This window comes from Pseudomonas sp. GW821-FHT09D08, from assembly GCF_059416305.1.
Map to the genome: position 1 here is coordinate 56,214 of NZ_JBWKOX010000008.1, position 115,343 is coordinate 171,556.

Genomic DNA, 115,343 nt, shown 5'->3' on the forward strand with positions numbered 1-115,343 from the left:
CTGGGTGATCTGGCAATAGCCACTGCGCTGGCTGACCAGGAAGCAATGCTGGTCCATATCGTGATCGGCATTGGGTCGCTCGCGTTTGATCAGGCCGGCGTTGGTGCGCAGGTTGGCCAGTGACAGGCCGCCCCGGGAGTGCTTGGACACTTCACCGATGAACAGTGAGCGGTTGAAGGCCAGTTCCGTGTCGAAATGGCCGCAGGCCGCTCGCAGATCCCGAGTCCAGGTTTCCAACCCATAGTGCGCAGACTGATAGGTGCTCATGGCATCTCCACAATGGTTTCTTGTTTTTGTTGGCTAATAGTTAACATGTTATCTATATAGGCGCAACAAGTCCGTGATACCGACTGTAGAAGCACTAATGATGCCAATTCCTCAACTCAGATCGCGCCCAATACCCGCTGCAAACCCGCCAGTACCCTGAGCAGCCCGGCCCGCTGCGCGCCGCTCAAGGGGATGTAGCGCCGGAACGCCGGCATGCGGTTGACCACCTCGCTGCCGCCCATGTGTTCAAGCCGTACGTGCCATTGCTGCCCGCTCAAATCGAGGTGCAGGCGCTTGAAGTCCAGCCCCATCAACGCTTGATGCAGGTCGGGGTCATCGTTCAAGGCCGCCTGGAGCCTGGCCAGCAAATCCGGCGCTCCCGCCCGTTGCCGACAGGCCAGCCCCGTGCGCCGGATCGACCCGCTGTGGTGCAGTTCAAAGCGCGCACTGCCCTGCTCTGAGGCGGGCACCGTGAACCTGAATTCGGTCATCACCAGGTGCATCAGCAATTGCGCTTCGGTGCGCTCGGCCACGTCCACCTGAAGGCCGATATCGTCCAGGCAAAACCTTGCCTGGGCAGGCCCCGTCGAGGTGAAACTCGCCAGCCCGAGGTTGCGCCGCACGTACTCAAGCGTGACCCCTGGCCGGTAACCGGACGGGGCCCGTTGGGCGCTGAGCAGCTCAGACAGCTTTTGCAGCCTGCTCGATATAAGGGTTGTGAGGGTTGCCAGGCTCATGGGAAAACTCCTTGGCCAGCACTTCTTCTACCGAAGCCGGCTTGAATGGATTGACCTTCTGTACCACCAGTGTCCAGAACAGCGCGTATGAAGCCGTGATCCCGAGCATTACCCCGAACGGCACATAAATGTCCGCAGGGTTCATGCCCGGCGGGGTAATAAACCACATGCCCAGCAAGATGCCGACGCTGGAAAGGATCTGTGGCAACGGGAAGAACGGCGAACGATAGGCCCGTGGCAGGTCCGGACGACGAATGCGCAGGATGACCACCGACAGCGTCACCAGCAGGTAAGAGAAACTCCACGCACACACCGCCGCCAACACCAGGTGCATGATGTTGTCGGTGTTGCCGCCCAACCACAGGGCATACAGGCACGGAATCAGCATCGCCACCAGGATGCACAGCAGCGGCGTCTTGAAGCGCGGGTGCAAATAAGTGAAGACCTTGGGCAGCGCGCCGTCCACCGCCATGCCGTAGAGAATCCTCGGCACGCCCGCCATCAGCGTATTGATGGTGGCGGCACCGGCGAACAGGAAACCGATCCCCAGCCACAACGGGCCAATATCGCCCATGACCTGCTGGGCAAAGCGTGGGATCGCCATGGGCGTGTCGAGCAGGTGCACGCCGGTGGCGGCATCCAGCACCACGTTTTCCACCTGGCGCTTCATCGCCGCGCCATAGATGAACATGCAGGTCGCCACGCTCAACAAGCCGAAAATCATGGCCTTGGGCATGACCTTGGCCGAATTGCGCAGGTCCGGGGCCAACGGTGTGACGAACTCGCAACCGACGAACATGAACATGGCCATGCCCACCAGCGACAGAATGGTGACCAGGTCGGTACCCACCAGCGACACGCCGAACCAGCCCTCCAGCTGCACCGCCGGTGCGGCGATCAGGCCGAGCACGCCGAACACCATCAGGGTGGTCCACATGCCGAAAGTCAGGATGATCTCGGCCCTGCCGAAGGCGCTGACGCCAAAGGCATTGAGAATGCCGAACACCACGACAAACCCTACCCCCAGCAACCAGGAGCCGCCGGCGGACTCCGCCAGGGTGTTGAGGTGTTCGAAGTTCACCAGGGCCATGACCCCGGACAGAATCGTCTCGGCGGTGCCGGCGAACACGTGCACGATCAGGTACGCCGACAGGGTGCCGGTGATCGCAAAGAAACGGCCCATGCCGCAATTGATGTAGTCGTAGACCGAGCCGGTGGTCGGCAGGATCGAGGCGGCCTCGGCGAAGGTGGTCGCCTGGGCCAGCATCATCACCACCGCAATCAGCATGGCCACCGCGAAGGCGCTGCCGCCGATACCGAAGCCCATGGTCGCGGTGAGAATCACCGGGCTGGCCATGATCAGGCCAATGGTGCTGGCCAGCGCGGTCGGAAACCCGACGCTGCCGCGTTTCAAATGCTGTGTGAGCCGGTCATTGATCGACATGGTGCGGATCCTCGAAAGCGGATTTCTGAGTGGATGCATCGAGCCGTTCAAGGAGCCGGCGATAAAGCCCTCCCCAGCCAGTCCCTGATCGAAACGGCATCGTGCGCAAAATCACTGTGCACTTCCCGAGCACCGAGCGTCTTGCCCATGTCTGCCGTGGCTTTTGTTGCTGCCTGCCAAGGCATGCGGCTTGGCGGGCAGGATCAATTGCGTGGCACGCAGGTGAAAGACTTCCCACGCCTGGGGTCATCTTAATGCGCCCTCGACCTAACCATGCTGGGGACTATAACAATGGAGCACACCTTGAAAATACGCACGCAATCCTTGGCCTTCGGCCTGGGTATCGCGCTGTTGATCGGCCATTCACCGGCCCAGGCCTATGAGCTGTACACCGATGAGGACACCCACCTGAATGCGGACTTCCTGGCGGTGTACGGGATGTTCAACAGCCGTCACAACTACGACGGCACAGCGGGTGGCTCGACCTGGCGCGAGGGTTTCATCAAGTACGGGGTGAGCGGCGACCAGGGCCTGGCCGGGCACGGCACCGCGTATGGCGCGCTCAATTGGGTCAGCTCCGGCACCTGGGGCGACGGCGATGCGGCGGGTAACACCGATGGCAGCGAACGCACCACCAAAATCGAAGACGCCTACCTGGGATGGCGCTCGGCCGACCTGTTCCCGGCGCTGGGCAAGGACGGTGTGGATTTTTCCGTCGGGCGCCAGGTGGTCAAGATCGGCCGGGGTTTCCTGATCAACGACGACGGCCCCAACCTCGGCAAAGGCCCGGCTGACGGTGCACTGAACCGTGGCGGCGCCTATTACCTGGCGGCACGCCACGCCTTCGACCGCACGGCGGTGCTGCGCCTGGGCGGGCAAGAGGGCCTGCACGGCTCGGTGCTGTGGCTCAAGTCGGACAACCGCGCCCAGGCCGAAACCGAACTGGCGGCGGGCACCCTCGACTACACGGCCGCCGCCGGCACGCTGGGGCTGACCTGGGTCCACGGCATGAACGTCACCGACCAGTGGGCCAGCGACTTCCAGAAACAGCGTGAGGGCCTGGACACTTACAGCGTGCGCGGCGAAGGCAGCGCCGGTATCGACAACGCCAGCTTCGCCTTCGAATACGCCTGGCAAGACAAGGACGCGGGGCCGGAAAAAGCCTGGTACGCCGAGGCCGGCTACACCTTCGCCGATGTCGGTTGGTCGCCAAAAGTGACCTACCGCTACACCCGCTACTCGCAAAAATGGGACCCGCTGTTCACCGGGCTCAGCACCGGCTACGGCACCTGGTTCCAGGGTGAAGTCGCCTCCAACTATGCCGGCCCGTTCAACAGCAATACCGGCATCCATCACGTCGGTCTCAAGGCCACGCCCCTGGAGAACCTGACGGTCGGCGCGCTGTACTTCGACTTCAATACCCTGCGCAAACACGACGCGCTGAACCTCGACGCCCGGGAGCTGGACCTGTACGCCGAATGGGCGGTCAACAGCCACCTGATCATCAGCCCGCTGGTGGGCATCTACCAGCCCAAGAAGGATGCCGACACCGGCGGTAACCAGGTGGGTGGCAACGGCACCAACCTCTACAGCCAGCTTACCGTGGCCGTGCCCTTCTGACCCCGTTTCAGGAGCTGCGCGACGCAGCTCCGTCCTAACGTTCGTGCTGGTGCAGCATCGTCTGGATCTGATGGGTCGCCTGACGGGTGTTTTCCGCCAGCTTGCGCACCTCATCGGCCACCACCGAGAACCCGCGCCCGACCTCGCCGGCCCTGGCCGCCTCAATGGCGGCGTTCAAGGCCAGCAGGTTGGTCTGGTCGGCAATGCCCTTGATCACACTCACCACCGTGGCGATCTGGCCGTAGGTGGCCTGATTGTGTGCGAGCAGCTGTTGATGGGTGGTCTTCGCCGACTGCTCGTCGCTGATGTCACGCACCGCGCCGACCACCCGCATCAAACGACCTTGCGCATCACGCAGCGCCCGCCCGCGCTCCCTGCACCAGATGTAGTCACGGGTCTTGTGGCGCATCCGGTACTCAAACACGTACTCACCGCTGCCCTGGGGCGCAAGGATTTCCCGGTCGAAGATCGCCATGATCTTCGGCAGGTCATCGGGGTGGGTGATGCTGACCTGCGCGTCCCAGCCATCGGGCAGCTCATGGGGCGCGTAGCCCAGGAGCAGACGGAACTGATTGAAAATCCGCATGCGGCTGGCGGGATCCTGCACGTCACCGTTGACCACGGTGATGTCCCAGCAGCCTTCGGTCATGGTGCAGAGCAGCAGCTCCCAGATCTGCGTCTCGTGCTGATGCGCAAGGGCGCGCTGCGCATGCTCGCGCAACTCGGCTTCCAGCGCCTGTTCACGCTGCCCGGCCTGCTCCAGTTGCCGGTGAAGCACGGCAAGTGCCTGTTCGCTGCGCGCCCCTTCGGCAGCCTGATCGCGGGCTGATTCCTCGAGCAACAGCAACTGCCGCGCAGCCTGCGCACGTTGTGTGGCGAGTTGCTCCAGGTCGGCCTGCACCGACGGATAAGCGTGCAGTGCCTGGGTTCCCAACACCTCCCCCGCCAGCAGTTGCTTGAGGACGGCGGCAAGGTCCTGCATCGGCTGTTTTTTCTTGAAGAACATCGGCCTGGCCCTTTCTGATCGAGTCGAAACCCCGGATCTGATCGCAAACCGAGCGTGATTGCTTGTACGAGCCTGCAAGGCCTTTGCGCGTGGCTGCCATCCAAAAAGCCATGCGTCGAGCGCTATCGTGCATCTGTAGGATGGTGATCGGCTTTCAACCCGTCGATACTTGTCCCCAGGCCATGCCCACGTCCAAACGACGTTCCGGCCCTTAATGACTTCGTGACGAAAACAATAAGAATGTCGCACAGAGGTACATACGAATGAGCCGTCATGATCATGGTCACGCCAGCCTGCTGGAGGCATTCAGCGCGATGACACTGGAGCTCCAACGCCTGGCGCAGGACAAAGACATAGAACACTTCCACGAAGCGGCGCTGAGCTGCATCCGCCAGTTGCTGCCCTTCGACAGCGCCTGGTGGGGCCGGGCTGCGCTGATTGACGGCCTGCCGGAAGAACACAGCTCGTACCTCTACAACCTGCCCCGCAGCTACCTGGCCGATTGGCAATCGATTCGCCATATCGATGTGACCATCGCCAGGGTCCACGACGTGCCGGGGCAGGCGGTCATCGTCGACATGCGCAATCCCGCCAACGGGCCCGGGCTCAACTGGCTCGGCACGTGCTACGCGATTGGTGAATTGCTGTGCGTGGTGTACATCGACCCGCAAACCCACCTCAGCGATCACCTCGCGCTCTACCGTGCGCCCGACGCCCCACGCTTTACCGAGCAGGACTGCCTGCTGCTGAACAACCTCATGCGGCATCTGGTGGCGGCGGTCTCAGCCAATCAGATTCGTACCCTGGTGGCCATGCGCGAAGCCCTCACCCACCCGCGCAATCTCGCACTTGCCGTGTGCGACCAACGCGGCACCCTGCACTGTGCAGAACGTGGCTTCGTCGACTTGCTGCTGAGCGAATGGCCGGACTGGACCGGCCCTTGCCTGCCGGTCGCGATGGACGCCGGGGGCTATGACGGCAAGCACCTGCAGGTCGAGGCCTCGACGGTCGGCGACCTGCTCCTGCTGGCTGCCCGCAGCCGTACGGTGCTGATGCAACTGAGCCCTCGGGAGAATGCGGTGGCCCAGGGTTTCGGCGAAGGCAAGACCTACAAGGAAGTCGCCCGCGACCTGGGCATGTCGCCCAATACCGTGCGCCATCACATCCGCGCCATCTACAGCAAACTCGGGGTCAAGGACAAAGCCCGAATCGCCCACCTGCTGCACGCCCCGCCTGATTGATCGGCACCACTGACCCGCGCTGACTTTTTCGCTGTCGTTTTGACGGCCACGGGACACCTTTGCGCTTTTTTTGTCCCCTCTGCCACCCACGGGCGAGCCGTTCGCCACACAACACCTCAAAGAAGAGATGCCATGCCCATGATCCACACCTTCACCCGCACCACCACCCTGGCCCTGCTCGGCGGCCTGTCGAGCCTGCACGCCAGTGCGGCCGACCTCAACGCCCGGGACTTTTTCGGCGCCCCCTCGGGCACCAGCCTGGGCGTGCTGTACCTGCCGGCAAGCCGCGCCAGTGATTTCCACGGCCCGGCCGACAGCACCGGCAAGGCCGACCTGAAGGTCAACGCCGTGGCGTACCGCCAAGTGTTCTTCACCGACCTCTGCGGCACCCTCTGTACCCCACAGTTCATCGTGCCTTTCGCCGACATCAACGCCCGCCTGCCGGGTGCCGGCCAACGCAGCGCAGAAAGCGGTTTCGGTGATCCCCAGGTCGGCGGCACGGTGTTTTTCATCAACGATCCGGCCTCGCGCACCTACAGCGGCCTACTGACCCTGATCACCCTGCCTGTGGGCGAATACCACGGTAACAATCCCGATGTATCGCCCGGTGCCAATCGCTGGGGCACCACCTTTGTCTACAACTACACCCAGGGCATCGGCGAAAAGTGGGTGCTGGAAGCCAACCTCGAAGCCCAGCTCTACGGCAAGAACGACAACTACTTCGGCAGCGACCTGAAACAGGACCCGCTGTACCGCCTGCAAGCCTTTGCCTCCTACGACTTCACACCCAGCACCTACGGCGCACTGCGACTGATCCACGCCGATGGCGGCGAATTGCGGATCAATGACCAGCGCATCGACAACACCCACAAGCGCTACACCCAAGTGGGCTTCGAGGTTGGTCACTGGCTGGATAAACAGAACCAGTTGATGTTCGGCCTCTCGCAGAACGTCGCCACCGACAACGGCTATCACGGTACCGACGCGCTGCTGCGCCTGGTCCATGTGTTCTGAATCCCCTCATCGGAGCTTGCCCATGAACACCCAGACCCAACCGCTGACCGATGAACGCGCCCACGCCTCATCCCCATTGGCATTGCTGGCCGCCATCGTGCTGTTCGCTGCCATCACCCCGACCATTCTCATGACCGCACCGGCCGTGGCTGCGCAACTGGCGACGCAATGGCAGTTGAGCCCGTCACAGATCGGGGACCTGTTCTCCACCGAACTCGGCGCCATGAGCCTGGCCACCCTGCCCGCACTGTGGTGGCTCAAGCGTGTCGACTGGCGCCGCGCCGCCTTGCTGGCCGGGTTGCTGTTCATCGCCGCCAACCTGCTCTCAATGCTGGCCCGCGACTACCCGATACTCCTGGCACTGCGCTTTTGCAGCGCCCTGGCTGGTGGCTCGTTGATGATCATCTGCCTGTCCAGTGCAGCCTCCACGGCCAATCCCGGGCGTGTCTACGGGTTATGGGTGATGGGGCAACTGGTGGTCGGGGCGATCGGTCTGAGCATCCTGCCCCGGCTGTTCGAGCACTACGGGCTGTCAGCCTGCTACCTGATCCTCGCCGCCTTGATGACGCTCTTTCTGCCCCTGGCACGGCACTTTCCCCAGGGCAGCCCGGCGCCTGAAAAAGCCGCCGAGCGCATCGCCCTCGCCTCCCGGTGGAAAGCCGCACTGGGCATTCTGGGCCTGCTGAGTTTCTACGTCAGCCTGAGCGGTGTCTGGACCTTTATCGGTTCCATCAGCAGCCATGCCGGCCTCTCTGCCGAGGCCAGTGGCGAGATTCTGGCGCTCGCCACGGTGATGGGCATCGTCGGGGCCGGTTGTGCCTCGCTGATCGGCGACCGTCTGCCACGCCTGTTGCTGTTACTGCTGGGGTACGCGTTGATGGCAGGCGCCGTGCTGTTGCTGCTGGGCCAGCCCGACATGCTGCGTTTTGCCTTGGCGGCGCTGCTCTTCAAGTTCACCTGGACCTTCATCCTGCCGCTGGTCCTGGCCTGCCTGGCCGACCTCGACCGCTCCGGAAAATTGATGAACACCTCCAACCTGGTGATCGGTGGCGGCCTGGCCATCGGCCCGACCGTGGCTGGCCGGATGATCGAAGCCAGCGGCGGCTTCCAATCACTGCTGATCGCAGGGGCGTGCATCACCGTGCTGTCCCTGGTGTTGATACTGGGCAGCCGCCCAAATGCCTGACAGGCCCTTTTACCCCAACGAAAATGGAAAGACGATGAGCCGAAAAAGTGCATTTTTCTTCGACGAACTCAGCCTCTGGCACAGCGCCGGGTTGCACGCCTTGACCTTACCGGTGGGCGGGTGGGTGCAGCCGCCTGCCGCCGCCGGCCACGCCGAGTCACCGGAAACCAAGCGTCGCTTGAAGAGCCTGCTGGACGTTTCCGGCCTGACCCGCCACTTACAGGTGCGCAGTGCCAACGCGGCCACCGCTGAAGACCTGCTGCGGGTGCACACGCCCAACTACCTGCAACGCTTCAAGGCGATGAGCGATGCCGGGGGCGGCGAATTGGGCCCCCACGCGCCCATCGGGCCAGGCAGTTATGAAATAGCCAGGCTCTCCGCCGGGCTGGCCATGGCGGCAGTGGATGCGGTGCTGTGCGGCGAGGTCGACAATGCCTATTCTCTGTCACGCCCACCCGGCCACCACTGCCTCGCCGACAACGCCATGGGCTTCTGCTTCCTGGCCAACATCGCCATCGCCATCGAAGCCGCAAAAGCACGGCGTGGCCTGGGCAACGTCGCGGTGATCGACTGGGACGTGCACCACGGCAACGGCACCCAATCGATCTTCGAAGAACGCGGCGACGTGCTGACGATTTCCCTGCACCAGGACGGCTGTTTCCCGGCAGGTTACAGCGGTGAAGCGGATCGCGGGCGCGGCCCGGGGCTGGGCGCGAATATCAATATCCCGCTGCCCCCAGGCAGCGGTCATGAGGCGTATCTGCACGCGATGGAGCGTATCGTGATTCCGGCGCTGGAGCGCTTCGAGCCGGAATTGATCATTGTTGCCTGCGGCTACGACGCCAACGCGGTCGACCCACTGGCGCGAATGCTGTTGCACAGTGACTCGTTCCGGCACATGACCCGTCTTGTACGCCAAGCAGCCGAACGCCTGTGCCAGGGCCGCCTGGTGCTGGTGCACGAAGGCGGCTACTCCGAAGCCTATGTACCGTTTTGCGGGCTGGCGACCATTGAGGAATTGGTGGGCGTCAGGACACAGGTCGGCGACCCCATGCTTGAGTTTGTGCAGTTGCAGCAACCGAACGCGGCGCTGGCGGCGTTTCAGTTGCGCTTGATTGATGAGTTGGCCGAAGCCCGCTGAGCGTGACGCAAAAAAATCCGATGTCGTTGCCGGCATCGGATCTTGGCCAGTCAGCAGTGGCTGATCAGTCGCTGCAACACCGTCTTGAAGGTGTCGATCTGGTCCTGGCTGAACTCGGCGAACACCTTCTCCTGCTGCTCCCGTGCGATGGCCCAGAGGTCTTCGGTCTGCTCGATACCCGCCGCGGTCAGGCGCACGCCGTGCTCGTCGTCATCGACCAGCCCCTTGCGCTTGAGGTTGGCCACGGCGTCGTCGATTTCCCGCACCGGCATCGCCACTTCACGCAGCAGGTCGCTGGCGCTCAGGCGGGCATCATTCTCCAGCACCATCAGCATCCGCGCCTCGTTGGTGCGCAGGCCGGTGGACAGTTGCCGGGGCTGGTAGCTGGACTGGTAGGCGCGTACCGCCTGGGTCATCAGGTAATACAGGTTATGGCTCAGGCGCCCCTGGAAGTGGCTGCTCGGCGGTTGGCTTTCGTCGCGCCTCGTCATGCGCGTGTGGGGCAGGACCATGGAGTAGGCGCCCTGGTGGTAGAGCAGCGGCGAGCGCCCGAAATCGTCGAAGGCCACCACCTTGCCGATCATGATCCAGTGATCGCCGCCATCCACCTGCTGGTATTTCTCGCAGTGAAAACGTGCCGCACAATCGGCGAACACCGGCGCCCCGCCCTCCCCCGGGGCATAGGCGATCTCGGCGAAGCGGTCGTCCTTGGGCCGGGCAAAATTGTTCGACAGGTCGATCTGGTCCGCCGCCAGCACGTTGACCGCGAAGTGGCTGGCCTCCTCGAACACCCCATGACTGCTGGAGCGTTTGTCGATGCTCCACAGCACCAGCGGTGGGTCCAGGGACACCGAGTTGAAGCTGTTGGCGGTAACGCCCACCTTGCGGCCGGAGGCGTCGGCGGCGGTGACCACGGTCACGCCCGTGGCAAAGTTGCCCAGGGCCCGGCGAAAGGCGCGTGGGTCGAAGGTCGATTCAGACATGCAAGACTCCCGGGCTGCGTCAGGCGCAGCCCTGATTGTTGTTTTCAAAAGCAGCTTCAGATCATGCTCGGATCGGGCTCCAGGCCCATCAGCTCGCGGCCGAGGATCTGTGCACAGACGTCGTAGTCGGTGTAGGCATGGGCGCCGGTCATGTGCGAGTCGCGGAACAGGCGCTGCATCTCGTTGTGCTCGAACCAGGCGTTGCCGCCGGCGGCTTCGAACAGACGGTCCACCGCCTGGATGCACATCTTGGTCGCGTAGGCCTGGTTGGTGCGCCAGAACGCCAGGGTCTGGCGGCTGGGGTAGCGCTGCTGCTCACTGTGTTCGGCGTGTTCGTCCCAGGTTTTCTCGAGGAAGGCGCGCGCGGCGGCCACCTGGTGCGTCGACTCGGCCAGGCGCATCAACGCCGGGGTCGCGGCACCGACTGCCGCGCCGGTGTAGGCGCGCACGCGGGTCCTGGTCTTTTCGCGGAACACCTCGAGCATCCGCTCGGCGACGCCCAGGCTGACGGTGGAAAAGCCACTGGCAAAATACGGCCGGTACGGTGAGTAGAAAATCCTGCTGTCGGGGTACAGCCCGAAGCCGGCGGACTTGCCTTCCATCATGTCCTTGGCTTTCTGGATGCGGTGTTCCGGCACCCAGGCCTTGTCGATGATCAAGGTCTTGGTGCCGCTGCCCTTCATGCCGGCGGCAAACCAGTCATCGCGGATCTGGTAGTCACTGCGCGGCAGCACCGCGAAGCAGTAATCCTGGGAGCCCTGGGGGTTGTTGCGGCGGAACCCCACGATCGCCCACTCGGCGTGATCACAGCCGCTGCTCCAGCCCATTTCCCCGCTGAACAGCACGCCGCCCTCGACTTCCTCGGTGCGCCCGAACGGCGCGATGCTGCTGCTGGCCGTGGCATCCGGGTCTGTGCCCCAGACCTCCTGCTGCAGTTGGGCCGAGAACAGTGCCAATTGATGGCTGTGGGTACACAACAGGCTCATGGCCCAGGCCGTGCTGGCGCAGGCCCCGGCGAGCAAGGCGATGCAGTCGGCAAACTGCGGCAGCGACAACTCCATGCCGCCGAACACTTTCGGCTGAAACACACGGTGCATGCCGATGCTCTTGAGCAGCGCAATATTCTCGGCGGGCACCTGGCGGTCCTGCTCGGCCACGAAGGCATTGGCGGCGATGGTCGGCAGGATGGACTTGAGGTCTTCAAGGAGCGGGTTTGGCTTTTTCATGGATGGCCCTGCTTATTATTGGATGTCCGGGCAGTGCCAGAAATCAAGGCGTGGCGCCGGATGCAGGGCCAGTATGGAGCGTGCCTTCCTGGCAGGACATGCACCTTCCAGAGTCAAGATTGTACTTTTCAAAGGCTGCGGCTGATCCGTCGTGCACAGGCGCTGGCAGCCACAGACATGCCCCTCGGCAGCCACAGTCAAGCCCGTTCCGGCCACTGGGATTAACCTCGGGCTTTTCAATCTCTGCCACCAGGAAAAACCCCATGAGCGATATTCCACTGCTGCCCCAGGTTGAAGCCTTCCTCCGTCGAACCCATACGTTGTTCATTGACGGTGGCTACGTCGAGAGCCATTCCAGCCAGCGGTTGGAGGTGATCAACCCGGCCACCGGCCAGGTCATCGCCGATGTCGCCGACGCCGACCCGGCCGACATTGACGCGGCCGTGGCGTCCGCGAGCCGAGGCTTCAAACAGTGGTCGCAGGTCGCACCGGCGGTGCGCGGCAACGTGCTGTTCAAACTGGCCGACCTGCTGGAGCAACACCGCGAAGAACTGGCACAGATCGAAACCTGCCAGTCAGGCAAGATCATCCAGATTTCCCGCGCCTTCGAAGTCGACCAGGCCGCGCACTTCCTGCGTTACTACGCCGGCTGGGCCACCAAGATCAGCGGCCAGACCATCACCCCATCGTTGCCCTCCTTCGCCGGCGAGCGCTACACCGCGTTCACCCTGCGCGAGCCGGTCGGAGTGGTGGTCGGCATCGTGCCGTGGAATTTCTCGACCATGATCGCCATCTGGAAACTCGCCTCGGCGCTGGTGACCGGTTGCAGCATCATCATCAAGCCCAGCGAGTTCACGCCGCTGACCATCCTGCGCATCGCCGAACTGGCGATTGCCGCCGGCCTTCCCGCCGGTGCGCTGAACGTCTTGACCGGCGGCGGCAGCGTCGGCAAAGGCCTGATCGAACACCCCGGCACCGACAAGGTGTCGTTCACCGGCTCCGTGCCGACCGGGATTGCGGTGGGCCAGAGTGCCATGGGCGCCGGGCTGACCCGCGCCACCCTTGAACTGGGCGGCAAGAACTCGGCCGGGTTCCTGCCCGATGTGGACCTGGACAAGGCCGTCAACGGCATCATCGAAGCGGGCTTTTTGCACTCCGGGCAAATCTGCGCCGCCGCCGAACGCTTCTTTGTGCATCGTTCGCAGATCGAAACGGTGATGGGCAAACTGGCCCAGCGCCTGAGCACGCTGAACATCGGCTCGCCTCTGGACGAGCGCACCGAATTCGGCCCGGTCACCAACCGCCAGCACCAGCTCAAACTCGGCGAGTTCTTCGCCAAGGCCCGTGCCGAAAACAACCGCATCATTCACGGTGGCAACCTGATCGACCGGCCGGGCTGTTACGTCGAGCCGACGATCATCCTCGCCAACAGCGTCAACGACACCCTGCTCAACGAAGAGACCTTCGGCCCCATTGCCACGTTCTTGCCGTACGACAGCGAAGAAGAACTGCTGGCCTTGATGAACAACACTCCCTACGGCTTGAGCGCCAGCCTGTGGACCAACGACCTCAGCAAAGCCCTGCGCATGGTGCCCGCCATCGAGGCCGGCACAGTGTGGGTGAACATGCACACGATGCTGGACCCGGCGGTGCCGTTTGGCGGCAACAAGTCCTCCGGGATAGGCCGGGAGTTCGGCAGCGCCTTCATCGAAGACTACACCGAGTTGAAGTCAGTGATGATTCGCTACTGAATCCAACCAGTGGATCCATTGAAACGTAATCGTCCGATAATCGCCCAATAAAACAACCACAATAGATTGACTCTCCATAAGGCCAGCCATTTAATGGATCCATTAAATAAAAACAATCCGCCGCCTGGAGAGTCATCATGTACCCCAAGAACACCTGGTATGTCGCCTGCACCCCCGATGAAATCGCACACAAGCCCCTGGGTCGACAGATCTGCGGCGAAAAGATGGTGTTTTATCGTGGTCAGGAAGGCGCCGTGGTGGCGGTCGAGGACTTCTGCCCCCATCGCGGCGCGCCGCTTTCACTGGGGTATGTCGAGAACGGCAACCTGATCTGCGGCTACCACGGCCTGGTCATGGGCGGCGACGGCAAGACCGTGGAAATGCCCGGCCAGCGGGTACGTGGTTTTCCCTGCAACAAGACCTTTGCCGCCGTTGAACGCTACGGCTTCATCTGGGTATGGCCCGGCGATCAGGCCCAGGCCGACCCGGCGCTGATCCACCACCTGGAATGGGCCGTGAGTGACCAGTGGGCCTATGGCGGCGGGCTGTTCGATATCCAGTGCGACTACCGCCTGATGATCGACAACCTGATGGACCTGACCCACGAAACCTACGTGCACGCCTCCAGCATCGGCCAGAAGGAAATCGACGAAGCGCCGCCCGTGACCACGGTGGACGGCGATGAAGTGGTCACCGCCCGGCACATGGAAAACATCATGGCCCCGCCGTTCTGGCGCATGGCCCTGCGCGGCAATAACCTTGCCGATGACGTGCCGGTGGACCGCTGGCAGATCTGCCGCTTCACCCCGCCCAGCCATGTATTGATCGAAGTCGGCGTGGCCCACGCCGGCAAAGGTGGCTATAACGCCGCCCCCGAACACAAGGCTGCGAGCATCGTGGTCGACTTCATCACCCCGCAAACCGAGACCTCGATCTGGTACTTCTGGGGCATGGCGCGCAACTTCAACCCCCATGATGAGGCACTGACCGCAAGCATTCGCGAGGGCCAGGGCAAGATTTTCAGCGAGGACCTGGAGATGCTCGAACGCCAGCAACAGAACCTGCTGGCCCATCCGCAGCGCAACCTGCTCAAGTTGAATATCGACGCGGGTGGCGTGCAATCGCGCAAGATCCTGGAGCGACTGATTGCCAAGGAACGCGCCCTCGAACCGCAACTGATCGCCACCACCACCGCCTGAACAGCGCGACAACTTTGCGAGGACTGAACATGATCGATGTGGTGGTGGTATCCCGTAACAACGAAGCCCAGGACATTTGCAGCTATGAACTGGCCAGTGTCGATGGCCAGCCGCTGCCGGCCTTCAGTGCCGGCGCGCATATTGACGTGCACCTGCCCGATGGGGTGATCCGGCAATATTCCCTGTGCAATCACCCCGAAGAACGTCATCGCTACCTGATCGGCGTGCTCAAGGACCCGGCCTCCCGGGGTGGCTCGCGCAGCCTGCACGAGCAGGTTCACGAGGGCGCCCGCCTGACCATCAGCGAACCACGCAACCTGTTTCCCCTGGTCCACGACGCGCGTCGCAGCCTGCTGTTTGCCGGTGGCATCGGCATCACCCCGATCCTGTGCATGGCCGAGCGCCTGGCCCATGCGGGTGCCGACTTCGAGCTGCATTACTGCGCCCGTGCCAGCGAGCGTGCGGCGTTTGTGCAGCGGCTCGAGGCGTCGCCGTTTGCCGCGCGGGTGTTCCTGCATTTCGACGAGCAGCCCCACACCGCGCTGAACATCGCCGAAGTGCTGGCAGCGCCCGCCGATGACGTGCACCTGTATGTCTGCGGCCCCGGCGGGTTCATGCAGCATGTGCTCGACAGCGCACGCGTGCAGGGCTGGCAGGAAGACTGCCTGCACCGCGAATACTTCAGCGCGGCCCCGGTGGACAGCAGCCTCGACGGCGGCTTTTCGGTGAAGCTCGGCAGCAGCGGCCAGGTCTTTGAAATCCCCGCCGACAAGACCGTGGTCCAGGTTCTGGAAAGCCACGGTATCGAGATTGCCGTGTCCTGCGAACAAGGGATTTGCGGCACCTGCCTGACCCGTGTGCTGGAGGGCATACCGGAGCACCGCGACCTGTTCCTCACCGAGCAGGAACAGGCCCTGAATGACCAGTTCACGCCCTGCTGCTCGCGCTCGAAAACCCCGCTGCTGGTACTCGATATCTGACAGGGTTCACGACGCCGGCAAAATCACCTTCATGCGCGCGGCGGCGGTGGCTGAGCTGAAGATCTCGGCATAGCGCAACGTTGCATTGGCGTGCTCGCGCATGATGGCTTCGGCCCGCGCGCCCTGGCGATTGACCAGGGCATCGAAAACCGAATGATGCTGCATGTGGGCATAGTTGAAGCGTCGGTACTCGCGGGCCATGTCCTCGCGATCCACCGCCAGCGCGGTCACCGAGGCGAACGGCAGGTGATCATTGCGGGCCAGCGCGTCGGCGATCGCCGGGTTGTGGCTGCCTTCGACGATGACCTGGTGAAAGCGCATATTCAGGTCGTGATAGACCTCAAGGTCATCCTCGGTCACGTAGCCCTTTTCGAACAGTTGATCGCCTTCCACCAGGCAGCGCTCCAGCGCCGCACGCGCCGCAGTGGACAAGCCCTGCTCGGCGGCTTGCCGTGCCGCCAGGCCTTCCAGGACGCCGCGCACTTCGACGGCGCCGGCGATGTCGCTGGGGCTGACCGAGCGCACCTGATAGCCACGCCCGCCAAACGGCACCAGCAGTCCTTCCTGCTCAAGGGTACGAAAGGCCATGCGCACCGGCATGCGCGACACGCCGAACAGCTGCGCCGTGGGAATCTCCATCAGCCGCTCGCCCGCCGCCAACTCCCCGCTGGCAATCATCTTGCGCAGTGCAACCAGCACCAATTGACCGGGTTTACTCATCCAGGCAACTTCCAGAAAACGTGAGCCGCCATGGTACCGCAAGTAGTACCGCAAGCACCTGGCCGCGTCAGATGAACGCCAGCGCTGCCCGTGCCCCGTCTATGGCGCCCAGGTGCTGCGCCAGCCGCGACGGCAGGTAATCGAAAAAGAACCCGGCGCTTTGCAGCTTGGCGGCACGCAGCGGATCGTCTTCGCGCAGGGCCCTGGAGACCCGCGCGGCCCGCGCCCAGGCAAAGGCCAGCAACGCCACGCCACAGAGCTGGAGGAAATCCGGCGCCGCCCGATAGGGGTATTCACTGTCCTCGTGGGTGCGTTCACGGATGGCGTGCACCACACTGGCCAACGCGTCGCACAGGCTGGCCAACGCAGCGGAAAAGCCTGCGCATTCCTCATACTGCGCGCCCTGCCCGGCCTCGGCGCGCAACTCGGCCAGCAGCAGGCCAAAGGCTCGGCCGTCATCCCCCAGCACCTTGCGCAGCAACAGGTCATTGGCCTGGATCTCGTTACTGCCCTCGTAGATCATCGCGATGCGGCTGTCCCGCAGGGTTTGCTCGATGGCGAACTCGGTGACGTAGCCGTAACCGCCGAACACCTGCAGCCCATGGCTGGCCTGGCGAAAGCCCTGTTCGGTGAAAAACGCCTTGATGATGGGCGTCAGCAACGGCGCCAACCGGGCGGCCGACGAGTCCTGGTCATGCTCGGCCTGATCAAGCAGGTGCGCCGCCCAATAGCCGATGGCGCGCATGCCCTCGCTGGTGGTGCGCAGCTCCAGCAACACGCGGCGCATGGCCGGGTGATAACGGATCGGGTCTGCCGCCTGGGCCACCACCTCTTCCGGCCTTGACGGCGCACGCATCTGCAAGCGTTCGGCGGCGTACTGGCGAGCGTTCTGCCAGGCCGCCTCGACATGCCCCAGGCCTTGCAGGCCCACATGCAGGCGCGCCGAATTCATCATCACGAACATCGCCGCCAAGCCGCGATTGGGCTCGCCGACCAGCCAGCCCTGAGCGGCGTCGAACACCAGGGAGCAGGTGGCGCTGCCCTTGATGCCCATCTTGTGTTCGATGCCGTCGCAGTGCACGCCATTGGCCCGGCCATCGTCCAGCTGCTTGGGCACCAGGAACAGTGAAATGCCACGGCTGCCCGGCGGCGCATCGGGCAGGCGCGCCAGCACCAGGTGCAGGATATTCGCCGTGAGGTCGTGCTCGCCGCCGGAGATAAACAGCTTGCTGCCGCTGAGGCGATAACTGCCATCCGCCTGGGGCTGCGCGCGACAGCGCAGCAAGCCGACATCGCTGCCGGCCTGGGACTCGGTGAGGCACATGGTGGGCAAGGCCTGGCCACTGACGATGTCGGGCAGGTAGCGTGCCTGCAACCATGGGGCGGCGTGGGTCTTGAGACACAGATAGGCACCGTGGGCGATCCCGGTGTACATGGCCCAGGCGTGGTTACTGGCGTAAAGCATCTCTTGCAGCGCCGCATCGAACAGTTGCGGCAAGCCCTGCCCGCCGTGTACCTCGGCACACGCCAGCGCCGGCCAGCCCCCCTCGACATAGGCGCGATAGGCCTCGACGAAGCCGTCCGGGGTGCTGACCCGGCCCGCCTGCCAGCGGCAGCCCTGGCGATCACCGCTGCTATTCAACGGCGCCAGCACGCCCTGGCTGAAGCGTGCCGCCTCCTCCAGCACCTGTACTGCCAGCGGCAGGTCCAGGGCCGCGAATGCCGGGTGGCGCTGCCAGATATCGGGCGCCTGCAACCAGTGTTCCAGGACAAATTGCATATCGCCCAGGGGCGCCTCATAGCTCCACATCGGAACACCTCATCGACAAAAAAGAATCGTGCGCTTCAAGCCCGGTAGGCAGGGTTCTCGATCAGCAACGCCATGCCCTGCCCGCCGCCCACGCACGCCGCGGCAATTCCGTAGCGCAGGTTGTGCTGGCGCAGTTGTCGGGCCAGGGTCATCACCAGGCGCAAGCCGGTGGCGGCCAACGGATGCCCCAGGGCAAGGGAGCCGCCCTCGACGTTGAGGCGGCTGCTGTCCAGCTCCAGTTCATGGGCCACCGCCAGTACCTGGGCGGCCTGGGCTTCGTTGATCTCGAAGCGGCCGATGTCACCCAGGTTCAACCCGCTGCGTTGCAGCAGCAGGCGGATCGCCGGTGCCGGGCCGATGCCCATGAACTCTGGGGCCACACCGACCACCGCGCTAGCCAACAGCCGCGCCAGGGCCGGACGCGTGCAGGCCGAGGCACGCCCCACCAAAGCCGCCGCCGCACCATCGACCACCGCGCAACTGTTGCCGGCGGTTTGCACGCCGCCTGGATGCACGGCGCGCAAGCGCGTCAGGGCCGCAAGGTCAGTGGGTCGTGGGTGGCTGTCAACGCTGACGGCACTGGCACGGCGCGCGAGGCTGATGCCTCTGGGCTGATACCCCTCAAGCTCGAACACCTGGTTATCGACCGTGACGATTTCTTCCGCCCACGCGCCCTCACGTTGCGCCTGCAAGGCACGCTGATGGCTGTCGCAGGCGTGGCGGTCCACGGCCTTGCGGCTCAGGCCATAACGGCGCGCCAGGTTGTCGGCGGTGGCGATCATGTCCAGGCCGGGGGCCGGGTCGTACAGGGCCTCCCAGAGAAAATCCTTGAATTGCACCTCGCCGCCGAGGCGAAACCCATCCCGATGGGTGTAGGCCGCAATCGGGTTGCGCGACATGGATTCACTGGCCACGCACAGCGCCAGTTGCACCTCGTCGCGCAGTTGTTCAGCGGCCTGGCGCAGCAGCTCGAAACCGGTGGCGCAGATGCGCTGCACCCCCAGTGCCGGGACCGCTTGCGCCACCCCGCTGTACAAGCCGATATGCCGAGGCAGCAAGTAGGCATCGAAACTGGCCTGGGCCATGGAGCCGGCCAGCACGCTGTCCACCGCCAGGGGGTCGATGCCGGCCCGGGCCAGCACTTCGCGGCCGACCTTGATTCCCAAATCGATAGGCGACACCTGGGACAGTGCACCGCCAAGGTCGACCCACGGCGTGCGCACCGCCGCGAAAATCGCCGCATCGGCAAACGCCGAATACTGCCCGACGCTGCTCAAGGCTTGGGCCCGGCGCGAAGGATCGTAGGGTCTTCACCGCGATACAGCGCCTCGACCCTGGCCGCGCGCCATTGCAACACGGCGCGCTGGTTGATCGAACCCTTGTCGGTGATTTCCCCGCGATCGATGGATGCTGGCTCGTCGAGCAGGGCAATCCATTCCAGGCGACTGGCATTGCCGGTGGCCTCGCGGTTGAGGCGCTGCAACCAGTCGCCGAACCACTGGCGTACCGGCGCGCTGGCCAGCACCTCGGCGTCGCTGGCGTCAGCGCTCAAACCGGCCAGCCGACGGCACTCGTAGAGCCGGGGGAATACCAGGGCGCCCAGGCATTCGCGGTCCGGCGCGGCAATCACCAGGTCCTGCACATAGGGCGCGCCGTCGAGCACCGCGCGATTGCGCAACGGGCCGACACTGACAAACACCCCGGAAGACAACTTGAAATCCTCGGCGATGCGCCCGTCGAACATCAGCCCCAGTTGCGGCTGGTGCGGGTCGGCGAGCTTGATCGCGTCACCTGAACAGTAGAAACCCTGGTCGTCGAACACCTCGGCGGTTTGCTCCGGCGCCCGCCAGTACCCCGGCATGATGTGCGGCCCGCGGAAGCGCCCTTCGAACTTGCCGTCCAACGGCACCAGGCGCACCTCGCAGCCCGGCGCGGGCAAGCCGATGTAGCCGGCCATGGACAACGGCCCGGTGGTGAAGGTGCAGGACGGCGCGGCTTCGGTCATGCCCAGCCCGGCCATCATGCGGATACGTTCACCGCAGTGCTGTTCGGCCACGCGGTCGAGGCGATCCCAGATACTTTGCGACAGGCCGGCGGCGGCAAAGAAGAACAGTTTCATCCGCGCAAAAAAGCGTTCGCGCAACTCGGCGTCCTGTTCCAGGGCGTTGACCAGCTCTTCCCAGCCCTTGGGCACCGTCAGGTAGGCCGTGGGCGAGATGTCCTTGAGATTGCGCAGGGTCTCGGCAAAGCCCTGGGCGGTCGGCTTGCCATCGTCGAGGTAAAACGTGCCGCCGTTGTAGAGCACGATGCCGACGTTATGGCTGCCACCGAAGGTGTGGTTCCACGGCAGCCAGTCCACCAACACCGGCGGTTCCTCACCGAACACCGGGAACGTCTGCAACAGCATTTGCTGGTTGGCACAGAGCATGCGCTGCGTAGTGATCACCGCCTTGGGCAACTTGGTCGAGCCCGAGGTGAACAGGAACTTGGCGATGCTGTCGGGGCCGGTGGCCTGGAACGCCGCGTCGGCCTCGGCGCCGCCCGGCGTTTGCAGCAGGCTGGCGAAGCTGGCCTGAGTGCGCCCAGGCACATGGCCGCGTACGCTGAGCAGCGGAGTTTCGGCCGGCAGGACGGCGTCGATGGCACGCTGGTAAGCGGCCCCATCGCTGACGAACACCAGGCCCGGTTGCAGCAGGTCGCACACATGCCGCAGCTTGGCGAAATCCTGGGACAACAACGAATACGCCGGCGACACCGGGCAGTAGGGAATGCCGGCGTACATCGCACCGAGGGCGACCTGCAAATGCTCGATGTCGTTGCCCGACAGCAAGGCCAGCGGCTTATGCGCCGAGAGCCCGTAACGCAACAGGCCCTGGGCAATCGCACGCACGCTGTCGAGCATCTCGCGGTAGCTGACCCGGCGCCAATCACCACCGGCCTGACGCGCCGCGATAAACGTCTGCTCGGGCCGCACCTGGGCCCAATGCACTAGGCGATCGAGCAGGCGCGCCGGCAACTCGGCCAGGGGCTCCAGGGAGCGCATATGCAGCACGCCGTGTTCTTCAGTGACCGCCACCGCTGCGTGGCCGATGGAGACCTCGCGGTATCGCGGTGCGGGCTGGGGTTGCGGTCTGAATTCGGAACTCACAAGGGTGTCCTCCAGCAAGGCGGGTCAACGCCGCCTTGTTATTGTTATGTCGCGACGCCTGCTCAGATCGGGTAGTGCCGTGGCCCGTTCTGCAAGGTCACCCAGCGCAATTGCGTGAAGTGCTCGATCGAGGCCTTGCCGCCGAAGCTGCCGTAGCCGCTGGACTTGACCCCGCCAAACGGCATCTGCGCCTCGTCATGCACGGTCGGGCCGTTGATATGGCAAATACCCGACTCGACCCGCTGCGCCAGGGCCAGTGCACGCCCGGTGTCACGGCTGAAGATCGCCGCCGAGAGGCCGAACTCGGAGTCGTTGGCCAGGCGCAACAAGGCTTCATCCCCGTCACCGCGCAGCAGCACCGCCACCGGGCCGAAAGATTCTTCGCGGTACAGGCGCATATGCTCGGTAACGCCATCGATCAGGGTCGGCTGCAGGATGCTGCCGTCCAGTTGGCCACCCACCACCAGCCGCGCGCCCTTGGCGAGGGCATCGTCGATCAGGGCCTTGATGCGCGTGCCGGCACCGGCGTCCACCAGGGAACCCAGGACCGAATCCGCCGCCACGGGATCGCCCGCGCGCAGGGTCGCGACCTTGGCCGCCAACTTGGCGGTGAAGGCATCGGCGACCTTGGCATCGACAATCAGGCGCTCGGTGGACATGCAAATCTGGCCCTGGTTGAAATAGGCACCAAAGGCCGCCGCTGCCACCGCCGCGTCGAGGTCGGCGTCGTCGAGCACCAGCAACGGCGCCTTGCCGCCCAGTTCCAGCAAGGCCGGCTTGAGGTGACGCGCCGAGAGCTCGCCGACAATCCGCCCCACATGGGTCGAGCCGGTGAAGTTGACCCGGCGCACGGCCGGGTTGGCGATCAGGCGCTCGACAATCGCAGCGGCATCCGCCGGGGCATTGCTGATGACATTGACCACGCCATCGCCCAGGCCGGCATCCTGCAACACCTGGCCAATCAGGCGGTGCACCGCCGGGCTCAGCTCCGAGGCCTTGAGCACCACGGTATTGCCGCAGGCCAGCGGCATGGCGATGGCGCGGGTGGCGAGGATCACCGGGGCATTCCACGGCGCGATGCCCAGCACCACGCCGCAGGGCTGACGCAAGGCCATGGCGAAACTGCCGGGAACATCGGAGGGGATCACTTCACCGGTGATCTGGGTGGTCATCGACGCCGCTTCGCGCAGCATATTGGCCGCCAGGCGCACGTTGAAGCCATACCAGTTGGCCATGGCGCCGGTTTCGCCGGCGGCGGCGATAAATTCGGCGCTGCGCGCTTGCAATTGCTCGGCAGCCTTGAGCAAGCGGGTGCGGCGTTCGTTGGGCGCCAGCGCCGCCCACGCGGGGAACGCGGCGTGGGCCGCGGCGACGGCGGCGTCGGCATCTTCCAGGGTGGCGGCGGCCACCCGCGAGACCACTTCACCGGTCACCGGGTTGCGGCGCTCGAAGGTTCGACCGTCACGGGCGGGGCACGACTGGCCGCCGATCAACAGGGGCACGTCCAGCATGGTGATTCCTCTTTATTGTCTTTATCGGGAATACGTTCAAGCAGGGTACAACGGCGCGGCCAGGCGGCCGCGCCCTTCAGCGTTTATACGCCTGCAGGCCAGGCTTGATGCTCTTGTCGTCGAGGAACTGTTTCATGCCCTGCTCGCGACCGCCTTCGGTGTCGAGCAGGCGCGACTGATCGAGCTTGGCGTAGAGGTAATCCTCGTTCTGCTCCCAGGTCAATTCGCGGCAGCGCTTGAAGCCATGCTTGGCGGCACGCAGCACCACCGGGTTTTTCTCCAGCAGGTTGCGCGCCAGTTCGATGGTCACCTCGCGCAGTTGAGCCAGCGGCACGCTTTCGTTGACCAGGCCCATTTCGGCGGCTTTCTGCCCGCCAAAGGTCTTGCCGGTCATGATGTAGTACAGCGATTGGCGATGGCCCACGGTATCGGCCATGGCCTTGCTCACCAGGTTGCCCGGCGGGATGCCCCAGTTGATTTCCGAAAGGCCGAAGGTCGCTTCGTCCGCACAGATCGCCAGGTCGCAGGCCACCAATGGGCTGAAACCACCGCCGAAGCACCAGCCATTGACCATGGCGATGGTCGGCTTGGCGTACATGCGCAGCAGTTTCCATTGCCATTGCGAGGCTTCGCGGCGGATTTTTTCCTGGAGGATTTCCGGGCCGGCGTCCACTTCGCGGAAGTATTCCTTGAGGTCCATGCCGGCGGTCCAGGCTTCGCCGGCGCCAGTCAGCACCAGCACGCCGGCGGCAGGGTCCTGCTCGAGGGTTTCAAGGACGTCGATCATTTCCCGGTTCAGGGTCGGGCTCATGGCGTTGCGTTTTTCCGGACGATTGAGAATGACCCAGGCGATGCCTTCTTCGATCTCAACCTTGACGGTGGTCCAACGGCCTTCGTAATTGCTCATGGCGGTACGCTCTTGTTCTGGGTTTGAAGATGAGTCGAAATTAAACCGCAAATATAGTTATGTCAATTAACTATTAATCCGGATAACCAATATTTTTACGCGATGAAACCTGTGTTTTCCAGGCGTTGTGAAAAGCCGGCATAGCCATGGCGCGCCAACCCCGGCAAACTAGATAGCCTTCTTAACCTCCACCTTCTGAGGATTGCACTGCCAATGGCCAAGCCTTCCACCATCGCCGCCGCCAGCCAGGCCCTGCCCGACAACGACGAGGTACGGCCGCCGCTGGATTCAGCCCTGGACGATCTGATCGGCTACGCCATGCGCCGCGCCCAGCTCAAGCTGTTCCAGAACCTGATCGGCCGGCTGTCGGACCACGACCTGCGCCCCGCACAGTTCTCGGCCCTGGCAATCATCGAGCAGAACCCCGGGCTGATGCAGGCCGACCTGGCCCGCGCACTGGCCATCGAGCCGCCCCAGGTAGTGCCGTTGCTGAACAAGCTGGAAAGCCGCGCCCTCGCCGTGCGGGTGCGCTGCAAGCCGGACAAGCGCTCCTACGGGATCTTCCTCAGCAAGAGCGGCGAAACCCTGCTCAAGGAGCTCAAGGCGATCGCCGCCCAGAGTGACCTGGACGCCACGGCCGCCCTTGACGCCCAGGAACGCGAAGAGCTGCTGCGCCTGCTGAAGAAGGTCTACCAGGACTGAGCGGCTTACCAGAGCGCCACGGTGTAGAGCACCAGGAAACGGGTCTGGTTTTCATCGCGAAACGCCGCGCCGCTCGGGAAGTCATTGCGGTAGATCGACTTGCGCGCCATGAACCCGACGTTCTTCAGCGGGCCGTCCTGGATCACATACCCCAACTCCATCTGGAACTCGCGCTCCTTGCGGTCCTTGGCATTGAAAGCGGCCAGTTCGATGTTGTCGCCGCGCACATAGCGCAGCCGACTCTTGAGCCCCGGCACACCCGCTGCGGCGAAGTCGTAGTCATAGATGGCTTGCCAGGTGCGCTCCTTGGCGTTAAGAAAGTCCGAGCTCATGGTCAGCTCGCTCATGCCCATCAACTCGGTGCCGGAGATATAGGGTGTGGCCGTCTCCCCGCTTGAGTGCATGTAGCCAAGGCTGACGCGATGGCCGCCGAGGCGGTAGCCGAACAGCGCCGAGAGGTTGCGGTTATCCACCTTGCCCGCCTTGGCACTGCCGTCCTCGCGGCTGAAAAAGCTGCGCAGGTCGCTGGTGAGCACGCCATCGCCCAACGGCAGGTTGTGCAGCAGTGCCAGGGTGTCCTGCTGGTAGAGGTCCGCGACCTGGGAGTGATAGACGCGCAGGCTGAGGTCTTTGTTGAGCTGATAGTCACCGCCCACATACGCCAGGTGCGACGTGGTGGCGGTGGCGTTGAACCGCCGGTTGGGCGAGGCGATGGTCATGGCCTGGTAGTCGGTGGAGTCGCGCTTGTTGATGCGGTCGATGTAGCCGGTGTTGAAGGTCAGGCCATCGATGTCCTTGGAGCTCAAGGTGGTGCCGCGAAAGGTTTGAGGCAACAGGCGCGACGGGCTGGCAAAGGCGAACGGCAGGAAGATCGACACATCGCCGGCCTTCACCGTGGTTTGCGCAAACCGCAGCTTGGCAGTCGGGGCCAGGCGCGAGTACTCATCGGCGGCGCGCTTGTCGCTGGCCGACACCGGCAGCAACTCGGTGCCGCTGCGGTCCGGCGACGAGTCGAGCTTGACCCCCATCAACCCGCGCACATCCAGGCCGAAGCCCACCGGGCCCGGGGTGTAGCCCGATTCCAGGTTGAGGATGAACGCCTGGGCCCATTCCCGCGCGGCGGTCTTCGCTCCGTCGTCCTTGTAGTCGCGGTCCAGGTAGTAATTGCGCAAGGTCAAGGTGCCGTGGCTGTCGTCGATAAAGCCTGCGGCCCATAGCGAAGTGGGCAACACGCTCAAGGCCAGGCATGCCATGAGCAGGCGTGGGGTATTGTTCGACACACAGGCGACGGGCGCCGCTGCAACGGCTTGCTCCATAGGGAGTTCTGGCATGTTCGATGTCCATTTTTTGTTGTTGTTTTTGGGGTGGCACACGCTCGGCCCGGTCGGCTTCGCGAGCCAAGAATGGAAACAGCCGGCGGTGCCCGTCAACCGCAACTGAGCGATAATCGAACATTAATAAAGCTATCTATTTTTTAGTTGCATATGAATCAACATCGCAAGCCAATGAATTACATGGATTTATTTATGTTTTATGGGCGGATTAATCCACGATTCATTTTTTAGTTATCTTTGTTATCTTAATCATCAGCAGCCACTCGCGCTCGTCACCACAACAAAAACAACAATGAGGTTTGCCCATGGACAGTCCATCGCGTCGTTCGACGCTGACTATTGCGTTGTGCTTTATCGTTGCGCTGATCGAAGGGTTCGATCTGCAGGCCGCCGGCACTGCCGCCGCCGGGTTACGTCAAACGTTCGCCCTGGATCCGAAGATGCTCGGCTGGGTGTTCAGCGTCGGCATCATCGGCCTGCTGCCGGGGGCGTTCTTCGGCGGCTGGGTCGCCGACCGCATCGGGCGCAAGAAAATCCTGGTGGGTGCCGTGCTGCTGTTCGGGCTGTTTTCCCTGAGCACCGCGTTTGTCGACAGCTACGCCAGCCTGTTGCTGGTGCGCTTTCTCACCGGCCTGGGCCTGGGCGCCGCACTGCCCAACCTGATCGCGCTGTGCGCCGAAGCGGTGAGCGAACGCAACCGGGGCACGGCCATCAGCGTGATGTACTGCGGGGTGCCGCTGGGTGGCGCATTGGCCGCGGTGGTGGCGATGTTTTCCAGTGAGCACTGGCAGACCACCTTTATCATCGGTGGCCTGGCGCCGTTGCTCGCCGTACCGTTGATGATCCTGCTGCTGCCGGAGTCCAGCGCCTTTCGCCAACAGCGCGACACTACGCCTGGCGCTCGCCCCTCCACCGGCCAGGCGCTGTTCGGCGAAGGTCGCGCCCGCACCACGTTGGCGTTGTGGCTCAGCTACTTCTTCACCCTGACCGTGATGTACATGCTGCTTAACTGGCTGCCGTCGCTGTTGCTGGAACAAGGCTTCAGCAAGCCCCAGGCGGGCATGGTGCAGATGCTCTTCAATATCGGCGGCGCCCTCGGCTCGCTGCTCGGCGGCGTGCTGCTGGACCGCTGCAATGCCGTCAAAGTGGTGCTGGGTGTGTATGCCGGGTTGCTGGCGGCGTTGGCCGGGGTCGGGTTGTCGATGGGCATCGTGCCCATGGCCATCGCCGGTTTTGCCGCCGGCCTGTTCGTGATGGCCGCGCAGTTGGTGCTGTACGCATCGGCACCGCCCTCCTACCCGACCTCGGTGCGCGCCACCGGTGTCGGTGCCGCGGTGGCCGTCGGCCGCCTGGGTTCGGTGGCCGGGCCGCTGGCGGCCGGGCAACTGCTCGCCGCGGGCGCCGGCACCGCCGGGGTACTGCTGGCGACCTCCCCCGGGGTGGTGATTGCCGCACTGACCATCATCAGCGTGATGGTGCGTACGGCGCCCACTAGAACTTATGCAGCCAATTGAGCACCAGTTTGTTGCCCTGCGTGCGGTTCTCCGCCTGCTGCTCGAAGTAGGCATTTACCGATAGCACGTCTTCCTTGCTGAACCCGTAGACCAGGCCTGGGCCAATGGCCCAGACCTTCTCCCGACGCCCGCTCACGGCGTGCCCATCGACCTGGGTGTCGGTGATCTGCTTCAACCAGTAGCCGTTAACCCCCACGCTCAGTTGCTGGCTCACGGCATATTGCAGGGTCAGGTTGGCATGCAACGCCTGCCCGGCCTGGGTATCGGAAACATCTCCAAAACCTGCCTGCGGATCATCGTTCTTGCCATTCCACAGGTACATGAACCGCCCGCTCGCCGACCACGTCGGGCTGAACCAGTACGTCGCCGCGTAATACGGGTTGAATGACCAGAAGTTGCTGCCTGGGTTGATCGAGCGCTTGCGGTCATAGGCGCCCACCGGCACCGAGATATCGGCTTCGATACGTTGGGTCAACAGCGGGCTGCCATCGGCGCGGCTCAGGGTCGGCAGTTGCAGGAAGGGCCCCACAATCACATCACCAAAACCGGCGCGAGAACTCAGGGCCGCATTGTTCAACCCGTCGTCGACATCCACATGGGCCAGGGAGGTGTTGATCAGGGTGAATCCGGGCATCGCGCCATTGGCCAGGGGTTGGCCGAGGTAGATGATCTGCGTGGTAGGCGCCACCACTTCCACCTCCTGCTTGGGCAACGCCAGCTTGTTGCCGTTGGCATCATTGAAACGGCTGGCCCGGGAATACGTCAGGTATTCCTCCAGGTACCAGCCCGGGCCGGCGGGTGCCGGTGAGCCGTCGTAGAAACTGGTACTGCCCAGGTTAAGGCCGGGCAAGTCGTAAGCATGTGCAGTCGATGACAGTGCGATAAAGGTCCCGGCCGCAGCCGCCCGCAAGATAGGCTTGAGCATCTTGTATGTCCTGTATTTTTGTTGTTGTTCAAGACCCCCGGCACGGTGGATCCGCACCGGGGTTTACCGCTGTAGCAACCCCTACACGTAGGTCGCCGCCAACCCACCGTCCACCGGCAGATTGACCCCGTTGACCCAGCGCGCGGCGTCGGAGCAAAGGAAGGCGATCACCGCCGCCACCTCATCGGCCAGGGCCGGACGGGTCATGCGCTGGCTGTCCGCCGCCACCCGCTCCGGCCCAAGCATGCTGACAAAATCGTCGAGAATCGGGGTAAACACCGGCCCCGGGGCAACGCAGTTGATACGCACCGAGTGATCACGAAACCAGGCCTGGGATTGCCGGAAGCTCCACACGATCAGCGCCTCCTTGAAGTACTGATAACAGCTGGCCTGCTCCACCGGATTGGCCGCCAGCCATTGCTGCCCGGCCTCGAAGCCTTGGGTGGCAGCCAGGGCCTTGTGCAGCTCCAGGCGTTGCGGCCATTGCGCACCGAGCACCGAGGCGACATTGACGATGCTGCCGCCCGCCGCCATACGTGGCAGCAGTGCTTGAGTCAGGTGCCGCAACCCCAGGTAGTTGACCGTGGCTACCGCCTGCACGGGCGCGGTACCGGGCACGCCGGCGATGTTGCACAGTCCGTCGACCCGCGCCGGCAGGCGTGCCACCAGGGCATCGATGCTGGCCGGATCGCCCAGGTCAGCCTGGAAGAAGCCATCCAGGGTCAGTTGCGGTGCATGGCGATCAACGCCGATCACCGTGGCACCCTGGAAGCGCGCGAGCCGTGCCAGCTCCGCACCAATGCCCGAAGCGACACCGGTGACGATCAAGGTTTTGTTGTGCAGGTTCATGTTCAAGCCCTCTTATTTTTGTATAGGCATGGGTAAATCAAATCGATGCGCCGGGATTCAGAACGGATAGGCAGGCGGGGTGTTTTTCACCGTGACCCACTGCCACTGGCTGTACTCGTCCCAGTCGGCCGGCCCGCCTACGCTGCCGCCATTACCGGAAGCGCCGCGCCCACCAAAGGGGTTGATGCATTCGTCGGCGACGGTCTGGTCATTGATGTGCAGCAGGCCGCAGTCAAGCCGCTCGCCGATGGCCATGGCACGCCCCACCGAAGGCGAGATGATCGCGGCCGAGAGGCCGTACTCGGTGCGGTTGGCCAGTTCGATGGCCTCTTCGTCCGTGGCAAAACTGACCACCGTGGCCACGGGGCCGAAGATTTCATCCTCAAACGCGCGCATCCCAGGCCGCACACCGCTGAGCACGGTGGGCTGGTAGAACAATTGGTCGTATTCGCCACCTGCCTCCAACCGCGCGCCCGCTTGCAGGCTGTCGCTGACGATCTCGTGCACGCGCTGCAATTGCCGTTGGTTGATCAACGGGCCGAGCGCGGCTTCACCGCGGGCGGCATTGCCCACCGTCAACGCCCGGGCCTTGTCCACCAACTTGCGCGTGAGGCGTTCGGCGATGGATTCATGGGCGAGAATCAAGCCGGTGGCCATGCAGATTTGCCCTTGGTGCAGCCAGGCGCCCCAGGCGGCATTGCTCGCGGCCAGGTCGAGGTCGGCGTCTTCGAGAATGATCAGCGGGTTTTTGCCGCCCAGTTCCAGCGCGACTTTTTTCAGGTGTCGTCCGGCCACTTCGGCGACTTTGCGCCCCGCCGCCGTCGACCCGGTGAACGCAATCATCTGCACATTCGGATCGCGGCACAGCGCCTCACCCGCCGGCGCGGCACCGGGCAATACCTGCAGCAGGCCCTTGGGCAAGCCCGCCTCCTCGAACAGCCGGGCGATCAGAAAACCACCGCTGACCGGGGTCTGCGGGTCGGGCTTGAGCACCACCGCATTGCCCGCCGCCAGGGCCGGGGCCACCGAGCGCAGCGACAGCACCAGCGGAAAATTGAACGGTGAAATCACCCCGACCACGCCATGGGGCTGACGCCGGGCATAGGACAGGCGACCGGCCGCACTGGGCAGCACCAGCCCGTGAGGTTGGGACAACAGCCCCGCCGCCTGATGCAGCAGCACAATCGCTTCGCGCACTTCGTGCTCGCCCTTGAACAACGCGCCGCCGGTTTCCCGCGCGACGTACAGCGCCAGTTCGGCAAAGGACTGCTGGGCCAGGTCCGCCGCCTTGCGAAACACCTCGGCGCGCTCCCGTGGGCCGAGTGCTGCCCAGGCCGGCTGGGCCAACGCCGCGCTGCGGCAGGCCACGGCGATGTCGGCCGGGTTGGCCATGGCACAGCGCATCAGGGGTTCGCCGGTGGCGGGTTCGATCACCGCGATCACGGACCCCGAGGCAGGTATCCAATCGCCGTTGAACAGGCATTCGGACGCAATGGCCCGCTCTAGCAAGTGGGTGGTTTCAGGTACTGACATGGCAACTCCCGGTTCTTGTAATTGTCATCGCCTGCACAGGGTGCAAACGCCGCATCAAGCCTTGAGCAAAGGCTGTGCCGCTTGCACCCAACGACGCAGACATAAAGGACCGAGGGCTCTGGGACGAGGCCTGCCACGCGGCGCCCACGCCTCACCGCCCCATCGGCTGCAAAAACCGCGGCACCGCCACTTGTTCAATTGATAAGGTTATGTTTAATAACTATCTGAGCAGTTACTCATATCGATCACTCGCTTTGCAGGGGCATAACAATGACTAATCCCCCCAGCGCGCTGCCCGACGACCGGGTGGCCAGCGCGCCCTACCATCCGCGCGGCGACAGCCGTCAACTCAGTGAGAGCAGTTCGCCCACCCCGGCGGAACTGACCGATTGCCTGTTCTTCTCGCCCGAAGACGGGCGTATCTGGCTCAACGATCAACGCATGGTGTTGCTGCACGGTTCGTCGTTCGGTGCCCTGCGCGCGGAGGTCATCGAACGCCTGGGGCTGGAGCAGGCGCGTGGCCTGTTCACCCGCACCGGTTATGTCTCCGGCGCGCGGGACGCGCGGTTGATCCGCGAGCGCTGGCCACAGGCCGATGCCGCCGCCGTGTTTCGCGCCGGGACCCACCTGCACACCCTGGAAGGCATGACCAAGGTTGAACCGCTGCACTTCAAGTTCGATGCCGACTCGGGGTTCTATGAAGGCGAGTTCCTCTGGCACCACTCCTGCGAGGCCGATGAACACGTGGGTGCCTACGGCATCGGCCAGGACCCGGTGTGCTGGACTGAAACCGGCTATGCGATCGGTTTTGTCAGTGGCCTGTTCGGGCAAATGGTGATTTTCCGCGAGGTGGAATGCCGGGGCATGGGCCACCGCTGTTGCCGGGTGATCGGCAAGACCGCGGAGCAATGGGGTGACGTCGAGCAGGACCTGCGCTACCTGAATGTGTCCCAGGCCGTCACCAACGCCACGGTCGCGCCCACGCCCGACCACCCGGTGAACCACAGTGCCAGGGCCAACCCGCCGCAAACACTGGTGGGTGCGAGTGCGGCCTTCAACGCCGCGACACAAGCCCTGCAACGTGTCGCACTGACCCCGGCAACGGTGTTGATCAGCGGCGAGTCCGGGGTCGGCAAGGAGATGTTTGCGCGCCAGTTGCACCAGCTCAGCCGCCGCCAGGACAGCCCGTTCGTGGCGCTCAATTGCGCCGCCATTCCGGACAACCTGATCGAGGCCGAACTGTTCGGTGTCGAACGCGGCGCCTATACCGGCGCGACGCACTCGCGGCCTGGACGTTTCGAACGGGCCCAGGGCGGCACGCTGTTTCTGGATGAGATCACCAGCCTCAGCCTGGCCGGGCAAAGCAAGTTGCTGCGGGCCTTGCAGGAACGGGAAATCGAACGGGTCGGCGGGGTGCGCGGGATCAAGGTGGATGTGCGCGTGGTGGCCGCCACCAATATCGACCTGCGTAAAGCCGTGGCTGACGGCAGCTTTCGTGAAGACCTGTTTTACCGCCTGAATGTCTACCCCATCGCCCTGCCCCCGCTGCGCGAACGCCGGGACGACATCCCGCTGTTGATCAATGCGTTCCTCACGCGCTTCTGCCAGGAATACGCGCGAACGCCGGCGGGCCTGACCATGCGCGCCCTGAAGGTGTTGCTGCGCTATGACTTCGCGGGCAACGTGCGCGAACTGCAAAACCTGATCGAACGCGGCCTGATCGCCAGTGACGAAGGCCAACCCATCGACCTGGTGCACCTGTTTCGCAACGAGCCGATGCCCGCCGATCCCTATGGCCTGGACGACCACGGCAGCCTGTCCAACAGCGCACCGCCGCCGTGCCTGGCATTGTTCGACACCCTTGGCCAACTGGAACCGGGGTTTTCCATCGAAGGCCTTGAATCGCGCCTGCTCAACGAAGCCCTGCAACGCAACGCCGGCAACCTGGCCGCCGCCGCCAGGCTTGTGGGGCTCAGCCGCGCTCAATTTGCCTACCGGTTGAAGAAGCATCAGCGGCAAATCCCTTGAATGCCAATTAGTGCTTTAAAAGCTTTACCCAATTAAGTATTTTGCAGGGATACCGGGGCGATAAGCGCCCCTCTTTTTACTCGTGACAAGGATCTCCTGTGAGCGGACTGCGTGAACGTCAGAAAGCCGAACGCCGGCAAGCTATCAGCCAGGCCGCGATCGAGCTGTTTGAGCGCCAGGGTTTCCAGAACACCACCATCGAACAGATCGCCAGCCAGGCCGGGGTGTCGCCGCCGACGGTGTTCAAGTACTTCGGCAACAAGCAGGAAATCATCCTGGAAATCCTGCATCACGCCGATCAGCGCGCAATCAGTGACACCCGCCGCGAGATCCACACAATGGACGATCCGGTCGAAGCGCTGTGCCACCTGGAAAGCCTGCTCACCGGCTATGCCCTGGAAGTCATGCACCCCAGCCTGTGGCGTGAACTGCTGCCGCTGATCCTGTTCGGCGGCAGCAATGAACTGCCGGCCGGTTATCGCGCCATGAACGATGCGCTCAGGGCGGAAATCAGCGAACTGCTGCGGGAACTGCAACGGGCCGGCAAGCTGCGCCCGCAACTCGATGTGGAGTTGGCCGCGTTCCTGTTGAACGACTATTCGCACCTGCAACTGTTCAGGCTGGTGAACCAGGAACAGCCGGATATCGACGCGCACTCGACGCAGGTACGGCGCATCACCGAGCTGCTGTTTTACGGCATGCAGGCCTGACAGCTTCCAGGGCCGGGCCTCAGTAAAAGCGATAGCAACGAATCACCACCTGGTGGGCGCCCGGGTAATGCACCAGGCCGATAAAACTTGAACGGGTGAGCCAGTCCAGCCGCCCCTTGGGCACCTGAAACACCGGGGTGCAGGTGCAGCGGTACTCCGTCTCAGGAATCGGCCATTGACCGTCGCGCTCCAGCTGGCGCCCGTACTCAGTCATGGTCAATACGCCGCGGTTACGGATGTTGATCACCTCGCCTTCGTCGGTCCTCAGGCTGTAGCGGGCATCCAGTTGACCGATGCCATCCGGGCGCAAAACAAAACAATCGTCTCCGCCCGCCAGGACCTGGCCGCTGATGCCGACCCCATCGAAGTCCCCGCCCACAATCGGGTAGTTGCAGCGCAGGCCTTCAACGCTGTCGCCCAGTGTCACACCCGGCCCTATCGCGACGCGCAGGGTCAGCACCCGCTGCAAGTTGGGGGCAATGTCAATCCGTTCTGTCATGGCAAGCTCCAAGCCCGGCGCGCACGCACCGGGCCACACTGATCAGCGGTTGCTCTTGATGGCCGTCCAGGTGCGGGTACGGATGCGCTCCACGGCGGCCGGAATCGGTTCCAGGGCGAACAGGGTCTTGCGCGCTTCCTCCGGCACATACATGTTGGGGTCGTTGCGGATACTGGCGTCTACCAGCGCAGTGGCGTCCTTGTTCGGGTTGGGGTAGCCGATCTTGTTGCTGATGCGCGCAATCACGTCCGGGCGCAGGATGTAATTGATGAACGCATGGGCCTCCGCCAGATCGGGTGCCTTGGCCGGGATCATCATCACGTCCGCCCACATCGGCGCGCCTTCCCTGGGCAGTGCCATCTCGACCTTGACCCCCTTGCCGGCGGCATCTGCCAGTCGCGTGGCCAATGCGACACCGCCGGACCAGCCCACGCCCACACAGATATCACCGTTGGCCAGGTCCATGCCGTAGCGCGACGAGTTGAAGTAAGTGACGTAAGGGCGAATCTTCATCATCACGGCCTGGGCTTGCACATAGTCCTCACGCTTCTGGCTATTGGGGTCGAGGCCCTTGTAGTGCAGGGCAATCGGCAGGATCTCGTTGCCGGCGTCGAGGAAACCCACGCCACAACTGGCGAGCTTGGCGAGGTTTTCTTCCTTGAAGATGATGTCCCAGCTGTTCATCTGCACGTCGGGGCCCAGGGCCTTGCGCACCTTGTCGACGTTGTAGCCGATCAATGTGGTACCCCATAGGTAAGGCACGGCGTAGCGGTTACCGGTGTCACCCACGGCTTCCAGGGATTGCATGAACTGCGGGTCCAGGTGCTGCCAGTTCGGCAACTGCTGGCGGTCCAGCGGCTGCACGGCTCCGGCCGTGATCAAGTGCCCCAGGTTGGCGGTGCCGGGGAACACCACGTCATACCCGGAGTTGCCCGTCAGCAGCTTGGACTCCATGGTTTCGGCACTGTCGAACACATCGTAAATCGGGCGAATGCCGGTTTCTTCCTGGAAACTCTTGAGCACTTCGGGTGGCAGGTATTCGATCCAGTTGTAGATCCGTACGGTGCGTTCTTCAGCCAGGCAAACACCACTGATGAGCAACGAGGCGACAGTGCCCAGCACGGTGTTACGCAAAAATCTGTTCATGATCAAAACACTCCAGCGCGGCCGCGATGGCTCGCAGCACTTAATAGCGGTAGGTGAAATACAGTTCCAGCGCACTGAACCTCTGGTCATCGCCGAATACCTGTTTGGCGGCGGCCAGCGGCTTGACCCAGTTGTAGGACAGCGACGTATAGAACGACGGCGTGGGCGTCCAGTCGAGGAAAACCACACTTTCGTCAGCAAAGCGCCGATCGCTGACAGGCGCGCCCATGTAGTTTTTCTCGTCCAGCCAGAACTGGTAGTGAATCGCGCCGAGGGTCAGGGTGTCGTTGAGGTGGGTCTTGAGGGAGAACTGCTGGACGTTTTCGTTGCTGTTGAACAGCAGGTAGTTGCCGACCACGTCCCCGACCAGCCACGTGCTCCAGTCGACAAAGCCTTTGCTCAGTGAATCCCAGGCTTTCTGGCGGTTGTCGGTGAGGTTATCGTCGCCGGAAAAGCTCGCGTAGCGGTAGCCAATGATCGGCGTCAGCGGCAAGGTAGTGAAGGCATAGTCGGCCTGGGCATACCAGGCGTTGGCATCGTAGTCGACACCCTCGCCGCTGCCGCGCTCCAGCGCGTACTCGGCATTCAGGGTCAGCGCCTGGACGCCGGGCACCTTGGCGTTGAGCGCCCTGACGTTGTACACCTGCATCCCGTCCCGGCGGCGCGGCAGCGTGCTGCCCCTGGGGCCGAGGGCATTGACCTTCATGGCCATGGCACCGAGCGTCACCTGGTCATCGAGGTTGTAGTCGAGGTTGACGCCGGTCATGCGGAAATCGCCCAGGTCATCATCGGTGCGCAGGGTGAATACCTGGGACTTCAGCGCGCCATGATCCCAGGCCAGGATCGCTGAATCCTTGAAGGCGGTTCGCGGGCCGAGCCAGTAGGCGCCATCCTTGTACTGGTCGAGGTTACCGTCCATGACGATGAACCCCGTACCGATCATGTAGTTCTGGCGGCCGGCGGTGAACTTCCACTCGCCGGCGCGAAAACCGCCGTAGAGTTCTTCGGCTGCGGCCTTGCCGTCGGAGCTGCGGGTGAAGCCTCCCGCATCGCCATCGCCGAAGGTACTCGCCCCCACCAGGGAGCCGCCGGCCAGCAGGCTGAAATCCGGTTGCAGCGCATACTCGAGCTTGACCCCCGGTTTTACGTAGACCTCTTGCCAGTTGATGCGGGCGCCGCCGTTTTTACCGTTGCGTGCATCGACCTGGCCGCTGCCGAAGTTGACGCCACGGGTAAACAGCGTCGCCCCGCCCACGGTGAGGTTGACTTCCCCCTTGAGATCGCCGTCCTCAAAGGTGTAGCCCGCCAGCGCGACGTGGGTGGTCAAGGGTAAGCCGAGCGCTAACAGCGCTCGAGAGAAACGCTTGGTGAAAACCATAAGAAGCTCCTGTGGAATTATTGTTGTTACAGGGCAGTCAATGGCGACGCAGGGCGCCGCCAACACCTGGGCAAGCCAGGTGAATAGAACGCAAGACTCTTATTGTTTGGCGTGGATCAGCGACTCAGGTGGGCGGCGATCGCGCGCAGCATGCGCACGCTGTCGTTATCGAACGGGCTGACCGCATCGGTGAGTGACGATTGCTTGACGATCACCACACCCGACGGCTTGTCGATGAACAGGTATTGGCCGTGGATCCCTCCGGCCATCAGGGCTTGGCTGTGGTCGTTGAACACGTACCACTGGCTGCGATAGGACGCACCCGGCGTCCAGCTGGAGAACTCGGCATTTTGCGCGTAGATCGCCGGATCAGAACCGGCGGCGATACGCGCTACGGTCTCGGGCGACAACAGCTCGACCCCGTCCTGGCGACCGTCGTTGGCGAGCAGGCGACCGAAGCGCGCCATGTCTCTCAAGGTGGCACTGAAGCCCGCCCCGGCAACGTTACGGCCCCAGGGATCGGCCATGAAATAACCGTCGCGCTCGCAGCCCAAGCGCCCCCAGATCTGTTCCAGCATCTGACTGCACGCCTGGCCCGAGGCCCGTTCCATGACCCATGCCAGGACTTCGGTGGTGGCGGTCACGTAATGGAAAAAGCCGCCGTGTGCGCCACGTTTTTTCAGTGACGGCAGGTATTGGTACAGCGATTCAAACTGGGCGTACTGCGCCGGTGCTGGCTGGAAACCGCAGGCATAACCGTACTGCGAACTCTCGGAGGCGGGATCGTCATACACCTCGCTGTAGTCGATGCCCACGGCCATATCGAACAACTGGCGCACCGTAGCATCGCCAAACGCACTGCCCACCAGCTCAGGCACGTAGTACGCGGCGGACAGCTCGGGCTTGAGCATGCCGTTGGAAACCAGTTGTTCGCCAAGGGTGCCGATCAGCGACTTGGTCACCGAGAACATGATGTGCCGATCATCCGCGCGCTGGCCGTTGAAGTAGCGCTCGAACAACACCGTGTCGCCCTGCATCACTAAAAAGGCGTCGGTCTGGCTGGCCACAAGGTGTTCGATCACGCTGATGCTGAGCCCGCATTCGCTGTCGAAACACAGCGGGTCCAGCGCTGTGGGCGCTTCCTTGAGCTGACCGGCAGGCCTTGAACCCGCCGCCACATCAATCGTGGGACGCAGCCGCGCCAGATGACGGAACCCCCACTGGCTGAAGGGCGCGCGCATCCAGTTGTGCCACGTTACCCGGTGTTTCGGCTCGGCCGGGAAGCCCTGCATCAGCGCAGGTGCCACGGGGGTTGCAAAGCACGACTCATTGGCCTCGACGTAAAGAGTCGCCAGTACAGACGGGGTTTTAACACTCATCGGGATAACCCTGAAAATGACTCTGCGTGGGAGCAGATGCACAGGAATAATTATCCGATATTTTATTTTAGTCAATAAAACTTTTTACTCGTTAATTTTACAAACAGTTGTACGACAACAAAGACACACATGATAGTATTTCTCATGCAGCGGACGTTCGATTCGCTGCACCAGTGGCAAGGACGTCCGCTCGAGAAACGCGCATGCCTGTGCGCGTTTAAACACTCAAGTTAATCAAGGATCTGATTACTCATGACAAAACCCTCAACCTTCACTGCCTCCAAACTGGCCAGTGCCGTTATCGGTGCCCTGCTGTTTTCCAGCGTTCCTGCGCATGCCGCGGACATCTGGCTGGATTCGGCCACCACCGGTTGGGCCACTCAGAACGGCGGCACCAAGGGCGGCTCGCGAGCTGCGGCGAATAATATCTACACGGCAAAAAACGCGGCTGAGCTGAAAACCGCACTGAGCGCTTCGGTGGGCACCAACGGCCGTATTATCAAAATCACCGGCATCATCGATATCAGCGAAGGCAAGGCTTATACGACGACTGCTGATATGAAGGTACGCGGTCGCCTGGATATTCCTGGCAAAACCACCATCGTCGGTACCACCAGCAATGCCGAGATCCGTGAGGGTTTCTTCTATGCCAAGGAAAACGACGTCATCATCCGCAACATCACCATCGAAAACCCGTGGGATCCCGAGCCGAAGTGGGACCCCACGGACGGCAGCGCCGGCAACTGGAACTCGGAATACGATGGCCTGACCATCGAGGGCGCCAATAACGTGTGGGTCGATCACGTGACCTTCACCGATGGCCGCCGTACCGATGACCAGAACGGCAGTGCCAACGGCCGTCCGAAGCAGCATCACGACGGCGCGCTGGATGTTAAAAACGGCGCCAACTACGTGACCATCTCGTACTCGGCGTTCAAGTCGCACGAGAAGAACAACCTGATCGGTTCCAGCGACAGCCGCACCACCGATGACGGCAAGCTCAAGGTCACCATCCACAACAGCCTGTTTGAGAATATCTCTGCCCGTGCGCCGCGCGTGCGTTTCGGCCAGGTGCATCTGTACAACAACTACCATGTGGGCAGCACCAGCCATAAGGTGTACCCGTTCTCGTACGCTCACGGTGTGGGCAAGAACTCGAAGATCTTCTCCGAGCGTAACGCCTTCGAAATCGCCGGTATCAGCGGTTGCGACAAGATCGCCGGCGACTACGGTGGCAGCGTCTACCGCGACACCGGCTCGACCCTCAACGGCAGCGCATTGAGCTGCTCGTGGAGTTCGAGCATCGGCTGGACCCCACCGTACAGCTACACTCCGCTGGCTGCCGATAAGGTCGCCGCCGACGTCAAGGCCAAGGCCGGCGCCGGTAAGCTCTAAGCAGCACTGTCATCTGTGAAATGAAAAGCCCTCGGTGACGAGGGCTTTTTTGTGCAGCTATTGCACCAGTTGGTTGATCTCGATGATCGGCAACAGCACCGCCATCACGATCACCAGCACCACCGCGCCCATCACCACGATCATCAGTGGCTCCAGCAGTGCGGTCATGCCCATCGCCCGGCGCTCGATATCGCGGGACAGTGTCTGCGCGGCGCGATCGAGCATAGGCGGCAGCGAGCCGGTCTTTTCGCCGCTGGCTATCAGGTGGATCAGCAGGGGCGGAAATACTTTTTCCGCCGCCAGCGCCGTGGCCAGGCTGACGCCTTCGCGCACCTTGGCAGTGGCGTCGTTGACGCACTGGCTCAGGCAGTCGTTGGACAAGGTCTGGCGTGCCGCTTCCAGTGCACGCAACAGCGGCACCCCGGCGCCGCCGAGAATCGCCAGTGTCGAGGCAAACCGTGCGGTATTGAGCCCGAGTACAAAACGCCCGATCAGCGGCAGGCGCAACACGCGACGATGCCAACCCAGACGCGCCAGCGGGTTGCGCAGGTACACACGCCAGCCCCAGAAACCCGCGATCAAAGCACTGAGGCACAGCCAACCCCAACCGCGAATGAAATCACTGGCATTGAGCATCGCCAATGTCAGCCCGGGCAAGTCCTGGCGCGCCTGGGAAAACGCACTGACCACCTGGGGCACCACGTAGCTGAGCAGGAAGATCACGATGGCGATCGAGACCAGCCCTACCACTCCAGGATAGATAAACGCGGTGAGGATTTTACTGCGCAGGTTATTGCGTTCTTCGATGTAGTCGGCCAACCGCTCCATCACCTGGGCGAGGTCGCCGGACTCCTCTCCCGCCGCAATCAGCGCGCGGTAGATCTCCGGAAAGTCCCGTGGCCGCGCGGCCAAGGCATCCGCCAGGCGCATGCCGCTGCGTACATCGGCACGCACCGCACTCAGGGCCTGGACGATGTGTTTGCGCTCGGCTTGTTCCACCGTGGCACTCAACGCGGCCTCCAGTGGCAGGCTGGCGCTGAGCAGGCTCGCCAGTTGCCGCGTGGCCCAGGCCAGGTCGTTGTCCGACAGCTTGGCGCTGAACAGGCCCGCGCCAGCCCCTGAGGCCGTATTTTGCTCAAGGTGCACCGACAAGGCCGTCAAGCCACGCCGGCGCAGAATCCCGAACGCCTCGCGCTGACTGTCGGCTTCCAGGTGTCCGCTCTCGATCTTGCCCATGGCGTCGGCGGCTTCGAAACGGTAGCGATTCATCAGGCGTCCCGTGTCACGCGGAGCACTTCTTCGGGTGCCGTCACGCCGCTGTTGACCCAGCGTTCGCCATCCTCACGCATGCTGCACATACCGGCGCTGCGGGCTGCGGCCCTGAGCGCCTGCTCACCGGCGCCCTGGTGAATCAGCGCGCGAATCGCGTCGTCAATGCAGAACAGTTCATGAATGCCGGTGCGACCGCTGTAGCCGGTGTGGTTACACGCCAAACACCCGAGTGGACGCCAGGTGCCCGGGCTGGCCGGGTCTTCTTCCTTGCATTGCGGGCAGAGACGACGCACAAGGCGTTGCGCCAGAACCCCAAGCATTGAAGACGCCAGCAAAAACGGCTCGACGCCCATGTCCAGCAGGCGGTTGACGGCGGATACCGCGTCGTTGGTGTGCAACGTAGCGAGTACCAAATGCCCGGTGAGCGAAGCCTGCACCGCGATTTGCGCGGTCTCCAGGTCGCGGATTTCACCGATCATGATGATGTCCGGGTCCTGGCGCAGGATCGCCCGCAGGGCCAGGCCGAAGGTCATGTCGATCTTGGCATTGACCTGGATCTGGCTGATGCCCGGCAGGTCGTATTCCACCGGGTCTTCCACGGTGAGGATATTGCTGGTACTCGCATCCAGCCGCGCCAGGGCGGCGTACAGGCTGGTGGTCTTGCCGCTGCCCGTGGGCCCGGTGACCAGCACGATGCCGTGGGGCTGGCGAATCAAGGTATCGAGCCTGGTCAGTACCGAGGGCGCCATGCCGAGGGTCTCCAGTTGCAGCCGCCCGGCCTGCTTGTCCAGCAGGCGCATCACCACGCGCTCGCCATGCCCGGTGGGCACGGTCGACACACGAATATCAATCGGCCGACCCGCCACGCGCAAGGCGATACGACCGTCCTGGGGCAAGCGTTTTTCGGCGATGTCGAGCTGGGCCATGATCTTGATCCGCGACACCAGCGCGCCATGCAGCGCCTTGCGCGGCGACACCACATCCCGCAACGTGCCGTCGACGCGGTAGCGCACCACGGAGTGGGTTTCATAGGGCTCGATATGGATATCACTGGCCTCGTCCCGCGCGGCCTGGGTGAGCAAGGCGTTGATCATACGGATCACCGGCGCGCCGTCCTGGGTGTCGAGCAGGTCGGTGATCTCGGGCATGTCCTGCATCAGGCGGTCGAGGTCGACCTCGTTTTCCGCCGCACCCACCACAGCGGCGGCGCTGCCCGTATCGGCATAAGCACTGGCGAGGAGGCCGTCGAGTTCGTCGTCGCGTACCTGCTCGAGGTGGGCCTGGCCGAACTGGCGCCGTACTTCGCTGATGGACCAACCGGGGGTGGAGGGACAGACGGTGAGCAGCATGCCGTCGGCGCCGGGGCGCAGGAGGATGCGTTGGGATTTGGCCCAGGCGTAGGGCAACAGACTCATACCCCTCTCCCGCAGGAATACATCGCCCCTCCCACATTTGGTCCTGCGTACAACAGGCTCACGGTCGTGCACCTACAGGCACCGCCCGAATCACCGCCCTCGGCCCCTGCTGCTGCCCGTCCGGAATCCCCTTCTCCACCACCGGCAACTGCGGCGCCTGCACATCCGGCATCGCCCAGCTGTGTTCCGGCTGGGAATGGCCCTGGGCACGGCGCATGTAGTCATAGCGGTTCAGGGTGATCGCGCGCCCGGCACCACTGTCGCGGATGATATACGGGCGCAGGAACACCATCAGGTTGGTCTTGGTGACCGCCCGGCGCTCATTGCGAAACAGCACACCCAGCCCCGGAATGCTCGACAGCCACGGCACGGCTTCATTGCTCTGGCTGTAACCGTCCTGGAGCAGGCCGCCGAGGACCATGATCTGCCCGTCGTCGAGCAAAATACTGGTGTCGATCGCGCGCTTGTTGGTGACGATGCCGGCCGACGCGGCGCTGCTGGACGCGCGCTCATCGATGCTGCTGACTTCCTGGTAAATATCGAGTTTGACCGTGCCACCCTCAGAGATTTGTGGGCGCACATTCAGCTTCAAGCCGACCTCTTCACGGGTGACCGTCTGGAACGGATTATTGCTGGTACCGCCGCCACCGGTCACGTAGCTGCCACTGACAAACGGAATAGTCTGGCCCACAAAAATACTGGCCGCCTCGTTATCCAGGGTCAGCAGGTTCGGCGTCGACAGGACGTTGCTGCCGCCTTTGCTTTTAAGCGCGCGGGCCAACACCTTGAGGTCCATGACCTTGCCAATGCCGGGCACATCCACGGTACCGTTGATAAAGCCGAGGCTGAGCCCGCCGGGCAGCACGTCAACGCTGGTCTTGCCATTCAGGTTGAACCCCGCGCCGCCCAGGTTAGTGCCGCCAATCACGCCTTTGCCGGCCAGGTCGCCGCTCTGCCACTGCACGCCGAACTCATTGGCATCGTCCTCGCCGACTTCAACGATAAGGCTTTCAATCACCACTTGGGCGCGGCGCTGGTCGAGCATGTCGATGACTTCACGCAGGTTGCGGTACAGCGGCTCCGGGGCAGAAATCAGCAAGGTGTTGGTGGTCGAGTCGGCCTGGAGGGTCACGCCACCGGCGGTGAAGGCGACGTTTTGCTCACTCGTTTGCCCGCCGGGCTGGCTGCTCGAGCTGCCGGTCGTCTGCGCCGACTCATTGGCGCTGGTGGTACTGCCTTGGCCACTGCCCTGCCCGGTCTGGCTGCCGGAGATATTGGCACCCATTGTGCTGAGGGCCGACCGCGCATTGTCACCGCCACCGCTGTCGCTTTCACCGGTCAGCAAACCGCGTAACGACTGCGCCAGTTTCGCGGCCTGGGCGTTGCGCAGGTACACCACGTGCAAATTGCTTGGGTTGGCTTGGGCGTTATCCAGCTTGTAGATCAGGTTACGCGCCAACTCGGTTCGCTCCGGGCTGCCGGCACGAATCACGATCGCGTTGGAGCGCGGGTCGCCCACCACCGTGATTTTCTGCGTCGGATCGCTGCCCGGCTGCTCCAGCAGTTGCGAGACCATCTCGGCGATATCCACGGCGATCCCGTTTTGAACCTGCACCACGTCGGTGTCGATGGCGCTCGGGGTATCGATACCGTCGATAAGCTGCGCCACCCGCGCCAGGTTCTCGGCGTAGTCGGTGACAACGATGGTGTTGTTGCCCGGATAGGCGTTGATCGGGTTGTTCGGCGAAACGATCGGGCGCAGCACCGGGATCAGATTCACCGCGTTTTCGTATTGCAGGCGGAAGGTGCGCGTGAGCATGCCGCTGCCGCCCGGCTTGTCAGCACTGTAGATCGGCCCGCCGAGCAGCTTGGCATCGGCCTCGGGCACCACGTGCGCGATACCTCCCACATCCACCACGCTGAAGCCCTGCATGCGCAGTGCCGCCAGCAGCATGTCGTAGGCCTGATGCGACGGCACCTGCCCTTCGGAAACCAGCGTGAGGGAGCCCTTGACGCGCGGGTCGACCAGGAACTGCTGCCCCGTCGCACGGGACAACGCCCGCACCACGGCTTGAATGTCGGCTTCGACGAAATTCAGCGTGACCGGTTGATCGCCCAAGGGTTTGTTCGGCGCCACGCCGCTGTGATCGGCACCGCCGCCACGTGCGGGGTGGGTAACCTTGTGCAAGGGCCGCGACTGCCGTTCGATTTGCACTTGCGCACGCTGCCGGTCTACCAAGGCATCGCCGCTGCGCTGGGTGGTGGCCAGGGGCAGGCCGAGCTCACTGTCCTGGGGTAAATCCGCCGTGGGCTGCGCGCTGCACGCCCCCAGTGCGAGCAACAGAAACGGCGCAGCCGTGCGTACATAATGGGAACCTGACCACTTCATGATGCTTCCTTAGCTCCGTGCATCCGATCCATACGGACGGTTCCTGTGAGAGTGCCTGCCGTGTTGTCGGCCGAGGCTTCGCCGGCGCGTTGCAAACGGGCCTCCACCACGTCCAGCGAAAATTGCCTTGGGTCACTCAATAACCAGCCGAGCACCGCATCGGCGGGGGCCGCGTCCAGTGTCAGTTGCCAGGACAGATCCTGGGCCTGCAACCGGTAGTGTCCCGCCAGGCCGGCGGCGTCGAGGGATTGCCGCAATGAGTGCTCAAGGTCCAGCCCGACAGGCGTGGTGACCTCGCGAAGCAACAGCGCCAGTGCCTGGCTCTGGGCGCGCAGCTTCGGGGTTTCGACTTGCCAATAGTCAATGTTCTTAAGCGCTGGCTGGATCAGCGACAGCCAGACCAACAGGCCGGCGAGAAAAACCGCCGCACCGCTGAGCATGGTTTTTTCCCGCGGAGCCAACGCTTTCCAGCGTCCGTTGAAGGCCATCAGCCGCGGATTATTCATCGTCGTTTTCCACGCTGGAATCACCCTCTCCCGACGCGGGTTCGGCCATCGCACTCAGCGTCCAGATGCGCTCGTTGCGGTGGGCGGAAAGTCCCGCCTGGCTCAGCGCAGCCTGTACAGCGCCGTCGGCAGCGGGAGTGGCTTCGGCGGTCATCTGCAGCTGCAACTGGCGCTCGCTGAAGGTCAGCTGCTGGACGCTGCCAGCCATGAACGGCAGCGCCATGGCGGCTTGCTGCACCAGGTAAGCAAAGTCGTGATTGAGCTGCGCGGGCCCGCCCCCTTGCCGGATCGCCAACTGCTGGCGAGCCTGTTGCAGAGGGTTGAGAATCACCGGCAACTCGGGAAATGCGTGCTTCACGCGCTGGCTCATTTGCTGCTTGAGCTGCTGCCCTTGCGCAACTTCGCGGGCGGCGTAAAGGTTGAGCCCGGCCACCCAGACACCCACGGCCAACGCACAACAGCCCAACGCCCGCCCCCAACCGGCCGCCGGTGCAGTGCGCCGGCCGACCCCGGCGTGCAATCCCCAGCCAGGGGCAGCGCCGTTCCAGCGCTGGTGGTCCACGGGCCACAGCACACTTTCGCCGCTGGCGGCGAGCGCTTCCAGACGGTCCTTAACCAACGGTTCCACCGCCCCATGGGCGAGGGTGAAGCGCAGCAGCAACTGGCCCTCTACCACACACCCATTGACCTGCCCGGCCGCTGGCACGGCTAAGCGGTAAGGCGCCGGATACAGGCCGCCCAGCTTCAATCCGTGCAGGCCAAGCAACTGACCGAGGCGATCCAGTACAGCCTTGGGCGACCAGCTCAGGTGCACCTGTCCATCGGCATCGCGAGCGCTGTGCGCCACATGCATCTGCTCGCTGGGCCCCAGGATCAACGCCTGCGCAGCGCAGGTAACGGCCGCATCGATACGGGACGCTGACAGCGGCGGTAGCTCGATGCGAGTAAGTACCGTGTCCATGGGGTGAAGGAAACACTCGACGGCCTGAGACTTGGCCTGTTGTCCCAGCTGGCCAAGGGTGCTGATGCCGGTATGGCTGACGCGCCCCTTGCGGTCCAGTTGCGCGAACTCAAGCTCGGTGTCCGACGTCAAGGACTCCAGCGGCGGCAAGGCAAGGCGCAGGCGCGTCATACGCCCAGCCTCGACCAGATCACCCTGGGCATTGCGTCTTCCGGACGATGCAGCAGCGCAGCCAGGTGCACACGGCGCTGGTTGCGACGGGCCTGCCCCTGGAGCAGGAACCACTCACTGGTGATCCCGACGTTGAGGTGATCCACGTTCAGGTTGGGCAATCGCGCACGGTTAACGAAGTCGCCGCGGTTGATAAACCACTGGCCGCGATCGCGCTCGGCGACCAACGCCTTGGCCTGCGCCCAGGACAAACCCGGCACCACCGCGGCCAGCACCTCAGCGCTGGCCGTATTGCCGTTGACCCAGGTGTTGACCGGAAGAATGCTGACGTAACGCTCGAGCCGCGCCAGGACCCGCTCATTGAGGCCTTCGATACCGCGTAATTGATCAAGACTGCGCAGCATCGGCTGGGTGGCGGGTAATGGCGGGGGTGGCTGCCCCACTGTTGAGGCAACCGGCCTATGTGGGTAGGCTGCAATCACGCGTTGGCTGATGCGCTGCGCCAGGCGGGCCTCGACACCGATCATCTCGCACAACCGCTCAAAGCTGCGCATCTGCCCGAGATCAACAGACTCTTGGGCGATTAAATTGCGCAGGTTGAACTTGCCTTGCAGGTCCTCAAGGCGGCCTTCGAATTCGCCGTCCTGAGCGGTGTTGATCGGCCGGGCCCATGGCTGGTCAAGCCGCGTCAGCACATCCTGCTCACGGGCGTCCCGGAGCAATCGCCGGCTGACTTCCAGGCCGCCCAGCAGTGATGCACTGCCCTGCACTCGCGCCTGCTCGGCCTCAAGCGAACGGGTAAAAACGCTCTGGCGGGTGAGCATGCCGGCGGCGAACACAGCGACCACCGCCGCGATCAGCATCGCGCTGATAATCGCCATGCCGCGCTGTTTCGCCCCGGTGGGCGAGTGTGATTTCATGGCCGCGCTTAGAGCTGCCAGGATCCGATATCGGCATTCACACCGTCGCCATCAGGCTGTCCGTCGGCACCGAGGGAGAAGATGTCGACTTCGCCGTTCGCGCCGGGATTCAAGTAATGGTAAGGACGGCCCCAGGGGTCGTTGGGCAGGCGCTCCAGGTAAGAACGCCAGTTGGTATTTTTTGCATCTGCCGGGCGCTCGACCAGTACCTTGAGGCCCTGGTTCATGTTGGGATAGGTGCCGTGGTCGAGGCGATAAAGCTTGAGCGCCTGCATCAGGCCGGCGACGTCCTGCTTGGCCGCAATCGCCCTGGCCTGGTCCGGACGGTCCAGCACTTTAGGCACGACAATCGCCGCCAGAATGCCGAGGATGACCACCACCACCATGATCTCGATCAGCGTGAACCCTTGCTGAGCGTGGCGGGCGCGAGGCCCATATTTGATGCGCGCGAAATCCATATCCACCATCCTTGGCTCGATCCTAATTCGGCGCGCAGTGTAACAAAACTAACTATCTGGATAGCAAAAATAATTGGCCGCTGCCCGCGGCTCCCTGAGTGCTACTCTACGGCGTGTTTTTACGCCAAGAGTGACCCATGGAGCTGTCGCGCAAGGAGCAGGGTTTTACATTGATCGAGGTGCTCGTGGCCTTGGCGATCATTGCCGTGGCGATGGCGGCGGCGGTCCGCGTTGCAGGCTTGATGACCCAGAGCAATGGGTTGCTGCGCGACCGCTCGATGGCGCTGCTGTCGGCCCAGGGCAGGCTCGCCGAACTGCGCCTGGAGGGACGCCTGCCCAGGGGGCACAAAGCGTTTGACTGTGATCAGGGCCGCTTGCTGTTGCGTTGCGAACAGAGCATCGCACCGAGCGCCGATGGACGCCTGATGCGCGTCACCCTGCTGGTGTCGGAGCGCAAGCGCGAGGCGCCGCCGCTGGCGCGGGTGGAAACGCTGCTCAACCCGCCGAAGGCAACGCCCCAATGAGCGTTCAGGGTCGGGTCAAGCGCGGTAGCACCACCGAGTCCGGCAGCGTGCTGACCTTGATGCGGGTGTGCTGCGTGCCCCGCTCAATCACTACTGCATCGCCCTCGATCGCCGCCAGGCGCACACCCTGGGCCAATGACTCGCCCACCCGAAAACTGCGCGGCGGCCCCTCGTTCAGGCTCAGGATCGCCACCGCCCCGCGCGCGCCGGCCATCAGGCCGGAGACCTTGATGTCCACCACCGCCGGCTGGTTGGAAAACCACTGCAACGCCGGTGTATCCGGGCGAGCGGCCAAAACCGGCGGCTCGACCGGCGGCACCTGGGACTCGGCCGACGTCAGCAACACGGAAGACCAGACCAGCACCCCCGCGAGCGCCGCGGCCAATGCCACTGCCTGCACCACTCGCGGCGCGGTCAAACGAAAAATAGCGACCAAGACAAAACCTCCTTGTTGTCCTGCCGGGCAGTCTACAGGAGAGACCCACGACGAAGGAGCGTTGTGTCATGACCAAGGCCAATCAACAAGGCTTCACCCTGATCGAATTAATGGTGGTGCTGGTGATCATCGGCATCGCCTCGGCGGCGATCAGCCTGAGCATCAAACCCGACCCGTTGCAATTGCTGCGCAAGGACGCCAACCGCGTGGTCCAGATGCTGCAGATCGCCCAGGCCGAAGCCCGGGCCGACGGCCGCCCCATCACGTGGCGGGCCGACACTAAAGGGTTTCGCTTCAGTCGGCGCCACGAGTCTGGCCAGGGCTGGGATCACTTCATGAGCGACCCGCAACTGCGTCCCCGTGCCTGGGAAACCCCCTCGATGAGCGTGCGGGTAACCCCCAGGCAATCGGTGGTGCTGAATGCCGAATGGTTTGCCTCGCCCTTGCAACTGCAGCTTTCGGATGGCCAGCACCGCCTCGACATTCAACGCACGGCGACCGGCCAGATACGCGTGGCAAATGCACCATGAAAACTCACCAGCGCGGCTTTACCCTCATTGAAGTCATGGTGGCGATCATGCTGATGTCCATTGTCAGCCTGATTGCCTGGCGCGGCCTCGACAGCGTGAGCCGTGCCGACAGCCATCTGCAGGCCAGCACTGAACAAACCGAAGCGTTGTTGCGCACACTCAACCAGCTGGACCGCGACCTGGCCCTGCGCGCCAGCGTTGAACTGAGAACGCCAGCCTTGAACGATGACGAACAGCCCGACGGGCTCGCCGCAATCAGCGTTCGCAGCTCCGACCAGCATGATTTTCAACTGAACGTGATTCGTAATGCAGCCCTTCCCGAAAACGGTCTGCAACGGGTGCGCTGGTGGCTGGAGGGTGACACGCTGTACCGCGCCACATCAGCGGCCAGTGATCGATACCCGTTGCCTGCGCCCAAAAAAGCAGTGGCCGTCTTATCCGGTGTCAGCGACCTGCAAGTGCGCATCTGGGAAGCGGGCCAGGGCTGGCGTCAGCTGGCCGGCAACCGTAAAGCCGATCCCATCGGCCTGGAAATCAACCTGACCCGCCAGACGCCGCAGGGGGAAGAACGTTATCGGCAAGTGGTGGGGCCGCTGCAATAACCTCATCTTTTCAAAGCCGCTTCGCCTTCGCCAGCTCAGCGATCAGAAAATCCCTGAACGCCGAAACCGCCGCCGGTAGATTGCGCCCAGCCATGCTTTGCAGTTCGATGCGCCGCGCCTGCATGCCTTCATCAAGGATCGGCAAGCATTGCAACTGCTTGTCCGCCACCTGTTGGTGCAAGGTCATTTCGCTGGCCAGGCTGATGCCTCCCTCTTCACGGACGAAACTGTAGAGCGCGGCAACGTAATTGGTGGTCAATACCGGGTCGAACAACAACCCCTGGACGCCGCAACAGATGTCGAAGAGTTGCCGTATCGTAGTGTCGGCCTTGGGTAACGCAATGGGCCAGGGTTGCAACTCGGCGAGGTTGACAGACTCCCGCCCGGCCAAGGGATGGGCATTGGAGACCACGGCAAAAATCGCCCCGCTCAGGACATGCTCGACCTTGATTTCCTTTTGCGGCGTCAGGCTGAACGTCATCGCCAGGTCGGCTTCACCGGAGCGAACCTTCTCGGTCGCTTCAGCGGGCGCACAGACCTCCAACGTAAAATGAATGCCCTGATACTCACGCCTGAACGCGCTGATGCTCCTGGGCATGTATTCCAAGGCAAATCCTTCCGAACAGGCAACATGCACATGACCGCGCTGCAAGCCATGCAACTCGATAATTTCCAGCACCACCTGCTCGGCCTCAAGCTGCGACTTGCGCGCATAAGCCGCCAGTCGCGCCCCCGCCTCGCTGAGCACCATGCCGCGGGCACGACGCTCAAACAGGCTGGCATCCAGGGCCAACTCAAGCTTGGAAATTTGTCGACTCACCGCTGATGCCGCCACATTCAGCCGCATTGAGGCCTCGCTGATCGATCCGCATCGCGCGACCTCAAGAAAATAGCGCAGTGCCGTGGACTGCACGCCATACAGCTGCATCGGAGCCTCCAAGGATTGCCTTTTCGGCAAAGGAAGTATCGAAATATTGTGCTTGTGGCATTGATAGCCCTTCCCTACATTCGTGTCCAGACCAAAAAAAACAGCGCCCGACCTTTTCCTCCTCCTTCTACGCATTTGCGATTCGCTGCCCTTTGATTCAACCACTCTCGCCAACGGAGACGACGGCATGGGCATCAAAGGTTTCGCCTGCAGTATCGCGCTGATGGGCCTTATCAGCAGCTTTCCGGCACATGCCGGCAAAGCCAACGACACCCTGGTTTACGCTTCCGACAGCGAGCCTGAAAACATCAGCCCCTATCACAACGATTTACGCGAAGGCGTGATTCTCGGCCGGCTGATCTGGGACAACCTGATCTACCGCGATCCCAAAAGCGGCGAATACAAACCCATGCTGGCCACCAGCTGGAAGCAGGTCGACGACACCACCCTCGACTTTGAGCTGCGCAAGGGCGTCAAATTTCACAACGGCGACGCCTTCACCGCCGACGACGTGGTGTTCACCCTCAACTACGTGGTGTCGCCCGAAGCGAAAGTCGTTACCGTGCAAAACGTAGACTGGATCAAGGGCGCCGAAAAAACCGGTGACTACAGCGTCCGCTTGTATTTGAAGAAGCCTTTCCCGCCGGCACTGGAATACCTGTCCAACGCCGTTCCGATGTTTCCCAAGCAGTACTTCGAGAAGGTCGGCCTGGCCGAATTCAGTCGCAAGCCCATTGGCACCGGGCCGTATAAAGCCGTGTCGGTGGTGGCCGGCGAAGGCGTGACCATGGAGATCAACAAGGACTACTTCCCGGACAGCCCACAAGGCAAGCCCCATATCAGCCACCTCAAGTTCCGCGTGATCCCGGATGCAGAAACCCGTCTGGCCGAGTTGATGACCGACGGTGTCGACTGGACCTGGCGTGTGACCTCGGATCAGGCGGTCGACCTCAAGGGTATGCCGAACCTGACCGTGACCAGTGGCGAAACCATGCGCATCGGTTTCCTGATTCTTGATGCACGGGGCACCTCCACTGAAAACTCACCGATGAAGAACCTCAAGGTGCGCCAGGCCATCAACCATGCGATCAACCGCAATGCGCTGGCCACGCAATTGGTGGGGGGCGAAGCCAAGCCCTTGCAGGTTGCCTGTTATCCCGGTCAGTTCGGTTGCGATACCACTGCGGCCACGGTCTACGACTATGACCCCGCCAAGGCCAAGGCGCTGCTCGCCGAAGCCGGTTACCCAAATGGCTTCGAGACAGAAATCTTCGCTTATCGCGACCGTGATTACGTCGAAGCCATCATCGGCAACCTGCGCGCGGTGGGCATCAACGCCAAGCTGCGCTACTTGAAGTACGCCGCCCTGCGCGATCAGCAACGTGGCGGCAAGGTGCCCATGTCGTTTCAGGCCTGGGGCTCGTTCTCGATCCTCGACACCTCGGCGTCGGCCGGTACCTGGTTCAAGGGCAATCCGGACGACAATATCAAGGACCCACAAGTCCAGGGCTGGTTGCAGACCGCCGACAATGCCCTCGACCCGCAAGTGCGCAAGGACAACTACCGCAAGGCCTTGCAGCGCATCAGCGAGCAGGCCTACTGGGCGCCGCTGTTCAACTACTCGATGAACTACGCCTACACCTCGGAACTCGCGTTCACACCGTACCCGGATGAGCTGCCGCGTTTCGTCGAGTCCACGTGGAAGTAATACGTAACCGGGCGCACGGACTCTCGTGCGCCACGTACACGTCCTCACACTTGTCATCCATTGGATATGAGGAAACTTGCCATGCTTGGATTCCTTCTGCGCCGCCTGGGCATCGCCATTTGCGTTGCCATTACCGTGTCGGTGATCAGCTTTTCTCTTTTGCACCTGTCCGGCGACCTCGCCACTGCCATTGGCGGACCGGAAGCCACCAGCGAACAGATCGAACAGATTCGCGTGCAGTACGGCTTGAACAAACCGCTGCCGACCCAGTACTTCAACTGGCTGGGCGATTTGCTGCGGCTGGACCTGGGCAACTCGTTTTTCTTTCAGGAATCGGTCTACAACCTCGTCGCCAGCCGCTTGCCGATTACCCTGGGGCTGGGCGCCATGGCGCTGGGGATCGCCTTGCTGGTGGCCATTCCACTGGGCGTGCTGGCCGCGGTCAAACGCGACACCTGGGTTGACCGGCTGGCCTTGAGCATCGCGGTGCTGGGTCAGGCGATGCCAAGTTTCTGGTTTGCGCTGATGCTGATCGTGGTGTTCGCGGTGACGCTCAAGTGGCTGCCGGTGTCCGGCAACGCGACCCTGCTGCACTTCGTCATGCCGGCCATTGCCCTGGGCTACTACGCGACGCCGGCAATCATGCGCCTGACCCGCGCCGGCATGCTTGATGTGCTCAGTTCCGATTACATCCGCACCGCTCGCGCCAAGGGCCTGCGCCCTGCCCGTGTGCTGTTCAAGCATGCACTGCGCAACGCGCTGATTCCGGTCGTCGCGCTGGCGGCGGTGGAGTTCGGCTTCATGCTCGGCGGCTCGGTGGTGATCGAAACCGTATTCTCCCTGCAAGGCATCGGGCAACTTGCCTGGGACGCCATCGCCCGTGACGACTTTCCGGTGGTACAGGCCGTGGTCCTGTTGATTGCGGTGATCTACATCATCCTCACGTTGCTGGCCGATGTGCTCAACGCACTGCTCGACCCGCGTATTCGCGTGCGCTAGGAGGCCTACATGAGCACCCCCACTACCCTCGCGATCAATGACTACCTGCCACCACCGAGCAGCCTGAGCCGAGTGCTTGGCAAGAGCTTGCGGCATCGGGGTTTCGCCATCGGCGCGGTGTTGTTGCTGATTATCTTCGCAGGTGCACTGTTCGCGCCGTGGCTGGCACCTTACGACCCTTATGCGCAAGACGTGATGCTGCGCATGAAACCACCGGTATGGATGGCCAACGGCACCTGGGAATACGTGCTCGGCACCGACAAGCTGGGCCGTGACTACCTGTCGAGGCTGCTCTACGGCGCACGTATTTCGCTGTTCATCGGCATTGCAGCGGCGCTGATTTCCGGCTTTATCGGCACGCTCATGGGGCTGTTGGCGGGCTACTACGGCGGCAAGGTCGATGGGTTTATCAGCTACCTGATCACCACCCGGCTGGCGATGCCGGTGGTGATGGTCGCGCTGGCCTCGGCCTCGCTGATGGGCGGCTCACTGAAAGTGGTGATCGTGCTGCTCGGCTGCCTGTTATGGGATCGCTTCGCGGTGGTGGTCAGGGCCTCGGTGCAACAGATTCGCGATGCTGAATATGTGGCATCGGCCCAGGCGCTCGGCTGCTCGACCCTGCGCATTCTGGTCAGTGAAATCCTGCCCAATCTGGTCGGCGCACTGATCGTCGTCGCGACGCTGGAAATGGCCCACGCGATCCTGCTGGAGTCAGCACTGTCGTTCCTCGGGGTTGGCGTGCAGCCACCGACGCCGTCCTGGGGCCTGATGATCGCGGAAGGCAAGCCCTACATGTTCTTTTCCCCGTGGGTCATCGCCATTCCCGGCGTCGCCCTGATGATTCTGGTGCTGGGCATCAACCTCGTCGGCGATGGCCTGCGCGATCTGATCCTGCCCGACGGCCGTAACTGATAGACCGCCGTAACTGATAGAGGGAACCGAACATGGCACTACTCCATGTAGAAAACCTGCGCGTGGACATCCCCATGGGCAACAGCCCGACGCCGGATGACATGCTGCATGCCGTACGCGGCCTGAGTTTTGAAGTCGAGCGCGGTGAAATGCTGTGCATCGTCGGGGAATCCGGCTGCGGCAAATCCCTGACCTCGCTGGCGTTGATGGACCTGTTGCCACGCAAGGCCAAACGCACCGCGTCCCGGCTGACGCTGGACGGCATCGACATGCTCGGCCAGAGCGAGCGGCGCATGTGCGACCTGCGCGGCAACCGCCTGGCGATGATCTTCCAGGAGCCGATGACCTCGCTGAACCCGGCCTACAGCATTGGCGATCAACTCAGCGAGGTACTGACCCAGCATCGCAAGGTCTCACGCAAGGAGGCCCTGGGGCGCGCCGCGCAGATGCTGGAGAAGGTCGGGATCAGCAATGCCACCGAGCGCCTGCGCCAGTATCCGCATCAACTTTCCGGCGGGCTGCGCCAGCGGGTGATCATCGCCATGGCCTTGATGTGCGAACCGGACCTGATCATCGCTGATGAGCCCACCACGGCGCTGGACGTGACCATTCAAGCGCAGATCCTGCGCTTGATCCGCGACATTCAGAAAGAACTCGGCCTGGCGGTGATCTTCATCACCCACGACCTTGGGCTGGTGGCACGGATCGCCGACCGGGTCGCCGTGATGTATGCCGGGGAAATCGTCGAAACCGCCCCTGCCCTGCAACTGTTCGAGAACCCGCAGCATCCGTACACCCGGGGTCTGCTGGCGAGTATTCCAATCCCTGGCCGGACCAAACCGGGTGAGGCGCTGGGTTCGATTCCAGGCCTGGTGCCGAGCCTGGTCGGCGAACAGCAAGGGTGTGCGTTCCGCAATCGTTGCGGTCAGGCGATCCCGGCCTGCGCGCAACACATCCCCGAAGTCGAACAGGACGGGCACATGGCGCGCTGCCTGTTCGCCGCCCCGGCCCCGGCACCGATTCGCCTTCAGGAGCGTGCAAGGTCATGAAAAAAGACATCGCTTTGGAGCTGTGTGACATCCGCCGTGAGTTTCGGATCCACCAAGGCTTTTTCAAACCCGCCGCCACCCTGAAGGCCGTGGATGGTGTTTCCCTGCGCCTGATGCGTGGCGAGACCCTCGGTCTGGTGGGCGAGTCCGGTTGCGGCAAAAGTACCCTGGCCAAGATGCTGCTCGGTCTGTTGCCGCCCACCAGCGGCGACGTGTTGGTCAATGGCAAACACCTGGCGACGACTGATCGCAAGGAAATGTCGCGGCATATCCAGCCGATTTTCCAGGACCCGTATTCCTCGCTGAATCCACGCAAGACCCTGCGCGAAATCGTTACCCTGCCGCTGATCGTGCATGACATCGGCAGTACCGCCGAGCGACGCAGGAAGACCGAAGCGATGCTTGATGTGGTCGGCCTGCCCAAGCGGGTGATCGACAGCTACCCGAGCCAGCTGTCCGGCGGGCAACGCCAGCGGGTGGCGATTGCCCGGGCGCTGATCATGCGCCCTGACGTGTTGATCTGCGACGAGCCCACCTCAGCGCTGGATGTGTCGGTGCAGGCGCAGATTCTCAACCTGCTGCAGGACCTCAAGCGCGAATTCGGCCTGACCTATCTGCTGATCAGCCATAACCTGGCGGTCATCGAACACCTCGCCGACCGGGTCGCCGTGATGTACCTGGGGCGCATCGTCGAAGAACGCACGCGCGAATCGTTGTTCGCTCAACCCGGTCACCCATATACCCGCGCCTTGCTGGATTCGGTGCTCACGCCCGATCCGCGCCTGGGCATTCCCGAGATCGGCCTGCACGGCACCTTCCCCAACCCCATGTCACCGCCGTCCGGCTGCGCCTTCCACCCGCGCTGCCCGAGCTGCTTCGCCCCCTGCAAAACGGCCTACCCGGCCAATGGTCCGCTTATCGGCGGCAACGTGCGTTGCCACCTTCACGACACTTCTGCCCAAACACTGGAGCTTGTCCACTCATGAGTCGTTCACTGGCTATCAGCAACACCACAGCGCAATTCGACAACGGCGAATTCTTCAATCTGCTCCAACGCAGCGTCGCCTTGCACACCGAAAGCCAGGCAGCGGACAGCCAGCCCGAGCTGTATCGCTACCTCAATGAGTTCATCACCCCACATGTCGAGGCGATGGGTTTCAGCGTCAAGATCTATGACAACCCGGTGGCCGAGCGCGGCCCCTTCATGATCGCCACGCGCATTGAACACCCGGACCTGCCGACCGTGCTCAGCTACGGCCACGGTGATGTGGTGCGCGGCTATGAGGCGCAATGGCGCGAAGGCCTGTCGCCGTGGCACGTCATTGCCGAAGGCGATCGCTGGTACGGCCGCGGCACGGCGGATAACAAAGGCCAGCACCTGATCAACCTGACCGCCCTGGAACAAACGCTCAAGGCGCGCGATGGCCAGCTGGGTTTCAACGTCAAGCTGCTGCTGGAAATGGGCGAAGAAGAAGGCTCGCCGGGCTTGAACGCATTCTGTGCCGCCCACAGCAAAGAGCTTGCGGCGGATATCTTCATCGCCTCGGACGGCCCGCGCCTGGCGGCATCACGCCCGACGATTTTTCTCGGCTCGCGCGGGGTCTTCAACTTCGAGCTGGTGGTCAATTTACGTGAGGGCGCCCATCACTCCGGCAACTGGGGCGGGTTGCTGGCCAATCCCGGCATCATCCTGGCCAATGCCATCGCGAGCATGGTCGATGAACACGGTCGGGTGAAAGTGGCCGGCCTGATGCCCGAGACACTGCCGGAGCCGGTTCGGCAGGCGCTGGCCGATATTGCCGTGGGTGGCGGACCGGGCGATCCGCACATCGACGCCAATTGGGGTAACCCGCAGCTCTCGCTGAGCGAAAAGGTGTTCGGCTGGAACACCCTCGACGTCATCGCCTTCAAGACCGGCAACCCAGACGCCCCGGTGCATGCGATTCCCGGCAAGGCTAACGCCCACTGCCATATCCGCTTCGTGGTCGACAGCGACTACACGACCTTTATCCCGGCGGTACGTACCCACCTGGATGCGCATGGCTTCAGCAATGTCGAGGTCAAGCAAAGCCGCATCGATGTGATGCATGCCACTCGGCTGGACCCGCAGAGCCCTTGGGTCGATTGGGCGCTCGGCTCCCTGGCACAGACCACCGGCAAAAAACCTGCGCTGCTGCCAAACCTCGGTGGTTCGCTGCCCAACGATGTGTTCGCGGACGTGCTCGGCCTGCCGACATTGTGGGTACCGCACTCGTACCCGGCCTGTTCACAGCATGCACCGAACGAACACTTGCTGGCGCCGGTGGTCAAGGAAAGCCTGCAAATCATGGCCGGGCTGTTCTGGGACCTGGGCAACGACGCGGCACGCCTGACCCGGGAACATCAGTTACGGGAGCAGGCGCAATGAGCGCCACGCCACAACAGGCCCTGGACTGGCTTGCCGACCAGCGCCCAGCCATGGAGGCGCTGCTGCGGCGCATCGTCGACACCGACTCCAACAGCTATGACAAGGCGGGTGTCGATGCGGTGGGCGCGCTGCTCGCGGCTGAACTGGAGGCCGACGGCATCCTGCTCAAGCGCATACCGGTCGAGGGTTTTGGTGACGTACTGCTCGCCGAAGTGCCAGGCGATCCTGGAAAACCGGTGCTGTTGCTGGGCCATCGCGACACGGTCTTTCCCAAGGGCACCACCACGACTCGCGGCTACAGCCGCGACGCCAACCTCGCCTACGGCCCCGGCGTCGCCGACATGAAAGGCGGCCTGGTGCTCAATTGCTTCGCGCTCAAAGCACTCAAGCGCGCCGGCCGGTTGCCCTATCCGGTGCAGGTCCTGTACACCGGCGACGAAGAAATCGGCTCCGGCAGCGCCAGGCCCCATATCGAAAACGCCGCCCGTGCCGCCCGTGCCGTGCTCAACACCGAACCTGGCCGGGCCAGCGGCAACGTGGTCAGCGCACGCAAAGGCGGGGCCACGCTGATCATCGAAGTCAGCGGCCGCGCGGCGCATGCCGGGGTCAACCATGCCGACGGGGCCAGTGCCATCGAGGCCCTGGCACGCAAGATCGTCAAGCTGCATGCCTTGACCGATTACCCGGCCGGCATCACCACTAACGTTGGGCTGATATCCGGTGGTACGTCGAGCAATACCGTCGCGCCCAGCGCCTGCGCGCGGCTGGACGTGCGCTTCATCGAACTCAAGCACTGGGATCGGATCTTCAGCGCAATCCAGGCCATCGTCGCCGAAGAAGAACTGATCGGCACCCGCGCCGTCCTCAAGGAAGCGACGACCTTTCTACCGATGGAAGCACGCCACAGCGAACGACTGCTGCACCTCTACCAACAAAAAGCACTGGCATTGGGTTTCAGCGTCGAAGGCGAATTCACCGGCGGTTGCGCCGACTCCGGCTTTACCGCCAGCCTGGGCGTTCCAACCCTGTGCGGGCTCGGCCCGGTGGGTGGCAAGGTCCACACCGATCGTGAATACCTGGAGTTGGACACCCTGGTACCTCGCGCCCTGGCCCTGGTGGCGACCATTCTGGCGGTCGGCGACAGCGTTTGAGGTCATGGGTTTCTACGCGTCGCCGAGGTGAGGGTATCCGACAGGTTCACAGGCAGCTCCTGGCGCTGTCGGGTATCGTTTCAAGGTGACGGGAATGGCTCACTCGGGCGAAGTTTTTGACCTGTTCTACTGCTGCAATCACCGAGCATTCGGCCGACCCGTCTGGTGCTATGGAGTAAAGGCATCGCTTACCCATGGAAAGGCTATGCAATACACGTTCATCCAGTTCACCGAGCACGACAAAAGAACAGTCACTCCTGGCCACTTGCACATCAACATGCTTGCCAGGCACGGTGTCCACCGCATCGACATGGAGCAGCGCAACATTGTCAAAACAGCTGAACCCTTGATGAATCAAGTCAATATGAGCGCTATCAAGTCCGCACACGATGACCACGATGCGCGTGCAACTTGATGGCTCGCGCATCCACTTCATAGCGTTGGGACGACAATCGACAGTTTGGCTCATAAGCGATGCCTTTATGGTTCCAACCGGCGAATGGACCAGGTCATTGGTTAAATGACGCCGCGTGCCTGCAACACGCTTTTCGCCAGGCTTCGGGTCGCCGCTAACACCGCCTCCACCTGTTGATCCATCTGTGCAGTGGAGGAGGCTACTTCTCCAAGCTCGACCACGCGCAGCGGATGACCAAAGACGGACCCCAGCCACGTCATGCCGCAATTCGTGCCAGTTTCGACATCCAGTAAAAAGCTGCCGTGGGAGACGCCGCGCAACAGTTGGCTGGCATGGCACGCGTAGGCCCCGTCGGACGGCTCCGGGCTGGACCCGACCTGCAACCAATCGAGCCTCAACGCCTCGGACTGTTTGACGGCTAGATAAGCCACCTGGTCCCACTCATCTATCGCCACATGCAGCTTGTCGATCATGTACGGGGGCAACGCGGCGCTGGTAACGATCACCACTCCGGCATCCGCCGAAGGCTCCTTGATCCAGACTGCGGATTGCGTTATCGCATGCATGGCGGTACTCCCGGCGGTTGGATAGGAGCAACGTGCTCCGGGTGGCGATTCGACGATGGGATCGTGACATTCAATATTGATGCCGACTCACCCATCGCGTCGTGAGCTCCCTGGTTTTTTGGCGTTAATCAGCCGTTGCGAAACAGGAAGCTGTAGGCATTCAGCGCAGGCGCCCCACCCAAGTGCGCATACAGCACTTTGGAGCCTTCGGGGAACTCACCACGGCGGACCATTTCAATCATCCCGTGCATGGATTTGCCCTCGTACACCGGATCGGTCAGCACGCCTTCCAGGCTCCCGCACAAACGAATGGCTTCCAGCGTGCCTTCGTTGGGCAAACCGTATTCCGGGTAGGCAAAACGTGTATCGAGCACCACGTCGTCTTCGGTGATCTCACGGCCCAGTTCCACCAACTCTGCGGTGTGCCGGGCGATACGCAGGATCTGCGCCTTGGTTTGCTCCGGCTTGGCCGAGGCATCAATGCCGATAACGTTCTTCGAACGGCCGTCCGCGGCGAAACCGACGACCATGCCGGCCTGGGTACTGCCGGTCACAGAGCAGACCACGATGTAGTCGAACGTGAACCCCAGTTGTTTTTCCTGCTCTCGCACTTCCTCGGCAAAGCCGACGAACCCAAGGCCGCCGTAGGGATGTTCGGAACACCCGGCAGGGATTGGAAACGGTTTGCCACCCCGCTCCACCACATCGTCCATGGCCTTCTGCCAACTGGGCCGGATGCCAATGTCGAACCCGGCGGCGTCCAGTCGTACGTCGGCGCCCATGATGCGCGACATCTCGATATTGCCAACGCGGTCATACACCGCATCGGAGTAGTTCACCCAGTTTTCCTGCACCAGCACACACTTCATGCCCAGGTGAGCGGCAACGGCGGCCACCTGGCGGGTCTGGTTCGACTGGATACCGCCGATGGAAACCAAGGTATCGCAGCCTTGCTCGAGCGCTTCGGGAATCAAGTATTCGAGCTTGCGCGTTTTGTTCCCGCCGAAGGCCAGGCCACTGTTGCAGTCTTCACGTTTGGCATACAGCTCGACCTTGCCACCCAGGTGTTCACTGAGGCGCTTCAAGGGCGTGATGGGAGAAGGACCGAAGGTCAACGGATAACGTTTAAAACGATTCAGGTTCATGACGCTGCTCCTTGATTACTGGACATCAAAGCGCCAGACCGAAAGGCAAAGGTTGCCTTCCAGGTTCTTTCAGTCGGGCTTCGATGAGTTCAATATTAAGAAGTTTTCCAAAAAGATGTGTTGCAAACTTCTAGCACTTAAAGAACTATAATTTCTCGCTATAAATATCTAACATACTTTAATTGCGAATAAACAGTCATGAACGCAACAAACACTCGCAAGAAGCCAAGCGTATCAGCCCCGGTGCCGCAGCCGCTGGATCGAACCGACCGCGCCATTCTCAAGGCCCTGCAACGAGATGCCTCCATCTCCAATGTGGCGCTGGCAGAGAAGGTGAAATTGAGTGCACCGGCGTGCCTCAGGCGCGTCGAGCGGCTCAAGCAAGTCGGCCTGATCAAAGGCATAGTCGCGCTGCTCGACAATGTCGCGCTGGATGCGGGAATGGTGGTGTTGATCGGCGTGGTGCTGGACCGCTCCACACCGGAATCCTTCGCCGCATTCGAGGCAGCCGCACAAAAAGTGTCCGGCTGCATGGAGTGCCATGTGGTGACCGGGGAGTTCGACTACTTCATGTTGATACGAACCAAGGACAGCAACAGCTTCAACCGGCTCCACGCGGAACAGTTGCTTTACCTGCCTGGGGTTCGCCAGATTCGATCGTTCATGGGGTTGCGTCAGGTCTTGTCGACCACCCACATTCCCCTTTGAAGCGTCGCTAGTCGAGCAGTCCGCCCTGCTCCCGTACGTGCTTGATGTCTCTCGAGGGCGGGGCTCCGAAACGCCGGGCATATTCACGGCTGAATTGAGCGACACTTTCATAGCCGACGCGCAACGCGGCGGTGTTCACGTCAACACGATCGGTCAACATCAGGCTGCGTGCGGCTTGCAGCCGTAACGCCTTTTGATACTGAACGGGGCTGGTGCCTGTCAGCTTGCGAAAACTGTGATGCAGCGTAGAGCTGGCCATTCCTGATCGTTCGGCAAGATCGGCCACGTGCAGCGGTTTGTCGTAGTGATGTTTCAGCCATTCAATGGCTCTCACGATGCCCTTGTCTCGGTAACCGTCACGGGTGACGCTGCGCAACCACTGCCCTGCACCACTTAACAACAGCCGAACGCATATTTCCCGCTTGATCAGATCCGACATCAAGCCTGCTTCAAGCGGCCGTTCGATCAGCGTAGCGAGTCGAGCGAATGCATCGAGCATCTCACTCGACGCCGCACCGGATACGAAGCCCCGCGCTTCTGTAGCTATTTCCTGCGCGGGGGGGGCCAAGGTCTGGATCACCTCGTTGAGCATGGAGAGGTTGAGTTTCAACACCACGGATAAATAGGGGGTTGCCTCGCTGGCGGCGGTAACGCGGGCCAATGTGGGGATGTCGACCGACGTGACGAAGAACGCCCCCGGCCCGAACTCACAGGCCTCCTCGCCGAACGTGATCTCCTTCGCCCCCTGCAGAATGATGGCCACGCAAGGCTCATAAATGCAGTAAGTGGGCGTACCCAGCTCAGCCATTCGATAAAAGGCCAGGCCTGGAATCGATGTCTTGCAGACCTCGTTCAAACCAATCTGCCGGGTGACTTTTTCGATCAGCCGTCCCAGTGCCTGGAGACGCTCGTTGGGCTGTATGGGATCGCGCAACGTCAGAGAATGCAGGTGGCCGGAACCGAACTGCGAGAAGGAACCGCTCGTCATCACATGCGCCCCTGTTTACGGAATGTTCGAGTCTGCTGAGAGTGCGTGACCAACACAAGCGCATCGGCAGGATTGTGCAAAAAATATGGCGTATTAGGGTCACCCGGCCACCCCTCGTTGTTCTAACTTCCAATACGAATACCGGCTTCGATGATCCCGTGAAACCTCGGTCGCGAAAGGAACGTTGGATGGACAGACGAGATTTTCTTACTTACTCGGCAGTAGGTACTGTTGCAGCCGCTTTGCTGCCAGCCTCGAGTGTCGCCAGTTCGGCAGCCCCAGCGCCCTCTTTACTGACAGAGCGCGGGAGCGTGATGCGTACGGAAGGCCGGCCAGTGCGCACAGGCCTGCCCCTCAATTCACCCTCGCCTACCCTGCGATACATGACGCCTCAACGCTTTGGCATGGGCGGGACACAGATTGGCAATATCTTTGCGCCGCTCAGCGACGAGCAGGCGGGCCTGGTTCTACAGGCCGCCTGGGACGCGGGTGTAAGGCTTTACGACACGTCGCCGTTCTACGGGTTTGGTTTGAGTGAATATCGGGTAGGCCGCTTTCTGCACGGCAAAAATCCGAACGACTATGTGGTCTCCACCAAGGTAGGACGGGTTTTGACTGCCGCGGGTGGCCCGCGCGCGGACCATGCCATCTGGAAGTCACCCGCGCCCTTCAACTACCGGTATGACTACACCGCAGCAGGCGCACGGCGTTCCGTGGAAGACAGCCTGCAGCGGCTGGGGCTGCCGCGTATCGATATCGTGTTTATCCATGACATCTCGCCCGATAACAGCGAACTGGAAGGCGGTTGGGAAGCGGCGTATCGCATTGCGCGCACAGGGGCGATGGTCGAACTTGAAAAGATGCGTGATGAGGGCCTCATCAAGGCTTGGGGCTTCGGCGTCAATACGCCGAATGCTGTGGTCCAGGCGATGGCCGGTGATGACCCGACTCCCGACATCGTGTTGCTTGCCTGCCAGTATTCCCTGCTCGAGCACGGCGATGCGTTGCGCAACACCTTTCCGGCGTTGAGCAGGAAGGGCATCAGCGTTGTGGTTGGAACACCACTGAACGATGGATTCCTGGGAGGACGCAGCCGATACAACTTCAGTTTGGACCTGCCTGCCGGAGCGGTGGAAAAGCGCGCGCGAATCATGGCGGTTGCCAAACGACATGGCATCGATATTCATACTGCCGCCCTGCAGTTCGCGGCAGCACATCCGCAAGTGTCAGCGATCATTCCGGGTGCCCGCACGCCGGGGCAGATCGTTTCCAATGTGCAGGCGATGAAGGTCGGTATCCCGGCAGCCTTTTGGGAGGAGCTCAAGAGCCGGAACCTGATCGATGCCCAAGCACCGGTCCCTTCCTGAGCAGGGTCTACGCCCGTGCAACCTGCTGATGTGGCGCTAGCGTCGCTGGCCTCATTTAACCCGAAACCTATCTTCCTGGTTGCAGCAACGCTGCAGATAGCAGCCGCTTGATCCGCCTGTTCCAGTAAACAAACTGCGCACGCGTCCAACTAAAAACACTCGTCCAAGGCCGCAATAAATGAAGATACGCACGTCTTTCATGATTTTAGGCGGCCTGCTTGCACTGTCCGGCAGTGGCTACTTACTCGCCGACACACTCGCGCTGAGCGTTCCATTGCCGGCTCCACTCCCACAGCTAAAGGTGCTGACACTCCTTATAGGTATACACCTGCTCGGCATGTGCTTCGGTCTCGGTGGGGCGACGATGCTGGACCTCTGGATCTTGCGTTGGATGCGCCGGGGCAGCCTCCCGGTTGAAATCGGACGCACCTTTCACTTCATCAGCGACGCGGTCACTATTGGACTCTGTCTTCTGTGGCTTTCAGGCCTTGGTTTCCTTGCCCTTTACGCGATGGAGTCGCCGGAAAAGTTTGAAAACCCCAAACTCTGGGCGAAAGTCATTGTGGTGATCGTCCTGACCTTCAACGGAATAATCATCCACGCGCTTGTGCTGCCAGAAGCCCTACGCGACCTGAGTCGCCCCCTGCTCTTTGGCGTGTCCCGCAAAAGAGCGGCCTTGTTTCTCGCCTCCGGTGCAGTTTCGGGGGTGTCTTGGTACACGGCTTTTGCCTTCGGCATTTTTCGTGAGTTAAACAACAGTGTCACCTTCACCCTGCTGGTCATCATGTGGCTTACGCTGATAGTCGCCGCCTCTCTCGCCGCAATGCTGCTCTGGTTAAACTCTGCCGCGGGAACCAGAAAACCTCCGTCGCTCAGTCATCCGACGTGAAGATAAAGACCCGCTTGGGCATTGCGTGTAACTGCAACGCTTGCCAATCACGGCAAAGCGGCCGGGTCGTCCTCACGCATAGCCTTACCTGTAGCTCGCAAGCCCGTTATGAAATCTGGCGAGAGCGTTGTTCCTCCAGAATCTTTGGCAGATTGCCTTCGATCCAGTCAACCAGGCCTTCGACATGGCGGGCTACTTCAGTTCCCATAGGGGTGAGGCTGTACTCAACGTGGGGTGGCACGACCGGATAGGATTTGCGCAGGACGAAACCATCGAGTTCCAAAAACTGGAGGGTCTGCGCAAGCATCTTTTCGCTGACGCCTCCAATCTTGCGACGCAGATCGCTGAAGCGATGCGTACCCGCGAGCAAGGCCACCAATACTAATACTCCCCAGCGGCTGCTGACGTGCTGGAGCACGACCCTCGAGGGACAATCCGGGTCGAATAATTCACCGCTGCGCAGTCGGTTGGCCACTGTTGCGGGACGGGTTGCTCCAGAGGACTCGGAATCCGGCATGCTTACTTACCTTTAGGTACGTACTTACGAAAAGTTAGTTAAGGCCCTACTCTGCCTGCTCTATCACTTTTTGTAAAAGGAACCCCTCATGATCGCCGTCACCGGAGCCACCGGCCAACTTGGCCGCCTCGTTGTCCAGCAACTCAAGCAAAAAGTACCCGCGTCCAACCTGGTCGCGCTGGTGCGCAGCCCTGACAAGGCGAGTGATCTAGGCGTGGAGGCACGTGTTGCCGACTATGACAATCCGCAAACCCTGGTCGCGGCGCTCAGCGGAGTCGACACGCTTCTACTCATTTCCTCAAGCGAAATAGGTAAGCGACTCTCACAGCATCGAAATGTCATCAACGCAGCAAGGCAGGCCGGTGTGGGTCGCGTCGTTTATACCAGCGTACTGCACGCGGATACCTCTTCATTGAGCCTCGCCGAGGAGCATCGGCAAACGGAAGCCGAGCTCACAGCATCGGGGTTGGCATTCACGATATTGCGTCATGGTTGGTATACCGAGAACTACACCGGCTTTATCGCTGGCGCGTTATCGGCCGGTGAATTTATCGGCAGCGCAGGTGATGGAAAGATTGCCGCGGCGACACGGGAAGATTTCGCCCAGGCCGCTGCCGTCGTGCTCACCCGCGACGATCAAGAGGGGAAGGTCTACGAGTTGGCGGGTGACAGCGCCTGGACGTTATCGGAACTCGCAGCCGAGGTTTCTCGGCAAACGGGTAGGAACATTCCCTACAAGAACTTGCCTGAAACTGACTACGCCTCTGCGTTAATCAATTTCGGCCTCCCGGAGCCACTCGCACAGGCCCTGGCTGGCTACGATGTCAACGCATCCCAAGGCGCACTTTTCGATGATAGCCATCAGCTTTCGACGCTGATCGGCAGGGCCACGACTTCACTTTCAGCAGCAGTGGCAATCGCGCTCAAAGGGCAATGATCGCAGGACACCGTGTCGCCGCCTGTTCGCAGAACGATCACCCGAGCAGCCACGCCAACAAAGAGCGCAAGGGCTGTAAACCCCTGCGCACCGTTGAGCAATGGCGAATTCGGGTCAGTGACGATCGGGCGACCAGCAAGCCTGAAGGTTATTGCTGGTGCATGATTGCTCCAAACCGGCGCCCGTCAAAAATCGACGGTCGCCGATAGTTGCAAGGTACGCGGATACCCCGGGGAAAACGCACCATAAGAGGCCACGCCGGACCAGTACTCACGGTCGAACACGTTCTGTACCGTGGCGCGGAATGTCGTCGGCCGCCCTTCTATCTTGGTGGCGTAACGCGCACCGGCGTCAATGCGGGTCCAGGCGTCGAGTTCCTGGGTGTTGGCCTGGTTGACGTATTGGCTGTCGGTGTAGATCGCACCACCGGTGAGGGTGAAACCTTCCAGCCAGGGGGTGTCGTATTCCGCCCACAGGTTGGCCTGGATGTCGGGCACGCCGACCGGCTTGTTGCCTTGGTTGGCGGCAGTCGCCGACCTGGTCAGCTCGCCATCGAGGAAGGTCACGCCCCCCATCAAACGGGTGCCGGTGGCCACTTCGCCGAACACGCTGAGTTCCAGGCCACGGTTGCGCTGTTCGGCCTGCACCGAATACACGCCATTGGCGCCCAGTTCGCCGGCAGGTTTTTCGATCTGGAACAGCGCCAGTGTGGTCATGAAGGTGCCGTGTTCATACTTCACCCCCAGTTCGTGCTGCTTGGACTCATACGGCGCAAAGGTTTCCCCGGCATTGCTCGCCGTGCCCGGTGCCGCATCGCCTTTGCTCAGCCCTTCGACGTAGTTGTAGTAGAGGGAGACGTCCTCCCAGGGCTTGACCACCACACCCAGCAACGGCGTGGTGGCGTTGGCGCTGTAACGCGAGCTGACGGTGCCGGCGGCATTGTAGTTACGCGACTCGATAAACTGCCGGCGTACGCCCAGGCTCAGCTGGAGACGGTCATCCAGCATCCCCAAGGTGTCGGTCAACGCCACGCCGGACAGCTCCGACTCGGAGATTCGCAGCACCTTGGGCGTGTTGATGTATTGCTTGGGCGTGTCCACCGGGTGGTAGATATTGGAGAGGATTGTGGTGCCGTTGTTGATGCCCCGCGACAGCTCATCCTGGTAACGGGTCGCCATCAGCGTGGTGGTATGGGTTACCGGGCCGGTGGCGAAGAGCCCGCGAATCCCCACATCGGCGGTAGAACGGTCGACGTTGAATTTGTAATAGCCCGGGACGTTGCTGGTGTCACCCGCGTCATTGAGGATGCGCGGCACTTGGTCGGACATGCGTTTCACATCCGACCTGCCGCCCCCTGCATGGGCGAAAACGGTGAGGTTGTCGCTCAGATCATATTCACCGCCGAGCAATGCGGACTGTTCCTTGGTATCCGACCAACCCCACTTTTGCGGCAGGCTGGTGCGGCCATTGGGGGCGGACGGCACGTCAACGCCCGGCGCGATGGTGAACGGGCGTGAGGCACCGTCGAAGCTTTCTTTCTGGCTGATGTAGTCCAGGTTCAGGCGCAGCCGCTCGCCACGATAATCCAGGGCAATCGCACCGATCCCTACGTCGCGATGCTGGTCGTTCACCGCCGTGTCGCCGCCCTGCAGGCTGCCGTTAAAGCGCACGCCGAACTGGTTTTCCTCACCAAAACGCCGACTGATATCCAGGTGCCCGCCCGCCTGGGAGTCTGACGCGTAGCTGCCGGTGAACCGGGTCAGGTCTTCCTCCAGCGGCCGTTTGGGAACAATGTTGATGACCCCACCCACGCCACTGTTGGGCGAGATGCCATACATCAAGGCACCCGGCCCCTTGAGCACTTCGACACGCTCGGCGTACTCGGTAAACGCCCGGTAATTGGGGGCCACGCCATACACGCCGTCGTAGGCCAGCTCACCCAGGTTGCCTTCGCCGATGGCAAAACCGCGAATGAAAAACGAATCGACGATACCGCCGGTCTGGCCGGTCGAGCGCACCGACGGGTCGCGCTCCAGGGCATCGGCAACGGTGACGGTTTGCAGGTCGGCGAGGGTTTTGGCGGTGTAGCTGGTGACGCTGAACGGCGTGTCCATCACGTCTTTGTTGCCCATCATGCCCAGCCGCGCGCCGCGCGCCACCTGCCCACCGGCAAGCACCTCGGGCAGTGCCGTCGGGCCGTTGTAGCGGCCGTCGATCGTGGTGGTGTCGAGGGTCAGGCTGGGCGTGCTGTCATCCGTGGCGGCAGGCGTTGGTGTCTCAGCCCAGGCGTTGGCGCCCGCTGCGACCATGACGAAATTCAACAGGGCGGTTCGAATAGCGAGGGTTAACGCGCGTTCACCGCAAGGCCGACTGGCAACAGGCATGACGAGAGGATCCTTTCAACGAGGGAAAATGGGAATTACTCCTAATGCCAGTCGACATGCGAAAAGGTATCACCCTCCCGTATGATTTTTTTTGCACGGTGCGCAGGGTTGTGCTGGACGCCGCGTTCCTCACACACTGGCATGAAATGGCCCTGTGGCTGACCAAGGAGTACGCATGTCCCAAGCAGGTGCCATCCAGGGTTCGCGTGTGAGAATCCTCATTTATCTTCTGTTCGCGATCCAGTTGGTCTCCATGGGTGCGATGGAAATGAGCGGGCCGTTCTGGCCCGTGCACCTGCGCGGGCTGGCGTCCTCGGAGTCGGTATTCAGCTTCGCCAGCATCGCCGTGTACGTCGGGCCGATGCTGGGCATCATGCTGACCAGTGCATTCTGGGGCCGTATCGGCGATCGCTGCGGCCACAAACTGATGATGATCCGCGCACTCGCGGGGTTGTCCCTGACCCAGCTCGGGCTGGCGTTTTTCAGTGACATCTGGGTCATCCTGATCCTGCGTTTTCTGCAGGGCGCCTTTGCCGGCTATATAGCCCCGGCGCAGGCTTACGGGGTCAGTATCGAAGCGCCGTCGCGACGGGCGCGGTTATTCGCGATCCTGCAGATATCGACCAATGTCGGCTCACTGCTGGGTGCGGTCGCAGGCGGCCTGATCCTCGATTACGCGACGTTTTTCTGGATCAACATCGTCGCCTCGGTGCTCTGTGCACTCTGTACCGTCATCGCCGCCGTGACGTTGCCGGATGTACCTCCCGTACCGAAAAAACCGGCGGTGGCCACCCGCGCGCCGGCCGCAGGCACCGAAAGCCTATGGCGCGGCTCTCCCCTGCTGTCGCTGCTGTGCGTCATGGGGATCCTGCTGCTGGCGCGCATGCTGCCGCAGACATCCTTCTCGCTGTACGTGAGCTCGACCTTCGAGGTCAGCCACTCAATCGTGGGCCTGTGCTACGGGTTGCTGGCGCTGGGCTTTATCCTGTCGGCAACGGCATGGTCGCGCTACTTCGAGCATCGTTCCCAGGCAGAAACCCTGCAACGCATCACGTATATCGTCATGGCCTGCATCGCCCTGACTGCCGTGGCGGGCGTAACGCGCAGCCCCGGGGTATTTATTCTCGCCTACTTCATTTGGGGAGTCCTGCTGGGGGCGACCACCCCCGTGCTGATGGCGCTGGTCTCGAAAACCGCCGACAGCTCGCGACAAGGCTACGTACTGGGTATTGCCCAAAGTACCGCGCAGTTCGCCTCGATTGCCGGCATCTCCATCGGTGGCTTGTTGAGCCAGGTCTACGGCCTGCCATACACCTATCTTTTCGTATGCCTGGCCTATGCCGTGGCGCTGGTTCCCATGGTGGCGTTGCGGTACTGGTCGGCGTCCGCGCCGTCCAATCGCTGATTAGCGCCTTGATACGCCTGTCACACGCCTGATCACCGGACATGATCGCGCTTGCGCTCACGTCGGTTTGTCAACTAGCATTGGGAATACTTCTCAATTACAAACAAAATTGGCCGCCATGAGCGAAACCTCTTCCGCGAATCACCTCAATCACCTGCGCGCCATCGAGGCCCTGTACAGCGGGCATCACGGCTGGCTGTATGCCACGCTGAAGAGAAAACTGGGTAACGCCATGGATGCGGCGGATCTGGCGCAGGACACCTTCACCCGAATCCTCGCCTCACAGGTCACGGTGATTGACCAGCCACGGGCGTACCTGAGCTGCGTGGCCAAGGGCATCCTGGTCAACTGGTACCAGCGCAAGGCACTGGAACGCGCCTACCTGGATGCGCTGGCGAACGTGCCCACCCACGAAGCACCGTCGCCCGAGGCGCACTTCATGGTGCTGGAAACCCTGCACGAAATCGACGCCATGCTCGATACTCTGGCGCCCCTGGTCAAGCGCGCCTTCCTGTTGTCGCAGATCAACGGCCTCAAGTACGACGACATCGCCGAGCAACTGGGTGTATCGCTGATCACCGTCAAGCGCTACATGAAACAGGCCTTCGTACAGTGCCTGATGCTGGTGGAGTGAATGCTCGGTCTGCGCAGGGAACCGCCGCTGGACCCGCAGGTACTCGAAGAAGCCGCCGAGTGGCTGATGCGCTTGAGCGAACGCGAACTGAGCGAGCACGAGCGCGCCGAATGGGAGCGTTGGAAGGTCAGCAGCCCGGAGCGGGATCGCGCCTGGTCGCGGGCGCAATTGCTGCAGAGCAAGTTCGGCGGCCTGCCGCCCGCCCTGGCGATGTCGGCGCTCGACCGGCCAGACAGCCCTGAACGTCGTGCAGCACTGGGCAAGCTGGCGATCCTGCTGGCGCTGGCGCCCGCGGGTTGGGGGAGCTGGAAGCTGGCGCAATCGCAGCAATGGTCAGCGGACTACCGCACCGACGTTGGCCAGCGCCGCGAACTGACCCTGGCCGATGGCTCACGCATCACCCTGAACACCGCTACCGCCATCGACGTCGTATTCGACGACCACCAACGGCTTATTCACCTGCGCGAAGGCGAAATCCTGGTGCAGACCGCCGTGGACACCGCCCCCCTGCCCCGGCCGTTCCTGATCAGCACCCGCCAGGGAAGCATGCAGGCGCTGGGCACACGGTTTACCGTGCGTGAAGTCAGCCCCCGCACCCATCTTGCGGTCATCGACGGCGCGGTGAGGGTGATATTGGCCGATAACCGTCAGACCCCGCCGCTGATCGTCAACGCCGGACAGCGCACCGACTTCTCCTCACAGACCTTTGGTGAGCTGGCGCCGACCGATCGCTACATCGGTTCATGGACCCAAGGCATGTTGATGGCCGACAAGATGCGCCTGGCGGATTTCGTCGCGGAACTGACGCGCTACCGCCGAGGTTTCCTGCGCTGTGATCCGGCCATCGCTGACCTGCGCATTTCCGGGGCCTTTCCGATCAGTGATACCGATCGCACCTTGAGCATGCTGGTGCACACTTATCCCGTGCTGGCGAACAGTCATTTGCGCGGTTACTGGGTCACCCTGTCGCCCGCCTGACTCCCACGCAAAAATAAACGGCGGCCGGGGTGATACTTTTTTCGACCTCGACTGGCAAAGACAGGAACAGCCTTTTCCTCTCGTCCATGGGTCATCCTTTCATGCTCGTAGCACGGCCCCTGCGTCCGGCTCGTCCGCTCAAACCGATGGTGCACGGCGTCGTGCTCAGCTTGCTGCTGGCCGGAGCCATGTGCCCGGCGGCATTGGCGGAGGCACCGGCCCAATTGGATTCGGTCGCTGTGCAGGCCTACCACATCGCCCCCGGCCCGCTCGGCGCGACACTCTCGAGCTTTGCCGTGGACGCCGGTATTGCCCTGTCGTTCCAGCCTTCGATCACGGAGGGCCTGATCAGCCCCGAACTGAACGGCACCTACTCCACGCAGGAAGCCGTCACGCGTTTGCTCGAAGGCAGCGGCCTGGAGATGGTGTTGCGCAGCGATGGCAGCTACACCCTGGTACTGCGCCGGCTGACGCTGTCGACCACCACGGTGGAGGCGGCGCAAAAACACGCCGATAGCCTGCCGCCGGTGTACCCGGGCGGCCAGGTGGCCGAGGGCGGGCGTCTCGGCCTGCTGGGCAATACGGATGTGATGGACGCGCCGTTCAGCATCAGCACCTATACCGCGTCATTGATCAAAGACCAGCAGGCGACCACCGTGGGCGACGTGCTGGAGCGCGACTCTTCGGTCCGCTCCACCGGCCAGACGGGAGGGATCGTCGACTCATTCTTTATCCGCGGCTTTCCGGTGGGGGAAGGCAACCTCGGGGAACTGGCGTTCGACGGTGTGTACGGCGTGGCCTCCAATTACCGGGTATTTACCGACTACGCCGAACGCATCGAAGTGGTCAAAGGCCCTGGCGCCCTCCTCTACGGCATGTCCCCCAACAGCGCCGTCGGTGGCGTGATCAACGTGGTCCCCAAGCGCGCCCTGGACGAGGACCTGACCCGCGTCACGGCCTCCTATGCCCAGGACCTGCAACTGGGCACCCATATCGACCTGAGTCGGCGGTTTGGCGAGGACCGGCGATTCGGCATGCGCGTCAACGGCCGCGTGCAGCAGGGTGACACTGTCATCGACAAGCAATCGCGGGATGTCGGGGTCAGTGCCATCGCCCTGGATTACCAGGGCGATCGCCTGCGCACCAGCCTGGACCTGATTAACCAGCAAGAGCAATTCGACGCGGCGTCACGGCCCTTCCTGATCGCGCCCGGCGTGCCGATTCCCCACGCCGCCAACGGGCGTACCAACGTCAGCCAGGCGTGGGGCTGGTCCAAGACCCGCGACGAGTCGGCATTGCTGGGTGGCGAGTATGACGTGAGCGACGCACTGACCCTGTTTGCCCATGCCGGCGGTGGGAAGTCGAACGTGGCACGCCTTTCCGACCAGACCCCGACCATCATCAACACCGCCGGCGACACCTCGTCGATCCCCGGCTATTACAAATTTAAAGTACGGCGCTACACGGTCGACACCGGTGCCCGACTGCGTTTCGACACCGGGCCGATCAGCCACAGCACCACGCTGCAAGTCACGCGCTATCGCGATGAGTTGTCGCGCGGCATTATTTCCGGGCCGCCGATCCTGTCGAACATTTACCACCCTGTCTCACGACCCGAGGCCGACATTGCCACGCCGGCCACGCCGAAAGTCTCGGCGACCGAATTGTCCGGCGTCGCGGTTGCCGACACCTTGTCGATGTTCGATCAGCGCCTGCAGGTGACGGCCGGCCTGCGCAAACAGACCATCCTCTCCAACAACTACAACACGGCAGGCGCGGTGACCACGGCTTACGACGACGGCAGGACCACGCCGCTGTTCGGCGCAGTTGTCCGGCCCTGGGAGCATGTGTCGTTCTACTACAACTACCTGGAAGGCTTGAGCAAAGGCGATATCGCCCCCGCCACGGCCTCGAACGCGGGCCAGATCTTTGCCCCCTACGTCTCACGCCAGCATGAGGTGGGGGTCAAGCTCGACTACGGCACGGTCATGTCCACACTCGCGCTGTTCCAGATCACCAAACCCAGTGGCGAGCTGTCAGGCACCACCTTTGCGGTACAAGGCGAACAGCGCAACCGGGGCCTGGAGCTGAACGTATCCGGCGAAGCCGGCCAAGGCACACGCCTGCTCGGCGGGGTGACGCTGCTGGATGCGCAACTGACCAAAAGCGCGGTTGCGGCCAACCGGGGCAATACCCCGGTGGGGGTGCCGAAGGTGCAGGCCAACCTCTGGGCCGAGTGGGACGTGCCCTGGGTCGAGGGGCTGACGCTAACCAGCGGGGCGTTGTACACCGGCAGCCAATATGTGAACCAGGCCAACACCCAGCAGCTCGCGCCCTGGACCCGCTTCGACATGGGCGTGCGCTACAGCACGCGCATCGCCCAGCGGCCGACGACCTTCCGCGCCACGGTACAGAACGTGTTCGACCGTGAATATTGGTCGGGCGTCGCCTCCTACGGTGCGTTCTCTCAAGGCTCGCCACGCACCCTTCTACTGTCGACCACGGTCGATTTCTGAAACCTTCGGCCCGGCACGGCAAGCTGCACCGCCACCCGGCCCGACCACTGCAAAGGCTTTAACCATGGTTACCATTGTTCGACGCAGCCACGCCTTCGCCGGGCTGCTGCTTGCGGGTTTGCTGGGATGGGCGCTGCCGTCAACGGCCGCCGAGCCGCAGGCACCACGCAGCACCGTCACCGATTTGCTCGGGCGCCAGGTCAAGGTGCACCTGCCGGTCCGGCGCGTGATTCTCGGGGAAGGCCGTCAGTTGTACCTGGTTGCCGCGCTGGATACGCAAAACCCCATCGAGCGAATCGTCGGCTGGCGCAAGGACCTGATCCAGTCCGACCCGGACACCTATGGCGCTTACCTGCGTAAATTTCCCGCCATCGCCAAAATCCCCACCTTTGGCGGCTTTGAAGACGGCACCTTCGATATCGAGCAGGCCATCTCCCAGCGCCCGGACGTGATCATCCTCAATATCGAGGCCCAGCACGCGACCGAGGACGCCCGCTATATCGAAAAGCTCGATGCCCTGGGGATTCCGGTGGTGTACGTCGACTTTCGCAACCACCCGATGCAGAACACCGAACCGACCATGCGCCTGTTCGGCCAGTTGTTCGGCAAAGAGGCGCGTGCCGAAGCGTTTATCGACTTTCGCAATCAGCAGATCCGCCGCGTCACCGACGTGATCAACGCGCAACACCCTTCGCGCCCCAGCGTGTTCATCGAGCGTATCGGTGGCTACACCGACGATTGCTGCCTGAGTTTCGGCAATGAAAACTTTGGTCTGTTCGTCGATATGGCGGGGGGCAATAACATCGCCAGAGGCGTTATTCCCACCACCTTTGGCCAGCTGAATCCCGAGCAGGTGATCGTCGCCAACCCGGAACAGGTGGTGGTCACCAGTGCCAACTGGGAAGCCTTTGCCCCCGGTGGCCACTGGGTCGGGGTAGGTCCCGGTGCCGACATGGCCCAAGCCCGGCGCAAACTGGCCTGGTATACCCAACGCCCGGCCTATGCCGGGATCAAGGCGCAGGATGACCAGGCGTTCCATGCCATCTGGCACCAGTTCTACAACAGCCCTTATCAGTTCGTGGCCATCCAGCAGTTGGCCAAGTGGTTTCATCCGACACTGTTTACCGACCTGGACCCTGAAGCCTCGTTTCGCCAATTGCACGAGCGATTCCTGCCGGTGCCCTATGAGCCGGGTTACTTCGTGAGCCTCAAGCCATGAGTGCCGTGATCCAACGCGACACCTACCGGGCCCTGGTGCTGCGCAAACGCCTTATCCTCGGAGGCCTGGCCCTACTGTTGCTGTGCAGTGTGCTGCTTGACCTGGCCCTGGGGCCGGCGAGCTACAGCTTCCATGAAGTGCTCGGTGCACTGTTTGCGCCGGACAGTGCGCCGGCACAGGTTCGCGTGGTGATGTGGGACATCCGCCTGCCGATCGCGCTGATGGCGGTTGCCGTGGGTGCGGCGTTGTCACTGGCCGGCGCGCAGATGCAGACCATCCTCAATAACCCGCTGGCCAGCCCCTTCACCCTGGGCATTTCCGCCGCCGCCAGTTTTGGTGCAGCCATGGGGCTGGCGTTTGGTGTGGCGCTGTTTCCGTTGGCGGCGCAGTACATGGTGCCGGTCAACGCGTTCATCATGGCCATGCTGTCGGCGTTGCTGATTCACTTCCTGAGCATGCGTCGCGGGGTCACCGCGGAAACCATCGTGCTGCTGGGTATCGCCCTGGTCTTCACGTTTAACGCGTTATTGGCCCTGGTGCAGTTTTTCGCCACCGAGCAAGCCGTGGCGGCCGTGGTGTTCTGGACCATGGGCAGCCTGACCAAAGCCACCTGGCCCAAACTCGGGGTGATCTGCCTGGTGATCGTGATCACCCTGCCGATCTTTGCCAAGCGCGCCTGGGCCCTGACCGCACTGCGACTGGGTGACGACAAGGCCGCCAGCTTCGGGATCAACGTACGCAGCCTGCGTTTTCAGACGCTGATCATGGTCAGCCTGCTCGCCTCGTTCCCCGTGGCCTTTGTGGGCACCATCGGCTTTATCGGGCTGGTCGGCCCGCATATTGCGCGGATGTTGATCGGCGAGGACCAACGCTTCTTCCTGCCGGCCTCGCTGCTGACCGGCGCACTGATTCTGTCCGCCAGTTCAGTGGTGAGCAAAACCCTGATCCCGGGTGCCATCTTCCCGATCGGGGTGGTCACTTCGCTGATCGGCGTGCCGTTCTTCATATCACTGATCCTCAGCGGGAAGAAAAACACATGGTGAAGATTCAGCTGCAAGACCTGGGTGCCCGCTATGGCCAGCGCACGATCATCCGTGGCGTTACCACCGCCGCGTTCACCGGCGGCCAGGTGGTCGCGGTGGTGGGGCCCAATGCGGCGGGCAAGTCCACCCTGTTCAAACGCATGGCCGGGCTGATCGACGGGCCTGGACGGGTGATCCTGCAGGACTCGAAAAAGGGCCGGCAGGGCATCTGCTACATGCCCCAGGGCTTGAATGCCAGTGCGCGGTTGACGGTCTACGAATCGGTACTCCTGGCCCGCAAGCAACTGTCGCCGCAATGGACCGTCCACGATGACGAGTTGAACCTGGTGGACGAAATGCTCGAGGCCCTTGGCATCAGCGACTTGTCCTTTCGCAACTTGGGCGAACTCAGCGGCGGCCAGCAGCAACTGGTGTCCATCGCCCAGACCTTGGTGCGCGAACCGGAAATCCTGCTGATGGACGAACCCACCAGCGCCCTCGACATGCATCGCCAGGTGCAAGTGTTGAACTTCATGGGCGCACTGGCCCGCCAACAGCAGGTCATCGTGTTTATTGCCCTGCATGACCTGAACCAGGCGTTGCGCTTTGCCGACCAGGTATTGGTGATTGCCGATGGCACCGCCCAGGGCAGCGGCGCGAGTCATGAGGTGATCACCGAACGCATGCTGCGCGAGGTGTACCAGGTTGAGGCGCGGATCGAGCAGTGCAGTCGGGGACAACGGCATATCTTGATCGACGGGATAACCGGATAGCTCATAGCCGCTGATCAGTCACGAAGCCTGTCGCCAGACACTTGGTGCCGCCCCTCCTCCAATGGGTTTGCGTAGAAACGAAAAAAGACGCCGAAGCGTCTATCACGTAAATCACATCGCATAAAAAGGCCCTGTCCATCGCTGGCGGGCCTTTGAAGTGTTCTGTCTGTTATTGGCTCACGACACCTCGCACGATCCGCTTTCAGCGGTCGTGGTGGTGGTTGTCGAGGTGAGGCAATAATGAGTCATGAATCGACATTAACAATATCGTTGCGGGCTGACAGGACCGAGACGGCACGGTGGCGACAATGCTTCATGAACGCGTTGCTCCCGGATTGTCGACCCCAGGAGTGGCAAATAGATGCTCGGCGGCAAAGTCTACGAATACGCGAATTTTCGGTGAAAGATGGCGACTGGACGGCCACAGCGCCCAGAACTGCCCCTGATCTTCACTGTAACCCTCGAGCACGGTTTCCAGGCGCCCCTGGGCGATGGCTTCGCGCGCGAGGAAATCCGGGACAAATGCGATGCCGTGCCCATCCACCACGGCCATCAGCATGGCCTCCATGTTGTTCAAGGTCAGTGCGGTGGGCAGGCGCAGCTGCGTGAACTGGGGCGCCGAAGACATACTCCAGTCCATGATTTTACCCGTCGTAACGAATCGGTAACGCAGGCACTCGTGATGCTCAAGATCAATAAGCGTGACGGGGCGCCCCTTACGCTGCAGATAGTCGGGCGATGCGCACAGGACAAACTTGAAAGGCCCCAACTTTCGAGCCATCAGCTTGGAGTCGACCTGGCCGCCGCTGCGAATCACCACGTCAAAGCCTTCATCGATCACATCCACCAACTGGTCGTTGAAATCCAGTTCCAGCTCGATCTCCGGGTAGGCTTTGCGAAACCGCGCCATATGGGGCAACAGAAAGCGATATCCGATGGTGGGCAAGCTGACGCGTAACTTTCCACGGGGTTGCTGTGTGGCATGGGAAAGCATTGCACGGGCATCTTCAAGATCGTCGAGGACCTTTCGGCAGCGCTCATAAAACAGCTGGCCCTCTGCGGTCAGGCTGACTTTGCGGGTGCTGCGGTGCAATAACCGCACATTCAGCGAAGCTTCGAGCTTGGCAACGTTTTTGCCCACCGCCGAGGCAGAAATACCCAACGTCCTGGAGGCGCTGATGAAACTGAGCGCCTCGGCGGTTTTTACGAATGAGATCACACCACTGAGACTGTCCACAAATCCATTACATCCTTTTGGTTCACTATAAGTGGAATAAAACCCCATTTATCTTCGATTGTATCCTAACTAGAGTATGTGAACGTTCGCGCGCCTCGGCCGGGCCAGCACGGATACTTCATACACATGCAGGGAATGACCTAATGAACGCAACGACCCAACCGCTGCCGGCTCATGGCCGGTACTCCATCCTGGCTGCCATTTGCCTGGCAGCCTTGGTGTTGCCTATGAGTTTTACCGGCGGAGCAGTGGCCACGCCGTTCATTGGCCAAACCTTCGCTGCCCATCCCACGGAACTGGCCTGGATCACTAACGCTTTTATGCTCAGCTTCGGCAGCCTTTTGATGGCGGCGGGAACGCTTGCTGACCTCTACGGACGCAAGCGTCTGTTCATGTGCGGGATGGCGTTGTTTGCACTGGTGTCGACCCTGTTGGCGGTGGTCCCCGATATTATCTGGCTGGACCTGTTGCGTGGTGTGCAGGGCATTGCTGCGGCCGCGGCCCTGGCCAGTGGTTCGGCGGCCCTGGCGCAGGAGTTTGATGGCCATGACCGCACGCGTGCTTTTAGCCTTTTGGGCACCACGTTCGGGGTTGGCCTGGCCTTCGGTCCGTTGTTATCGGGGTTATTGATCGAGTTGATGGGCTGGCGCTCCATTTTCCTTTGCACCGCCCTGATCGCCATCCTTTCGTTGATCTTTGCTCTGCCGAAAATGCGCGAAAGCCGCGACCCGCAGGCACGACGTCTGGATACACCCGGCTTGCTGACGTTTTCCGGCCTGCTGATCCTGTTTACCACGGCGGTGATCCTGGCACCCGAGCAAGGGTGGGGCTCGCCGATCATCCATGCGTTGCTGGGTGGGGCTGCGGTGTTTTTGCTGCTGTTTATCATGGTTGAAAATCGGGCGGAACATCCGATGCTGGAACTGGGGCTGTTCCTGTTTCCGCGCTTTGTCGGTGTACAGATCCTGCCGATCGGCACCTGCTACTGCTACATCGTCTTGATCGTCTTGCTGCCATTTCGGTTTATCGGTGTGGAAGGGGCCAGCGCGTTTGAGGCGGGGTTGATGATGTTGGCACTCTCTGCCCCAATGCTGATTGTACCGATGGCTGCCGCGTCGCTGACGCGCTGGCTGTCGGCAGGGATACTTTGCGCGATCGGCTTTGTGATCGCGGCGGCCGGGCTCTACTGGCTGAGTACGATTCCGGTCGGCGCCCATGCGCAGATTATCGCGGCTATGCTGCTGACCGGGATCGGCACCGGCTTGCCGTGGGGCTTGATGGATGGTTTGTCGATCAGTGTTATTCCCAAGGAACGAGCGGGGATGGCCGCGGGTATTTTCAATACGACGCGGGTGGCCAGCGAAGGTGTCGCCCTGGCAATTACGGTTGCGGTGCTGACGGCGCTGGTGGCGCATCATCTGAGTCTCAGTGACGCGGTCAAACTGTCTGCTGTCGACTATTCGGGTATCGCGCAACGCCTGGTAATGGGTGATATCCAACACGCGAGCGCCGACGCCGGTCAAATTCCATTAGCGGTGCTGCGCTCGGCTTATACCTCAGGGTTCAACACCTTGTTGCAGCTATTGGCGATGTTCACGCTGTTCACTGCTGCCGTGGTCTTCCTGTTCCTGGGGCGCCAAAGCGAGGCCGGGGTTGAATCCGCGCCCGATGCCGTGCGTTTTTCATCCGATACCTGAGAGCCGCTCTGGAGCCATGCCTGATGTCGCCCAATACACACTTTACGCCGCTGATTCTGGCGGGCATTGCTTTACTGTGCGGTTTGTCGGTGGCCAATGTTTACTTTAACCAGGCGCTGCTGCCGGTCTTTGCAGGTGCCTTACACGCGGATGCAGGGCAAACCAGTTGGATAGCTACGGCATCGCAGATGGGATATGCCCTGGGAATGTTGCTGATCGTACCGTTGGGCGACAGGGTGGCGCCCTTGCGGCTCTGTCGCTTACTGCTGGTGTGGACCGCCGCCCTGTTACTGCTGGCCAGCCAGGCCACCCAGCTTTCAATGCTGGCAGGTGCCAGCTTCTTGCTCTGCATGGGCACCTGCATTCCGCAGGTGTTACTGCCCTACCTGGCCGGGCTGGCCACAGCCGGAGAACGCAGTCGTGTCATCGCGTGGGTGCAAACGGGGCTGGTCACCGGCATCCTGCTGTCCCGCGCCATTGCCGGATGGTTGGCCGACCACCTCGGCTGGCAGTCGGTCTATTGGGTGGCGGCGGCTGCCATGCTTATGTGTGCGCTGGCGCTGCCGAGCATTCTGCCCCGACGCCAAGCGCCTGGAGTGCCGGTTGCCTACGGCAGATTATTGAGCTCGATGCTGCATCTGTTTTGGCATGAGCCGCTGCTGCGTTTGTCCTGCGCCCTGGGCGCAGCAGTTTTTGCGGCATTCAGTGCGTTCTGGTCGGTCATCGCATTTAAGCTGATGGCGTCGCCGTACAGCATGAATGCTGCCGATGTCGGGCTGTTCAGCTTATGGGGCGCTCTTGCCACATTGCTGACGCCCGCAGCCGGTAAGTTGTGTGAACGTTTCGGCACAGTCGCTATCAGCCTCACCTCTATTGTGCTCTGTAGCCTGAGCTTCGCTTTGTCGATGGCCTGGGCCAACACTTTTCTGGTGTTGCTGGCGTGCGCCAACCTGCTCAGCTTTGCCTTGCAGTTGGGGCAGGTGGCCAACCAGACGCGTATTTTTTCCCTCAGCCCGGACAGTCGCAGCCGTTTGAACACGGTGTATATGGTCTGTAATTTTTGTGGCGGTGCCTTCGGCAGTGCCATGGGAGGGTATCTCTGGCAGCGTTTCGGGTGGACCGGATGCGCCTTACTGGGATTGCTGTGCGCCGTATTAGCAATGGTCGCCTTGTTGGCGATACTTAGACCTCGCCCCAAACAACTTGCCACCGTTTAATCATTGAATGACTGAACGGCCACATTCGTAACTTGTTATCCCCTTCCTGCACTGACTAGTTGTATTGGTTGTTCACAGTACAACTCGTTTCGTCCTGCCTGCTCCTTCCCTTTTACTCAATAAGTCCTGTGTATTTCTGTTCGCTCGTTGAGGCGTGCGCGCAATGATGTATTTAGCACGGCTGGACCTTGAACTTATAGTTCAGACAGTTGAGCCTAAAACGCTCAAATGCTTTGAAATACTCTGAAATACAATTGCCCACAGCAAACAGATTTTTCGGAAAAATCAGGCAGGCTCCAACTTGGCAGAAAGGCCCGGGCGTTCGTTAGTTTCTGGGCTTCTTTTGATCTCTCAAACAAGGAGTCTTCGATGACTGTCATCGACTCTGAAAAAGTGTGTGTGTTTGTCCCCTTTGCCGGGGGCAGTGGTTTGTCTTTTGAAACCCTGCGGCGTGCGGTAGGCGCTCACATGCCGGTCGTGGGTGTTACTTATAAAAGTCGTTATCAAAAAGATCTAACGCAGGCCCCCGGTACTGTCGAGGCCATGGTGAACGAAGTCATTGCACTTATCGACGGCCTGGCGGTGCGTGAGGTCATTCTTTTTGGTTATAGCCTGGGTGCGATCGTTGCCTACGAAGTTGCTCGTCGCCAACATGAATTTGGACCACGACTGAGCAAGCTGGTGGTCGCAGCCTGTCGTGCTCCGCGCATTTTCAGTTGCGCGCAATTGACGCTTGACGGTTCTGAAGAGGAATTTATTCAAACACTTTCCAAGTTTGGTGCCGTTCCGGATTTCGTACTCCAGCACTCGGCGGCCAAGCACCGCATGCTGCCCTCTCTTATCAAGGACTTCCAGGCCGCCGCTTTATATCGTCACGTTGCCGGTGACCCGGTGGAGGTTCCCATGACGGTGCTGGGCGGCAGTAACGACCCTTTCGCACCGGTTGAGGACGTAATGGCCTGGGAGGAGCATAGCCAAAATTTTGCATGTATGGAGTTTTTTGAGGGAGATCATTTTTTCCTCACTCAGCATGTCACTGCCATTACAAAAACAATTATGGAGCCTGTCGGCTCAATAGCACGCCGGCCTGTTTCATCCCGATACCTGGATCTCAGCACGCATATAAGGTGAAAGAAATGGAAGAGCTCAGTGTTTCAAATAGCGTTTCTTCGTGCCCGTTTGCCGGACTTTCCTCGCTCAGCGCACAGCCGCAGGAACCGCCCAGGCATTACATTGTGGTGGGGGACCGAATCAAAAGTCAGTGCAGCGATAATATGTTTATTTCGGTGACAGCCGCAGAAGAAATGGTCACCCGGCTTGATAGGGATGAATCACTAACCTTACATGTCGGCCAGGGTGTTACCGATGAGCAACTTAACACGTTATATGGATTCAAGAAGGTGCTGTCGCCGGCCTTGAATATCCTGCCGGAAGACCGCCGGACGCGTGCGTCTTCAACCGTCACCCATAAGTTGAAAATTCATAATATTGCCATCTCTGCGCCTGGCGAAAATGGCAACGGTACTTACTCGGCCTCGCTGATGATAGATGATGCCAATGCCGAACTAAGCGATCACCTAACTGGCCAGCATGTGTCGGGCATGATGGTTATTGAGGCGGCCCGCCAGATGACCATCGCGGTTGCGGAAGCCTATTACGTCGCACCACAAGCGAAAGGCAAAGTCAACTTTGTTACCCACAAGATGGACGTCAACTATAGGGACTTCCTGCTACCTGTACACACGGAAATTCTCTGCATTCCGCTTGAATTACGTCGCTCGGGCGCTTCGAATTTTCGGTTTGGCTGCCGCCTTGAGTTCAAACAACAAGGCCAGTGCCAAGTTGAACTCGGGTTTGAATTGTCGGTGATTGACTCGCGCTACTTTCAACTCAAGGAAGCGCAACTTCTTCATCAATTCGTCAAGCGTCTTGTCTGATCCCCTTTGAGAGGAAGGAACCCTTATGAAAGAGCAAGTTCTCGGCATCATTTATAGCGCGATTGAAAATGAAAACCACAGTCTCGCCCAACCCATCAGCCTGGAAGAAGGCGAAAACACTGCCCTCTATGGGGTTGGCGGTGTCCTTGATTCGATGAGTCTGGTGTCCATCGTGATTGACGTCGAGCAGATGATCGAGGAGCAACTGGGGGTCAAGCTGACGCTGGTCAACGACAGTGCCATGTCCCCCAAGCGCAGCCCGTTTCAGTCGGTAAAAACCTTCGCCAACTACATTGTCGAGCTCAATGCACAGGTGTCTCATGCCCGATAACACGCCTGTCACGCTGATTACGGGAACGCGCAAGGGGATCGGCAGGCATCTTGCCGAACATTACCTCGCGCGAGGGCATCGGGTGATCGGCTGTAGCCGTTCATCCAGTGATCTGAGCCATCCGGCCTATCACCACTTTATCGCCGATGTGGCCGATGAACAGGCCATCAGCGAACTGATGAGGCATGTGCGTGGCACCTGCGGTCGGCTTGATCACCTGATCAACAATGCCGGGATCGCCAGCATGAATCACTCGTTGCTGACGCCCTACAAAACCGCGCAAAACATCATGCAAACCAACGTGCTGGGCACTTTCCTGCTCAGCCGGGAGGCGGCAAAGCTCATGCGTGCCGGACGGCAGGGACGCATTGTGAATTTTTCGACGGTGGCCAAGCCATTAAAGCTGGAAGGCGAAGCGCTGTACGCAGCGTCCAAAGCCGCCGTGGAAACCCTGACCTGCGTGATGGCCAAGGAGCTCGCCAGCTTTGGCATCACCGTCAATGCCGTAGGTCCGACACCAATCGATACGGATCTGACGCGGGTCATACCAGCACAAAAAATGAAAGACCTGCTGGCGCAACAGTCGCTCAAGCGCTTTGGCACTTTCGACGATGTGACCAACGTGGCGGACTTTTTCCTGTCGCCGCGTAGCAATTTCATTACTGGCCAAGTCGTGTATCTCGGCGGCCTCTAACTCACGTGCTCTTGCAAAAGGAGCTCACCATGAACCTGGACGCGATCAAGAAAGAACTGGCAGAACTTCTGGAACTGCGCGAATCGGAACTGCAAGCCGATGTATTGCTGCAGCCGCTGAGCAATTGGGATTCATTGACCAAGGTCACGCTGCTGGGTGTATTGAATGACCAGTTCGGTTTCGCTTTGAGCCCTGCCGTGCTCGATGAGGTTGAAACCATGGGTGAGCTGTTCGACGCCATCCAGGCCGATGCGGTTGGCGCTCGCATCAGTGAACCCTCATGAGCCTGTCTATCGATGGGGTGTCGATCCGCGCACTGTCGGCGGCCATCCCTCAGGACGTGATGACCCTGGCCGATTTCGCCACGTTGTTCGGCGAAAAAGAGGTTCAGCGGATCGCCAAAAGCACCGGAATCCATCAGGTGCGGGTGGCCAATCGGTTGTCGACCGTGGATCTGTGCGCCGCTGCTGCCCGGACCTTGTTCGACGCGGCGGATATCGACCCCGCCAGCATCGATGGCCTGGTGCTTGTCACTCAAACGCCCGACAGCCTGATGCCCGCCAGTAGTGCGCTCCTGGCTGATCGCTTGGGGTTGAAGAAAGCGCTTGCAGCCTTCGACCTCAATTTTGGCTGTTCCGGCTACGTTTATGGCCTGTTTCAAGCGGCCATGCTGATCAAGGCCGGCGGCTGCCGCCGAGTCATGGTGTGTACCGGCGATGTGATCAGCAAATTGCTCAACCCTGAAGACCGGCATGTGCGGTTGGTCTTTGGTGATGCCGCGACCTGCACGCTGCTGGAAAGCGGTGAGCAGGCACTCGGGTTTGCTTTCAATACCGATGGCGCCGGGGCGCAGTACCTCAACACTGCTCTGGATTACACGTCCAGCGTGACCAGCCGGGTACAGGCCAGTGGGCTGCATATGGACGGCGGCCAAGTGATGAACTTTGCCCTGGAAAAGGTACCGGCGGCGATCAACGCCTTCATTCGCGACCAGGGCATCGACCCTGAGCGTGTGCCGTTTTATCTGCTGCACCAGGCCAACAAATTCATGCTCGATTACCTGGCCAAAAAGCTGGGTGTTGCGCAGGCCAAAGTCCCCATTGAAGTGGCAGACGTGGGCAACACCGGCCCTTCGTCGATACCGCTGATGATCTGCAAGCGCCACGGCAGTGAGGACGTGCGCCAGGACAACCTGATTGCCTGTGGTTTTGGCGTCGGGTTGTCGATCGGCATTGCCCATTTATCGCTGCGCGATGCCCACATCATTGCGCCCGTAGAAGTACCTGCCCTCTCTAACTGACCTTACTTTCAAGGAAAGATGACCATGACAATCCAAGCAATCTGGTTCGACTTCGGCGGCGTGCTGTCGCCCTCCATAGATGAGCTGTACCGCGTCTACCAGCAAAATACTGGCATCAGCCGCAGCCAGATGGAGGCTGCCATGCATACCGTGGCCAAGCCCCTGAACGTGCAATTCCAGGCGCCCATCGAGTTGGCAATGATGACTCAGGTCGAATGGGGGCAGGCCATGAGCAAGGCATTGTCCGAGCTGTATCCGGGCATTGACCTGAGTCGTTGCGATTTTGATAACCACGGTGAGCAGTGGTTTTCCCCGCACAACGTCAACCAGCACATGTTCGAGCTGTTTCATGAGGTCAAAGCGGCCGGCCTGAAGGCGTGCATCCTCACCAATAACGTCGTGGAGTGGGAAACGCCTTGGCGGCGTATGGTGGGCCTGGATGATGTGGCTGACAGCATCGTCGATTCCTGCAAGGTAAAACTGCGCAAGCCTGACCCGAAGATCTTCGCGCTGGCGGCCGAGCAGATCGGCGTACCCGCTGACGCCTGCGTGCTGATCGACGATGTCGAAGAAAACTGCGACGCCGCGCGAGCCGCCGGTTGGCACGCCATTTTATTTGTCGACAGCCTTGAGACGCAGCAGGCTGTGCGGGCACTCATCGGCACGGAGCAACCCCGTGCACTGGCAGGTGCCCGATGAACATGCGTGTCCATCCCAGCGTGTTGGATATCCCCAACCTCGACGCCGCGCCCTATTACCAAACCGTGGGCTGGCAGGATCAATTGCCGCAAATCAGGTTGCCCAGCGGCCACGTCGCCACCCATCTGACCGGATACGCCGATTGCAAGGCGTTTCTGGCAGACCCGAGCATCAGTCGCACCCTATGTAACGTCGAAAACGGCCCGACCTTTCTCCCCGGCCCGACGCAGCCGGAGCTGTTGCTCAATCTGGACAACCCGGCGCACATGCGTTCGCGCGCGACCGTCGCGCGTGCGTTCAGCAAGCGTGGCCTGGAAAGCGTGCGCCAACACGTGACCACTATGACCGCCGACAGCATCGAGCAGATGCGCAGCGGTGTAACGCCGCCGGACTTGTTTGCCTCGGTGTTGGAGCGCCTGACTTCCTCGACGGTGTGTCACATTCTCGGCATCCCCGAAGAAGACCGGCAGTTGTTCCGACCCTGGAGCCAAATGATCCAATCAGCACCGCCGGATGACATCGTCGGTATCGAAACGGCGGTCAACGCCAGCTTCGATTACATGATGGACTTCGTGCAGGGCCGCAGGCAGGCGCATCCAGACGGCTTCATTCGTCAATATGTCGACCAGCGCCACACCCTGGAAGACCCACTGAGCGATCGGGAGTTTGTAGGGGTTCTGTTGGGAATTCTGCTGGGGGGCGACCATAACGCTCTAAGCGTCATGACCAAGAGTCTCTATACGTTGCTGTGCGCGCCATCGCTGTGGCAGTACATACGAGAGAAGCCCGATCAAGCGCCGCAGTTGATCGAAGAACTCATTCGGCTGATTCCCATCGGCAAGTTATCAGCATTCCCCCGCATGACCACCCAAGCGCTGCACACCAGCCGCGGTGTGATCGCGGCGAACACTACGGTGTACGCCAACGTATTCTTCGCCAATCGCGACCCCAGCGTGTTCAACGCGCCGCTGCTGATCAACCCCGAGCGCCAGAATAAGGTCGCGCACATGCAGTTCGGCCACGGGATCCACAGCTGCATGGGGCCGGCGCTGGCACGCCTGGAAATCGCCACTGTGCTGTCCACCCTGGTACATGCATTACCCAACCTGGAACTGGCCTGTAACCCAGCGTCGATCCGCTGGATCAACGGCACGGTATTGCGCCGTCCCGACGAACTGCCCGTGCGTTTTTGATGCTTTTTCAATAAGGGATAAGCCATGATCTTTAAACCGCTGATAAACGGATTTGCTCAGTTTTCGAACCAGATCTTTCTGAATGACCCTGAACAGTCCTACACCTACGCCCAACTGAGCGAAGAGATCAGTGCCCAACTGGATTGGCTGGCCGCCAATGGTGTGTCCAGGCAAGCGGTCGTGTTCATGAGCGGCGATTTTTCGTTCGCGGGTATCGCGCTCTTTCTGGCGCTGTACCAGAACGGCCACATCATTGCGCTCAACACTGCTGAAAACCCGGCGGAAATTCAAAACAAGCAGGCAGCCGCAAACCCTGAGTTTGTGATCGATATCCAGACCCGCCAGATTCGCCCATGCATGCTTACTCAAGCGCCGGAAAACCCGATGATCGGCGAGCTTAAAAAGCAGGGGCACGCCGGCCTGATTCTGTTCAGCAGTGGCACCACCGGCACACCCAAGGCGATGCTGCATGACCTTGATCGACTGGTGGGCGAGTTTTCTGAAAAACGCTCTCGACGCCTCGATATCTTTCTGTTTTTGCTGTTTGACCATATCGGCGGCATCAATACGCTGTTGAACATATTGTCTATTGGCGGAACGGCAACGATTGCCGCCAGCAAAACCCCAGACACCGTTGCCCGGCTGATTGAAAAACATCGCATTACGGTGCTTCCGACCTCGCCGACATTCCTGAACCTGATGTTGATCAACCAGGTATTCGATACCTGCAACCTTAGTAGCCTGCGCATGATCACCTATGGCACGGAGCCGATGCCGGAGAGTTTGTTGCTCAAACTTCGCGAGCACCTGCCAAGAGTGAAGTTTTTGCAGACCTTCGGCACCAGCGAGACGGGCATCATCAATACCAGTTCGTTGTCGTCCGATAGCCTGTATATGCGCTTTCAGGAAGGCTCCAGTGAACACAAAGTCGTCGACGGCGAGCTCTGGCTGCGCAGTGCGACGCAAGTCATGGGCTACCTGAACCACTCGATGGACAGCTTCACCGAGGATGGCTGGTTCAAGACCGGCGATCTGGTGGAGGTCAATGCCGATGGTTACCTGAAGATCCTCGGCCGCAGCAAAGAGATCATTAACGTCGGTGGCGAGAAGGTTTACCCCGCAGAAGTGGAATCCGTGCTGCTACGCCATCCGCAGGTACGTGACTGCAAGGCGTACGGCGAGGCCAATGCCTTGACCGGGCAATTCGTTGCCGCGCACATCGTCCTCGATAGCGACTATGGAGACGCAACGGCGAACGTGCTGCACGATATCCGGCAATTTGCCCGGCGACTGATGGATGCCTATAAGGTGCCGGTACGCTTGAAATCGGTAGAGGCGATCCAGTATTCGACGCGGTTCAAAAAGCTGTTGATTGACTGAGAAGTGGCGTGCCCTGAAGGCGCCATCAACCGCCTTCAGGGCTGCTCATCAGTTGCGCTTCACCTAGAAAATCAATGAATGCGCGGGTCTTGGGTGACAGCAAGCGGCTAGGTGACCAGACAATCCAGAAATCACCCTCCAGGCTCAATTCCGGCAGCACCCTGATCAATTCCTGGCTGGCCAGGTATTCCTGAATGACGAAGTCAGGCAGGTAGGCGAGGCCCAGGCCATTGCGACACGCAGCGAGGACCGCTTCCACGCTGTTCATGACCATGGTGGTTTCCAGGCTGATCTTGACGGTATCGCCATTGACCTTCAGCCACCAGGGCTGGAGTTTTCCATTCGAAGGGAATTTATAGGCGATGCCTTTGTAATGCTGCAAGTCCTCGATGCTCTTTGCCATGCCGTAGCGCTGAAAATAATCGGGCGCTGCACACAAGACGAACCGGAACGTGCAGATTCTTTTTGCTGCAAGGCTGGAATCGGGCAGCTCGCCGCTTCGGATCACCGCATCAAAGGCTTCATCGACCACATCGACCACATCGACCAGCCGGTCGCTGAAATCCAGGTCCAGTTCGATTTCCGGATAGCGCTGACAAAATTCGCGCAACATGCCCGAGATCAGCCGATAGCCCACCGCTGGCAAACTGATTCGCAGACGCCCTCGAGGGCGGGTCTTGGAGTGGGAAAGCGCGGCCTCGGCATCCTGTAATTGCTGCAGCAAAGTGCGGCAACGACCAAAAAAGTCCAAGCCTTCGCTGGTCAGGCTGATTTGCCGGGTACTACGATGGAAAAGGCGCACGCCAATCCGCTCTTCAAGGCGGCTGACACTTTTCCCTACGGCAGAAGACGAGATACCCAGCGCTCTGCCCGCAAGGGTAAAACTCTGATTTTCTGCTGCCCGCACAAAAGCAATCAACCCGCTCAGATTATCCATATTCCGTGTCCGCAGGGGGGGTGATATAGGCAGAATTTTTGATGCTGCAAAAGTCGACTTGGCAAAAGATAGGCACAGCTGCTTTATTAATTATTGGGCTTTGAGCAGCACTTGTCGCCGGATGTCGTCGATTTTTGAGTCTGACGTGGTGCCACATTCAGAGCAACTATTTTGTCGGCGGGTGCTGCGTAAGCGTCTGGCTAACACACCTTCGATGCTGTTGTGTAAGCCGTAGATTTTCACGGCTTAGGGCTAACCTTTCCGAACTCCTTCAACAGTTGGCGCACCACCTCCATCGCCTGGGTCGACAGCGGCACGATATAGGGGGGATGTCCTGCACACGCTTGCTTTTCTTGCGCATCTTCAATTGCAACTGTTTGACCACCTCGGACGGAATGGTCTACAGCCCTCGCTCAAGATCAAACTGAGCGGGGGTCGCCCAGCGCAGTTCTCCCGTGCGTACTCCCGTCAACAGCAACAGCCGTATTCCTAACTGCGTTTGTTCCATCCCGCCGTAATCTTTGCCAGTGGGCTTGGCCTGCCGGACAGCAGCATCTGAAAGAGCCAGGCTTCTAGCCTTCTGAAGGTTGGATTCAGGACTAGATGCTCAGCAAATGACTCGTCGGGCTCTTGCAACAATCCGATCTCGGAACCTGCCATTTTTATGGACTAGATTCTGGACTAAAAACGTCCGGATACCCGTGGCTTTCGATGGATGCTGAAGGAACGAAAAAAGACGCCGAAGCGTCTATCACGTAAATCACAGGCAAAAAAAAGCCACTCTATTGAGTGGCTTTTTCTTTGTGTTTGGAGCGGGAAACGAGGCTCGCATCTGGTGTCCGACACATTGAAATCTAAAGGGTTTATTTTCTTGCTGAAGCAGGAAAGACTCAATTCTGGACTTGTTTTTTGGGGGTATCAAGAGGCAGGAACGAATGATTCCAAGCTATGTTATTGGATTCTCCCCATAGCCAATCGGACGAGCGATCAACAAGCCGGCGGTGGCAATTGCGCAGGATCAACAGGAGACGAGACCTCACCGGAAAGACAGATCTAGGTTCACTAGACATGGCTTGCGCTTGAGATCACTCATGTGCTTCGACTTTCACTGCTTCGCTCTCCACCACTTAGCATGGAAATGGGTGCTCGGATTCGCCATGGCCGGCAATTTCTTGCAGCGAGAGACACGCCTGATCCAAGCCGCATTCGGCACACAGTTCCGCAAATTGTCGGATCTCTGGCAGGTCCACAAACGAACCCAGTCAACGTTGCGATTGACAATTACGGACTATAATGTCCATTCTGGAAAAAATAACACATTAGCCGTTCCGAGCGGCACACCAAGATTCTCTTCCGTCGTCTACCTGCCCGTCCACCTCAACTCAATTAACGAAGGGGCCCGTCCGTTGATCATTTGCGGCCGCCCCCGGCGAACAGGAGATACACCGTGAACAAAGCACTATGGCTGGGATTGGCATTGGCAGTGTGCACCTTGGGTGCCCAGGCGGCGGAAAAACCGCTGCGGATCGGCATCGAAGCGGCTTATCCGCCGTTTGCCTTCAAAACGCCTGACGGCGCTATCAGTGGCTTCGACTACGATATCGGCAATGCCATGTGCGCAAAAATGCAGGCCAGTGCGTGTGGGTCGAACAGGAGTTCGACGGCCTCATTCCCTCCTTGAAAGTGCACAAAATCGATGCGGCAATTTCCTCGATGCTGATCACCGAGGACCGCAAGCGTTCGGTGACGTTCACTGACAAGTACTACGCGACCCCGGCCCGTCTGGTGATGAAAGAAGGCGCGCAGGTCGATGACGGCTTCAGCTCGCTCAAGGGCAAGCGCATCGGTGTCCAGCGCGGCGCGACCCAGGATCGTTTCGCTACCGACAAGCTGCAACCTCTGGGCGTGGAAGTCGTTCGATATGGCTCGCAGTCGGAAATCTACCTGGACCTGATGTCTGACCGGCTCGAAGGCACCATCGCCAATGCCGCGCCGCTGGAAGAAGGTTTCTTGAAGACCCCGCGCGGCAAGGGTTTCGCCTTTGTCGGGCCAGAACTGCGCAGCAAGGAATACTTTGGTGAAGGCGCCGGCATTGCGGTGGCCAAGGGCAATACCGAATTGGCCGAGCGTTTCACAGTCAGGGGACAAGCACTGAGGCGCGCAGCGGGCAGTTTATTCGTCGTTGAGACCGAGGTAACACGGTGGTTAACGCTCCAAAGCCCCTTCAATCGCCACTCCTATATCGAAGCGCGTTCGGGCAGTTGATAAGTCAGGTGTCAGCAACACCTGACTTATCACTATTCATATCGGAAATAGCCACACGTATCAGGTTCTGCCTACCTAGAAGCGGAGCGCCGTAACTGCGCATTCAACTCAGTCTGCGAATCGACTATGTGCTCGACCAGATACTGCGCATCCCGCGCGACCCCGGAAAAACGCCCAGAGCCCCAGGTGTACAGCCACGGCAACCCGAGGAAGTACAAACCCGTCTGCGCTGTGACCCCACGCTGGTGGCCCGGATGACCACGACCGTTGAACACAGGGGCTTCTACCCAAGTGAAATCTGGAGTGAAGCCAATGCACCAGATGATGCTGGTGATGCCCTGCGCTTGCAGGTCCAGTTCACTGCGCTCCTGCTCGGGCGTCCAGACCGACTCATAACGCTCACCGGCAGGAGCGACAATCGAGTGTTGCTCGATGTATTTATCGATCGATGCGTTGATCCGGTTGTAGACCGCGTCAGCGCTGTCCAGGCTCACGCCCAGGTTGCAGGAAAACTGCAAGCGATTGCCTTCCAACTCCTCAAGACGACCAAATAATTCCATACCTTCGCGAGCAAAAGTGCGCAGGTCGATATCGCGCCCCCCATCTCGGCCGGTGACGTAGTGGTTGGTGTTGTCGCGCACGCCTTCACGCAGCGGATGGGTATCAACGTCGATATCGTAGTAGCCCATTTCCGCCAGCCAATCGACTACGTCCTTGCCACGGTAAAAGCGCGCGCAACGCGGCGCGTCGCCGACCGCCAGATAGACCTTGCGCCCGGCCAGGTGCAGGTCCTCGGCGATCTGCGCGCCTGATTGCCCTGAACCGACCACCAGTATATTGCCAGCGGATAAAGCCTGTGGGTTGCGGTATTGCTCGGAGTGAATCTGATGGATGCCCGCTGGCAGACGCTCGGCCAGGCGCGGGATGATCGGAGTGTGATAGCCGCCCGACGCGACAATCACCTGATCGGCAGTGAACTCGCCTTGCGAGGTGTGTATCTCAAAACCACCAACGGCTCGGGGGACCACGCGCTGCACCGCGACACCTTCACGGACCGGGGCATTGACCGATTTGACGAAGCCGGCCAGGTACTCGTTGATCTGATCCTTCTTCATGAAACCGTGAGGATCGCTGCCGTTGAAGCCGTCGGTATAGGTATAACCCGGCAAAGCGCATTGCCAATTGGGCGTTACCAGACTGAAGGCATCCCAGCGCTGGTTGCGCCAGGTGTGGGTCAGGCTGTGCTTTTCCAGCACCAGATGATCGATGTCCTGTTGTTGCAGGTAGTAGCTGGCGGATAACCCGGCCTGACCGCCGCCGACGATGATCACACTGTGGTGTGGAGGTTTGACTGTAGTGAAGTGACTAGCCATGGGGTGCTCCGGAACATAATGAAAAAAAATAAGGGTTGAAGGGGAAAGACCGTTGAATCAGAACGAACTCCAGCCGGCGCTAATCAACTGGCCTACGCCTTCGGTACGCATGCTGAGAACGTCCACCTCACCAGTCTCGAACAGCTCACCTTCGAGATAACTGGCCTGCCCCTTGAGCGAGCTCAAGGTGTCCATTGCCGAGCTGCAATAGAAGCCCTTGACCTGCTTGACCCGTTCCGAGGCACTGTTCAAGGCGGCCTCCACGCGCAACAGAAACTCGGCGAGCGGGTAACTGACCCCCTCTTCCAAGTGTTGATAAATCACGGTCGACGGCGAATAGCCTGTCGCTTCCTTGCCATTGGGCCAGCGGATCTTGAAGTTGACGGCGGGCATGTCAGTGCTCCTGTTCGGTGAGTGTCAAAGGGCTGAGATCGAGATGGGGGTAGCTGAAGCCGGTAAATGCCTGCTCGCGCAGATTCCAGAACTCATCGTGCTGCTCACCGGCGCGGACCCGCAGTGAGCCACTGGCGTTGACCTGGCCGATGCGTTCGCAACGCACACCTTCGAAGGCGAAAGCGGCCTGGACCTCGCTCCAGTCCCCTCCCTCCAGGGTCATCACAAAGCCGTAGCTGGGGAACACTTGCAGCCAGCGCTCAAGATCGGCATCTGCTGGGCATGGCAGGGCCTGCAGATCAATGGTCGCGCCGCAGCCGGTGGTTTCCAGCAGCATCAGCAGGCTGCCTAGGACCCCGGCATTGCTGATGTCTTTGGCCGCCCGCAGCAAGCCGGCTTCGGCCAGTCGCGGCAGCACTTCGAGCTTGCTGCGCAGGCGCTCGGCCGGCACGCCTTCGAAGGCTTTCCAATAAGTGCTGTCGGCATGCCAACACCCCTCAAGGTCTACCGCCATGGCGATGACTTGACCGGGAGCCACGTGCAGCGTGGACAGCAGTTGGTGAGCGATGCCGGTGATCGCCACCGCCAGTGCGGTCGGGTTACCAGCGGCGAGGCTGGTATGCCCACCGGCCAGCAGCAAACCGTAGGCTTCGCAAGCCGCACGGATACCGGCCAGCACCTGCTGCGCCGCAGCGTTATCGTGATGCCAGTAAGCATTGACCACCGCTGTGGCGCGCCCGCCCATGGCCGCAATATCACTGACATTGGCCATGACCGCCGACCATCCGGCGAACCAGGGTGCGGTCTGAACGAAGGCCGGCAACATGCCTTCGATGGCCAGCAACTGGAAATGATCGCCACAGGCAATGGCCGCCGTGTCATCGCCTGGCATCGCGTAAAGTTGCTCGCGAGTCAGTGCCTGTTTTACCTGGCCGATGACGGCCGCAGGCTGCTGAATCGCCTGCTTGGCGCGAATCGCTGGAGTACAGCGCAACGTGTCGACCAGCGCCGACAGATCAGGAGCTTCAGTCATGACGGGCCACCTTCAGCGCACGCAGCGAGACCTGGCGCTGCATCAATGGGTAGCTCGACAACCGCGCCTGCATCAGGCAATGAGGCCGTCCAAGCAACTCCATATGTTCAAGGGTTTGCCAGCGCAGACCAAGGAAGTACCTTTCGTTCTGTGCCTGCACCGTGGCGCGAAATATCTCGCAGCCCAGCTCCTTGGCTCGCGACACCGCTTCGTTGACCAACGCCTTGCCGATCATGCTGTGGCGCCGATAGGCCTGGGCCACACACAAGCGCCCGCCAAACCACAACCCAGGCTCTGGTTGATAGATGCGCACGGCACCGACCACCTGATCCGCCATGCCGCAAATGCCGGCCAGGGCGACAATGGCGATGGCCTGGAAATCGTGGCTGTCCTTGTCCTGAGCCAGCAGTTGCTGTTCATCCGAAAACACCGAGCGACGCAGAGCAAAGTAGGCCTGCTTCTCCCAGTTTTCGCTGGCAGGCTTGACCACCAGCTCGCCGGCACGAAACGGCTCGAAGGTGCTATCGACCAAAGCAAACGCGAGGTTGGACATGGTGAATCCTCTCTAGGGCAAAGCCTGCTTATTCATAGCTTTTCAGCGCCGAGCAGGCGCCACATTTAGCGCAACCGGCGTTGATCTGATCGGAGTGCAAACCGTGACGGCGCAAACTTGCGCCGATCTGCGGATACAGCCTGGCCATCATCGCGCTGTCGGGTTTGGGGTGGTGGGCCAACGGCGTGCCGTCGATGGGCACGAACGGCACCACGAACGGATACACACCCAGTGCGCACAACCGCTCACTCATTTCACTGATCGCCGCCTCGCTGTCGCCCAGGCCGGCGAGGATGTAGGTACTGACCTGCCCCCGACCGAAGACTTCGACCGCCGCGCTGAATGCCTCGAAATAACGGCTCAGAGGAACCTCGGCCTTACCCGGCATAATCCGTTGGCGCACGTCATCGGTGACCGCTTCCAGGTGCATGCCCAACGACACCACACCACTGTCGGCCAAACGCTGAAACCAGCGGTCGTCGTCCGGCGGCTCGCACTGGGCCTGAATCGGTAAATCGACCGCGGCCGTCACCGCGGCGGCGGATTCACACAGAATCGCCGCACCACGATCCGGGGTTTGCGGCGTGCCGGTGGTCATCACCATGTGCTTGACGCCATCCAGTTCCACCGCGGCTTTCGCCACTTCAGCCAATTGTTGCGGACGTTTTCGGGCGATGGTTTTACCGGCCGCCAGTGACTGGCCGATAGCACAGAACTGGCAGGAGGTGCCGCGATCATTGAAGCGTATGCAGTGTTGCAACACCGTTGTGGCGAGAACATCGCGGCTGTGTAGGGTGGCGATTTTCCAGTAGGGAATGCCGTCAGCGGTGCTCAAGCCATAGAACTTCGGCACACCGGGCATCTGCACCTGACCGACCTGCAGACCTTCGCGAAAGATCAGCGCCTGGCTGCCATCAGTGCTGGGTTGCGCCTGATAGGGCGAGTCCTGCGAGGCCTGATTGAGGATCGGCACCATCATGGTCCGGCTACCGGAACTCAGCGCCTTGTGGTCTGACGGTCCCGCTCCGCCTTGGCGGGACAATCCGTTTTGCGCAGCAGGCCAGCGCACGCCGAGGCATTGCAGTTCGGCGAGCAGCTCATTGGTTTGCATGATCGAACTCCTCGGTAGCGACAGCCACCAGGTGCGTGCTGCGTTCATGCACATGTGCAGTGGGCGTGCGGTCGATCAATAGACTGAGCAGTTCCGGGCGGCTGTAATGCCCGACCGAATCCATCATCCGTTTACGCTTATCGATCAGTGCCAGATCGAGATCGGCGATCACCACCCCCTCGCCGGAATGCAATGGCTCACCGAGCAATTTGCCTTCAGGGGAAACGATGGCGGTGAAGCAGCCACCCGAGATCGGGCCGAGGCTGCAACCGGTGTCTTGCATGATTTGGCCCTGCTGATCGGCGTCCAGCCAGGCGGTGGCGTTAACCACGAAGCAACCGGATTCTAGGGCGTGATGGCGAATAGTGACTTCAATCTGCTCGGCGAAAATGTCGCCTACCAGGGATCCCGGAAACATCGCGGCATGGATCTGTTCGCCATCGGCCATCAAGGCATAACGAGCCAGCGGGTTGTAATGCTCCCAACAGGCCAGAGAGCCAATGCGCCCCACTGCGCTGTCGATGGCGCGTAGGCCGGAACCATCGCCCTGCCCCCAGACCATGCGTTCGTGATAGGTCGGAGTGATTTTGCGTCGATGCTGAATCAGGCTGCCATCGGCATTGAAGAGTAATTGCGCGTTGTAGATCGTACCGCCATCGCGTTCGTTGACGCCGATGGACACCACTATCCCTGCTTGCTTGCAGGCTTCACCGATGGCCAAGGTGGCGGCCGACGGCACTGTCACCGATTGATCCAGCAACTTTAGGTGCTGTGCGCCCATGGCAAAGGCCGGCTGCACAAACGAAAAGTACGGGTAGTAAGGCACCACCGTTTCTGGAAAGACGGCGAACTGCACGCCTTGCCGACCGAGGTCGATGATCTGCTGGCAGACCTTGTCCACAGTGCCTTCGCGGCTGTAAAGCACCGGGCTGATTTGCACGGCAGCGGCTTTGATAATCGGCATACCTGACTCCTGAAAAATTGAGGGCGACCGGAGCAAGTGGGTGCTTGCTCCGGCAGACGCTTAGGCCGTCCAGGTATCGATGATCATTGCGCCTTCACGGCGCATCAGCAGGCGCAGGTCCATCACGTCCAGCGGATTGATTGGACGGATGCCTTCGATCAAGGCCTTTTCGGTCTGGCCATAAAGGGCTTGCAGGGCAAAGCGACAGGCGTAAACCTCACCGCCCTCCTCCATGAACTGAATGATCTGCTTGTTCACCGCTAGGTGGCCGGGGAAGGCTTCGGCGCCCAGGGTCGGGAAACCTCGCTGCACACCCAGTTGCACGCCAGGTCCGTACAGCAGAATCTTGGTTTCGAAGCCCTTGCGCAGCAGTCGCTTGGCCTGAAGCATATTGACCAGGCCGATGGAGCCCTCGAAGGCGATGGTGTGGAAGGTGATCAGGACTTTCTCGCCGGGTTCGGCTTTGACGTCCTCGAAGACTTTCTCTTCGTAATTGACCAGGAAGTCGCCGTCTTTGTAATGGGGAATATCCACGGTTGGCATAGTGTCGCTCTCCAGTTTCTTCGTGCTTTAACGGCGGCCTGAGTTGGCTGCCGGGTTGCAGGAGATAGAGCGAACGCCGTGCCAGGAAATAAATTTATTTCTCGCACACAGCTAAGTGATTGATTAGGTTAAATATGCTTATCTGATCCGGTTTTTTATGACGCATCTGATGCTATCGGTAAATCACGCATTCCCGTAGAAATACGAATATTCGTAGCGGATAATCACGAGATTTCGTACCCATGAACGAGACAGACTCCCTCAGCGGCTGGGCCGATCTGGCTTATTCGTCACGGCACATGGTGTTCGAGCATTGCGCCGAAGCCATCGCGCTGCTCAATCCGTTTTCCGATCGACTGGGCGACCTGAACATCGCCGCCTGCAAGTTACTCGGCTACCCGCGCCAGGAGTTGCTGGAGTTGCCGGTGAGCAAACTGTTCGGCCATCAACTGGCGGACCTGATCGTGTTCACCCAGGCGGTGATGGACAAAGGTCGCGGCTGGACCGAAGAGCTGAGCTGCAACTGCAAGACCGGCGAACGCATCGAGCTGGAGATCTCCGCCACCACCTTGCAGATCAAGGGCGAGCAGCATCTTATTCTGGTGATGCGCGAGCTGAGCCATGAGAAATACCAGCGCGACCAGGCCCATACCGAGCGCACCATGCGCGGCGGACTGATCGAATGGCGCAACATTCTCAACCTGTTCCAGGAAACTGAACGCGACAACCAACGGCTGCTCAGCTCGGTGGGCGACGGCATCTACAGCATCAACAGCGACGGTCTGGCCACCTTCGTCAACCCCGCCGGGGCCCGAATGCTCGGCTGGGAACCGCAAGACATGATCGGCAAGAACATCCACCGCATTCACCACCACACCCACGCCGATGGAAGTCACTACCCGGTGGAAGATTGCCCGATCTACAAAGCCGTGCATGACGGGGTAGTCCATGAAGGGCGTCAGGAGGTGTTCTGGCGCCGAGACGGCAGCTCGTTTCCTGTAGAGTTCACGAGCACGCCGGTGATTTCCGACGGCCGCATCGCAGGTGCAGTAGTGGTATTTCGGGATATCACCGAACGGCGCAACACAGAGAACCAACTGCAAAACGCTTTGGAAGAGTTGAAAGTCCTCAAGCAACGCCTGGAGGAGCAAAACGCCTACTTGCAGGAAGAGATTCACATTGAACACAACTTCCGCGAGATCGTCGGTCAGAGCGAGCCGATCCTGAAGATCATCAAGCAGATCGACGTGGTCGCCCCCACCGACGCCAGCGTGCTGATCAACGGCGAGTCTGGCACCGGCAAGGAGCTGATCGCCCGTGCGATCCATCAGGCCAGCCGCCGCAACGCCAGCCCGCTGATCCGGGTCAACTGCGCGGCGATTCCCACAGAACTGTTCGAAAGCGAGTTCTTCGGGCATATCCGCGGCGCCTTTACCGGCGCCGTCCGCGATCGTGTCGGGCGCTTCGAGCTGGCCGATGGCGGCACGCTGTTTCTCGACGAAATCGGCGAAATCCCGCTGGAACTGCAAAGCAAACTGCTGCGGGTTTTGCAAGAGGGCCAGTTCGAGCGGGTCGGTGAAGAACGTACCCGCAAGGTCGATGTGCGGATCATTGCTGCGACCAACCGCGACCTGCGCCAGGAAGTCGCAGCCAGGCATTTTCGCGAAGATCTGTATTTCCGGCTCAACGTTTTCCCTATCCAGTCTCCCGCGCTACGTGATCGCCCCATGGACATCGCGCCCCTCGCTGCGCATTTCCTCAAGCAGACCGGCAAGCGCCTGAACATGCCCGGGCGTCGTCTGCGAAACACTGATATCGAACGACTGCAGAACTACTCTTGGCCGGGAAATATCCGCGAGCTGCAAAACGTCATCGAGCGTGCCTTGATCACCTCGAACGGTGCCGACCTGAACCTCGATCTGCCTGAGGAACCGAAAACCAGCCTCCACGTCACTCAGGTTCCCGTCCCCTCATCCGTAATCATGACTGACGCCCAGCTTCGCGAGCTGGAGCGCAGCAATATGCAGGCCGCGCTCAAGGCCGCCGACGGCAAACTGTTTGGCAAAGGCGGCGCAGCCGAACTGCTGGGCCTCAAACCCACGACACTGGCTTCGAGGTTCAAGCGACTGGAGATCAAGCTGGAGGAATGATTCGATCGGGACCCTGGCTATGCCACATAGCTGGCCACGCAATCTCGTGAAACCCTCTACGAATATTCGTATTTCTACGCAATTACGTAGTTCTGCCACGGCGCCAGTGCCGCCTCGCAGTGCCAGACCTGACAAATTAGTTATTGTTTATCAACTAGTTAGCTCACGCATAAAAAACCGAAAAGAGCTGGCACGACCTTCGCTCCTGTGTACTGCAACCGATACGCCCAGCGGGCCATCGATAACAGCAGATCACGGATGCCTACCATGCCGACAGCCTCCGCTTTCACCGTCACACGTCAAGAAACCTACCTGGCTTCAATGCCCAATCTGGCCTTCACCGGCCTTTCGGAAAACTGGTTGTTGAAAGAGTGTGGTCATCAACATTGGCTCGCGTTGGCCCAACTGCATAATCGGCCTCTGCCTGATTTCGTAGATGAGCAGGGGCGCATCGCCTATGCCGCGTTCACCGCCGTAAAAATGTGGGACTTGAAGCTGGAAGCCATCGTCGAGAACCGCACGTTCCAGATCCATACCCGGATCGGACGTGGTGGGCAGGCCCGGCATTACAGCGAGCATGAGGTCAGACTTGGCGACCGCCTGGTGGGACAACTGGCATTGCTGTCAACCTTCGTCAGCCGGCATGTGCCGGGCGACAATCGCAGTGTCAACAAAGCGTGTCTCAGGGGCTCTCAGGCACCCGTGACGCAGCCACCTGACGTGTTGCATGAACTGCATGCCGACAGCCGGCGAATACGCACCGGCGACTGGCACTGTCATTACGGCATTGATCGTCAATCAGGTGAAGCGGCGCGCCTGTTCGATTTTACGCCCTGCCCCGATGTCGACTTCAACGGTGCCAACCTGCTGTACTTCGCCAACTTCCAGGCCATGGTCGAGCGTGCGGAATGGGCCCTATTGGGATTGCGCCACCCCGGTCACATTCGTTGGCGCGAGCTGCATTTCTACGGCAATCTCAATATCAACGACAGCTTGCAGCTCAGACTGCACCCTGGTCAGCCAGCCAATCGCGAATTGCACTGGTGTGAAGTTTATCGGCGCAGCGATCTCTTCAAACTGGCTGACGTTTTCACCCGGAAAATCCATCTCTCGGACTGCAGCCGACCATGAGCCATCCTCCTCTCTGGCGGCCCGAAGGCCTGCGACTCAAGTCGGTGTATCACAGCAGTGACCTGGACTGTCTTGAACACCTGCACAGCCTGCCAGGCAAAGCGCCCTTTGTGCGCGGGCCCTACTCGAGCATGTACCCGGAAAAACCCTGGACCGTGCGTCAGTACACTGGGTTCGCGGGAGCGGACGCCAGCAACCAGCGCCTGCGGCAACGTTTAACCGAGGGCGCAACGGGCTTATCACTGGCCTTCGACTTGCCGACGCATCGCGGCTACGACTCCAGTGATCCTCAATGGCAGGCCGATGTCGGCAAGGCAGGCGTCGCCATTGATAGCGTAGAGGACATGGCTGAACTGCTGGACGGCATTTCCTTGGATGAGGTGTCGGTGTCACTCACCATGAACGGCGCAGTGCTGCCCGTGCTGGCGGCCTTTATCGTCGCCGCCGAAGAATCCGGCGTTGCTTCAGAGCAACTCAGTGGCACTATCCAGAACGATATTCTCAAAGAGTTCACGGTGCGCAACACCTACATTTTTGCGCCGCAACCCTCTATGCGTATAACCACGGATGTTATTGGCTACTTAGGTGAACACCTGCCGCGATTCAACCCGATTTCGGTGTCCGGGTATCACTTCCAGGAAGCTGGTGCAGATGCTGTACTGGAGCTGGCACTGACACTGGTCAACGCCAGAACCTATGCCGAGCACGTGCAAAGAGGCGGCCTGAATCTGCAAAGATTCTGTGAACGAATCAGTTTTTTCTTCGGCATAGGCAGCGACTTTTTCACCGAAGTCGCCAAGTGTCGTGCGGCCCGTCTGCTCTGGTCCGAGATCACCCGAAACCTGGGCGTTCAGAGTGAAAAAGGCCAGGCGCTGCGCATGCACTGCCAGACATCAGGCTGGTCACTCTGCGCTCAGGATCCGCTCAACAATGTCACGCGTACGACAGTCCAGGCCATGGCCGCGGTATTCGGCGGCACCCAGTCTCTGCATACCAATGCCTGGGACGAGGCGTTGACGCTACCCAGTGAGGAGTCGGCAAGGCTGGCCAGCAATACCCAACATATCCTTCAGCAGGAAACCGGGCTCTGTGATGTGGTCGATCCCTGGGCCGGGTCCTACATGATGGAATCCCTGACGGCACAAATGGCTCAGCAGGTTCGCCAACGGATGACTGAGATTGATGCCCAGGGCGGGGTGCTCCAGTCAATAGAGACCGGCTGGATCAGCCAGGCCATCCATCTTCAGGCCATGGCGACCGAGGCCCGACTTGATGGCGGTATTCAGCGGCGTGTTGCTTCAAGTGCACAGGCGCAAGCTGTGGAGGAAGCAGCGTTGGCAATGGACAGTCAGGCACTGCGCGCCCGACAGTGTCGACGTCTCAGCCGCTTGCGTCTGACACGCGACGCCCCACGGGTTGAAACCCTGTTGCAAGCGATAACCGAGTGCGCACGCTCGGGTCAGGGCAACCTGCTGGCGGCAACCGTGGCTGCGATCCGGGCGCGGGCGACACTGGGTGAATGCACCCAGGCACTGGAAAAGGTATGGCCACGCTTCAGGCAGGACCTGGATTTTCGCGCAGGTCACTATGGACCGGCTGTGAGTGAGCGCCCGGGCTGGACGCAGGTATGTGCGCGCATCTCGACCTTTATTGCTCACCATAATCGTCCGCCCAGAGTTCTGCTGACCAAGCTGGGCCAGGATGGGCATGATCGCGGAATTCGGCTGATCGCCGCGGCGCTGGCCGATGCCGGTTTCGAGGTGCGGCTTCTCCCCATGTTCCAGACGCCGACTCGGTTACTGGAATCACTGAATGAGGAAAACCAGGTGGACCTGGTCGGGATTTCGAGTCTGGTTGGGGCCCACAACGAGTTACTCGCTGAGCTGATGAACCAGTTGGACGAACGCAAGCTCGACATACCGGTGGTTGTGGGGGGAATCATTCCAGATGCTGACGCTCGTCGGTTGCTGGACTTGGGGGTCAAAGGGTGTTTCGGCCCCGGCCTGGACGTGATCGAAATCATAGAACACCTGATCGATCTGCTAAAGCCCAGTCATGCGCAGCTTGTCGCAACAACTTGATCCCGTCATCGGGGCCGCTTAGCTGCCACAGATGGTCGTCCCTATAGCGTTTGCCTGCCCTGTGACATCGGCATGCCCAATGACGTCTACTTCAAGGTCGGCCTGATCACCATCATCGGCCTGGCGGCAAAAAACGCGCCGGCGGACGTAACCAGGCCGGCCTGGGCCTGGCCGAGGTGCGCAAGGATGCGACAGTGGCCAACTACGAAGGCACTATCCAGAACGCTTTCCGCGAGGTCGCCGACCACTGACACCCTGCACCGTGAGGAGGTAGCCCACCGTGCCTTGGCCGACTCCAGCCAGGAAGCGCTGAAACTGGCCAGGGCCCGCTACGAAGTCGGCCTGGCCCCCCATCTGCGCTACCTGGATGCCCAGCGCAGCGCCTTCAGCGATCAATCCACACTGATTCTGGTCAGTACCGAAAGACAGATCGCACTGACCCAACTGTTCAAAAGCCTGGGCGGTGGATGGCGCGCCATGGACAACGCTAGTTATTAGTGAGCGCTTGAAACTCCGCAACATTCTTGGGTGTGATCAGTCGATAGGGAATAAACACACTTCGTTCAACTGTTTTTTTGTTGATCATTTTTATGGCAGCCTCCAGAGCACCTTCTGATTGGCCTCTGGCATCCTGGAAGACGGATGCCGTCATAAGGCCGCGTTGAATCGCGGCCAACCCGTCAGCAGTACCGTCAACCCCTCCGACAAGGACGTCCTTTACACCTGATTGACGCAGTGCCATAGCAGCGCCAATCGCCATTTCATCGTTATCGGATAAAATCGCGTCGATCTTCTTACCGGCCACCAACCAGTTATTGGTAATGTCCATACCTTTCTCACGGAGCCAGGAACCACTCTGTTCCTCGACGATATTGATATTCGGATACTTGGCCAGGACCTCCTTGAAACCCGTCGTGCGACTGTGCGTCGCATTGTTGGCCAAGTCCCCCAACAAAATGGCCACTCGACCTTTGCCCTCCAGCTTCTCAGCCAAGAATTGCGCTTGCATTCTCCCGGACTCCTTATCATCAGAAGTCACGGCTACTACGCCGTCAGGCAGCTGACGCTTATCGGGTCTGCGGTTAAGGTAAACCAGCGGGATTCCTGCTTTGACGGCCGACTCAGCAATGGCGTCCGCGGCACCGGTATCCACCGGATTGACGATGATCGCATCGACTTTTCTGGCTAATGAAGCTCTGAACCTGGTTTAACTGTTTGACCACATCATTGCGAGCATCTTCAAACTGAAGGTCAACGCCTTCTTTTTTCGCCCGATGGCTTAAATAGTTTCGCAAGGCGGTAAGATAAGTATCATCAAATGTCGGCATACTGACACCGATCCTAAGTTCAGCCAACACAGTGGAACTCACCAACAACAACATCGTAAAAGCCAACACACGAGACTTGATATGCATGTTTAAAACTCCTTTTTATTGTAGGTATGGGTGCATCATCAAAAAATCAGAGCTCATAAAAAATTCTGGTTTGAAGCAACGTGACAAATGTTGGCCCCCCGGGCTCGACAGTCGCCCTATTCCCGGTCGGCGGAGCTGACATCACACAGGTTCTGCTTACTGGCTGAGCCGACGTACACCGTGATGGGGATCAAGGCTGTCATTCCACAGTTGGAGCACCCGCTCCTTGAGCATCAGCGCCTCGTCCCAACGGTTACTGATATCCCGGCCATCGGCGCCCGTAATGGCGTAAGGCGGTGGTCCCAGCTCACAGGTGAAGGACAGGCTATCGGAGGTGTTTGCCCGGGCCAGCCAGTCCTCGATCCCATAGCGCCACCAGTCCCGACTAGCCAGTTTGCTCGAAAACTCGGGGGGCAACGCCAGGGAGTCGGCAGAATCGGAATTCTATCATCAGGTTTTAAGTGCCCTGCGCTCCAGAGCAACAACCACAGTCGGGCCTCGGCTTTGGCCGTCAGTGCATCTTTTTGGCCATGTTCGAATTCGGGCCCAAGCATCTCTCGCATCGCAAACCACCCTGGATGCTCGAATTTTCTAGCAAGCAAAGCGGCTATTCCCCATGCCGCGGCAGCCCGTTAGTGAGCAGTGCCCGCACTCGATGAGAGTTTTATTGTGAATGCTTCATCATCAGGGCTTGCGACTTCGTCGAATCCCCCCTCGCCACAGGTGTAGAAAAGCGGCCACTACCCTCGCATCGTCAATGCTCTCGCGACGTTGCATGCTGGGTTCAATGGTAGTCCTGAGACGGGTTTTGAGGGCCAAATAATGCCGGGGAAAGTGCCATTCTACAGTGTCATGTAGTGCTGTCAGGTGCCAGACGGGAACTGGGTGCTGGCCCTGGTAGAGTGCCAGCGCGTCTTCGGGGCGGCCCGTGTCGATGGCGGCCCAGGCTGCCAGTTTTAAGCGCAGTTTCTGCCCCCCCCGGACAGCTGCTGGATACGCTCGCCCAGCGGGCGGTCCAACTGCAACAGTCGCGCCGTCTCAACCACGCCCTGCGCGGCGCATTGTCTGGACCGTGCTCTCGGGCAGGGGAGAAACACTGAGCATGCCGCCGTATCGGATTTCCAATGCTGCGCGCGCCAACATTGTCGACATCCTCAGGCTCTCCCAGACGCAGTTCGGCGATCAGACACGCCAGCGCTATCAGACGCTGATCCTCACCGCGCTGCAAGCTATCGCCGGCATACCCTATCGCATTGGCAGCCACGACCGTAATGAGCTTGCGCCGGGCCTTCGCAGCTATCACCTCATTTATTCACGCCAGCAGGCCAAACACTCCCATGGGACGGTCAATAGCCCACGCCATATCGTGTTTTATCGTCTGGCAAACGACGACGTGATCGAGGCCGTCCGACGCCTTCATGATGCCATGGAGGTCCAACCGCACTTGCCAACGACTGATCACCGACCTGGCCCAAAGGCTTAACTGGCCATGAACAGCGAAGGTGAGGCGCCCCCTCTACATCTCAATCTGAGCGCCCAGCGCTGTCGCCCGATTCGGCGAAGCACTGCCACACTACCGAGTGTTGGCGGTCGGAGTGGTCTCGTGCCCTACCATCGACGATGGTGTACCGGAAAGTTGATTTAACCAGGTTCGGCACTTCTCCCCCGCCGTCAGCGCACCACGAGCTCAATCTGCGCACTACCTCCAGCGCATCCTCAGACTCGACGTATTGAATCACGTCAACGTTGAAAGACCGCTTCTTAGGTGTTTTCCCTGGCCAGGCGCCTGGCATTACACGCCTGCTGCCGATGGGCGCGCGGATCAATGCCCCTGGCGATCAGAGCTCTGGCAAAGCTCGCCCATCGCGCAAACCAATTTCAGGATAGGTTCCGAGAGAAATACGGGGTTGCTTACCGCCCAAGAAAAAACGGAAGTGTCAGCACTTGGCGCCTTTCGTATTCACGAAAAGAGCGAGGCCGTTGTAGTCAGGAAGGGTGTAGTCCTTGGCACGAGGTTTGGCGTGCCGGACTGCAGTATCGGTGAGAGCCATCGTACAAACTCCGTCTCGTTTGAATAGAGGAGATTTGTACGGTTTCCAGAGAGAAGAGTCCCACGAAAAAGTGATCTACCAAGCGCCGGATTAATGTACTAAAAAATGTACTAAAAAAACGTGGCTGGTAGTGCTTTCGAGTGGAACTTACTGGAAAGAAAAAAGAGGCCGAAGCCTCTTTTTTCAGTTTCTACAGACCTCAATAGAAGCCTGTAGAACAATAATTGGAGCGGGAAACGAGGCTCGCATCTAGCGTTCTACCCATTGAAATCTAAAAATTTTTAATATTTCATCAGCAGGAATTGACTCATTTTTTGACTTGTTCGGAGGGCATGTCAAGAACGAAAAGAACATAAGTCCAAGTCGCGCTACCGAGTGCTTTCTACAGCCACGTGGAGAAGCAGCTATCAGGCCGTGGGTATCATTTTCCGCAGGGTCGGAGGTGCGTCGATCAGATGTGTTCTCTCGTTTATCGTGGCGATTCAGAAACGACGGCGCCCGGTCGAACACCACTCCAAATATCGAACGCCGCAAAAGCGGCCTCGCCGTCGATGGACTCTTGATGACCATGGTATCGGAGCTCCCCGCACCTAACTTCAGCCAGCAAATTTTCGGCAGCCTGGATCTGGTCTTTCAACGTCATATGGTTACCCCCGATTCTGAATTAAGCGGCCATCTTTGAAGTGAATATTCGTCGTTCAGGCGCACACCAACGAACTGCTGAAAGGTGCGCACGATATCGGCATAGTCGATGTCTTGTGTAATGAAGACGATGCGCGTGCGCCGGTCAGCTGAAGGCCATGCCGGCAGTCGCTGCGGTGAATGAAATACGTGCTGCACACCGTGTACGACCAGCGGTTCTTCAGGACGCTCAACCAGTTGCACAAGACCTTTCACACGCAACAGGTTTTCGCCGCGCATGGACGCCATCAGGTCCAGCCAGTGGACAAGGGCAGCCTCCTCCACCGGTTCATCCAGCACGATGCAATGAGCCCTGATCCGCTCACCATGGCGGTTCACGTCATGATGAGGGTGCCCATGATGGTGATGGCCATCACGGCGTTTCTCATTTGACAGCCAAGCGCCGACGTCGGCCGATTTGCGCAATGGGTCATACTCTTCGGCCCCCAGCACATCGCTGGGGCTGACATTGCCGTCGACCACATATCGTATAGGGGCGGTGGGATTGAGGGCACGTAAACGCGCACTCAGGGTCTCGATCACATCGACAGCCACCAGGTCGGTCTTGGTCAGCAGAAGACAATCAGCCACCGCCGCCTGTTTCACTGCTTCGGTATGACGATCAAGGGTGCCCGCGCCATTGACGGCATCCACCGTCGTCACAACGCAGTCAAGGCGATAGAGCCGAGTGATGTCAGCGTCGACCATCAGGGTGTGCAGCACTGGCGCTGGATCGGCCAGCCCGGTGGTTTCGATGACGACCCGCGTGAACGCGGCGATTTCCCCCCGCTCACGCCTGGCACTGAGCTCCAACAGCGTATCGACCAGGTCACCACGTACCGTGCAACACAGGCAACCGCTGTTGAGTACACGCAGATTTTCACTCACCTCTTCGACCAGCAGGTGATCGATCCCGATCTCTCCGAACTCATTGATGATGACCGCCGTGTTCCCCAACTCGGGAAGATGCAGCAGGTGATTCAGCACGGTGGTTTTCCCGCTACCGAGAAAACCGGTCAACAACGTCACAGGTAGGCGTGAATCGACAACGTCCTTCATGGCGTCTGCTCATACACGATACGGCCTTCGAACCAGGTCGCCAGAACGCGAGTCGCGGCCAGCTCGTCGACCGGGATGTTGAACAAATGACGGTCGAGCACGATCAAGTCAGCGGATTTGCCAACCTCGACTGAGCCGGTCTCGTCTGCGAGACCCATCGCTCGCGCCGGGTTGAGCGTGTAGGCGCGCAACACCGTGGCCAGATCAAGCGCCTGTTCGGGCCAAAGCGCCCCAGGAAACTGCCCGCTGGGATCGCGTCGGGTGACCATGCCCTGAATCCCGGTCCAGGGGCTCGGATCCGGTATCACCGGCCAGTCCGAGCCACCAGCGATCAGCGCACCCGACTCGTGAAGGTCGCGATTTGGCCAATAGTGCTCTGCCCTCTCCTGCGGCACGGTCGCACGAATCGCTTCAATGATGATGCCCGGAAACCAAAGCATGGGCGACAAATCTGCGGCCACGTTGAGCTCGGCGAAGCGCGGTATATCGTCAGGATGGATAAAACTCGCATGGGCAATCTGATGCATCAACCCGGGGCCGTTGAAGCTGCGCACGACCTCAATGGCGTCGAGTGCAGCACGTACAGCGCCATCCCCTGTGCAGTGGATTTTCACAGCGATACCCTGCCCCTCGCAGTCGGATAAAGCACGCGCCAACTGCGGCACACTCAGCAGGGTCGCGCCGCGAAAGCAGCAAGCGTGAAGGGCATCGGGTAGATAGGGTTCCAGCATTGCCGAGGTACGCGTGGTTGGCACACCGTCAAGGAAGATCTTGCCGGCATCGGGGCGGAAATGACGGCTGCGATAGCTATCACGTAGCGCGAACAAGGTTTCGCCCCATTCGCCAGGCGCGAGTGCCGCCTCTACGACGGGCAGCGAACCTACGACCCACGCCGTTAACTGCCCTGAATCGGCAAGCGCCTTGACCGCATCCATCACCGGACGCGACGTGAGTGCTTCCTGCAACCCTGTAATGCCGCAAGCATTGAGTCGACGCAAGGCATGCGCGCCGGCATCAATGTCAAGTTGCGGCGACGATGCGAGCGCCTTGCCCACGGCGGCCTCGACCAGCGATGAAGCCGCCTCCAGCAACAGGCCCGTCGGCTCGCCAGTGGCAGAATCGCGAACGATCTCACCGTTGAGCGGATTCGGCGTGGTGGCATGGATGCCGGCGAGACGCAAGGCAGCGGAACTGGCCCAGCGATTGTGGTGCGAGTCGTCCCTAAGCATTACCGGCCGGCCGCCAGCAGCCTCATCCAAGGCTTTGCGGGCCTCCAACGTCAACTCGCCGAGCAGGCCGCTGCCCCAGATACCGCCGACTACCCAGCCATCGGGCGGCTGCTTCATAGCGGCCTGACGAACCTGCTCGAGCACCTGTTGAAGCGAGAGGTTGGGAGGAAAACCCGTTTCATATAGCTCTGCGCGTCCGGCAAACAGGAAATGGTTATGCACGTCGATGATACCGGGCATGACCATCCGCCCCTGGAGATCGATGACTCGTGCACGGGACGACACTGCTGCACGAACAACGGCCTCGCTTCCCACCGCAATCAGGCGACCGTCACGTATTGCCAGCGCGTCGGCCCATGGGCAATCAGCGTTCATCGTGTAGATGGAGCCATTGAGAAAAATCAGATCCGCATCAGTATTTTGAAAAGTCGTCATAGAAGGTTGGCTCGCAGATATCATCATTAGGAAAAAAGGCTCATGGGCCCCAGGACCAGATCGCTTTTTACACGTCAGGCAATCGAAAAGTCCGACGCGCAGAAGCAGCGCATCACAGCCACTTCAAAAGCTTTGAGAAATACGCAAAGCGAAGGCATAACCTTCGGGACGGTTACGCGCATCAAATTCCTTGTAGGCATGCAGCCAGACAGGTGGCAGCCCCGGTTTGAAGTAGCTCAACGCCGGCCCGATGGCCATGACGCGGGCGCGATGGCCGCCCTCCAGACCGGGGGCGTCGTCATCACTGAACTGGCGGTAGTAGTAACCACCGATACCGGCCGTCCAGGGGCCCACATGCTGCCCTACAGCGAACTCGTGCCGATACTCGACACCGTTTTTGTAATCGGTCGCCTGATTGCGAGTGTTGATGTCCGCTTGAAAGCTGGACGACACCTCGAAGCCGCTGTCGGTGATGTAAGTTGCATTGACGATTGGCGAAAACGCCCAGTGATTCAGGCCTGGCGAGACTAGGCGATTTTTGTCGTAGTCACCGGTGGGAGCCATGATCTGAAACTGCGCATTGATGAACAGATTCGGCGAAAGGTTCCATTGCAGGATCAAGGGCGACATCAGCAAATCTGCCATGCGAAAGGGATCGGCTTTCAGTTGCAGCGGTCCACCCGGGGTCGGCACCTCAAGCGAAGCATCCATCTTGAAGAACGGCACCACGCCGCCAAAACCATAGTTGGCCCCCAGCACAGTGTTATCCGTCATACGTACGTATGCGAGACCGAGGGTCAACACGTCCAAAGAGAAATTGTTATCCAGCGAACGTCCGTGACGATCTTTCTGGGCGTTGGCCGAGTAATAAGCCGTGCGCAGGCCAAGGGTTCCGTTGGGTGTCGCAGGCGGCATCATCCCTGCGCCGAAATCATAAACACCGAACGCAGTGGTCGGTATTCCATTTTCAGTCGCCTCAGCCGTTGCGCAAAGGCCGAGCAGCCCCAGAGCAACCAGCGTATGCCTTCTAACGTTTGATTTATGGTTATGATTCATCGAATGCCCCTCTCACCCAATTGGCGTAGGGGTCATCCTAGGGAGCGGGGACGAGCGAGGGTTATCCAATATCGGCAAAGATTTCAGCGATGAAGCGTCTGCGAAGGCAGCTCCCCGAACATAGCCCGATAATCACCGGAAAACCGACTCAAGTGCCAGAACCCCCAACGTGCAGCGACCTTCTGTACAGAGACCGAAGACGTGCTCTCTCGCAGTTCACGGCGCACCGCATTAAGGCGCAGAGCCCGTAAATAAGCCACCGGGTTGATCCCCAGGGTTTCCTGGAAACAATACTGAAGCTTGCGTCGGCTGGCCCCTATACCGTTGCATAGATCGAGGATCGAGAACGGCTCATCAAGGTGGCTCAGGGCATACTCACGAGCCCGGTCGACCATCCGTTTTCGCGCCGTGGGGTTGAGCGGTGGCGTTTGATCCAGCGCAACAACGTCAAGTAGATGCAACATCACCGCATCGCGGATACCACGGCGAATCGACTCATATCCCAACAGGACATCCCCACTTTGGCCGCCCTCCTGTAGCTCATCGAATAATACTTTAAGCTCGCCACCCACTGTTGAGTCGCCGAGCCGGTAACAGGTGGGAAAATCAGTAATCCGAAAACGACTACCCTGACACCCCAGCACATACTCAAGAGCCTGCTCTTCTATAGCCACAATCAGCACATCCATGGTCTGCGGTATACGTATCTCAGGCAGGTTGTCACCGTGTGCCACCAGCACACTTGGCTCACGAATCAGATGCCCGGAACAATAGACATCACCGTGATTGCTCAGAGGCACGCTGAAGGTAATCGTGCCTTCCCTGGCCGCGCCTTTTTTGGTCATAGCCTGATTAGAGCGGTCGCGGACGAGTTGCATCCAATCAGAACGAAACTCGATCAGCTCTCCCTGGAAGCGACCGGGGCTCAACTGCTCATACCCTATCCGCCAACCACTCAGATTGTGAGCATGTTCATCTATGTCGCTGGTTTGGACTCGATGGAGATAGGATGCCTGTTCCGTCGGGAATCCAGAGATCGTTTGTACCAGGATATTATTATTGTTCATTGGAGAAACCTGTCCGTACTCAAGGCTTACAGGTTGAGGCTTACGCAAGTTCCATTCCGTGTCAGTGACCGCCTGGAAATTGTGCCGAAAATGGATAGCGACCAGCTGCATCGCAGTGTCAGCTTCGGCGCTTGCCGATAGCAATTGAATCTCTGGCCTTAACGGGCAAGCGCTGCTCACGAATCTAAAAAATAATGCGATCGAAGCAGCGACTCACTCGACCCTTTCAGGTCGAGCGAGCGGCCAATGAGATCAATGCTGCCCGGACAGATAGCAATCCAGGAGGTGACGATCTTCAGGGGACTTGAGGCCGGCAAACGGCATGTAAGTGCCGTTCACGTAGGCTTGGGGCTTGGTGATGAACTCTTCGAAGGTTTCAGAACTTCCAGGTAATCCCTTTGTTCTTCATCGCCATCGAGTAGTTGAATCCCTCTGCCAAGCGCCACGATGTGTCGGGTGCAGTCTCGGTATTAAGGTGGCTGGTTTACAACACGTCTGTGGACCACCGTCAGTCATGAAGGATTAATGTCGGATGCAAATGGACTTGGTTTCAGTGAACACATCGAGCCAATCGACACCAAAGTCCCGCCCGGTTCCAGACTGTTTGAAACCACCGAAAGGCATGTTCGCGTCAATCAGCGTGTGGCTGTTGACCCATACCGTACCGGCCTCGATACGGGGTGTCAGGTCCATGGCTGCCGACAGACTGCCAGTCCATAAACTGGCCGTGAGCCCGTAGTCGCTATCGTTGGCCCTGGCCAGCGCCTCCTCGGCATCGGCAACCCGGGTCAGGGTTACCACGGGGCCAAATACTTCGTCGCGGGTTAGCGAGAGACTGTCGTCGGGGTTGATCAGCAGCGTTGGTGGAACGTAAAAACCTTCAGAGTCCGGCCCCCTTGCGCCACTGATCAACTCAGCATTGTGAGTGAGCGCCTCTGCCAGATAGAACTCGATTTTCAGTTGATGCGCTTTAGAGGCAACCGGATTGATTTGCGTGGTCGGGTCCATGCCCGGCCCTACCGAAAGCCCCTTGACCGCGAGTTCGAAATCACCTGCCAGTCGGTCGAACAAAGGAGCCTCTACGTAAATGCGTGAACTCGCAGCACACACCTGACCCTGATTCAGAAAGCTGCCCATCATCAAGCCTTCAACCACCTGCTGCGGGTCGGCGTCCTTGAGGACGATGGCCGGATTCTTGCCGCCCAACTCAAGGGTAATTCGGGTCAGTCGGTCGACGGCGCTGCGGGCAATGCCCTTACCCGTGGCGGTGGAACCGGTAAAACTGATTTTGCTGATCAGCGGGTGGGTGGTCAGGGTTCTGCCGCACACGCTGCCACTGCCTGTCACCACATTGAATACGCCCGCCGGGACACCGGCTTCGGTGGCCAGTTCGGCCATGCGCATCAACGTCAGCGGAGTGATCTCCGAGGGTTTGAGAACAATCGAGCAACCGGCCGCCAGCGCCGGCATCACCTTCCACATGCCAATCATCAGCGGGAAGTTCCAGGGAACAATCCCGGCGACCACACCGATGGGTTCCTTGCGCGTGTACGCGGTATATCGAGCCCCGGCGGGAACAGGGATCGACAGGTCCAGCGTGCGCCCCGATATCTTGGTGGCTAGCCCTGCGGCATAGCGCATCCAGTTCAACGTGCAGCCCACTTCAAAGGCCCGCGACACAGCAATCGATTTGCCTTGCTCCAGGGTTTCCAACTGAGCGAGCTCTTCAGCATGTTGTTCGAGCAAATCGGCATAGCGCAGCAAAATGCGCTCGCGCTCTGCGGGTAGACGCCGGGACCATACACCAGAGCGAAAGGCTTTATGGGCCGATATCACTGCACGCTGCACATCGAACTCATTGGCGTCGACGGTGAAGGCGATCTGAAGGCCGGTTGAAGGGTCGTAGACCGGCAAGGTGCTGGTGGACTGAGCGCTCACCCAACCGCCATCGATGTACAAACCGTGGCTTCTCTTCAAGAAAGAGTTGACCCTGTCCAGTGTCACGACCCTATTTTGATTCATGATCCTTGCCTCGCGCTGATGATTGAAAATAGCTGCACCGCCGCCACTCAACAGTGCTTTGAGTCAGAGCCTAAATCAGCCATTGCGTGTTTGATTTTTCGTCTGTGCCAGACCGGTTTCTATCCCTGCCAATCTGGATTCGGATGGCTGGACCCGCCACCTTTACAGCAGCCTTCTCCTTGAACTCAGTCCCGACTATTCTCACCTTTGATGATCACCAGCCGGGAAAGCTGATTTAGGCACAGAGCAAAAAGCTTCTGGCAAGAATCAAAAAGAAGTCACCCTCCAGCTGTAGCAAAGTGCATACGTGCCTGTCCTCGGCTCGTCTCAAGGAACTCAGAAATGTTCACGTCCGTAGCGCTGTTAAAAAGAAAACCGCTTGCTCAACTCGCGCTGGCCATCACCTTGGGCACGTTCGGCCTGCCTTGCTGGCTGCCAAATGCAGAAGCCCATGGGGCCGCTGCCGAAATGGTGCCTCTGCAATCGACCCTTGAGGAGTTTGGCGCCACGGTCAAATGGGACAACTATGCCAACCTGTTCGTCATTGCCAAGGACGGCGCCTACGTAAAGGTCAAGCCTGACAGCAAGGTGGCAGTGCTCAACGGCAAGCGAATGGAGTTATCCGTACCTGTGGTGTTCAAAGGCAAGACTGCATTCATGTCCAAGGACTTCATCAACCAGGTATTCCAGTCCGGCCTGGACAAGACCTTTGTCGTCGAGACCCGCCCTAACCCGCTCAACCCCCTGAGCGCGGACGAAATCAAGGCGGCGGTGGATATCGTCAAAAATTCCGCCAACTACAAGCCCGGCTTTCGTTTCACCGAAGTTTCCGTCAATGAACCACCCAAGGATCAGGTCTGGAACTTTGTCTATACCGGTCAAAACGTCTCTCAGCCTCGCCAGGCCAATATCGTGGTGCTCGATGGCAAGCATGTAATCGAGGGCCTGGTCGATCTCGACAGCAGGACACTCAAGTCCTGGAAACCCGTCGAGGGCGCTCACGGCATGGTCTTGCTGGACGACTT

At 60.8% G+C, this 115,343-nt stretch carries 98 protein-coding genes and 9 pseudogenes (2 of these 107 cut by a window edge); 53 read left to right on the forward strand and 54 right to left on the reverse strand.

What is annotated here, in order from left to right; translation table 11 throughout:
• The 3 genes from feaR to AC07OP_RS15990 all read right to left on the reverse strand — a co-directional run.
• On the reverse strand, positions 1-267 hold the 5' end (the start) of the coding sequence (feaR, locus tag AC07OP_RS15980; protein WP_065939648.1) for a transcriptional regulator FeaR. 696 nt of this gene lie to the left of the window's left edge; 267 of the gene's 963 nt are visible here — the first part of the coding sequence; its start codon is at positions 265-267; the stop codon falls past the left edge of the window.
• Positions 268-383: 116 nt separating this feature from the next.
• Complete coding sequence (locus tag AC07OP_RS15985; RefSeq protein ID WP_495101926.1) at positions 384-1,004, reverse strand: DUF3156 family protein; 621 nt, start codon at positions 1,002-1,004, stop codon at positions 384-386.
• Positions 949-2,448 carry an APC family permease gene (locus AC07OP_RS15990; RefSeq protein WP_495101925.1) on the reverse strand — a complete coding sequence of 500 codons (1,500 nt, stop codon included), beginning with the start codon at positions 2,446-2,448 and terminating at the stop codon, positions 949-951. The genes AC07OP_RS15985 and AC07OP_RS15990 overlap by 56 nt, the downstream gene beginning before the upstream one ends.
• A 291-nt stretch (positions 2,449-2,739) precedes the next feature.
• On the opposite strand from AC07OP_RS15990, the gene AC07OP_RS15995 reads away from it, so the two are divergent.
• Complete coding sequence (locus AC07OP_RS15995; RefSeq protein WP_495101924.1) at positions 2,740-4,068, forward strand: alginate export family protein; 1,329 nt, start codon at positions 2,740-2,742, stop codon at positions 4,066-4,068.
• 46 nt (positions 4,069-4,114) lie between these two features.
• Here AC07OP_RS15995 and AC07OP_RS16000 read toward each other — a convergent pair.
• Positions 4,115-4,402: pseudogene (locus AC07OP_RS16000) on the reverse strand (methyl-accepting chemotaxis protein); the annotation flags it as partial.
• A 9-nt stretch (positions 4,403-4,411) separates the two neighbouring features.
• A pseudogene (locus AC07OP_RS16005) lies at positions 4,412-5,380 on the reverse strand (PAS domain-containing protein); the annotation flags it as partial.
• On the opposite strand from AC07OP_RS16005, the gene AC07OP_RS16010 reads away from it, so the two are divergent.
• The 4 genes from AC07OP_RS16010 to AC07OP_RS16025 all read left to right on the forward strand — a co-directional run bounded on the left by AC07OP_RS16010 (position 5,338) and on the right by AC07OP_RS16025 (position 9,656).
• Positions 5,338-6,315 (forward strand): helix-turn-helix transcriptional regulator, encoded by a 978-nt coding sequence (locus tag AC07OP_RS16010; protein ID WP_141157321.1) that lies wholly within the window; start codon positions 5,338-5,340, stop codon positions 6,313-6,315. The pseudogene AC07OP_RS16005 and the gene AC07OP_RS16010 sit on opposite strands and share 43 nt — an antisense overlap.
• Before the next feature lie 132 nt (positions 6,316-6,447).
• A complete protein-coding gene (locus AC07OP_RS16015; RefSeq protein ID WP_143491237.1) occupies positions 6,448-7,329 on the forward strand; it encodes a transporter in 882 nt (293 codons plus the stop codon).
• A 22-nt stretch (positions 7,330-7,351) separates the two neighbouring features.
• Positions 7,352-8,515, forward strand: a complete 1,164-nt coding sequence (locus AC07OP_RS16020; RefSeq protein WP_092359669.1) for an MFS transporter — start codon at positions 7,352-7,354, stop codon at positions 8,513-8,515.
• A 34-nt stretch (positions 8,516-8,549) separates the two neighbouring features.
• On the forward strand, positions 8,550-9,656 hold the full coding sequence (locus tag AC07OP_RS16025) for a class II histone deacetylase (protein ID WP_495101923.1): 1,107 nt from the start codon (positions 8,550-8,552) through the stop codon (positions 9,654-9,656).
• A gap of 50 nt (positions 9,657-9,706) precedes the next feature.
• On the opposite strand, the gene AC07OP_RS16030 is transcribed toward AC07OP_RS16025, so the two are convergent.
• Together AC07OP_RS16030 and AC07OP_RS16035 are read right to left on the reverse strand one after the other, a co-directional pair.
• Positions 9,707-10,639 (reverse strand): p-hydroxyphenylacetate 3-hydroxylase reductase component, encoded by a 933-nt coding sequence (locus AC07OP_RS16030; protein WP_495101922.1) that lies wholly within the window; start codon positions 10,637-10,639, stop codon positions 9,707-9,709.
• 56 nt (positions 10,640-10,695) lie between these two features.
• Positions 10,696-11,865, reverse strand: coding sequence for a p-hydroxyphenylacetate 3-hydroxylase oxygenase component (locus AC07OP_RS16035; RefSeq protein ID WP_092359674.1), 1,170 nt, complete (start codon positions 11,863-11,865; stop codon positions 10,696-10,698).
• A gap of 263 nt (positions 11,866-12,128) precedes the next feature.
• Here AC07OP_RS16035 and AC07OP_RS16040 point away from each other — a divergent pair, with 263 nt between their 5' ends.
• The 3 genes from AC07OP_RS16040 (at position 12,129) to AC07OP_RS16050 (ending at position 15,795) form a co-directional block, all read left to right on the forward strand.
• Positions 12,129-13,616, forward strand: coding sequence for an aldehyde dehydrogenase family protein (locus tag AC07OP_RS16040; RefSeq protein WP_421147957.1), 1,488 nt, complete (start codon positions 12,129-12,131; stop codon positions 13,614-13,616).
• 137 nt (positions 13,617-13,753) lie between these two features.
• Positions 13,754-14,815 (forward strand): Rieske 2Fe-2S domain-containing protein, encoded by a 1,062-nt coding sequence (locus AC07OP_RS16045; RefSeq protein WP_495101921.1) that lies wholly within the window; start codon positions 13,754-13,756, stop codon positions 14,813-14,815.
• Between the two features lie 29 nt (positions 14,816-14,844).
• Entirely contained in the window at positions 14,845-15,795 is a 951-nt protein-coding gene (locus tag AC07OP_RS16050; RefSeq protein WP_495101920.1) for a PDR/VanB family oxidoreductase, read from the forward strand.
• A 6-nt stretch (positions 15,796-15,801) separates the two neighbouring features.
• On the opposite strand, the gene AC07OP_RS16055 is transcribed toward AC07OP_RS16050, so the two are convergent.
• The 6 genes from AC07OP_RS16055 to AC07OP_RS16080 form a co-directional block, all read right to left on the reverse strand.
• The gene (locus tag AC07OP_RS16055; protein WP_065923936.1) at positions 15,802-16,515 is read right to left on the reverse strand and encodes a GntR family transcriptional regulator; all 714 of its coding nucleotides are present in this window, start codon (positions 16,513-16,515) and stop codon (positions 15,802-15,804) included.
• Positions 16,516-16,582: 67 nt separating this feature from the next.
• On the reverse strand, positions 16,583-18,325 hold the full coding sequence (locus AC07OP_RS16060; protein ID WP_495101919.1) for an acyl-CoA dehydrogenase: 1,743 nt from the start codon (positions 18,323-18,325) through the stop codon (positions 16,583-16,585).
• Between the two features lie 35 nt (positions 18,326-18,360).
• The gene (locus AC07OP_RS16065; protein WP_495101918.1) at positions 18,361-19,602 is read right to left on the reverse strand and encodes a thiolase family protein; all 1,242 of its coding nucleotides are present in this window, start codon (positions 19,600-19,602) and stop codon (positions 18,361-18,363) included.
• A complete protein-coding gene (locus AC07OP_RS16070) occupies positions 19,599-21,473 on the reverse strand; it encodes a feruloyl-CoA synthase (RefSeq protein ID WP_495101917.1) in 1,875 nt (624 codons plus the stop codon). The genes AC07OP_RS16065 and AC07OP_RS16070 overlap by 4 nt, the downstream gene beginning before the upstream one ends.
• A gap of 62 nt (positions 21,474-21,535) precedes the next feature.
• On the reverse strand, positions 21,536-22,984 hold the full coding sequence (locus AC07OP_RS16075; protein ID WP_053139707.1) for an aldehyde dehydrogenase: 1,449 nt from the start codon (positions 22,982-22,984) through the stop codon (positions 21,536-21,538).
• Positions 22,985-23,060: 76 nt separating this feature from the next.
• Positions 23,061-23,891, reverse strand: a complete 831-nt coding sequence (locus AC07OP_RS16080; protein ID WP_010567568.1) for a p-hydroxycinnamoyl CoA hydratase/lyase — start codon at positions 23,889-23,891, stop codon at positions 23,061-23,063.
• A gap of 213 nt (positions 23,892-24,104) precedes the next feature.
• On the opposite strand from AC07OP_RS16080, the gene AC07OP_RS16085 reads away from it, so the two are divergent.
• The gene (locus AC07OP_RS16085; RefSeq protein WP_065939631.1) at positions 24,105-24,593 is read left to right on the forward strand and encodes a MarR family winged helix-turn-helix transcriptional regulator; all 489 of its coding nucleotides are present in this window, start codon (positions 24,105-24,107) and stop codon (positions 24,591-24,593) included.
• A gap of 5 nt (positions 24,594-24,598) precedes the next feature.
• On the opposite strand, the gene AC07OP_RS16090 is transcribed toward AC07OP_RS16085, so the two are convergent.
• Positions 24,599-25,924 (reverse strand): OprD family porin, encoded by a 1,326-nt coding sequence (locus AC07OP_RS16090; RefSeq protein ID WP_495101916.1) that lies wholly within the window; start codon positions 25,922-25,924, stop codon positions 24,599-24,601.
• Between the two features lie 308 nt (positions 25,925-26,232).
• On the opposite strand from AC07OP_RS16090, the gene mhpT reads away from it, so the two are divergent.
• Positions 26,233-27,441 (forward strand): 3-(3-hydroxy-phenyl)propionate transporter MhpT, encoded by a 1,209-nt coding sequence (mhpT, locus tag AC07OP_RS16095; protein ID WP_495101915.1) that lies wholly within the window; start codon positions 26,233-26,235, stop codon positions 27,439-27,441.
• On the opposite strand, the gene AC07OP_RS16100 is transcribed toward mhpT, so the two are convergent.
• From AC07OP_RS16100 to AC07OP_RS16110, 3 genes are all read right to left on the reverse strand, one after another.
• Positions 27,419-28,366, reverse strand: a complete 948-nt coding sequence (locus tag AC07OP_RS16100) for a SphA family protein (RefSeq protein ID WP_495101914.1) — start codon at positions 28,364-28,366, stop codon at positions 27,419-27,421. The two genes, mhpT and AC07OP_RS16100, sit on opposite strands and share 23 nt — an antisense overlap.
• Before the next feature lie 81 nt (positions 28,367-28,447).
• Complete coding sequence (locus AC07OP_RS16105; protein ID WP_495101913.1) at positions 28,448-29,215, reverse strand: coniferyl-alcohol dehydrogenase; 768 nt, start codon at positions 29,213-29,215, stop codon at positions 28,448-28,450.
• A 57-nt stretch (positions 29,216-29,272) separates the two neighbouring features.
• Entirely contained in the window at positions 29,273-30,748 is a 1,476-nt protein-coding gene (locus AC07OP_RS16110) for a benzaldehyde dehydrogenase (protein ID WP_495101912.1), read from the reverse strand.
• Positions 30,749-31,018: 270 nt separating this feature from the next.
• Here AC07OP_RS16110 and AC07OP_RS16115 point away from each other — a divergent pair, with 270 nt between their 5' ends.
• Together AC07OP_RS16115 and AC07OP_RS16120 are read left to right on the forward strand one after the other, a co-directional pair.
• Positions 31,019-32,776: a sigma 54-interacting transcriptional regulator gene (locus AC07OP_RS16115; protein ID WP_495101911.1), complete on the forward strand. Its 1,758-nt coding sequence runs from the start codon at positions 31,019-31,021 to the stop codon at positions 32,774-32,776.
• A gap of 98 nt (positions 32,777-32,874) precedes the next feature.
• A complete protein-coding gene (locus AC07OP_RS16120; protein WP_027603454.1) occupies positions 32,875-33,486 on the forward strand; it encodes a TetR/AcrR family transcriptional regulator in 612 nt (203 codons plus the stop codon).
• Between the two features lie 19 nt (positions 33,487-33,505).
• Here the strand turns inward: AC07OP_RS16120 and AC07OP_RS16125 are convergent, their stop codons facing one another.
• From AC07OP_RS16125 to AC07OP_RS16140, 4 genes are all read right to left on the reverse strand, one after another.
• Positions 33,506-33,985, reverse strand: a complete 480-nt coding sequence (locus tag AC07OP_RS16125) for a DUF3237 domain-containing protein (RefSeq protein ID WP_495101910.1) — start codon at positions 33,983-33,985, stop codon at positions 33,506-33,508.
• A 42-nt stretch (positions 33,986-34,027) separates the two neighbouring features.
• Complete coding sequence (locus AC07OP_RS16130; RefSeq protein ID WP_495101909.1) at positions 34,028-35,131, reverse strand: polyamine ABC transporter substrate-binding protein; 1,104 nt, start codon at positions 35,129-35,131, stop codon at positions 34,028-34,030.
• 40 nt (positions 35,132-35,171) lie between these two features.
• Positions 35,172-36,509, reverse strand: a complete 1,338-nt coding sequence (locus AC07OP_RS16135) for an alginate export family protein (RefSeq protein ID WP_495101908.1) — start codon at positions 36,507-36,509, stop codon at positions 35,172-35,174.
• 116 nt (positions 36,510-36,625) lie between these two features.
• Complete coding sequence (locus tag AC07OP_RS16140; protein WP_495101907.1) at positions 36,626-37,888, reverse strand: serine hydrolase domain-containing protein; 1,263 nt, start codon at positions 37,886-37,888, stop codon at positions 36,626-36,628.
• A 252-nt stretch (positions 37,889-38,140) separates the two neighbouring features.
• On the opposite strand from AC07OP_RS16140, the gene AC07OP_RS16145 reads away from it, so the two are divergent.
• On the forward strand, positions 38,141-39,283 hold the full coding sequence (locus tag AC07OP_RS16145) for a pectate lyase family protein (RefSeq protein WP_027603449.1): 1,143 nt from the start codon (positions 38,141-38,143) through the stop codon (positions 39,281-39,283).
• 57 nt (positions 39,284-39,340) lie between these two features.
• Here the strand turns inward: AC07OP_RS16145 and gspF are convergent, their stop codons facing one another.
• From gspF to gspG, 7 genes are read right to left on the reverse strand one after another with little or no spacing between them, the layout of a single operon-like run.
• Positions 39,341-40,552: a type II secretion system inner membrane protein GspF gene (gene gspF, locus AC07OP_RS16150; RefSeq protein ID WP_027603448.1), complete on the reverse strand. Its 1,212-nt coding sequence runs from the start codon at positions 40,550-40,552 to the stop codon at positions 39,341-39,343.
• The gene (gspE, locus tag AC07OP_RS16155) at positions 40,552-41,970 is read right to left on the reverse strand and encodes a type II secretion system ATPase GspE (RefSeq protein WP_495101906.1); all 1,419 of its coding nucleotides are present in this window, start codon (positions 41,968-41,970) and stop codon (positions 40,552-40,554) included. The genes gspF and gspE overlap by 1 nt, the downstream gene beginning before the upstream one ends.
• A gap of 58 nt (positions 41,971-42,028) precedes the next feature.
• Entirely contained in the window at positions 42,029-44,359 is a 2,331-nt protein-coding gene (gspD, locus tag AC07OP_RS16160; RefSeq protein WP_495101905.1) for a type II secretion system secretin GspD, read from the reverse strand.
• Positions 44,356-44,865: a type II secretion system protein M gene (locus AC07OP_RS16165; RefSeq protein ID WP_146477488.1), complete on the reverse strand. Its 510-nt coding sequence runs from the start codon at positions 44,863-44,865 to the stop codon at positions 44,356-44,358. Before AC07OP_RS16165 ends, gspD begins: the two co-directional genes overlap by 4 nt.
• Entirely contained in the window at positions 44,858-45,997 is a 1,140-nt protein-coding gene (gspL, locus tag AC07OP_RS16170) for a type II secretion system protein GspL (protein WP_495101904.1), read from the reverse strand. Before gspL ends, AC07OP_RS16165 begins: the two co-directional genes overlap by 8 nt.
• Complete coding sequence (gene gspK / locus AC07OP_RS16175; protein ID WP_027603443.1) at positions 45,994-46,917, reverse strand: type II secretion system minor pseudopilin GspK; 924 nt, start codon at positions 46,915-46,917, stop codon at positions 45,994-45,996. The genes gspL and gspK overlap by 4 nt, the downstream gene beginning before the upstream one ends.
• Positions 46,918-46,925: 8 nt before the next feature.
• Positions 46,926-47,375 carry a type II secretion system major pseudopilin GspG gene (gene gspG / locus AC07OP_RS16180; RefSeq protein WP_027603442.1) on the reverse strand — a complete coding sequence of 150 codons (450 nt, stop codon included), beginning with the start codon at positions 47,373-47,375 and terminating at the stop codon, positions 46,926-46,928.
• Between the two features lie 137 nt (positions 47,376-47,512).
• Between gspG and gspI the strand changes: the two genes are divergently transcribed.
• Entirely contained in the window at positions 47,513-47,899 is a 387-nt protein-coding gene (gene gspI, locus AC07OP_RS16185) for a type II secretion system minor pseudopilin GspI (RefSeq protein WP_027603441.1), read from the forward strand.
• Positions 47,900-47,903: 4 nt separating this feature from the next.
• On the opposite strand, the gene AC07OP_RS16190 is transcribed toward gspI, so the two are convergent.
• Complete coding sequence (locus tag AC07OP_RS16190; protein ID WP_169899626.1) at positions 47,904-48,335, reverse strand: type II secretion system protein N; 432 nt, start codon at positions 48,333-48,335, stop codon at positions 47,904-47,906.
• 68 nt (positions 48,336-48,403) lie between these two features.
• Between AC07OP_RS16190 and gspH the strand changes: the two genes are divergently transcribed.
• Positions 48,404-48,865, forward strand: coding sequence for a type II secretion system minor pseudopilin GspH (gene gspH, locus AC07OP_RS16195; protein WP_027603439.1), 462 nt, complete (start codon positions 48,404-48,406; stop codon positions 48,863-48,865).
• Entirely contained in the window at positions 48,862-49,467 is a 606-nt protein-coding gene (gene gspJ, locus AC07OP_RS16200) for a type II secretion system minor pseudopilin GspJ (RefSeq protein ID WP_495101903.1), read from the forward strand. Before gspH ends, gspJ begins: the two co-directional genes overlap by 4 nt.
• 10 nt (positions 49,468-49,477) lie before the next feature.
• Here gspJ and AC07OP_RS16205 read toward each other — a convergent pair whose 3' ends face one another.
• Positions 49,478-50,395: a LysR substrate-binding domain-containing protein gene (locus AC07OP_RS16205; protein WP_421534817.1), complete on the reverse strand. Its 918-nt coding sequence runs from the start codon at positions 50,393-50,395 to the stop codon at positions 49,478-49,480.
• A gap of 187 nt (positions 50,396-50,582) precedes the next feature.
• Between AC07OP_RS16205 and AC07OP_RS16210 the strand changes: the two genes are divergently transcribed.
• From AC07OP_RS16210 to AC07OP_RS16240, 7 genes are all read left to right on the forward strand, one after another.
• Entirely contained in the window at positions 50,583-52,103 is a 1,521-nt protein-coding gene (locus AC07OP_RS16210) for an ABC transporter substrate-binding protein (protein ID WP_027603430.1), read from the forward strand.
• Between the two features lie 81 nt (positions 52,104-52,184).
• Positions 52,185-53,102: an ABC transporter permease gene (locus AC07OP_RS16215; protein WP_027603429.1), complete on the forward strand. Its 918-nt coding sequence runs from the start codon at positions 52,185-52,187 to the stop codon at positions 53,100-53,102.
• A 9-nt stretch (positions 53,103-53,111) separates the two neighbouring features.
• Complete coding sequence (locus tag AC07OP_RS16220) at positions 53,112-54,014, forward strand: ABC transporter permease (protein ID WP_065926124.1); 903 nt, start codon at positions 53,112-53,114, stop codon at positions 54,012-54,014.
• A gap of 32 nt (positions 54,015-54,046) precedes the next feature.
• Positions 54,047-55,063 (forward strand): ABC transporter ATP-binding protein, encoded by a 1,017-nt coding sequence (locus AC07OP_RS16225; RefSeq protein ID WP_027603427.1) that lies wholly within the window; start codon positions 54,047-54,049, stop codon positions 55,061-55,063.
• Positions 55,060-56,049 carry an ABC transporter ATP-binding protein gene (locus AC07OP_RS16230; protein ID WP_495101902.1) on the forward strand — a complete coding sequence of 330 codons (990 nt, stop codon included), beginning with the start codon at positions 55,060-55,062 and terminating at the stop codon, positions 56,047-56,049. Before AC07OP_RS16225 ends, AC07OP_RS16230 begins: the two co-directional genes overlap by 4 nt.
• Positions 56,046-57,470: a M20 family metallopeptidase gene (locus tag AC07OP_RS16235; protein WP_495101901.1), complete on the forward strand. Its 1,425-nt coding sequence runs from the start codon at positions 56,046-56,048 to the stop codon at positions 57,468-57,470. The genes AC07OP_RS16230 and AC07OP_RS16235 overlap by 4 nt, the downstream gene beginning before the upstream one ends.
• Positions 57,467-58,621, forward strand: coding sequence for a M20 family metallopeptidase (locus tag AC07OP_RS16240; protein ID WP_146477469.1), 1,155 nt, complete (start codon positions 57,467-57,469; stop codon positions 58,619-58,621). Before AC07OP_RS16235 ends, AC07OP_RS16240 begins: the two co-directional genes overlap by 4 nt.
• Positions 58,622-58,667: 46 nt before the next feature.
• On the opposite strand, the gene AC07OP_RS16245 is transcribed toward AC07OP_RS16240, so the two are convergent.
• From AC07OP_RS16245 to AC07OP_RS16255, 3 genes are all read right to left on the reverse strand, one after another.
• Positions 58,668-59,090, reverse strand: a complete 423-nt coding sequence (locus AC07OP_RS16245) for a hypothetical protein (RefSeq protein WP_405125985.1) — start codon at positions 59,088-59,090, stop codon at positions 58,668-58,670.
• A gap of 47 nt (positions 59,091-59,137) precedes the next feature.
• Positions 59,138-59,602, reverse strand: a complete 465-nt coding sequence (locus AC07OP_RS16250; protein WP_027603422.1) for a hypothetical protein — start codon at positions 59,600-59,602, stop codon at positions 59,138-59,140.
• Between the two features lie 128 nt (positions 59,603-59,730).
• Positions 59,731-60,747, reverse strand: coding sequence for a 1-aminocyclopropane-1-carboxylate deaminase (locus AC07OP_RS16255; RefSeq protein WP_027603421.1), 1,017 nt, complete (start codon positions 60,745-60,747; stop codon positions 59,731-59,733).
• A gap of 198 nt (positions 60,748-60,945) precedes the next feature.
• On the opposite strand from AC07OP_RS16255, the gene AC07OP_RS16260 reads away from it, so the two are divergent.
• The gene (locus AC07OP_RS16260; RefSeq protein WP_027603420.1) at positions 60,946-61,455 is read left to right on the forward strand and encodes an Lrp/AsnC family transcriptional regulator; all 510 of its coding nucleotides are present in this window, start codon (positions 60,946-60,948) and stop codon (positions 61,453-61,455) included.
• A 7-nt stretch (positions 61,456-61,462) separates the two neighbouring features.
• Here AC07OP_RS16260 and AC07OP_RS16265 read toward each other — a convergent pair whose 3' ends face one another.
• Entirely contained in the window at positions 61,463-62,443 is a 981-nt protein-coding gene (locus AC07OP_RS16265; RefSeq protein ID WP_166655332.1) for an AraC family transcriptional regulator, read from the reverse strand.
• 188 nt (positions 62,444-62,631) lie between these two features.
• Between AC07OP_RS16265 and AC07OP_RS16270 the strand changes: the two genes are divergently transcribed.
• Positions 62,632-63,810: an aldo/keto reductase gene (locus tag AC07OP_RS16270; RefSeq protein WP_495101900.1), complete on the forward strand. Its 1,179-nt coding sequence runs from the start codon at positions 62,632-62,634 to the stop codon at positions 63,808-63,810.
• Positions 63,811-63,988: 178 nt separating this feature from the next.
• Positions 63,989-64,699, forward strand: a complete 711-nt coding sequence (locus AC07OP_RS16275) for a hypothetical protein (protein WP_186511896.1) — start codon at positions 63,989-63,991, stop codon at positions 64,697-64,699.
• 106 nt (positions 64,700-64,805) lie between these two features.
• Here AC07OP_RS16275 and AC07OP_RS16280 read toward each other — a convergent pair whose 3' ends face one another.
• Positions 64,806-65,216, reverse strand: coding sequence for a winged helix-turn-helix transcriptional regulator (locus tag AC07OP_RS16280; RefSeq protein ID WP_098479891.1), 411 nt, complete (start codon positions 65,214-65,216; stop codon positions 64,806-64,808).
• An 88-nt stretch (positions 65,217-65,304) separates the two neighbouring features.
• On the opposite strand from AC07OP_RS16280, the gene AC07OP_RS16285 reads away from it, so the two are divergent.
• Positions 65,305-66,153 carry an SDR family oxidoreductase gene (locus AC07OP_RS16285; protein ID WP_065926106.1) on the forward strand — a complete coding sequence of 283 codons (849 nt, stop codon included), beginning with the start codon at positions 65,305-65,307 and terminating at the stop codon, positions 66,151-66,153.
• A 185-nt stretch (positions 66,154-66,338) separates the two neighbouring features.
• On the opposite strand, the gene AC07OP_RS16290 is transcribed toward AC07OP_RS16285, so the two are convergent.
• A complete protein-coding gene (locus tag AC07OP_RS16290) occupies positions 66,339-68,537 on the reverse strand; it encodes a TonB-dependent receptor (protein WP_495101899.1) in 2,199 nt (732 codons plus the stop codon).
• 175 nt (positions 68,538-68,712) lie between these two features.
• On the opposite strand from AC07OP_RS16290, the gene AC07OP_RS16295 reads away from it, so the two are divergent.
• From AC07OP_RS16295 to AC07OP_RS16325, 7 genes are all read left to right on the forward strand, one after another.
• Positions 68,713-69,942, forward strand: a complete 1,230-nt coding sequence (locus tag AC07OP_RS16295) for an MFS transporter (RefSeq protein ID WP_495101898.1) — start codon at positions 68,713-68,715, stop codon at positions 69,940-69,942.
• A 118-nt stretch (positions 69,943-70,060) separates the two neighbouring features.
• On the forward strand, positions 70,061-70,576 hold the full coding sequence (locus AC07OP_RS16300; RefSeq protein ID WP_027603406.1) for a sigma-70 family RNA polymerase sigma factor: 516 nt from the start codon (positions 70,061-70,063) through the stop codon (positions 70,574-70,576).
• Positions 70,577-71,554 carry a FecR domain-containing protein gene (locus AC07OP_RS16305; RefSeq protein WP_495101897.1) on the forward strand — a complete coding sequence of 326 codons (978 nt, stop codon included), beginning with the start codon at positions 70,577-70,579 and terminating at the stop codon, positions 71,552-71,554.
• 101 nt (positions 71,555-71,655) lie between these two features.
• On the forward strand, positions 71,656-74,070 hold the full coding sequence (locus AC07OP_RS16310; protein ID WP_495101896.1) for a TonB-dependent siderophore receptor: 2,415 nt from the start codon (positions 71,656-71,658) through the stop codon (positions 74,068-74,070).
• Positions 74,071-74,134: 64 nt separating this feature from the next.
• Positions 74,135-75,289: an ABC transporter substrate-binding protein gene (locus tag AC07OP_RS16315; protein ID WP_115487954.1), complete on the forward strand. Its 1,155-nt coding sequence runs from the start codon at positions 74,135-74,137 to the stop codon at positions 75,287-75,289.
• Entirely contained in the window at positions 75,286-76,332 is a 1,047-nt protein-coding gene (locus AC07OP_RS16320; RefSeq protein WP_495101895.1) for a FecCD family ABC transporter permease, read from the forward strand. Before AC07OP_RS16315 ends, AC07OP_RS16320 begins: the two co-directional genes overlap by 4 nt.
• Positions 76,326-77,084, forward strand: a complete 759-nt coding sequence (locus tag AC07OP_RS16325) for an ABC transporter ATP-binding protein (protein WP_495101894.1) — start codon at positions 76,326-76,328, stop codon at positions 77,082-77,084. The genes AC07OP_RS16320 and AC07OP_RS16325 overlap by 7 nt, the downstream gene beginning before the upstream one ends.
• Before the next feature lie 313 nt (positions 77,085-77,397).
• Here AC07OP_RS16325 and AC07OP_RS16330 read toward each other — a convergent pair whose 3' ends face one another.
• Positions 77,398-78,321, reverse strand: coding sequence for a LysR family transcriptional regulator (locus tag AC07OP_RS16330; RefSeq protein ID WP_347709454.1), 924 nt, complete (start codon positions 78,319-78,321; stop codon positions 77,398-77,400).
• Positions 78,322-78,464: 143 nt separating this feature from the next.
• Here AC07OP_RS16330 and AC07OP_RS16335 point away from each other — a divergent pair, with 143 nt between their 5' ends.
• The 11 genes from AC07OP_RS16335 to AC07OP_RS16385 all read left to right on the forward strand — a co-directional run bounded on the left by AC07OP_RS16335 (position 78,465) and on the right by AC07OP_RS16385 (position 88,769).
• Positions 78,465-80,018: an MFS transporter gene (locus AC07OP_RS16335; protein ID WP_053139812.1), complete on the forward strand. Its 1,554-nt coding sequence runs from the start codon at positions 78,465-78,467 to the stop codon at positions 80,016-80,018.
• Positions 80,019-80,041: 23 nt separating this feature from the next.
• The gene (locus AC07OP_RS16340; RefSeq protein ID WP_495101893.1) at positions 80,042-81,235 is read left to right on the forward strand and encodes an MFS transporter; all 1,194 of its coding nucleotides are present in this window, start codon (positions 80,042-80,044) and stop codon (positions 81,233-81,235) included.
• A gap of 369 nt (positions 81,236-81,604) precedes the next feature.
• Positions 81,605-82,366 carry a thioesterase II family protein gene (locus tag AC07OP_RS16345; RefSeq protein ID WP_495101892.1) on the forward strand — a complete coding sequence of 254 codons (762 nt, stop codon included), beginning with the start codon at positions 81,605-81,607 and terminating at the stop codon, positions 82,364-82,366.
• Positions 82,367-82,371: 5 nt separating this feature from the next.
• A complete protein-coding gene (locus AC07OP_RS16350; protein ID WP_495101891.1) occupies positions 82,372-83,172 on the forward strand; it encodes an AfsA-related hotdog domain-containing protein in 801 nt (266 codons plus the stop codon).
• Positions 83,173-83,197: 25 nt separating this feature from the next.
• A complete protein-coding gene (locus tag AC07OP_RS16355) occupies positions 83,198-83,503 on the forward strand; it encodes a hypothetical protein (RefSeq protein WP_053139819.1) in 306 nt (101 codons plus the stop codon).
• Complete coding sequence (locus AC07OP_RS16360) at positions 83,493-84,197, forward strand: SDR family NAD(P)-dependent oxidoreductase (RefSeq protein ID WP_495101890.1); 705 nt, start codon at positions 83,493-83,495, stop codon at positions 84,195-84,197. The genes AC07OP_RS16355 and AC07OP_RS16360 overlap by 11 nt, the downstream gene beginning before the upstream one ends.
• A gap of 29 nt (positions 84,198-84,226) precedes the next feature.
• Positions 84,227-84,481, forward strand: coding sequence for a phosphopantetheine-binding protein (locus AC07OP_RS16365; protein WP_053139823.1), 255 nt, complete (start codon positions 84,227-84,229; stop codon positions 84,479-84,481).
• Positions 84,478-85,497 (forward strand): 3-oxoacyl-ACP synthase III family protein, encoded by a 1,020-nt coding sequence (locus AC07OP_RS16370; protein ID WP_495101889.1) that lies wholly within the window; start codon positions 84,478-84,480, stop codon positions 85,495-85,497. Before AC07OP_RS16365 ends, AC07OP_RS16370 begins: the two co-directional genes overlap by 4 nt.
• 24 nt (positions 85,498-85,521) lie before the next feature.
• Positions 85,522-86,196: an HAD family hydrolase gene (locus AC07OP_RS16375; RefSeq protein ID WP_495101888.1), complete on the forward strand. Its 675-nt coding sequence runs from the start codon at positions 85,522-85,524 to the stop codon at positions 86,194-86,196.
• A gap of 2 nt (positions 86,197-86,198) precedes the next feature.
• Entirely contained in the window at positions 86,199-87,389 is a 1,191-nt protein-coding gene (locus tag AC07OP_RS16380; RefSeq protein ID WP_495101887.1) for a cytochrome P450, read from the forward strand.
• Between the two features lie 24 nt (positions 87,390-87,413).
• The gene (locus AC07OP_RS16385) at positions 87,414-88,769 is read left to right on the forward strand and encodes an ANL family adenylate-forming protein (protein WP_495101886.1); all 1,356 of its coding nucleotides are present in this window, start codon (positions 87,414-87,416) and stop codon (positions 88,767-88,769) included.
• 25 nt (positions 88,770-88,794) lie between these two features.
• Here AC07OP_RS16385 and AC07OP_RS16390 read toward each other — a convergent pair whose 3' ends face one another.
• Complete coding sequence (locus tag AC07OP_RS16390; RefSeq protein WP_495101885.1) at positions 88,795-89,706, reverse strand: LysR family transcriptional regulator; 912 nt, start codon at positions 89,704-89,706, stop codon at positions 88,795-88,797.
• Positions 89,707-89,969: 263 nt separating this feature from the next.
• A pseudogene (locus AC07OP_RS16395) lies at positions 89,970-90,217 on the reverse strand (tyrosine-type recombinase/integrase); the annotation flags it as partial.
• A gap of 936 nt (positions 90,218-91,153) precedes the next feature.
• On the opposite strand from AC07OP_RS16395, the pseudogene AC07OP_RS16400 reads away from it, so the two are divergent.
• Positions 91,154-91,971: pseudogene (locus AC07OP_RS16400) on the forward strand (transporter substrate-binding domain-containing protein).
• Positions 91,972-92,042: 71 nt separating this feature from the next.
• Here AC07OP_RS16400 and AC07OP_RS16405 read toward each other — a convergent pair.
• From AC07OP_RS16405 to AC07OP_RS16435, 7 genes are read right to left on the reverse strand one after another with little or no spacing between them, the layout of a single operon-like run.
• Positions 92,043-93,344 carry an MSMEG_0569 family flavin-dependent oxidoreductase gene (locus AC07OP_RS16405; protein ID WP_495109913.1) on the reverse strand — a complete coding sequence of 434 codons (1,302 nt, stop codon included), beginning with the start codon at positions 93,342-93,344 and terminating at the stop codon, positions 92,043-92,045.
• Between the two features lie 57 nt (positions 93,345-93,401).
• Positions 93,402-93,737, reverse strand: a complete 336-nt coding sequence (locus tag AC07OP_RS16410; protein WP_495101883.1) for an MSMEG_0570 family nitrogen starvation response protein — start codon at positions 93,735-93,737, stop codon at positions 93,402-93,404.
• A gap of 1 nt (position 93,738) precedes the next feature.
• On the reverse strand, positions 93,739-94,770 hold the full coding sequence (locus tag AC07OP_RS16415; protein ID WP_495101882.1) for a sll0787 family AIR synthase-like protein: 1,032 nt from the start codon (positions 94,768-94,770) through the stop codon (positions 93,739-93,741).
• Positions 94,763-95,323: an MSMEG_0567/Sll0786 family nitrogen starvation N-acetyltransferase gene (locus tag AC07OP_RS16420; RefSeq protein ID WP_495101881.1), complete on the reverse strand. Its 561-nt coding sequence runs from the start codon at positions 95,321-95,323 to the stop codon at positions 94,763-94,765. Before AC07OP_RS16420 ends, AC07OP_RS16415 begins: the two co-directional genes overlap by 8 nt.
• A gap of 28 nt (positions 95,324-95,351) precedes the next feature.
• A complete protein-coding gene (locus AC07OP_RS16425) occupies positions 95,352-96,434 on the reverse strand; it encodes an MSMEG_0568 family radical SAM protein (RefSeq protein WP_495101880.1) in 1,083 nt (360 codons plus the stop codon).
• The gene (locus tag AC07OP_RS16430; RefSeq protein WP_495101879.1) at positions 96,421-97,398 is read right to left on the reverse strand and encodes a Nit6803 family nitrilase; all 978 of its coding nucleotides are present in this window, start codon (positions 97,396-97,398) and stop codon (positions 96,421-96,423) included. The genes AC07OP_RS16425 and AC07OP_RS16430 overlap by 14 nt, the downstream gene beginning before the upstream one ends.
• 60 nt (positions 97,399-97,458) lie before the next feature.
• Complete coding sequence (locus AC07OP_RS16435; RefSeq protein WP_397452632.1) at positions 97,459-97,941, reverse strand: MSMEG_0572/Sll0783 family nitrogen starvation response protein; 483 nt, start codon at positions 97,939-97,941, stop codon at positions 97,459-97,461.
• A 242-nt stretch (positions 97,942-98,183) separates the two neighbouring features.
• Between AC07OP_RS16435 and AC07OP_RS16440 the strand changes: the two genes are divergently transcribed.
• The 5 genes and pseudogenes from AC07OP_RS16440 to AC07OP_RS16460 all read left to right on the forward strand — a co-directional run.
• Positions 98,184-100,091: a sigma 54-interacting transcriptional regulator gene (locus tag AC07OP_RS16440; protein WP_495101878.1), complete on the forward strand. Its 1,908-nt coding sequence runs from the start codon at positions 98,184-98,186 to the stop codon at positions 100,089-100,091.
• Positions 100,092-100,358: 267 nt separating this feature from the next.
• Positions 100,359-101,222, forward strand: coding sequence for a Pnap_2097 family protein (locus AC07OP_RS16445; RefSeq protein WP_495101877.1), 864 nt, complete (start codon positions 100,359-100,361; stop codon positions 101,220-101,222).
• On the forward strand, positions 101,219-103,303 hold the full coding sequence (gene scpA / locus AC07OP_RS16450) for a methylmalonyl-CoA mutase (protein ID WP_495101876.1): 2,085 nt from the start codon (positions 101,219-101,221) through the stop codon (positions 103,301-103,303). The genes AC07OP_RS16445 and scpA overlap by 4 nt, the downstream gene beginning before the upstream one ends.
• A 69-nt stretch (positions 103,304-103,372) precedes the next feature.
• Positions 103,373-103,441 (forward strand): annotated as a pseudogene (locus AC07OP_RS16455) (efflux RND transporter permease subunit); the annotation flags it as partial.
• A 2-nt stretch (positions 103,442-103,443) separates the two neighbouring features.
• A pseudogene (locus AC07OP_RS16460) lies at positions 103,444-103,801 on the forward strand (TolC family protein); the annotation flags it as partial.
• Here the strand turns inward: AC07OP_RS16460 and AC07OP_RS16465 are convergent.
• Positions 103,791-104,718: pseudogene (locus AC07OP_RS16465) on the reverse strand (sugar ABC transporter substrate-binding protein). The pseudogenes AC07OP_RS16460 and AC07OP_RS16465 sit on opposite strands and share 11 nt — an antisense overlap.
• Before the next feature lie 156 nt (positions 104,719-104,874).
• Positions 104,875-105,096: pseudogene (locus AC07OP_RS16470) on the reverse strand (hypothetical protein); the annotation flags it as partial.
• 724 nt (positions 105,097-105,820) lie between these two features.
• On the opposite strand from AC07OP_RS16470, the gene AC07OP_RS16475 reads away from it, so the two are divergent.
• Positions 105,821-106,201, forward strand: coding sequence for a type II toxin-antitoxin system RelE/ParE family toxin (locus AC07OP_RS16475; RefSeq protein WP_495101875.1), 381 nt, complete (start codon positions 105,821-105,823; stop codon positions 106,199-106,201).
• Positions 106,202-106,524: 323 nt separating this feature from the next.
• Here the strand turns inward: AC07OP_RS16475 and AC07OP_RS16480 are convergent.
• The 6 genes and pseudogenes from AC07OP_RS16480 to AC07OP_RS16505 all read right to left on the reverse strand — a co-directional run.
• Positions 106,525-106,769, reverse strand: a pseudogene (locus AC07OP_RS16480) (Arm DNA-binding domain-containing protein); the annotation flags it as partial.
• Between the two features lie 639 nt (positions 106,770-107,408).
• Positions 107,409-108,509: a CobW family GTP-binding protein gene (locus tag AC07OP_RS16485; protein ID WP_495101874.1), complete on the reverse strand. Its 1,101-nt coding sequence runs from the start codon at positions 108,507-108,509 to the stop codon at positions 107,409-107,411.
• On the reverse strand, positions 108,506-110,173 hold the full coding sequence (locus AC07OP_RS16490; RefSeq protein WP_495101873.1) for an amidohydrolase: 1,668 nt from the start codon (positions 110,171-110,173) through the stop codon (positions 108,506-108,508). Before AC07OP_RS16490 ends, AC07OP_RS16485 begins: the two co-directional genes overlap by 4 nt.
• 123 nt (positions 110,174-110,296) lie before the next feature.
• The gene (locus tag AC07OP_RS16495) at positions 110,297-111,229 is read right to left on the reverse strand and encodes a SphA family protein (RefSeq protein ID WP_495101872.1); all 933 of its coding nucleotides are present in this window, start codon (positions 111,227-111,229) and stop codon (positions 110,297-110,299) included.
• 83 nt (positions 111,230-111,312) lie between these two features.
• The gene (locus tag AC07OP_RS16500) at positions 111,313-112,296 is read right to left on the reverse strand and encodes a helix-turn-helix domain-containing protein (RefSeq protein ID WP_495101871.1); all 984 of its coding nucleotides are present in this window, start codon (positions 112,294-112,296) and stop codon (positions 111,313-111,315) included.
• A gap of 522 nt (positions 112,297-112,818) precedes the next feature.
• A complete protein-coding gene (locus AC07OP_RS16505; RefSeq protein WP_495101870.1) occupies positions 112,819-114,318 on the reverse strand; it encodes an aldehyde dehydrogenase family protein in 1,500 nt (499 codons plus the stop codon).
• Positions 114,319-114,660: 342 nt separating this feature from the next.
• Between AC07OP_RS16505 and tynA the strand changes: the two genes are divergently transcribed.
• Positions 114,661-115,343: the beginning of a primary-amine oxidase gene (tynA, locus tag AC07OP_RS16510; RefSeq protein WP_495101869.1), read on the forward strand. 1,606 nt of this gene lie beyond the right edge of the window; the window shows 683 of its 2,289 coding nt (coding positions 1-683); it begins with the start codon at positions 114,661-114,663; its stop codon lies off the right edge, out of view.

Bases quoted from the DNA above. Each gene is read 5' to 3' on its own strand.
- AC07OP_RS16325 (WP_495101894.1), top strand. From the start codon at position 76,326: ATGGTGAAGATTCAGCTGCAAGACCTGGGTGCCCGCTATGGCCAGCGC.
- AC07OP_RS16270 (WP_495101900.1), top strand. From the start codon at position 62,632: ATGGACAGACGAGATTTTCTTACTTACTCGGCAGTAGGTACTGTTGCA.
- AC07OP_RS16105 (WP_495101913.1), bottom strand. From the start codon at position 29,215: ATGAACCTGCACAACAAAACCTTGATCGTCACCGGTGTCGCTTCGGGC.
- AC07OP_RS16415 (WP_495101882.1), bottom strand. From the start codon at position 94,770: ATGACTGAAGCTCCTGATCTGTCGGCGCTGGTCGACACGTTGCGCTGT.
- AC07OP_RS16490 (WP_495101873.1), bottom strand. From the start codon at position 110,173: ATGACGACTTTTCAAAATACTGATGCGGATCTGATTTTTCTCAATGGC.
- AC07OP_RS16385 (WP_495101886.1), top strand. From the start codon at position 87,414: ATGATCTTTAAACCGCTGATAAACGGATTTGCTCAGTTTTCGAACCAG.
- AC07OP_RS16130 (WP_495101909.1), bottom strand. From the start codon at position 35,131: ATGAACAGATTTTTGCGTAACACCGTGCTGGGCACTGTCGCCTCGTTG.
- AC07OP_RS16420 (WP_495101881.1), bottom strand. From the start codon at position 95,323: ATGTCCAACCTCGCGTTTGCTTTGGTCGATAGCACCTTCGAGCCGTTT.
- AC07OP_RS16500 (WP_495101871.1), bottom strand. From the start codon at position 112,296: ATGAACAATAATAATATCCTGGTACAAACGATCTCTGGATTCCCGACG.
- AC07OP_RS16280 (WP_098479891.1), bottom strand. From the start codon at position 65,216: ATGCCGGATTCCGAGTCCTCTGGAGCAACCCGTCCCGCAACAGTGGCC.
- AC07OP_RS16320 (WP_495101895.1), top strand. From the start codon at position 75,286: ATGAGTGCCGTGATCCAACGCGACACCTACCGGGCCCTGGTGCTGCGC.
- gspF (WP_027603448.1), bottom strand. From the start codon at position 40,552: ATGAATCGCTACCGTTTCGAAGCCGCCGACGCCATGGGCAAGATCGAG.
- AC07OP_RS16360 (WP_495101890.1), top strand. From the start codon at position 83,493: ATGCCCGATAACACGCCTGTCACGCTGATTACGGGAACGCGCAAGGGG.
- scpA (WP_495101876.1), top strand. From the start codon at position 101,219: ATGAGCCATCCTCCTCTCTGGCGGCCCGAAGGCCTGCGACTCAAGTCG.
- AC07OP_RS16495 (WP_495101872.1), bottom strand. From the start codon at position 111,229: ATGAATCATAACCATAAATCAAACGTTAGAAGGCATACGCTGGTTGCT.
- AC07OP_RS16015 (WP_143491237.1), top strand. From the start codon at position 6,448: ATGCCCATGATCCACACCTTCACCCGCACCACCACCCTGGCCCTGCTC.
- AC07OP_RS16020 (WP_092359669.1), top strand. From the start codon at position 7,352: ATGAACACCCAGACCCAACCGCTGACCGATGAACGCGCCCACGCCTCA.
- AC07OP_RS16300 (WP_027603406.1), top strand. From the start codon at position 70,061: ATGAGCGAAACCTCTTCCGCGAATCACCTCAATCACCTGCGCGCCATC.
- AC07OP_RS16380 (WP_495101887.1), top strand. From the start codon at position 86,199: ATGCGTGTCCATCCCAGCGTGTTGGATATCCCCAACCTCGACGCCGCG.
- AC07OP_RS16040 (WP_421147957.1), top strand. From the start codon at position 12,129: ATGAGCGATATTCCACTGCTGCCCCAGGTTGAAGCCTTCCTCCGTCGA.
- AC07OP_RS16245 (WP_405125985.1), bottom strand. From the start codon at position 59,090: ATGAGCCAAACTGTCGATTGTCGTCCCAACGCTATGAAGTGGATGCGC.
- AC07OP_RS16090 (WP_495101916.1), bottom strand. From the start codon at position 25,924: ATGCCAGAACTCCCTATGGAGCAAGCCGTTGCAGCGGCGCCCGTCGCC.
- AC07OP_RS16290 (WP_495101899.1), bottom strand. From the start codon at position 68,537: ATGCCTGTTGCCAGTCGGCCTTGCGGTGAACGCGCGTTAACCCTCGCT.
- gspI (WP_027603441.1), top strand. From the start codon at position 47,513: ATGGAGCTGTCGCGCAAGGAGCAGGGTTTTACATTGATCGAGGTGCTC.
- AC07OP_RS16205 (WP_421534817.1), bottom strand. From the start codon at position 50,395: ATGCAGCTGTATGGCGTGCAGTCCACGGCACTGCGCTATTTTCTTGAG.
- AC07OP_RS16310 (WP_495101896.1), top strand. From the start codon at position 71,656: ATGCTCGTAGCACGGCCCCTGCGTCCGGCTCGTCCGCTCAAACCGATG.
- AC07OP_RS16125 (WP_495101910.1), bottom strand. From the start codon at position 33,985: ATGACAGAACGGATTGACATTGCCCCCAACTTGCAGCGGGTGCTGACC.
- gspJ (WP_495101903.1), top strand. From the start codon at position 48,862: ATGAAAACTCACCAGCGCGGCTTTACCCTCATTGAAGTCATGGTGGCG.
- AC07OP_RS16030 (WP_495101922.1), bottom strand. From the start codon at position 10,639: ATGTCTGAATCGACCTTCGACCCACGCGCCTTTCGCCGGGCCCTGGGC.
- AC07OP_RS16025 (WP_495101923.1), top strand. From the start codon at position 8,550: ATGAGCCGAAAAAGTGCATTTTTCTTCGACGAACTCAGCCTCTGGCAC.
- AC07OP_RS16430 (WP_495101879.1), bottom strand. From the start codon at position 97,398: ATGCCGATTATCAAAGCCGCTGCCGTGCAAATCAGCCCGGTGCTTTAC.
- AC07OP_RS16050 (WP_495101920.1), top strand. From the start codon at position 14,845: ATGATCGATGTGGTGGTGGTATCCCGTAACAACGAAGCCCAGGACATT.
- mhpT (WP_495101915.1), top strand. From the start codon at position 26,233: ATGGACAGTCCATCGCGTCGTTCGACGCTGACTATTGCGTTGTGCTTT.
- AC07OP_RS16315 (WP_115487954.1), top strand. From the start codon at position 74,135: ATGGTTACCATTGTTCGACGCAGCCACGCCTTCGCCGGGCTGCTGCTT.
- AC07OP_RS16305 (WP_495101897.1), top strand. From the start codon at position 70,577: ATGCTCGGTCTGCGCAGGGAACCGCCGCTGGACCCGCAGGTACTCGAA.
- AC07OP_RS16240 (WP_146477469.1), top strand. From the start codon at position 57,467: ATGAGCGCCACGCCACAACAGGCCCTGGACTGGCTTGCCGACCAGCGC.
- gspG (WP_027603442.1), bottom strand. From the start codon at position 47,375: ATGGATTTCGCGCGCATCAAATATGGGCCTCGCGCCCGCCACGCTCAG.
- AC07OP_RS16445 (WP_495101877.1), top strand. From the start codon at position 100,359: ATGCCGACAGCCTCCGCTTTCACCGTCACACGTCAAGAAACCTACCTG.
- AC07OP_RS16250 (WP_027603422.1), bottom strand. From the start codon at position 59,602: ATGCATGCGATAACGCAATCCGCAGTCTGGATCAAGGAGCCTTCGGCG.
- AC07OP_RS16355 (WP_053139819.1), top strand. From the start codon at position 83,198: ATGAAAGAGCAAGTTCTCGGCATCATTTATAGCGCGATTGAAAATGAA.
- AC07OP_RS16110 (WP_495101912.1), bottom strand. From the start codon at position 30,748: ATGTCAGTACCTGAAACCACCCACTTGCTAGAGCGGGCCATTGCGTCC.
- AC07OP_RS16100 (WP_495101914.1), bottom strand. From the start codon at position 28,366: ATGCTCAAGCCTATCTTGCGGGCGGCTGCGGCCGGGACCTTTATCGCA.
- AC07OP_RS16255 (WP_027603421.1), bottom strand. From the start codon at position 60,747: ATGAACCTGAATCGTTTTAAACGTTATCCGTTGACCTTCGGTCCTTCT.
- AC07OP_RS16390 (WP_495101885.1), bottom strand. From the start codon at position 89,706: ATGGATAATCTGAGCGGGTTGATTGCTTTTGTGCGGGCAGCAGAAAAT.
- AC07OP_RS16075 (WP_053139707.1), bottom strand. From the start codon at position 22,984: ATGCTGGACGTGCCCCTGTTGATCGGCGGCCAGTCGTGCCCCGCCCGT.
- gspK (WP_027603443.1), bottom strand. From the start codon at position 46,917: ATGAAATCACACTCGCCCACCGGGGCGAAACAGCGCGGCATGGCGATT.
- AC07OP_RS16275 (WP_186511896.1), top strand. From the start codon at position 63,989: ATGAAGATACGCACGTCTTTCATGATTTTAGGCGGCCTGCTTGCACTG.
- AC07OP_RS16235 (WP_495101901.1), top strand. From the start codon at position 56,046: ATGAGTCGTTCACTGGCTATCAGCAACACCACAGCGCAATTCGACAAC.
- AC07OP_RS16260 (WP_027603420.1), top strand. From the start codon at position 60,946: ATGAACGCAACAAACACTCGCAAGAAGCCAAGCGTATCAGCCCCGGTG.
- AC07OP_RS16375 (WP_495101888.1), top strand. From the start codon at position 85,522: ATGACAATCCAAGCAATCTGGTTCGACTTCGGCGGCGTGCTGTCGCCC.
- AC07OP_RS15990 (WP_495101925.1), bottom strand. From the start codon at position 2,448: ATGTCGATCAATGACCGGCTCACACAGCATTTGAAACGCGGCAGCGTC.
- AC07OP_RS16135 (WP_495101908.1), bottom strand. From the start codon at position 36,509: ATGGTTTTCACCAAGCGTTTCTCTCGAGCGCTGTTAGCGCTCGGCTTA.
- AC07OP_RS16060 (WP_495101919.1), bottom strand. From the start codon at position 18,325: ATGTGGAGCTATGAGGCGCCCCTGGGCGATATGCAATTTGTCCTGGAA.
- AC07OP_RS16115 (WP_495101911.1), top strand. From the start codon at position 31,019: ATGACTAATCCCCCCAGCGCGCTGCCCGACGACCGGGTGGCCAGCGCG.
- AC07OP_RS16085 (WP_065939631.1), top strand. From the start codon at position 24,105: ATGGCCAAGCCTTCCACCATCGCCGCCGCCAGCCAGGCCCTGCCCGAC.
- AC07OP_RS16485 (WP_495101874.1), bottom strand. From the start codon at position 108,509: ATGAAGGACGTTGTCGATTCACGCCTACCTGTGACGTTGTTGACCGGT.
- gspH (WP_027603439.1), top strand. From the start codon at position 48,404: ATGACCAAGGCCAATCAACAAGGCTTCACCCTGATCGAATTAATGGTG.
- AC07OP_RS16225 (WP_027603427.1), top strand. From the start codon at position 54,047: ATGGCACTACTCCATGTAGAAAACCTGCGCGTGGACATCCCCATGGGC.
- AC07OP_RS15995 (WP_495101924.1), top strand. From the start codon at position 2,740: ATGGAGCACACCTTGAAAATACGCACGCAATCCTTGGCCTTCGGCCTG.
- AC07OP_RS16265 (WP_166655332.1), bottom strand. From the start codon at position 62,443: ATGACGAGCGGTTCCTTCTCGCAGTTCGGTTCCGGCCACCTGCATTCT.
- AC07OP_RS16220 (WP_065926124.1), top strand. From the start codon at position 53,112: ATGAGCACCCCCACTACCCTCGCGATCAATGACTACCTGCCACCACCG.
- AC07OP_RS16035 (WP_092359674.1), bottom strand. From the start codon at position 11,865: ATGAAAAAGCCAAACCCGCTCCTTGAAGACCTCAAGTCCATCCTGCCG.
- AC07OP_RS16365 (WP_053139823.1), top strand. From the start codon at position 84,227: ATGAACCTGGACGCGATCAAGAAAGAACTGGCAGAACTTCTGGAACTG.
- AC07OP_RS16285 (WP_065926106.1), top strand. From the start codon at position 65,305: ATGATCGCCGTCACCGGAGCCACCGGCCAACTTGGCCGCCTCGTTGTC.
- AC07OP_RS16435 (WP_397452632.1), bottom strand. From the start codon at position 97,941: ATGCCAACCGTGGATATTCCCCATTACAAAGACGGCGACTTCCTGGTC.
- gspD (WP_495101905.1), bottom strand. From the start codon at position 44,359: ATGAAGTGGTCAGGTTCCCATTATGTACGCACGGCTGCGCCGTTTCTG.
- AC07OP_RS16145 (WP_027603449.1), top strand. From the start codon at position 38,141: ATGACAAAACCCTCAACCTTCACTGCCTCCAAACTGGCCAGTGCCGTT.
- AC07OP_RS16340 (WP_495101893.1), top strand. From the start codon at position 80,042: ATGTCGCCCAATACACACTTTACGCCGCTGATTCTGGCGGGCATTGCT.
- AC07OP_RS16475 (WP_495101875.1), top strand. From the start codon at position 105,821: ATGCCGCCGTATCGGATTTCCAATGCTGCGCGCGCCAACATTGTCGAC.
- AC07OP_RS16210 (WP_027603430.1), top strand. From the start codon at position 50,583: ATGGGCATCAAAGGTTTCGCCTGCAGTATCGCGCTGATGGGCCTTATC.
- AC07OP_RS16080 (WP_010567568.1), bottom strand. From the start codon at position 23,891: ATGAGCAATTACGAAGGCCGTTGGACCACCGTCAAGGTTGAGATCGAA.
- AC07OP_RS16230 (WP_495101902.1), top strand. From the start codon at position 55,060: ATGAAAAAAGACATCGCTTTGGAGCTGTGTGACATCCGCCGTGAGTTT.
- AC07OP_RS16010 (WP_141157321.1), top strand. From the start codon at position 5,338: ATGAGCCGTCATGATCATGGTCACGCCAGCCTGCTGGAGGCATTCAGC.
- AC07OP_RS16345 (WP_495101892.1), top strand. From the start codon at position 81,605: ATGACTGTCATCGACTCTGAAAAAGTGTGTGTGTTTGTCCCCTTTGCC.
- gspE (WP_495101906.1), bottom strand. From the start codon at position 41,970: ATGAGTCTGTTGCCCTACGCCTGGGCCAAATCCCAACGCATCCTCCTG.
- AC07OP_RS16505 (WP_495101870.1), bottom strand. From the start codon at position 114,318: ATGAATCAAAATAGGGTCGTGACACTGGACAGGGTCAACTCTTTCTTG.
- AC07OP_RS16350 (WP_495101891.1), top strand. From the start codon at position 82,372: ATGGAAGAGCTCAGTGTTTCAAATAGCGTTTCTTCGTGCCCGTTTGCC.
- AC07OP_RS16045 (WP_495101921.1), top strand. From the start codon at position 13,754: ATGTACCCCAAGAACACCTGGTATGTCGCCTGCACCCCCGATGAAATC.
- AC07OP_RS16440 (WP_495101878.1), top strand. From the start codon at position 98,184: ATGAACGAGACAGACTCCCTCAGCGGCTGGGCCGATCTGGCTTATTCG.
- AC07OP_RS16370 (WP_495101889.1), top strand. From the start codon at position 84,478: ATGAGCCTGTCTATCGATGGGGTGTCGATCCGCGCACTGTCGGCGGCC.
- AC07OP_RS16335 (WP_053139812.1), top strand. From the start codon at position 78,465: ATGAACGCAACGACCCAACCGCTGCCGGCTCATGGCCGGTACTCCATC.
- AC07OP_RS15985 (WP_495101926.1), bottom strand. From the start codon at position 1,004: ATGAGCCTGGCAACCCTCACAACCCTTATATCGAGCAGGCTGCAAAAG.
- AC07OP_RS16425 (WP_495101880.1), bottom strand. From the start codon at position 96,434: ATGCAAACCAATGAGCTGCTCGCCGAACTGCAATGCCTCGGCGTGCGC.
- AC07OP_RS16140 (WP_495101907.1), bottom strand. From the start codon at position 37,888: ATGAGTGTTAAAACCCCGTCTGTACTGGCGACTCTTTACGTCGAGGCC.
- AC07OP_RS16295 (WP_495101898.1), top strand. From the start codon at position 68,713: ATGTCCCAAGCAGGTGCCATCCAGGGTTCGCGTGTGAGAATCCTCATT.
- gspL (WP_495101904.1), bottom strand. From the start codon at position 45,997: ATGACGCGCCTGCGCCTTGCCTTGCCGCCGCTGGAGTCCTTGACGTCG.
- AC07OP_RS16410 (WP_495101883.1), bottom strand. From the start codon at position 93,737: ATGCCCGCCGTCAACTTCAAGATCCGCTGGCCCAATGGCAAGGAAGCG.
- AC07OP_RS16165 (WP_146477488.1), bottom strand. From the start codon at position 44,865: ATGAATAATCCGCGGCTGATGGCCTTCAACGGACGCTGGAAAGCGTTG.
- AC07OP_RS16405 (WP_495109913.1), bottom strand. From the start codon at position 93,344: ATGGCTAGTCACTTCACTACAGTCAAACCTCCACACCACAGTGTGATC.
- AC07OP_RS16055 (WP_065923936.1), bottom strand. From the start codon at position 16,515: ATGAGTAAACCCGGTCAATTGGTGCTGGTTGCACTGCGCAAGATGATT.
- AC07OP_RS16215 (WP_027603429.1), top strand. From the start codon at position 52,185: ATGCTTGGATTCCTTCTGCGCCGCCTGGGCATCGCCATTTGCGTTGCC.